Origin of the sequence: Rhodopseudomonas palustris (assembly GCF_003226555.1) — a bacterium.
In the GTDB taxonomy this organism is placed as follows: Bacteria; Pseudomonadota; Alphaproteobacteria; order Rhizobiales; family Xanthobacteraceae; genus Rhodopseudomonas; species Rhodopseudomonas palustris_I.
Window position 1 is genome coordinate 1,058,922 of sequence record NZ_QKQS01000023.1, and the last position, 112,394, is coordinate 1,171,315.

Here is a 112,394-nt window from a genome sequence, read left to right on the forward strand (position 1 = left end):
CAGAGCCTGCTGCGTCCGACCCTTGGCGAGCCGATCGAAGTGGCGACGGTGCTGGCGCCGGACACCTGGCCGATCTACGTCGACCGCGGCCAGCTCGAGTCGGCCCTCGTCAACCTGGCCGTCAACGCCCGCGATGCGATGCCCAAGGGCGGCAAGCTCACGATCGAGACCAGCAACGTCGTGGTGGATCAGGATCTCGGCAAGCGCTTCGGCGACCTGGCTCCGGGCGACTATGTGATGATCGCGATCACCGATTCCGGTTGCGGCATTCCGGAAGCGATCCGCAGCAAGGTGTTCGACCCGTTTTTCACCACCAAGGAAGTCGGCAAGGGCACCGGACTCGGCCTCAGCATGGTTTATGGCTTCATCAAACAATCCGGCGGACACATCACGCTGGACAGCGAGGAGGGGCACGGCACCACGTTTCGGCTGTATCTGCCACGCGCGCAGGTCGAGTCCGATGCGGATGCCGCACCGTCGATCGAACCGAATCCCGTCGGCGGCACCGAGACGATTCTGGTGGTCGAGGACGACGCCATGGTCCGCAGCTACGTCAACGCCCAGCTCAAGAGTCTCGGCTACACGACGCTGTCGGTCAGCAACGCTGCCGCGGCGCTGTCGATCGGCGAGAGCGACACCGCGTTCGACCTGCTGTTCACCGACGTCGTGATGCCCGGCGCGATGAACGGCGTCCAGCTCGCCGTCGAAATGGCCAAGCTCCGTCCGGGTCTGAAAGTGCTGTATACCAGTGGGTACTCCGAGAATGCGTTGATTCACAACGACCGGATCGATGCCGACGTGCTGCTCTTGTCGAAGCCCTACCGGCGCAGTGATCTGGCCCGCATGATCCGCCGCGCGCTCGCCGCGAGCCAGGAGACAGAAGCGACACGCGCGGCTGCCACGGTCGTCGAGGCGGCCAGAACGACCAGGGCGGTGGCGCGGACGCTGTGAGTTCGCCGCGGCCGCAATGCGGGACGCCGCCGCGGCTCAGTCCGTTTCGAGCGTGAATTGCAGCAGCAGGGTTCGCTGCAGCATCGAGAAATTGTCGTCCGACACCATCGTCAGTACGATCGCGCCGTCGGCGTCGACATGCACGTCGAGCCCTTCCATGTTGTCGATCTCGTTGCCGAGATCGGCCTCGAAGATCGCCGGCCCGTCGACCGTCGCGCCCGGCACGATCGCGTTCAGCGCGATCCGCCGGATCCGGATGTGCACGCCTTCGAACCAGGAGAACTTGCGCTCCAGGATCAACAGCTCGCCGCCGGGCAACAGGGTGGCGTCTGCGATGTCGTAGTTGGAGGTTCGGCGGACCGCGAACTGGCCGGGAGATCGGCCGCCGATCAGGAATCCGATGGTGTTGCGATCGGGATCGAGGCCGCGTTCTGAAAGGGCGATCAAGGTCCCGGCCAGCGGATGCGGCTTCGGCACCGCCACCAGCGATTCGATGCCCTTGTTGTTCGGCAATTTGCGTAGCGCCGGCGGCACCGCGATCGGATGGCCGCGCGCACGGACGCCATCGCGGCCGAAGTCGAATTTGACGATCTGGTTGACGCGTTCGAAGCCCACATAGGCGGTGCCGCCGTCGAAAGCGAGCGACTCGCTGTCGTACCATTTGCGCGACCGCAGTGGTCTGCCGTCGGGCCCGAGCAGCGGCGCCGCTTCGACGTCGGCGAGGCCGCTCATCGTCGCCCCATCATAGACGATGCGGCCGGTGAACCAGGTCGCCTTGTCGCTGATCGCAACGAACCGCTCGCCGCGCGGATCGAGCCGCAGCGCCGACAGTCCGCCGAAGCCGCGAAAGCCGGATGTCAGGATCATGCCGCTGCGAAACTGCAGCGCGCCGAAACGGCGATGGGCGCGGTCGCGCAGATCGAAGTGCTCGATCGCGCGAGCTCGCACCTCGATCGCGCGGGGCGCCGGCGGTGTCAGCTCATCGGCTTCGGACGGCTTGGCCTGCGCCAATGCCATTGTCGGTGCGGCCGACGCCAGTGCCGCGGTGCTGCCCAGCCACAAGCCGGCTGCGAGCAGGCAGCGGCGTGTCGTCACGTCGACGAGCGGTGCGGAGGGCGCCGGAACGTCGGCGTCCGGCGCCGCTTGGCCGCGCCGCATCCCAGCTTCGCCCCGCGGAGCGCTCATCGGCTCATCTCAGCCCGAAGCGCTCACGAATGCAGACGGCGGCGTCGCGGACCCGGCGTCGCGGCCGGGGTGGCGGTCTCGCTGAACAGCTCGGCGAGCTTCTCGGTGATGGCGCCGCCGAGCTCTTCGGCGTCGACGATGGTCACGGCGCGGCGATAATAGCGCGTCACGTCGTGGCCGATGCCGATCGCGATCAGTTCCACCGGCGAGCGGGTCTCGATCTCCTCGATGATATGGCGCAGATGCCGCTCCAGGTAGTTGCCGGGGTTGACCGACAGAGTCGAGTCGTCGACCGGCGCACCGTCCGAGATCATCATCAGGATCTTGCGCTGCTCGGGCCGGCCGAGCAGGCGCTTGTGCGCCCAATCCAGCGCCTCGCCGTCGATGTTCTCCTTGAGCAGACCCTCGCGCATCATCAGCCCGAGATTCTTGCGCGCGCGGCGCCACGGCGCATCGGCGGACTTGTAGATGATGTGGCGCAGGTCGTTGAGCCGCCCCGGATTGGCCGGCTTGCCGGCGGCGAGCCAGGCCTCGCGCGACTGTCCGCCCTTCCAGGCGCGGGTGGTGAAGCCGAGGATTTCGACCTTGACGCCGCATCGCTCGAGCGTGCGCGCCAGAATGTCGGCGCAGGTCGCCGCCACCGTGATCGGCCGGCCGCGCATCGAGCCGGAATTGTCGAGCAGCAGCGTCACCACGGTGTCGCGGAAGGTCGCTTCCTTCTCGTTCATGAACGACAGCGGATGGAACGGATCGATCACCACGCGCGACAGTCGCGCGGGATCGAGAATGCCTTCTTCGAGGTCGAAGTCCCAAGCGCGGTTCTGCTGCGCCATCAGCCGGCGTTGCAGCCGGTTGGCGAGCCGCGCGACGATGCCCTGCAGGTGCGCCAGCTGCTTGTCCAGATAGCTGCGCAGCCGCTCCAGCTCGTCGTGATCGCAGAGGTCTTCGGCCGCGACGATCTCGTCGAACTTCGGCGCGAAGGCGTGATATTCTGGCCCGCGCGGCTCGTTGGCGCCGCGATTGTGCGGCCGGGTGGCTTCGCCCGGCGTGTCGTCCTCGCCGAGTTCGGAATCGTCGAAGGCATCGGAAGTCGACGCCTGCGCGCTTTCCATCTGGCTGTCGCTGACCTCGTCGGTGGTCGCCTCGGCCTGCTCGGCGCTCATGTCCTGAGCGGATTCGCCTTCCGGCTGTCCCTCGGCGCCGCCCTGGTCGTTCTCGCCTTCCTGCTTGTCGTCCTGGTTGTCTTCCTCGTCGGTCTCGGTGTCGCGGTCGTCGCCGAGCTCCAGCACGTCGAGCATGTCGTGGATCATGTCGCCGAACTTCGCCTGATTGTCGGCGAAGCGTTCGAGCTGATCGAGCCGCGGCCCGAGCTTGTCTTCCAGCACCGGCCGCCACAGGTCGACCAGCTTCTTGGCCGCAGCCGGCGGCGCCAGGCCGGTCAGCCGCTCGCGCACCAGCATCGCCAGCGCATCCGACAGCGGCGCATCGGCACGGTCGGTGATCTCGTCGAATTTGCCGCGATGGAAATGATCGTCGAGCATCGCAGTGAGGTTCTTGGCGACGCCGGCCATCCGCCGCGCACCGAGCGCTTCGACGCGTGCCTGCTCGACCGCCTCGAACACGCCGCGCGCCTGCGGGTTGCCGGGCATCAGCTTGCGATGCACTTTCGGGTCGTGACAGGCGAGCTTCAGCGCGATCGAATCGGCATGGCCGCGCACGATCGCGGCGTCGCGCTTGCTCATCTTCCGGGCCGGCTCGGGCAGCCGCGCCTTGCCCGGCGCGAGGCCTGGGCGCTCGGCCGCGAAGCTGACTTCCAGCTCCGGCGCCTTGGCGATCGCCCGCAGGCACGAGGTCACCGCGCGCTTGAACGGCTCGGTCGGCGCTTCCTTCGATCCGGTGCGGAGTTTGGTGTTCTGCGTGGTCATGCTGATCAATGCCGGCGTGGTGATTGCAGTTCGTCGTGCTCGATCACGCGTTCTACGACGGCGTGCCAATCGTAGGGACAAGTCGCGGGAAAAGCCGTTTCGGTCAGTCCTGTTTCCTTCACGGCATCGTCCACAGCGTCCTCATAGGCCTCGGCGACACCTTCGGATATGCGCGGCTGCAGGCTTGGGTTGTCCCGCAACAGACGCCCGATCCACCTGCGATGCTCTCGGATGGACAGCACCCCGCTCCGCGATCGCCGCTCCGGTTGATGGTCCCACTTCAGCAGATGCAACAGGACGATTCGGATGGCGCTTTGCAGCTTGTCGTACTCTGTCCTGCCCACGTCGCCCAACTCGTCCGCGATGTTGACTGCGTCGATGTCCGACAGCCGCCCCGCTCTGAGGAGAGCAACTTGATCCTGGACCCAGCCGTACAGATCTTCCCGGTATCCCCGCGACGCCTTTGGCGTCGCCGGCTCAATCGGATCACCGTGCAGCTTCGACTTCGTCGTCGTCATCGCCTGCCTTCCGCCTCTCCTTGCGCGCAAGGAGAGGCTGTTGGGATCAGCTCATCGCGATGTTGACCGAGCTCTCCGGCAGCTCGGCGTTGAAGCAGCGCTGATAGAATTCCGCCACCAGCGGTCGCTCCAGCTCGTCGCATTTGTTGAGGAACGTGACGCGGAACGCGAAGCCGATATCGCCGAAGATCTCGGCGTTCTCCGACCAGGTGATCACCGTGCGGGGGCTCATCACCGTCGACAGATCGCCGTTGGCGAAGGCGTTGCGGGTCAGATCGGCGAGCCGCACCATCTTGTTGACGGTGTCGCGTCCTTCCGCGTTGCGATAGTGCTTGGCCTTGGCGAGGATGATTTCGACTTCCTCGTCGTGCGGCAGATAGTTCAGCGTGGTCACGATCGACCAGCGGTCCATCTGACCCTGGTTGATCTGCTGCGTGCCGTGATACAGGCCCGAAGTGTCGCCGAGACCGATGGTGTTGGCGGTGGCGAACAGCCGGAACGCCGGATGGGGCTTGATCACCTTGTTCTGGTCGAGCAGCGTCAGCCGGCCGGAGACTTCCAGCACGCGCTGGATCACGAACATCACGTCGGGGCGGCCGGCATCGTATTCGTCGAACACCAGCGCGACGTTGTGCTGCAGCGCCCAGGGCAGGATGCCGTCACGGAATTCGGTGACCTGCTTGCCTTCGCGAACCACGATGGCGTCCTTGCCGACCAGATCGATACGGCTGATGTGGCTGTCGAGGTTGACGCGCACGCACGGCCAGTTGAGCCGCGCCGCGACCTGCTCGATATGGGTCGATTTGCCGGTGCCATGGAAGCCGGTCACCATCACGCGCCGATTTTTGGCGAAGCCTGCCAGAATTGCGAGAGTGGTGGCGCGGTCGAAACGGTAATCCGGATCGACGTCCGGCACATGAGGGTCGACCTCGGAATAAGCGGGAACTTCAAGGTCACTGTCGATGCCGAAAACCTGCCGGACCGACACCTTCATGTCAGGTAACCCAGTGATCTCCGGAGCGGTGGTCGTAGCGGCGGTCATCAATCCTCCGTGGTCCCGGACGCGCCCGAAACCCGATCTTCGTTGGTGGATGCGGTTGAGTGCGGAATTGAACCTAGCAGAGAGCCGCGATCCGCAGAAGCCCGCCGCGCGATCAAAGTTCCGTCGATGTTTCATTGAGATAGGGGCGTGACGCGGTTTTGTGAAGGCTGTGTTGCGAATTCGATGGGCGATGCCGAATCGTCGTGCAACCTTTCGGCAGGGCCGGGGTCGTAAGCTGTCGCGCCTAAAGTTTCGCCCTGACGCGGAGTCCTCACGGCCTTGAGTTCACTGCTCGACTCGCTGGTTCATTTTGCCGCGTCGCATCCCGGTCTCGCCTATTTGGCGCTGTTCCTGGCGGCGTTGCTCGAAGCCGTTCCGGTGCTCGGATCGCTGGTGCCGGGCTCGACCGTGATCCTGGCGCTGAGCGCGCTGATCCCCGGTGGCGAGATCAGCCTGGTCGGGGCCCTCGCATCGGCGATCACCGGCGCGCTGATCGGCGACGGCGCGGCGTATTGGACCGGCCACCGCGCGCAGCGCCGGATCCTGAGCGCCTGGCCGTTGTCGATCTATCCGGACGTGGTGGCGCGGGCGGAGGCATTCTTCCTGCGCTACGGCACCTGGGCGGTGCTGTTCGGGCGGTTCGTGCCGCCGATCCGCGCGTTCGTGCCGATCACCGCCGGGGCGCTGCAAATGACGCCGGCGCGGTTCTTCGCGGTCGATGTGCCGGCGATTCTGCTGTGGGCGCCGGCCCATGTGCTGCCAGGGGTGCTGGCGGCCACCGCTCTGGAACGCAGCCACGCGTCATTGCATCATTGGCTGCCGGTGCTCGCCGGCGTGGTCGGAACGCTGGTGGTGGCACTCTGGGCATATCGCCGCTGGAAGAGCGTCGAGCCGTCCGGTTAGGCTAGAGCGATCGAGATCGTCGTCTCGTCGCGACGAGACGACAGCGTCAGCTCCGGACAACCGTTTTCAGATAATTGTACGCCTTGATGATCTCGATCAGGCGGTCTTCGGTCGACCGGTCGCCGCCATTGGCGTCGGGGTGATGCTGTTTCACCAGCGCCTTGTACTTGGCCTTGACCACTTCGAGCGTCGCGTCGCTGTCGAGGCCCATCACCTGCAGCGCCTTGCGCTCGGCGTTGAACACCTTGCGCGGCTCGGCGCGCACCTCGTCGGCCGGATCCGGCCCGCGACGCCGGCGACGGCTGCCGGTGAATTCGTTGAAGACGTTGAACGGATCGGCGGCGCCTTCGAGATCCTCGGGGCTGCGCGCACGGCTGCGCGCGCCGTTCTGTCCCATCTTCCACGTCGGCCGATGTCCGGTCAGCGCGTCCTTCTGATAGCGCGCGACGTCGTCGGGATCCATTCCTTGGAAGAAATTGTAGCCCTGATTGAACTCGCGGACGTGATTCAGACAGAAGTACCAATAGTCCTTCTCGTGGCCGCGGCCTTTCGGCGCGCGGTGCGCGGCGCGGTTGGTGCAGCCCGGCGCGTCGCACATTCGCACCTGCTCGCGCGCGGCTTCCCGCGCCGCCTCTGCGGCCCGCGGCTTGACGCGGATCTTGTCGAAGAATTTGGACGAGTCGATTGGCATGAGCGGACTTTGACTACGCAACGTGACGGGCTTCAAGTCTTGACATTCTGAGTAGGCCCCCGGTTGATGCGTCGCAGACGGATTTGACGGAATAACGACCGAGGGTGGGCATCAAGGCATGGGCACGCAGGACACTATCACACAGAAGTTGCGCGAAGCTTTCACCCCGGAAAGCCTCGACGTCATCGACGAATCCAATCTGCATGAAGGTCATGCCGGCCATTCCGGCCGCAGCGAGACTCATTTTCGCGTGAATATCGTGTCGGATGCCTTTGCCGGCAAGAGCCGGGTCGATCGCCATCGCATGGTCAACGACTTGCTCGCCGCGGAGCTGAAGGGCGGCGTCCACGCGCTGGCGATCAAGGCCAAGGCGCCGGGCGAAAGCTGAGCCCGGATTGGTTCAAACCGATCCGGCGCCCGACTTCCAGCTCTTCTTCCGGATCAGATCGGCCTCGCCGTCGCGCGGCACCGGTGAGATTCGCAGCGTGGTGATGCGGTTGCGCTCGCGGCGCAGAACACGGAAGCGGAACCCGTGGAAGGTGAAGTTCTGGCCGCGCTCGGGAATCGACCGAGCCTCGTGAATCACCAGGCCGGCGACCGTGGTGGCCTCCTCGTCCGGCAACTCCCAGCCCATCGCCCGGTTGAGGTCGCGGATCGGCACCGAGCCGTCGACCACCACCGAGCCGTCGGGCTGGGTGCGAACGCCGGCCACCACCACGTCGTGCTCGTCGGAAATGTCGCCGACGATCTCCTCGAGGATGTCCTCGAGCGTCACCATGCCTTCGACTTCGCCGTATTCGTCGACCACCAGAGCGAAGTGAGTCTTGCGGGCGCGGAAGGCCTTGAGCTGTTCCGACACCGGGCGCATTTCCGGCACGAACCACGGCTGCAGCGCGATCTTGCCGATGTCGAGCTTGGAGGCGTCGCCGTCGCTGGCCCGCAGGGCGCGTAGCAGATCCTTGGCGTGCAGCACGCCGACGATGTTTTCCGGCTTGTCGCGCCATAGCGGCACGCGGGTGTATTCGGTGGCGAGAACTTCCTTCACAAGCTGTTCGGTCGGCTGATCGGCATTGATGGTGACCATCGAAGTTCGATGCACCATCACGTCCGACACCACCAGTTCGCCGAACCGGAACACGTTCTGGATGTACTCGGCCTCGCCGCTTTCGATCTTGCCGTGCTCGGCGGATTCGCCGACCAGTCCCTCGATCTCCACGTCGGTGAGGATCTCGTGCTCGGAGTTCTCTTCGACGCCGAGCAGCTTCAAGATGCCGCGCGAGGCCTGATTCAGCAGCCAGTTCAGCGGGTACAGCAGAATGAACGAGACGTGCAGCGGATAGGCGATCCACTGCGACACCGGCTCCGGCTGGCGGATCGCCAGCGTCTTCGGCACCTGCTCGCCGATCACGATGTGCAGCGAGGAGAAGAACAGGAAGCCGCCGAGAAATGCGATCAGGTGCCTGGCCGACTCCGACAGGCCCATCGGCTCGAGCACCGGCGCGAGCAGCGCCGACACGGTCGGCTCGCCGACCCAGCCGAGACCGAGCGACGCCATGGTGATGCCGAGCTGGCAGCAGGCCAGATACGCCTCGACGTTGCCGAGGATGTGCTGCACCAGTTCGGCGCCGAACCGCCGCTTCTCGACCATCGCCTTGATGCGGAAGCCGCGGCTGCGCACCAGCGCGAATTCCGCCGCGACGTAGAAGGCGTTGGCGATCAGCAGCAGGACCGCGATCAGAACGTTGCTCAGAGTCGAGTTCATGATGCTCTTGGGTTCGCCTGCGTGACCGCGGGGCGCCGCAGCGGCTTCTAGGCTTGCGCCAGCTTTCGCTGCAGGAAGTCGCGCACCGGCGCCGGCTCGACCTTATTGGCGATCACCGCGCGGCCGATACCTTCCATCAGGATGAAGGTGAGTTCGCCGCGCTTGACCTTCTTGTCCTGCGCCATCAGCGCCATCAGCCGGTCGGCGTCGGCAACGCCTTCTTGGGTGAAGCCGGCGATGTCCTGCAGCCGCGTCGGCAGGCCGACATCGGCGAGATGCTTGGCCAGCCGCTGCGCATCGGCGGCCGGCATCATGCCGCGCTCGGCCGAGAACTCGGCTGCCAGCACCATGCCGATCGCCACTCCCTCGCCGTGGAACAGCCGGTCGGAGAATCCGGTCGCGGCTTCCAGCGCATGGCCGAAGGTGTGGCCGAGATTGAGCAGTGCGCGGTCGCCGGTCTCGCGTTCGTCGCGGGCGACGATCGCAGCCTTGGCCCGGCAGGAGGTGGCGACCGCGTGCTCGCGTGCGGCACCGCCGCTGAACAGCTCGGCATGGTTGGCTTCGAGCCAGGCGAAAAACGCTTCGTCGCCAAGCGCGCCGTATTTCGCCACTTCGGCATAGCCGGCGCGAAACTGCCGCTGCGACAGCGTGTCGAGCACCGCGGTGTCGGCCAGCACCAGCACCGGTTGATGGAACGTGCCGATCAGGTTCTTGCCCTGAGGCGAGTTGATTCCGGTCTTGCCGCCGACCGAGGAGTCGACCTGCGCCAGCAGCGAGGTCGGCACCTGCACGAAGTCGACGCCGCGGCGCAGCAGCGAGGCCGAGAAGCCGGCGAGATCGCCGATCACGCCGCCGCCGAGCGCGATCACCAGATCGTTGCGTTCGATCTTGGCGGCGATCAGCGCCTCGCACACCTGTTCGAGCCCCGCATAGCTCTTGGAGCTTTCGCCTTCGCCGACGATCACCGCCGCATGTGTGATCCCGGCCTGGTCCAGCACCTCTTCGGTGCGCTGCAGCCAGGTCTTCGCCACGGTGCGATCGGTCACGATCGCGGTGCGGGCGCCAGGGCGCAGCTTGGCGATTCGGGCGCCCAGCGAGGCGAGCACGTCGCGGCCGATCACGATGTCATAGGCGCGGTCGCCGAGCGCGACCTCGACGGTGATCGGGGCGGAGTGGTTCTGCGGGGCGTTCATGAAGTCTCGCTCAAGGTTGGGGCGGACGCGCCGCACAGATAGTGATGCAACGCTGCGACGCATTCGTCGACGATCTTCTCGTGCGGCACGTCGCGCGACGCGATGGTGATGTCGGCTTCGCGATACAGCGGATAGCGTTCGGCGATCAGCCGCGCGATGGTGCCGGCCGGATCGGGCGTCTTCAGCAGCGGCCGGTCGGCGCGGCGCTTGACCCGGCGCAAGATCACGTCGGCCTCCGCCTCCAGCCACAGCGAGATCGCCTTTTCGCGAATCCGGTCGCGGGTCTCATCGCGCATGAAGGCGCCGCCGCCGGTCGCCAATATCTTGGTGCCGCCATCGAGCAGACGGGCGATCACCCGGGCCTCGCCGTCGCGGAAATGAGGCTCGCCGTGGGTTTCGAAGATCTCCGGGATGGTCATCGCCGCGGCCGATTCGATCTCGGTGTCGGCGTCGAGAAACGGCAGCCCGAGCCGCAGCGCCAGCCGGCGTCCGACCGTTGATTTGCCGGCGCCCATCATGCCGATGAGCACGACCGGGCGATCGCCCAGCGCCGCGACGATCTCGGCTTCCTGGGGCGACCTGCCGGCAGCAGCCGTCGGTACGGTTTCAGACATTCGCGGCATCCGTGGGACTGAAAGGGCAAGCTATACTACCCTGGTCGCTTGGCTTGCCAGAGTCTCTTGCAAGGGAGGGGCGAACATGGTCGTAGTCGCCCGTCGCCGCCCAAACGCCCGCCTGTTCGCTGCCGCCGAGATTGTCGAATGCCTACTCTGTTTCGGTTTTTGACGGTGATCGGTGTGGTGGGCGGTATCATCTACGGGACGATCTTCGCGCTGGCCAACTTCGTCGGGCCGAACAGCCGCGAAATGACCGTGACGATCGGTCCGGACAAGTTTCTCAAGAAATAGCCGCTAGGCTGGTCGCATGCGACGACCACGAACCACATCCACGACCGCCGTGCTGCCGGAGCCGGAGGCTCAGGCCGCACCGCTGCGCCCGGCCTCCTACTCGGACGCTGGGCTGACCGAGCTGTTTCTCGACATGATCGCGGCCGAGCAGGGCGCCTCCGCCAACACGCTCGATGCCTATCGGCGCGATCTGGCCGATCTGTCGCAGTTTTTGTCCCGCCGCCGGCTCAGCATCGGCTCTGCCGACACCGCGGCGCTGCGCGGTTATCTGGCGGATCTCGACAAGCGCGGCTTTGCCACCTCCAGCGTCGCCCGGCGACTCTCGGCGCTGCGGCATCTATTCCGGTTTCTGCTCAGCGAGCGGATTCGCGCCGACGATCCGGCCGCGATCCTGGCCGGGCCGAAGCGCGGCCGCAGCCTGCCGAAAGTGCTGTCGATCGCCGACGTCGACCGGTTGCTCGGCTGTGCCCGGCAGGAGATCGATGCCGCAGAAGGTGGCGCGCGGCTGCGCGCGGCGCGGCTGAATTGCCTGCTCGAGGTGCTCTACGCCACCGGGCTGCGCGTCTCGGAGCTGGTGTCGCTGCCGCTGTCGGCAGCGCGACGCGACGCCCGGATGATCGTGGTCCGCGGCAAGGGCGACAAGGAGCGGCTGGTGCCGCTCAACGCCGGCGCCAAGCAGGCGATGGCCCGCTATCTCGAAGAGGTCGCGGCCGCCACCAAAGAAGCCAAAGGCGCGCCGACCCCGAAGTGGCTGTTTCCGTCCTTCGGCGAGAGCGGACATCTGACCCGGCAGCATTTTGCCCGCGATCTGAAGGATTTGGCGGCGCGTGCCGGCCTGTCGCCGCGGCTGGTGAGCCCGCACGTCCTGCGCCACGCCTTTGCCAGCCACTTGCTGCACAACGGCGCCGACCTGCGGATCGTACAGACGCTGCTCGGCCACAGCGACATCTCGACCACACAGATCTACACCCACGTGGTCGAGGAGCGGCTGAAGAGCTTGGTGCGTGACCTGCACCCGCTGTCCGAACAAGCCTGACCGAGCATCCCAACCCGAAACCCCTCTTCCATCGCCGCGAAGATATATCGCAGACTGATCTTGACGTGGTTCGTCTGTGATATATCTTGAGTGCATCACCAACCATGAGGGTAATGAATATGTTCGGGTTTCACAGAGAGATGCAGTTTTCCGGCCGACATGGCCGCCCCGGCCGCGACCATGGGCTTCACCAACGACCGTTTCACGCCGGTCCGCGCCGCGGCGGCGGTTGGGACGACGATGCCGGCGGTTTCGGTCATCCCGGGCATGGCCGGCGCGGCGGCGGCCGGCGGATGTTCGATGGCAGCGAACTGCGGCTGCTTCTGCTCAAGCTGATCGCGGATAAAGCGCGTCACGGTTACGATCTGATCCGGGCGATCGAAGAGCGGACCGGTGGCGCCTACGCGCCCAGCCCCGGCATCGTCTATCCGACGTTGACGATGCTCAGCGAGATGGGATTGATCGAAGAGCAGGTCACCGAAGGCGCCCGCAAGCAGTTCGCCGTCACTCCAGAGGGGACGGCCCATCTCGAGGCCCACGCCGCCGACATCGAGGCGATCATCGCCCGCCTCGATGAGCTTGGTGCGATGCGGGAGCGTATCGATGCCGCCCCGATGCGCCGCGCTATGCACAATCTGCGCAACGTTCTACAGAATCGTCTCGGCGAAGGGCTCGACAAGACCAAGTTGCACGAGGCTGTGGCTCTGATCGACGAGGTCGCCAGCCGGATCGAACGGCTGTAATCGCCGAAGTCGCGACCGCACGGGCGAGCGCCGCGCCGAGCGCCCGACGCCGGTCCGTTCGGTCGCGACGCGGTGTATTCTCATCCATCCACCCGGTCGGTGGATGCGGCGCTGCGGCACTTGTCCCAGCCGCTTGACTTGGCTCCCGGATGGCTTGAAAAGCCGGGCGGCCCTATCGGCCGCAGCTTTCCTCCCCCATGTCGCTCTAGCCATGTCCGGACCCATGCGCAGCTATCTCGACTTCGAAAAGCCGGTGGCGGAACTCGATTCCAAGATCGACGAATTGCGCACGCTCGCGGCTTCCGGCAGCGACATCCATGAGGAAATCGAGAAGATCGAGGAGAAGGCGCAGCAGGCGCTGCAGGATCTCTATGCGGCGCTGACGCCTTGGCAGAAGACCCAGGTCGCGCGTCATCCGCAGCGGCCGCATTGCGTCGACTACATCGAGGGGCTGATCACCGAATTCACGCCTTTGGCCGGCGACCGCAAGTTCGGCGACGACGAAGCGCTGGTCGGCGGTTTCGGTCGCTTCCGCGGCGAAGCCGTCTGCGTCATCGGCCAGGAAAAGGGTTCGACCACCGAAACCCGGCTGCGGCACAATTTCGGCATGGCGCGGCCGGAAGGCTATCGCAAAGCGGTGCGGCTGATGGAAATGGCCGACCGTTTCGACCTGCCGGTGCTGTCGCTGGTCGACACCGCCGGCGCCTATCCGGGCATCGGCGCCGAAGAGCGCGGCCAGGCCGAGGCGATTGCGCGCTCGACTGACGCCTGCCTGCAGCTCGGCGTTCCCAACGTCGCGCTGGTGATCGGCGAAGGCGGCTCCGGCGGTGCGATCGCGATCGCCACCGCCAACAAGGTTCTGATGCTGGAGCATGCGGTCTACAGCGTGATCTCGCCCGAAGCGGCGTCCTCGATCCTATGGCGCGACGGCACCAAGGCGCAGGAAGCGGCGAATTCGATGAAGATCACCGCCCAGGACCTGCTCAAATTCGGGGTGATCGACCAGATCCTGGCCGAGCCCAAGGGCGGCGCGCATCGCGATCCCGAAGCGATGATCGCCACCGCCGGCGATGCGGTTGCGGCCGCGTTCGCCGAACTGAGGGGGCAGGGCCGCGATGCGGTCCGCGCCCAGCGCCGGCAGAAGTTCCTCGATATCGGCCGCAAACTGGCCTGATCCCGGACCGCCCCGGCGGGTCCGGCGAATTGATCAAATCTTAACCAAACCCGCACCGCTGGTTCGAAATTCGGCGCCCGGCCGCAGTTTCGCCGCGCGCCGGCGATTCAATGTTCCTTGACCATGATCTCCGGACCGCCCAGCCGCCGGCCTGATCGGCTTGCGACCCCAAGGGCTTAAGGATAATCTTGTCAGACTGCACACGGTGCCAATGCGTTGGCACCGGCGACGGTGCAGAGTTTGGTAAATGCGAGCGGTCGAATCCGACGGATCTTGCAAGATCCGGTGACGGAGGCGCCGCGCAGAAGCTGGACGGCTGGGTAGCTCGAATGTGGGGTGCGGGTTTGCCGGTCGTCGGGGGAGCTTCGTTGTGACGAAAAGTCCGCTTGTCCGCGCGCTGATGCTGACGGCTGCGCTCGCGACTATGCCTTTGCTCGCTGGCTGCAACAGCGATCAGATGGCGCTGGCCACCAATGCCAAGGCCAATCAGCCGGTGCCGCCGAAGCTGGTCGCGACGATGCAGGAAAAGAACATGGACCTGCAGTCGCCGATCCTGGTGCGGCTGTTCAAGCAGGAAGCCGAGCTCGAGGTCTGGAAGCAGGACCGCACCGGCGTCTTCCAACTGCTGAAGTCCTACCCGATCTGCCGCTGGTCCGGTGATCTGGGCCCGAAGATCCGCGAAGGCGATCGGCAGGCCCCGGAAGGGTTCTATTCGATCTCGCCCGCTCAGATGAATCCGCAGTCGTCATATTACCTGTCGTTCAACACCGGCTATCCGAATGCGTTCGACAAGTCGCTCGGTCGCACCGGCTCGCAGCTGATGGTGCACGGCGACTGCTCGTCACGCGGCTGCTACGCAATGACCGACGAGCAGATCGCCGAGATCTACGCGCTCGGGCGCGAGTCGTTCTTTGGCGGCCAGCGTGCGTTCCAGCTGCAGGCCTATCCGTTCAAGATGACGCCGGTGAACTTCGCCAAGCATCGCAACAACCCGAACATGCCGTTCTGGAAGATGCTGAAGCAAGGCTACGATCATTTCGAAGTTACCCGGCAGGAGCCGAAGGTCGACTTCTGCGAACATAAATACGTGTTCGACGCCGCGCCGCTGCCCGGCGCGACCCGGCCGTTGCAGTTCAACGCGTCGGCCAAATGCCCGGCCTACGAGGTCCGGCCCGACATCGCCGAGGCGGTGCGCGAGAAAGACAAGCAGGACAACATCAAGGTCGCCGAGCTGATCGCCAAGGGGACGCCGCTGGCGCGCCTCAACACCGGCATCGACGGCGGCATGAACCATGTGTTCGCCTCGAAGATTCCCGACGCCTCGACCGGGTTGTCGGATTCCGGTGAGGACAAGACGCTGTCGGTCGCCTCGTTCGAGCGCGCGCCCGGCACCATTCCGCCGACCGTCAACCCGCCGCGTCCGTCGGACAATCTGCTGCGCGCCGCGCCGGCCCAGCCGAGCGTCGCCGCCGCGCCGACCGCGCCGCGCGCGCACGTCGCCTCGGCCTCGAAGGATGAGATCGGTGGGCTGCTGTCCGGCTCCAGCCACCGGACCGGCGAAGTCACCGCTTCGACCCGAGCAGCCGCCGCTTCCGGCCGGCACGAACCGGCGCCGCGGCCTCATGCGTCGGTGCCGAAAGTCACCGAAGCCAAGCGTGCGGAGTCGCGGCCGTCGCTGAAGCCCAGCGTCGATACGGCCGAGACCACCTCGTCGGCCTCCACCAGGTCGTCCGGCATGATCTCCGGCGGTGCGCCGGTGGTGTCGTCGAATTCATTTGACAGCCGGTTCTCGGCGTTCCGCTGAGGCGGCTGACCGCCTCTTTCGCAAAGCCACGTTCAGTCATTCCGGGGCGCTCGCGTCAGCGAGCGAACCCGGAATCCCGCCGTTCGGGGCGCCAGCAGGATTTCAACAATTTCGGGATTCCGGGTTCGCGCAGCGTTGCTGCGCGCCCCGGAATGACGGCTGCGGGTTCGGACTTCAGAAAGCAAAATGCCCGGCGCGAGGCCGGGCATTGCTTGTCCTGATCTGGCCTGCGCCGGTCAGGCGTAGCGGCCGTGGCAGTGCTTGTACTTCTTGCCGCTTCCGCACGGGCAATCCTCGTTGCGGCCGACCTTGCCCCAGGTTTCGGGCCTGTTCGGATCGCGCGCAGTCTTGTCGGCGGTCTGTGCCGGGGCCAGCGAGACGTTGGCGAACGCCATCTCGTCCTGTCCGGTGTCCGGGTCCATCTTGTGGACCTCCATCGGCGGCAATTCCTGCGGCTGGTCGGGCGGGATGATCTCGACCCGCATCAGCTGGGCCGTCACCGCCTCGCGCAAGTGCGAGCTCATCTCCTGGAAGAGATTGAAGGCTTCGGACTTGTATTCCTGCAGCGGATCGCGCTGGCCGTAGCCGCGCAGGCCGATCACCTGGCGCAGGTGATCGAGCATCACCAGATGCTCGCGCCACAGATGATCGAGGGTCTGCAGCAGGATGCTCTTCTCGGCGTAGCGCATCACGTCCGAGCCCCACTGACCGACCTTGGCGGCCATGTGCTCGTCGAACACCCGCTCCAGCCGCGTGATCAGCTCCTCGTCGGCGATGCCTTCTTCCTTGGCCCATTCGTCGACCGGAATGTCGAGACCGACCACACGCTCGACCTCGGCCTTCAGCCCGGTGACGTCCCACTGCTCCGCATAAGCGTGCTCGGGCACGTATTTGGCCACCAGGTCTTCGATGTAGGTGTGGCGCATGTCGGTGACCGTTTCGGCCACGCTGTCTTCCTTCATCAGCTCGACGCGCTGATCGAAGATTACCTTGCGCTGGTCGTTCTGAACGTCGTCGAATTTCAAGAGGTTCTTGCGGATGTCGAAATTGCGGGCTTCGACCTTCTGCTGGGCCTTTTCCAGCGCCTTGTTGATCCAAGGATGGATGATCGCCTCGCCTTCCTTCAGGCCGAGCCGGGTCAGCATGGTGTCGAGCTTGTCGGAGCCGAAGATCCGCATCAGATCGTCTTCCAGCGACAGGAAGAACTTGGAGCGGCCCGGGTCGCCCTGACGGCCGGAGCGGCCGCGCAGCTGGTTGTCGATGCGGCGGCTCTCGTGGCGCTCGGAGCCGATGATGTAGAGGCCGCCGGGACGCTTGGCCGTCTTGGCCGGCTTGTTGCCCTTGGCGGGTTCGATCTCGATCTCGTCTTCGGCTTTCAGCACGATCTCGCGGAAGCGCTCGATGTCGGCCTTGATCTCGGCGATCTTCGCCGCCTTCTCGGCTTCATCGGTGATGTGCCCGGCTTCCTGCTGAAGCCGCATCTCCAGCGAACCGCCCAGCTTGATGTCGGTACCACGGCCGGCCATGTTGGTGGCGATGGTGATCGCGCCGGGCACGCCGGCTTCGGCGACGATGTAGGCTTCCTGCTCGTGGAAGCGCGCATTCAGCACCGCGAACAGCTTCGCCGGCTTGCCGGCGCGAGCGGCCGCGTACAGCTTGTCCATCCCCTTCGGGTCGGTGAAGTCGATCTGCTTGTAGCCGTGCTTGAGCAGATAATCGGCCAGCACCTCGGACTTTTCGATCGACGCGGTGCCGACCAGCACCGGCTGCATCCGCTTGTTGGCACGCTCGACCTCGGCGAGGATTGCGGCGTACTTCTCCTGCTGGGTGCGATACACCTCGTCGTCTTCGTCGAGACGGGCGATCGGCAGGTTGGTCGGGATCTCGACCACTTCGAGCTTGTAGATGTCGAAGAACTCGTCGGCTTCGGTGGCCGCGGTGCCGGTCATGCCGGCGAGCTTGTCGTACATCCGGAAGTAGTTCTGGAAGGTGATCGACGCCAGCGTCTGGTTTTCCGGCTGGACGGTGACGTGTTCCTTGGCTTCGAGCGCCTGGTGCAGGCCTTCCGAATAGCGCCGGCCCTGCATCATACGGCCGGTGAACTCGTCGATGATCACCACCTCGTCGTTGCGGACGATGTAGTCCTTATCGCGCTGGAACAACGTGTGGGCGCGCAGCGCCTGGTTGACGTGGTGCACCACCGAGACGTTCTCGACGTCGTACAGCGACTCGCCGCGCAGCTGCCCGGCGTCCTTCAGCAGCGTCTCGATTTTCTCCATGCCGGCTTCGGTCAGCGTCACGGTGCGCTGCTTCTCGTCGACCTCGTAGTCGGATTTGTCGAGGCGCGGAATGAAGGTGTCGATGGTGTTGTAGAAGTCGGAGCGGTCGTCGAGCGGTCCGGAGATGATCAGCGGGGTGCGGGCTTCGTCGATCAGAATGGAGTCGACCTCGTCGACGATCGCGAAGAAGTGCCCGCGCTGGACCATGTCCTCCAGCCGGTACTTCATGTTGTCGCGCAGATAGTCGAAGCCGTATTCGTTGTTGGTGCCGTAGGTGATGTCGCAGGCATAGGCGGCCTGGCGCTGCGCATCGTCCAGCCCGTGCACGATCACGCCGGTGGTCATGCCGAGGAAGCCGTAGATCTGCCCCATCCATCCGGCGTCGCGGCTGGCGAGGTAGTCGTTGACAGTGACGACGTGCACGCCCTTGCCGGCGAGCGCGTTGAGGTAGACCGCGAGCGTTGCCACCAGCGTCTTGCCTTCGCCGGTCTTCATCTCGGCGATGTCGCCCTCGTGCAGCACCATGCCGCCGATCAGCTGCACGTCGAAGTGGCGCTGGCCGAGGGTGCGCTTGGCCGCCTCGCGCACGGTGGCGAAGGCCGGCACCAGAAGATCGTCGAGAGTCTTGCCCGCGGCGAGCTCCGCGCGGAATTCGGCGGTGCGGGCTTTCAGCGCCTCGTCGGAGAGCTTGGACAGTTCCGGTTCGAGCGCATTGATCTCGGCGACCCGAGACTGGTAACCCTTGACCCTGCGGTCGTTAGCGGAGCCGAAGAGTTTGCGGGCGAGCGCGCCGATCATGCCAGCTTCCTGTTGTTGCGCTGTGACGTAGCAGCCGTGATGCCGTTCGCTCGAGCCACTATCAACTCATCGTGACGCTCAGGCACCTATCAGGATACAGGTGCGCGCGCGAAATGATTGGTAATCCAGCAATCCGAGGGCCGGCTGCTCGGGCGCGGTCGCGCGACGACCGCCCGACCCGAGCCTGTGGCGGCACAGATATGGCTGGGCCTGAGGGTTGTCAACGCGCCGACCTTTCAAGGATTTCATCATTTTGACAGAGTTTTCGCGTTGCCAAGGCACCGCGATTGGGTGACTGTCTCGCCGCCGCGACACCCCGGCTTTCAACACAAGGATTTTCCATGACACCTGCGTTTCACGCAGTCACATCCGGCCTGCGCGCCGGCCTCCTGGGCGCGGCTGTGACAGGTTGTCTCGCATTTGCGCTCCTGGCTGCCCCCGCCGTGCGCGCCGAGGATGCGAACCCCGTACTCGCCAAGGTCAACGGCGCTGAGATCCGTCAGAGCGACGTCGATCTCGCCGAACAGGAGCTCGGCCCCAGCCTGGCCCAGCTCGATCCGGCGACCAAGAAAGAGAACGTGCTGGCCTTCCTGATCGACATGAAAATTGTCGCCAAGGCCGCCGAAGAGAAGAAGATCCAGGACACGCCGGAATTCAAGAAGCGGCTCGAGTTCGCCCGCAACCGGCTGCTGATGGACGATCTGCTCGCCGCCGAGGGCAAGTCCGGCACCACCGACGAGGCGATGAAGAAGGTCTATGACGAGGCCGCCAAGCAGATTTCCGGCGAACAGGAAGTCCACGCCCGGCACATCCTGGTCGAGACCGAGGACGAGGCCAAGGCCGTCGAGGCCGAGCTGAAGAAGGGCGCCGACTTCGCCGAGCTGGCGAAGAAGAAGTCCAAGGATCCGGGCGCCTCCGACGGCGGCGATCTCGGCTTCTTCACCAAGGACCAGATGGTGCCGGAATTCTCCGCCGCCGCCTTTGCGCTCGAGCCCGGCAAGATCTCCGAGCCGATCAAGACCCAGTTCGGCTGGCACATCATCAAGGTCGAGGAAAAGCGCAACCGCAAGCCGCCGAGCTTCGATCAGGTCAAGGCGCAGATCGAGCAGTACGTCACCCGCAAGGCGCAGTCGGACTACGTCGCGAAGCTGCGCCAGAGCGCCAAGATCGAGCGGATGGACCAGCCGGCCGCGAAGCCGGACGCCGCCAAGCCAGCGGATGCGGCGAAGCCTGCCGATGCGGCCAAGCCCGCCACCCCGGCGCCGGCCAAAAAGTAAGTCTTCTCAAAGAGTTGATTGTCGGAATGGCCGGGCTCGTCCCGGCCATTTTGCTTTTCCGGCGCACTTAGCCGTCAGTTCGTAGGATGGGTTTCGCTGCCGCTCAACCTATCCTGCGATCTACGATCCCGGCAGCTTGGCCTTGAGCGCATACAGCGCGTCCAGCGCTTCGCGCGGGGTCATCTCGTCGGGATGCAGCGCCTTGACAGCTTCGATCAGCTGCTCGGCCTCGGTCGGCGGGGCGGCTTCGGCGGGCGCGCGGGCCGTGATGGCGAACAGCGGCAGATCGTCGATCAGCGTCTTGGGCTGGCCGCGGTCGTTGGCTTCCAGCTTCGCCAGCACCGTTTTGGCCCGGCTCACCACCGAAGGCGGCAGGCCGGCCAGTTTGGCGACCTGAATACCGTAGGAGCGATCGGCCGAGCCCGGCAGCACCTCGTGCAGGAAAACGACCTCGCCGCGCCATTCCTTGACCCGCACCGTGGCGTTGAACAGCCGCGGCAGCTTGGCCGACAGCGCGGTCAGCTCGTGATAGTGCGTCGCGAACAGCGAGCGGCAGCGGTTTTGCTCGTGCAGATGTTCGATCGCCGCCCAGGCGATCGACAGGCCGTCGAACGTCGCGGTGCCGCGGCCGATCTCGTCGAGGATCACCAGCGCGCGTTCCGACGCCTGGTTGAGGATCGCCGCGGTCTCGACCATCTCGACCATGAAGGTCGAGCGGCCGCGGGCGAGATCATCGGCGGCGCCGACGCGCGAGAACAGCCGATCGACGATGCCGATCCGCGCCCGGTTCGCCGGCACGAAGCTGCCGACCTGGGCGAGCAGCGCAATCAGCGCGTTCTGGCGCAGGAAAGTCGATTTACCGGCCATGTTCGGGCCGGTCAGCAGCCAGATCTGGCCGTTGGTTTGCGCCGGGCCGGGCGACAGGTCGCAGGCGTTGGCGATGAACGGCTCGCCGGCCTTCTTCAGCGCCTGCTCGACCACCGGATGCCGGCCGCCCTCGATCGCGAACGACAGCGACTCGTCGACCTCCGGACGGACGTAATTGTCGTCGGAAGCGAGCTTGGCCAGCGCGGTGGCGACGTCGAGCAGCGCGAACGCATGGGCCGCCGCGCGCAGGTCCTCGCCGTCGGCATCGATCATCGCCGCGAGGCGGTCGAAGATCTCAAGTTCGAGCCCGAGTGCGCGGTCGCCCGCATTGGCGATCTTGGCCTCGATCTCGCCGAGCTCGGCGGTGGTGAAGCGCACCTGCCCGGCCAGGGTCTGGCGATGGATGAAGGTCGCGTTCAGCGGCGGTGCCATCAGCCTGTCGCCGTGCTGCGCCGAGACTTCGACGAAATATCCCAGCACGTTGTTGTGCCGGATCTTCAGCGCCTTGATGCCGGTGTCATCGGCGTAGCGCGCCTGCATCGACGCCACCACCAGCCGCGAGGCGTCGCGCAGCTTGCGGGTTTCGTCGAGCGCGGGCTCGTAACCTTCGCGGACGAAGCCGCCGTCGCGCTTGAGCAGCGGCAGATCGTCGGCAAGCGCGCGGCCGAGCTCGGCGCACAGCTCGCGCGACGGCCGCTGCAGCGCCGCCATCGCACTCGCGATCTCCTGCGGCGGCGTGGCCAGTTGGCCGAGCTGCACCAGCACCTCGTCGGCGGCGCGGATGCCGTCGCGCAAGTTCGCAAGATCCCGCGGGCCGCCGCGGCCGAGCGACAGCCGGGCCAGCGCGCGCGCCATGTCGGGCGCCGACCGCAGCGAGCTGCGGATCTGTTCGCGAAGTCCGGAATCCGCCGCGAAGGCTTCGACTGCGTCGAGCCGGCGGCCGATCGCGGCGGCATCGGTCAGCGGCGCGGCGAGCCGCTGCGCCAGCAGGCGCGAACCGGCGGCCGTGACGGTGCAGTCGATCGCGTCGAGCAGCGAGCCGCGGCGCTCGCCGGCGAGCGTCCGGGTGAGTTCGAGATTGGCCCTGGTCGCCGGATCGATCGCCATCGTGGTGCCGACCGCTTCGCGCGACGGCGGTGACAGCGGCGGCCGTTTGCCGAGCTGGGTGCGGTCGACATACGTCACGCAGGCCGCTGCGGCCGTGGCCTCCAGCCGCGACAGCGCGGCGAGGCCGTCCATGGTGGCGACGGCGAAGTAATCGCACAGCCGCCGCTCGGCGGTGGCTGAATCGAACACGTCGCGGGTCAGCGGCGTGACGGCGGCGAGTTCGCGCAAGGTGGGCGCGAGTTCGGTGTCGCCGTACAGCGCATCCGGGACGATCGCTTCGTTCGGATTGATCCGCGCCAGTGTCGCGGCGAGTTCGGCGGTCGAACACTCGGTGACGCAGAATTCGCCAGTCGAGATGTCGATCCAGGCCAGCCCGATCCGATCGGCACCGGCCGAGCCGCGGGCGCGGGCGATGGCCAGCAGATAGTTGTTGGCGCGGGCGTCGAGCAGGGTGTCTTCGGTCAAGGTGCCGGGCGTGATCAGCCGCACAACGTCGCGGCGCACCACGCTCTTGCGGGCGCGCGCCGCGGCCGGGTCCTCGGTCTGCTCGCACACCGCGACGCGGTGGCCGAGCGCAATCAGCCGGTGCAGATAATCGTCCGAGCGTTCCACCGGCACGCCGCACATCGGAATGTCGGCGCCGAGATGCTTGCCGCGCTTGGTCAGCGTGATGCCGAGCGCGCGGGAGGCGATCTCGGCATCCTCGAAGAACAGCTCGTAGAAATCGCCCATCCGGTAGAACAGGAGCAGGCCCGGATTGGCGGCCTTGATCTCGTGATACTGCTCCATCATCGGCGACATTTTCGCCGGCGCCTCGGCGGGCGGCGCGGCGGCGGGCGGCGGAGCGATGTCGGGACGGATGGTCATGGCCGATGCATAGCAAAATTCGTCCCCCGGTTCCTACCTCGCGCGGCGAGCCATGCACGGGTTTCAACCGCGTCCGCGACGATCTGCGGCACGTTGACCTGTTCGGCGGTGCTTTCTACAAACCGGCTTCAAGTCCGGCGCTCCAGCCCGGATCGGCAAAACAGGGAGAGTTTCGATGGCCGACGTGTTTGTCTGCGACGCGGTGCGCACTCCGATCGGCCGTTACGGCGGATCACTCGCCAAGGTGCGGACCGATGATCTCGCAGCGGTGCCGATCAAGGCACTGATGGCCAAGCATCCCGATATGGACTGGAGCGCCGTGGACGAGGTGTTCTTCGGCTGCGCCAATCAGGCCGGCGAGGACAACCGCAACGTCGCCCGGATGGCGGCGCTGCTGGCGGGCCTGCCGGATTCGGTGCCCGGTCAGACCCTGAACCGGCTGTGCGCCTCCGGCCTCGATGCGGTCGGCGCGGCAGGCCGCGCGATCCGCGGCGGCGAAATCGATCTGGCGATCGCCGGCGGCGTCGAGTCGATGACCCGCGCGCCGTTCGTGCAGGGCAAAGCGACCGAAGCGTTCGCGCGTGCGGCCGATATCTTCGACACCACGATCGGCTGGCGTTTCATCAATCCGCTGATGAAGCAGCAATACGGCGTCGATTCGATGCCGGAGACCGGAGAGAACGTCGCCGAGGAGTTCCAGATCTCGCGCGCCGATCAGGATGCGTTCGCGATCCGCTCCCAGCAGCGCGCCGGTGCGGCGATCGCCGCCGGCTACTTCGCCGAGGAGATCGCGCCGGTGACGTATTCGGGCGGTAAGGCCGGCCCGATCACCGTCGACAAGGACGAGCATCCGCGCCCCGAAACCACGCTCGAAGGCCTCGCCAAGCTGAAGCCGATCGTGCGCAATCCGGGCACGGTGACGGCCGGCAACGCCTCGGGCGTCAATGACGGCGCAGCCGCGTTGCTGATCGCCTCCGCAGCCGCGGTGAAGAAGTATGGTCTCACGCCGCGCGGAAAAATCCTCGGGCTCGCTTCGGCTGCGGTGCCGCCGCGGATCATGGGTATCGGCCCGGTGCCGGCGACCCGTAAGCTGATGGAGCGGCTCGGGCTGAAGATCAGCGACTTCGATCTGATCGAACTGAACGAAGCCTTCGCCAGCCAGGGTATCGCCTGCATGCGCCAGCTCGGCGTGGCCGACGACGCCGACTTCGTCAATCCGCACGGCGGCGCGATCGCGCTCGGCCATCCGCTCGGCATGAGCGGCGCTCGTCTGGCGCTGACCGCGGTGCATGGCATGGAGAAGCGCGGCGGCAAGCTCGCCCTCGCCACGATGTGCGTCGGCGTCGGCCAGGGCGTCGCAATGGCGATCGAGAAGGTGAACTAAGGGTCACCTGGTCATTCCGGGGCGCTCACGCCAGTGAGCGAACCCGGAATCTCGATCCGAGTACATCACCTCGGGATTCCGGATCGCCGCTGCGCGGCGTCCGGAATGACGGCCTGGTTCCTGCGCAATCCGACCTCTCCCCGCAAGCGGGGCGAGGTGAAGAAAAGCTACTCCATCACCGCGGCATGGTCCGCCGCCGCATCACTCTGTTTGCGCAGCGCCGCTTTGGTCGAGCCGATGATGATCGCCATCGGCACCGCGGCGGCGGTGAGGAACATCACCATCGCGTAATCGTGCGAGAACGCGATGATCTGCGCCTGGATGGTGACGATCGCGTCCATCATCGCCTTGCCGGTGGTGGTCGACAGGTCGATCATGCCGGTGACGTTGGGCATCTGCAGCGCGTCGTTGAACGGGTTGATGTGCTCGGACAGGATCGCGTGCGCCGTCGTGGTGCCTGACGTCAATTTCGCGATCACCACCGAAATCCCGACCGAGCTGGCGACGTTGCGCACCAGCGTCAGCATTGCGGTGCCGTCGGTGCGGAGGTGTCCGGGCAACGTCATGAACGCAACCGTCGACAGCGGCACGAACACCAGGCCGAAGCCGAACCCCTGGACGATGCTGGTGACGACCACGCTCGGCACGCTGGTCTGGTCGGTCCATGCGGTCATCACGTAGAGCGACGCGCAGGTCAGGGACAGGCCGGTCGCGATCAACGTTCGCGCCTCGATGTGGCGCATGATCCGGCCGACGATCATCATCGCCACGAAGGTGCCGCAGCCGCGCGAGGCGAGCAGCAGGCCGGCGGTCATGATCGGATAGCCTTCGACGTTCTGCAAAAACGGCGACGACAGCGCCATGGTCGAGAACAGCACCAGCCCCATCACCGTCATGAACACCACACCGCCGATGAAGTTGCGATCCTTGAAGATCGCGAACTGGATGAACGGCCGCGTGGTGGTGAAGGAGTGGGCGAAGAAGTAGTAGAATCCGACCACCGAGACGATCGACTCGATGACGATCTCGGACGAATTGAACCAGTCGAGCTGTTCGCCGCGGTCGAGCGCGAGCTGCATCGCGCCGATACCAACCGCGAGCGCTGCGAAGCCGAACCAGTCGAACTTGAGCTCCTGGTTCGTGTCGGTCTCTTCCATGAACATCGCCAGGCCGAGCACGGTGATGGCGCCGAACGGCAAATTGACGAAGAACACCCAGTGCCAGGAGTAGGTTTCGGTCAGCCAGGCGCCGAGCGACGGGCCCATGATCGGTCCCATCATCACGCCCATGCCCCAGATCGACATCGCCTTGGCGCGCTCGTGCAGCGCGTAGCTGTCGAGCATCACCGCCTGCGACAGCGGCACCAGCGCGGCGCCGAACACGCCCTGCAGCAGTCGGAACGCCACCATTTGGGTGATGTCCTGGGCGAGGCCGCACATCACCGAGGCGACGGTGAAGCCGGCCGCGCAGATGATGAAGATGCGCTTGCGCCCGAATCGGTTGGCGATCCAGCCGACCGGCGCCGTCATGATCGCGGCGGCCACGATATAGGACGTCAGCACCCAGTTGATCTGGTCCTGCGACGCCGACAGCGAGCCCTGCATATAGGGCAGCGCGACGTTGGCGATCGTGGTGTCGAGCGCCTGCATGATCGTCGCGGTCATGGCGCAGATCGTCACCATGTTCCGGCGAAAGCCGGGGACCGCGTGGGATTGTGCGGCGCCCGCCATGGCTCAGTTCCGCTCCGGCTGCGCCGCCTTGGCGGGGCCGAAGCCGAGCAGGCCTGCCAGCGAACGCCGGTGGTTGGTGTCGATCGACACGGTCACGCTCATGCCCGCCTTCAACCGGCGCACCATCGCGTCGGTGTTGTCGAACGCGATCCGCAACGGCACGCGCTGCACCACCTTGACGAAGTTGCCGGTGGCGTTCTGCGGCGGCAGCACCGCGAATTGCGCACCGGTGCCCGGCGACAGCGACGTCACCCGGCCCTTGAACGGGTGATCCGGGAAGGCGTCGACGTCGAGTGTCACGGTCTGCCCGACCGCCACATAGGTGAAGTCGCTCTCCTTCGGATTGGCGTCGACCCAGGGCTGCGAGGTGTCGATGACGCTGAACACCGGCGTGCCGGCGGCGACGAAACGGCCGAGCTGAATGTTGTCAACCTGGGTGGCGGTGCCGCGCATCGGCGCCCGCACCGTCGCCAGATGGAGGTTGCGTTCGGCATCCTCGAGCGCCGCCTTGGCTTGGGCATAGGCCGGGAATTTAGCCAGCGGCAGGTCGGGGTCGCCGAGTAACTGATTGAGTGCGGTGGACTGCTGCTGCTTGACGAGCTGCAACTGCGCCTGCGCGGTCACCAGCGCGGCGGTGGAGTTGTCGAGGTCGAGCTGTGAGCCGGCGCGGCTCTGCACCAGCGAGGTCTTGCGTTCGACGTCGCGCTGCTTCAGCGCGATGCCGGCATCCACCAGATCGACGGTCTTGCCGTACAGTTTGACGTTGGCGACAAGGTTGTCGTGGCTGGTCTTGGCGTCCGCCAGCTTGGCCTGGGCCTGTGCCACAGCGAGGCGGAACGGCACCGGATCGATCTGGAACAGCTCGTCGCCGGGCTCGACATGCTGGCCTTCCTTGACCGTGACCTCGACGATCTTGCCTGCGACGTCGGGCGTGATCAGCACCTTTTGGGCGCCCACATAGGCGTCGTCGGTGGTCACGTAGCGACCGCCTTCGAGATAGAAGGTGATCCCGCCGATCAGCGCCAGCAGCGGCAGCACGATCAGCAGCAGCGGCCGCCGGTAGCGGCGCAGCGTGCCGCCGATACCGCGGCGCGGCCCAGGGCCGACGGCGACGGACGGATCGGTCGAGGGTTCCTTCTGCTCGGTCGGAAATTTCAGAGCCGGTTCAGCCATAGCGCACTTCCCGTCGTTTCTCTTCGCGGTGGCAGGGGTGTTGGAGGGCGCCACGCAAATTCTCTTTGATGATCTGCATCTGCTGCAGCAGGCGCTGCGCGTCGTCCGGCGTGAGGCCGGCGAGCGCGGTCGCGGTCAGTTCGGCGCGGAGATCGGCCAGCTTGCCGAGCAGCGGCCGGGCCGCTTCACGCAAGTACAGCCGCTTGCAGCGTCGGTCGGTGTCGTCGTGGCGACGTTCGAGCCAGCCGTGATCGCACAGCTTGTCGATCAGCCGGGTCAGGGTGATCGGCTGCAGTTCCATCTGTTCGGCGAGTTCGGACTGCTTCAGCCCCTCGGCGCGCTCCACCTTGGCCAGCACGGCCCATTGGGCGCGCGTGATGCCGTGCCGTGACGCCTGCCTGTCCGCGTAAGCGCGGAGCAACCGCTGCACCTCGGCAAACGCGAAAATGAAGCTTTGGTCCCCCGGACCATTGGACATTGGACGCTCTCCCTAAGCAACAGATAAAATAAGCTAGCTTATTATTTCACAAGCTACAGGAATCGCATATGTCCGATCCCGTTGCGCATGCCTCGCAACTGCCAGCGGCCCGCGAGACTTCGCGGATTGCACGGTGTAGGATAAAGCTGAAGACGTGAGCCGGCCGGGTTGCCGGCACGTGAGTGGTGACTTTCGATGACCGCATTGAAGCCAACCTTCCCCGCGCCGGGGCACGATCATGAGCGTTGCTCGGCCGAGGGGTTGGAGCATGCGGAGCGAGTCTGTGCCGATCGATCGCAGAACCTGACGCCGATCCGCCGGCAAGTGCTGCGCGCGCTGCTGTCGAGCCACCGGCCGCTCGGCGCCTATGAGGTGATCGACGAACTCGCCCGGGTGATGCCGCGGCCGGCACCGATTACGGTTTATCGGGCGCTGGATTTTCTGATGCAGAACGGCCTGGTGCACCGGATCGAGAGCCGCAACGCCTTCCTCGCCTGCGGCCATGACCACGCCGACACCGCGACGGTCGCATTCCTGATCTGCGAATGCTGCGGTTCGGTCGGCGAGATTCCGGCTTCCGAAGTGACGCAGCGCCTCAACGAAGCAGCGCGCCAGACCGGCTTCACGCCGAAGATGTCGGTGGTCGAGATCACTGGCGTGTGCGGCCATTGCCAAGCCGCCTGACGCGGTTTACGCCTTGATCCATGGGAGGAGCGTGGCGCGCCAGCGCCCGCCACAACACGGCGAAAAGCCGGAGGCACCATGTCGATCAAGACGTCCCGCCGGACGACGGCGATCCCCTCGAACCTGATCACTCAGTCCGCGCGACCGCTGCGGTGAGCGGCACCATGGGGCGTCCGCTGAGCGCCGGCGCGATCGCGCTGATGCTGCTGTGCTGCCTGTCGTGGGGCTTCAACCAGATCGCCGTGAAGCTGGTGCTGCCGGACATTCCGCCGTTTCTGCAGGCGGCGATCCGGTCGGCCGGCGCCCTGATCGTGATCCTGATCATCGCCAAGTCGCGCCGGGTCAAGCTGTTCCAGCGCGATGGCACGTTGCGGGCCGGGCTGTTCGCCGGGGTGCTGTTCGGCCTGGAATTCGTGCTGATCTATCACGGCCTGACCCTGACCACGGCGTCGCGGGCGGTCGTGTTCCTGTATACAGCCCCGTTCTTCGTGGCGCTCGGCTCGTACCGGTTGCTCGGCGAGCGGCTGCGCCGGCTGCAATGGGCCGGGCTGGCGCTGAGCTTTGCCGGCGTGGCGCTGGCGATCGGCGTGCCGCAGGCTGATGTCGATCGAAGCGTCTTGCTCGGCGATTTGATGCTGGTCGGCGGCGGCGCGCTGTGGGCTGCCACCACCCTGATCGTCAAGGGAACCCGGCTGCAGCGAGCTCCGGCCGAGAAGGGGTTGGCCTACCAGGTCGCGGTGTCGGTGCCGATCTTGGCCGCCGCGGCGCTGCTCTCGGGCGAAACCATCACCAAAATGCCGTCGCCGCTGACGATCGGCCTGATGGCGTATCAGACGATCTGGGTGGTCGGGTTGACGTTTTTGCTCTGGTTCGGGCTGGTGAAGACCTATTCGGCCAGCAAATTGTCGGCTTTCACCTTCATTACCCCTTTATTCGGGGTGGCGGCCGGCTATCTGATCATGCACGACCCGCTGACCCCGGCATTCGGCGCCGCGGCGGTGCTGGTGATCGCCGGCCTCTACCTCGTCAACCGGCCGGCTCCGGTTCCTGCACCCAACGATCCATTGCTGAATGTCACAAAAACCTGATATTCGGACCGCCATGAACAAGCTCGAAAATCCGCTGCAGGACGACGTCGCCGGCCCCGCGCCGCGGCACCAAACCACCCAGGTCATGGTCGGCGATGTGGCCGTCGGCGGCGGCGCCCCGATCGTCGTCCAGTCGATGACCAACACCGACACCGCGGATGTCGAGGGCACCATCAAGCAGATCGCCGCGCTGGCCCGGGCCGGTTCGGAGATGGTCCGGATCACCGTCGACCGCGAGGAGGCCGCTGCCGCCGTCCCGCACATCCGCGACGGTATCCGCAAGCTCGGCCTGACCACGCCGCTGATCGGCGACTTCCACTACATCGGCCACAAGCTGCTCGCCGAATACCCGGCCTGCGCCGAGGCGCTCGACAAGTACCGGATCAACCCGGGCAATGTCGGCTTCAAGGCCAAGCGCGACACCCAGTTCGCCGACATCGTCGAGATCGCGATCAAGAACAACAAGGCGGTCCGCATCGGCGCCAATTGGGGTTCGCTCGACCAGGAACTGCTCACCAAGCTGATGGACGAGAACGCCGCCAGCGCCAATCCGCGCGACGTCCGCGCCGTCACCCGTGAGGCAATGGTGCAGTCGGCGCTCTTGTCGGCCGCGCGCGCCGAAGAGATCGGCCTGCCGAAGAACAAGATGATCCTGTCCGCCAAGGTCTCCGCGGTGCAGGACCTGATCGCCGTGTATCAGGATCTCGCCTCGCGCTCCGACTACGCGATCCATCTCGGCCTCACCGAGGCCGGCATGGGCTCGAAGGGCATCGTGGCGTCGTCGGCGGCGCTCGGCATCCTGCTGCAGCAGGGCATCGGCGACACCATCCGGATTTCGCTCACCCCCGAGCCGGGCGGCGATCGCACCCGCGAAGTTCAGGTCGCGCAGGAACTGCTGCAGACCATGGGCTTCCGCACCTTCGTGCCGCTGGTCGCGGCTTGCCCGGGCTGCGGCCGCACCACGTCGACCACGTTCCAGGAGCTGGCGCGCTCGATCCAGGATTTCATCCGCGACGAGATGCCGGAGTGGCGCAGCCGCTATCCGGGTGTCGAGAACCTCAACGTCGCGGTGATGGGCTGCATCGTCAACGGTCCCGGTGAGAGCAAGCACGCCAATATCGGCATCTCGCTGCCCGGCACCGGCGAAACCCCGGCCGCCCCGGTGTTCGTCGACGGCGAGAAATTCCGCACCCTGCGCGGTGAGAATATCGCGGCCGACTTCAAGGCGCTGGTGATCGACTACATCGAGCAGCGCTACGCCGCGACGCCGAAGCCCGGTGCCGCCCAGATGGTGCCGGCGGCGGAGTAAGTCCCGGCTGCGGCACGCGCGCTCATTCGGACCGCGTGGGATCGCGTCTTGCGGTGTGGCGGATGCTGAGGATGACGACTTCATCCTTGGCTTCGTCAACCTTGTGAAAGATCACGAACGGATAGCGGACCACAGACAGCGCACGGACGGTCGTCAGATCGGTCTTGTGGCCGGCCAGAGGAAACTCTTCCAGCAGGCGCGTTCGCTCCCAAATCAGGTCCGCAACCGCTTGGGCGGCGGATGCGTTGCGATCAGCAATGAACGATAAGATCTCGTCGAGTTCGTGGACCGCGTTGTCGGACCAGCGAACCTTCATGCCCGAAAGCGATTGAACAGCGCGGCCACAGTTTGATCACTGGCAAGCCGACTCTCTTGAAGGTCCGCTAGGCCGCGTTCGACGGCAATACGGTCATCTTCGCTCAGCCGGTAAACGAGACCGTGGCGTGCCTCGATCTCGATAATGGAATCCAGCAGATCCTGCTGGGCGGCCGAAGGCCACGCCGCGACCCGGTCGAGCAATAGTTCCAGCTCAGGTTTCGTCATGGGTGCAGATTAGCACGATTTCGACGATCCGGCAGGAGTTTTGCCGGGCAAGGTCCACTGGAGCGCGCCCTTACAACGGCCCAGGCGCCGCCTCGCGGTTAGCGAGGCTCGCTTCCTCCAGATCCAAGTCGCGCTCGATCCGGCGCCTCGCTTCGTCGGTGATCTTGCCGGCGCGGAGCTGGGCGTGGATGAATTTGCGCTCGACCTCGATCAGCTCGCGCACCAAGGCGATTCCGATTGCCGAGGCCTCGTGCTCCGGTGAGCCGATCGGATCGGGCAGCAGGCTGGTGCGGGTCTGGTGCCGGGCGTGCAGCAGCTTCAGCACCTCGTCGGTCAGTTCGCGATCATCCGTGATCGTCTTCAACGACGCCTGAGCTGCAGCCAGCGCCGCCCGGCGCGCTGCGATCTCGTCTTCGTGCTCGGCGATCTGTTCGCGGTGCCCGACGCGAGTGATGCCGAGCAGCTTCACGACCGCCGGCAGCGTCAGGCCGAGCCCCACCAGTGTGATCAGGATCACCCCGAACGTGACGAACAGGATCAGGTCGCGATACGGAAAGGCTTCGCCGCTCGGCAGCGCATAGGGCAGCGCCAGCGCCGCGGCGAGCGACACCGCGCCCCGCACGCCGGTGAAGCCGATCACGAATACCGTGCGCCACGACGGGTAGGGATCGCGCGCCCGCAAGCTGCGGCTGAGAAACCGCGGCAGATAGAACGCCGGGTAGACCCAGACGAAGCGCGCGGCGATCACGATCGCGGCGACCAGCAGCGTCGCGGACAGGATGTCGCCGAAGGCGAATTCCTTCGACCGCTCCAGCAGCGCCCGGAGCTGGAAGCCGGTGAGCAGGAACAGCATCCCCTCGATCAGGTAGATCACCAGATCCCAGAAGAAGATGCCCTGCAGCCGCGTCGCCGCCGAGATCAACAGCGGGCCGTTCCACGAGATGTAGAGCCCGCAGGCGACGGTGGCGATCACGCCGGAGCCGCCGTGATGCTCGGGAATCCAATAGGCGATGTAGGGCGTCAGCAGCGACAGCGTGATCTCGATCTGCGGATCTCGCACCCAATGCCGCAGTCGCAGGCTGAGCCACCCGACGGCCACGCCGAAGGCAAGTTCCCCCGCCATGATCGCCACGAAGGTTCCCGACGCCTTGGTCAGCGAGAATGCGCCGGTCAGGATCGCCGCCACCGCGAAGCGGTACAGAATCAGCGCGGTGGCATCATTGGCGAGCCCTTCGCCTTCCAGCACCACCACGATGCGGCGCGGCAGGCCGAGTTTGCGGGCAATCGCCAGCGGCGCCACCACGTCCGGCGGCGCGACGATCGCACCGAGCAGGAAGCCGGCCGACCACGGCAGGCCGATCAGATAATGCGAGGCTGCCGCCACCGCGAATGCGGTGAAGATCACACAGCCGATCGCAAGCAATCCGATGGCTTGCAGGTTGGCGCAGAATTCCCGCCAGCTCATCGCGACACTCGCCGAATAGATCAGCGGCGGTAGCACCAGAAGCAGGATCAGGTCCGGCGGCAGCTCGATCGCCGGCATGCCGGGAATAAAGGCCAGGGTGATCCCGGCCATCAGCAGCAAGATCGCCGGCGCAATATTGACCCGTCGGGCCAGCCATGCGGTTCCGGCCAAAACCGCAAGCAGCGTGAGAAAGATCTGGAACTTGGCTTCCACGTCGCCACGCTGAATTCATGTTGGCTTGCCGGCAAGTGCTTGCATCGCTCGGAAGGTCTGTTCGGTCAAGCGGTGTCCGAATAAGCGCGGGGTCGTTGCCTTGGTAGAAATACGTGCGACTTTCGTCTCAAACCCGGGCCGATCGACTAACTCGCGATTCACCGTCGCCGGAACGGTCTGATGGTAGTTATGTATTTGGAAATATTCCCCGCGTTTTGTTCAGGGTTATGGGGGTAGTCTCAGTCATCAGAACGGCTGATTTGCTGGAGCCACAGGCGAGCGGGAGCGCTCCGGGTGGTGCGGCTGATCATGACCCGTCGAACCGCGTTGCTCAGCTGACGCTGGCGGCGTTCATGGCGATCGACATCGGGCTGGCGTTGATCTCGCCGGACGGCGAGATCGTGATGACCAATCCGACGTTCGATCTCGCCTTTGGTGCGATCCCGCCCAAGCAGCTGCTGTCGCGGTTAGGCTTCGACGATTGCAGCACGTCCGGCAAGGTCTCGCGCCCGGTCATTTTCCCGGACGACCGGATCTATTGGGTCGACATCACCGAATTCCCCGAGGGGCGGCTGATCAGCGCCGCCGACATCAGCGAGCGGATGCGCCAGGGCATCGTCGGTGCCGAGCTGGCGCGCACCGACCGGCTGACCCAATTGGCGAACCGCCTGGTGTTTCACGAGCGGCTCGCCGATCTGCTGACGCAGTCGGCCGAAATCCGCCGCGACGCCGCGGTGCTGACGATCGACCTCGATCGCTTCAAGGCGATCAACGACACGCTCGGGCGCGCCATCGGTGATGCGCTGCTGTGCTTGGTGGCCAAGCGCATCAGTTCGGCGCTGACGCCGAGCGACGTGTTGGCCCGGCTCGACGCCGACGAGTTCGGCGTGATTCAGGCCGGGCGCGATCAGCCGGAAGCCGCCGTGACTCTGGCCAAGCGACTGGTCGATCTGCTCGGCCGGCCGTATCTGCTCGAAGGCCAGCTCATCAATGTCAGCGCCTTCGTCGGCATTGCGTTGCTCGACGACACCGAGATCGACGTCGATGGCGTGCTGAAGAACGCCGATCTGGCGCTGCATCGCGCCAAGCAGGAGCGCTACGCCGGCTATCGCGTGTTCGAATCCGCGATGGACGAAAGCATGCGGGCGCGCCGGGCGCTGGAGACCGATCTGCGCCGCGCGCTGGCGCTGCGCGAGTTCTCGCTGGTGTATCAGCCGCAGGTCAATCTGCAGAGTCGCCGGGTGGCCGGCTTCGAGGCGCTGCTGCGCTGGCGGTGCCCGACGCGGGGCCCGGTGTCGCCGCTCGATTTCATTCCGATTGCCGAAGAGACCGGGATCATCAGTCCGATCGGCGAATGGGTGCTGCGCACCGCCTGCCGCGACTCTGCAAGCTGGCCGGGCGACTACACGGTGGCGGTCAACATCTCGGCGATCCAGTTCACCAACCGGTCGCTGGTGGCGACTGTGGTGTCGGCGCTCGCCGACAGCGGACTTGATCCGAGGCGGCTGGAGCTGGAGATCACCGAAAGCGTGATGCTGGATGCCCGCGGCAACGCGCTCGCGGTGCTGCAGCAGCTGCGCGGGCTCGGCGTCCGGGTGTCGCTCGACGATTTCGGCACCGGCTATTCGTCGCTCGGCTACTTGCGCAGCTTCCCGTTCGACAAGATCAAGATCGATCAGTCGTTCGTGCGGGAGGCCTCCGACGATCGCGGCAACCGCGCGATCGTGCGCGCGATCGCTTCGCTCGGCGCCAGCCTCGGCATGGCGACGGTGGCGGAGGGGGTCGAAACCGAGGATCAATTGGCGCGGGTGGCGGCCGACGGCTGCACCGACGTCCAGGGCTATCTGATCAGCCGGCCGATCCCGCCGGGAGAGATCGAGCACTTTCTCGCCGAGAGCCGCAACGTGATCGACGCGGCGACGGAAGTCAGCCTTTGACCGGGGAGTATCGGCCGATGCCGAGCGAGCTGTATCGCTGCGTGTATTACAGCAGAAACCTGATTGCCGGCGGCCCGGCTCGGATCGCCGAGGAAATCGAATCGATCCTCGGGGCTGCACGCCGCAACAACCCGCGGCTTTCGATCACCGGCGCCTTGCTGTTCAACCGTGGCCTGTTCGCTCAGGTGCTCGAAGGGCCGTGCCCGTCGGTGGAGTCGCTGTTCGAGAAAATCCTGCGCGACGAACGCCACGGCGACATTCAGGTGCTGGCCTTCGGCTCCGCACCAGGGCGGCTGTTCAGCAACTGGTCGATGGCGTTCCTCGGGCGCTCGCGCGAGGACGAAAATCTGTTCGGTCATATCGGCCGGCAGACCGGGTTCAGCGCCGAGCGAATCGCGGGCGATCGTCTGCTCGAGATCGTACGCAATCTCGCCTACGAAGAAGAAGCCCGCGCCGCCTAGATGTGGAGCCTCAGATCGCGCTGGCGGCGATATTGACCATCAACGCCACCAAGGCTGTGTTGAACACGAATGACACCACCCCGTGCGCGGTCGCGGTGCGGCGGATGGTTCGGTCGGTGATGCCGACGTCCGACACCTGTGCGGTCATGCCGATCACGAACGAGAAGTACACGAAGTCCCAATAGTCGGGTTCGGTGTGCTCGTCGCAGCCTGGAAACGCCAGCCCGCCCTCGCGGTCGCCGCGATAATATTCGTGGGCGTAATGCAGCGCGAAGGTGGTGTGCACCGCCGCCCAAGACAGCGCAATGGTGAAGGTCGCCAGTGCCAGCTCGGTGGCGCCGCGATGCGAGTTGCCGAGTTCGGAGACGATCGCCGCGATGCTGGCGAACGCGCCGAACGCGGTCACCATCAGGATCAGGAAGCGGCCGTCGTCCTGCCACACCGCGTTGCGGCGGATATAGGCGACGCCGCAGCGCGCCATCATCGCATAGGCCAGAGTCAGATAAACGACGATCGAGACGTCCCAGCCGATCAGCGCCCGCGTCACCGGTCGAAGTGAGTCCGGCAGCAGCAGCACCGCAGCGATGCCGATCGCGATCGCGGCGAACAGCCGGGGCCGCGAGTAGACCACTCGGACGACGCGCGGCAGCTTGCGAAACCGAAGCAGCCGCGCGTCGTCCGGATGGTGGGGCATGCGCCGATCAGTTCTTCCGCTCAGCGACGAAGCGGGCGGCGGCGCGCAGCACATCGCCGCGTTCGCCAAACGGCGCCAGCGCCTGGTCGGCGCGCGCGATCAGGTCTCGCAGCCGCTGCTTGGCGCCGTCGAGGCCGAGCTGGGTGACAAAGGTGGTCTTGCCGAGCGCGGCGTCGGCGCCGGCCGGCTTGCCGAGCGCGGCGGCGTCGCCTTCGACGTCGAGCAGATCGTCGGCGATCTGGAACGCCTCGCCGAGTGCGCGGCCGTAATCGTCGAGCGCCCGATATTGGTCCGCGTCGGCCTGGCCCAGGATCGCTCCGGCGACGCAGCCGTAGCGGAGCAGGGCGCCGGTCTTCATCTGCTGCAGCCGCGCGACGTCGACCGGCTCGCGGTCGCCGAATCGTCCTTCGCCGGCAAGATCCAGCATCTGGCCACCCACCATGCCGCCGAGCCCGGCGCAGCGCGCCAGCACGCGCGTCAGCAGCAGCCGAACCGTCGGATCCTGGTGCACCTCGTCGCGGGTGACGATGTCGAAGGCGAAGGTCAGCAGCGCGTCGCCGGCGAGGATCGCGGTGGCGTCGTCATAGGCCTTGTGCAGCGTCGGCCGGCCGCGGCGCAGGTCGCTGTTGTCCATCGCCGGCAGGTCGTCGTGGATCAGCGAGTAGCAGTGGATGCATTCGAGCGCGGCGCCGACCAACAGCGCGGCGGCGCGATCGATGCCGAACACCGCGGCGCTTTCGACCGCGAGAAACGGCCGCAGCCGCTTGCCGCCGCCGAGCGTCGAGTAGCGGATCGCCTCCATCAGCCGGCGCGGCCGGGCGATCTCGTCGCTCATCAATTCGTCGGACAGCAGCCGGCCGAGCAGCGTTTCGGTGTCCTCCGCGGTGCTGTCGAGCCGCTTGGCGAAGTCGATCGTGGACGTGGCGGTGGCCATTCGGAAGTGCTCCAGATAAAATTCGGCCGGACCATTCATCATGGCACCGGCTTCGTCAATTCGGCGGTGGGCAAGGGCCAGGCCAACACCGGGAGCGATCGTGTCAGATCCCGTTGCGTTTGCGCCTCATCGGAAGCGCGTGGTTCGCATTGTCGTTATCGCCGTGCTTGCGCTGCTGGCCCTGCCTTACGTCCTGACGATTCTCTATGCGGGCGGCCAGCCGGCCTCGACCCTGATGGCGTGGCGCTGGCTCTCCGGTTCGTCGGTCAATCGGACCTGGATCGACATCGAGAAGATCTCGCCGGCTTTGCCGCGGAGCGTGGTGGCGGCCGAGGACGCCAAGTTTTGTAGCCATCACGGCATCGATTGGGATTCGGTTCGCGATGTGATCGACGACATGCAGGACGGCGAGGCCAGCCGGGGCGGCTCGACCATCACCCAGCAGGTCGCCAAGAACCTGTTCCTGTGGCCAGGGCGTAGCTTCATCCGCAAGGCACTGGAGGCGCCGCTGGCGCTGTGGATCGATCTGGTGCTGTCGAAGCAGCGGATTCTGGAGATCTATCTCAACATCGCCGAATGGGGCCCGGACGGCCAGTTCGGCGCGATGGCGGGAGCCGATTATGCGTTCGGCCGCTCGGCGGCCCAATTGTCGGCCAAGGAAGCTGCGCTGATGGCGGCGGTTCTGCCGAATCCCCGCATTCGCAGTGCCAAGACTCCCGGGCGCGGGGTGCGGCGTCTCGCCGCCACTTACGTGGCCCGCGCCAGATCGGCCGAGCTGCGGCAGTGCTGGCGGGAAAATCCCGAGTCGTACGGCGGCTTGCGGCGCATTTTGCGTGCCGACCGCCCTAGCATTCCGGTCCGGCTTCCGTTATAAGCCCGGCCTTACGCATTTCGCCTGCGCGCAAGCGGGCAGTCCCACTGTGGACGCCGAGATTTCGCCAGGGAACCTCCGTTAAGGATTACCGATATGGCCGTTCCGAGAAGAAAAACTTCGCCCTCGCGGCGTGGCATGCGCCGGTCCGCGGACGCGATCAAGCGCCCGACCTATGTCGAGGACAAGGATTCCGGCGAACTGCGTCGCCCGCACCATCTCGATCTCAAGACCGGGATGTACAAGGGCCGCCAGGTTCTGAAGAAGAAGGATTCCTGAGCTCTTTGCTCAGACCCGGTCGGCGCGGCATGACTGTCGCGCCGAACCTTTAGGGTGGACGCGATCGCTCAGTCGCATCTGTGCGGCAGCCTCAGCGAATGCGATCCGACCGATGCCTGAATTCGTGCCAAGTGTTGCGTTAATGCGTTGACGTCCGCGTCCGGACGAACGCCCGCTCGCGTCTGGTTGTCGTGAACCACAGGCTTCGCCGATGTCGATTATCGGTTTTCCGCTGCTGCTGATTCCAGTCGCGATCTGCAACATCATCGTGTTCTTGATGCCGGGGCTGAGTTTCGACGCCCCGCTTTGGAATCTCACGCTGCCGTCACAAGCCGTGTGGTCGATTCGGCTCGGCGATGTGCTGGTCGCCCTCGGCGTGCTGTTGCTGCTGCCTGAAGTCATGAAGGCGGCGCGGCCGGGAGCGAAATATCTCACCGACCATCTGCTGTCGTTGTTGGTGCTCGGCGGCGTCGCGGCTGAATTCGTGATGCTGCCGCAGTTCGCCCATCCGACGGTGTTTCTGCTGGCGATGCTGGCTCTGGTCGATTTCCTCAGCGGCATTGCGCTGCGCAGCCGGCATAAGCGGGACGCCCGCGCGGTGCGTTCGGCCGCCGCCAAATCATCTGCCAAGATCACTGAAGACGAGCCGGCTCAGCCGGCGTCTGTCGCCGCGCCGGCACCCGTGGTGTCGCCGATCGAGCTGGCGCCGCAGACCACCGAGCCGACCTCCGCGTCCGCAGCTTCTGCTGCGTCGATTGCCGAAGCGGTGCTGCTCGATCGTCCGGAGCCGGTGAAGGCTGCCGAGTCGGCGAAGGAAGACGAGAAGTCGCCCGCGCGGTAAGGCGCAGCGGTCAGGATGTTCGCTGGGTCCGGAAGCCGGTCGGCGGTGCCGTGAAGGCGTGGCCGGTGGTCGAGCGATACGCCGCATTGGCCTGCCCAGGCTCGGCCCGATTGCAGTCGCGGGTCTGCGGATAGCCGCCGTCGATCGCCATCAATTGCGCCACGAAGTTGGACGACGGCCGGACCAGGCGGTCGGTGTAGCGGGTCCGCATCGGGGGCGGCGTCATCGGGACCGGCAGGGGCTCGATCAATTCGGCCTCAGCGCAGTCCGGCTCCACCGAGGCGCTGTGGACGTCGCTCCCGTCGTCGATCCAGACCTTCGCCATGTCGCACCCGCGTTCACTTGTCTCGTTTCGGGACGGGTCGCCCTGTCCTGATAGCGTTGTCGCAAGTCGTATGCCGGAGCCCCGACCTCGTAGTATGCCGAGGTTCGCGCTTCCGTTCCTGCCCCGGAATCCGAATTGGTTTCCAATTTCTTTATATTATCGATCTAGCGTTGGGATATTCGGCCGCCCTATCCTGCACAGGAGAATCACCTGACAGCGTCCCGAAACGAGGCAGTCGTGTCGCCCGCAGCTCCTGCGCCCCGCTCATCGACCGCGCAGACCTCGGCCGCGTCGGATCTGTCGCTGCTGTCGCTGCTCGGCCAAGCCGCCTTCGTGTGGGATCTCGGGTCGGACGCGCTGAGCTGGACCGGCCAGGTCGCCGAGCTGTTTCAGGATATTCCGGCCGAATCGCTGGCCGCCGGCGCGAGCTTTGCGGCGATGCTGGAGCCGTCCCGCACCATCCGCTCCGACGCCTTGCTCAACGGCGCCGCAGCGGTCGGCCCTGGCTGTGTGCCGTACCGGATCGAATACGGCATCCGGGCCTCGACCTCGGCCCCGGTGAGCTGGATCGAGGAGACCGGCGTCTGGTTCGCCGGGCCTGACGGCCGGCCGGCGCGGGTCGAAGGCATCGTCCGTATCAACAACGAACGCCACGCCCGCGACGAACAGCTGCTCAAGCTGTCGCAGCACGATCCGCTGACCGGAGAACTCAACCGCACTCATTTGATCGCCGCGCTGGCCGAAGCGATCGAGGAAGCCTCGCGCTTCCGCACCAATTTGTCGTTCATGCTGGTCGGCCTCGATCATCTGGCGCGCGTCAACGACTCGTTCGGCTTCGACGTCGCCGACGAAGTGATTTCGACCATCGCCGGCCGGATCCGCAGCCGCCTGCGCGCTGGCGATCAGCTCGGACGATTCTCCGGCAACAAATTCGGACTGGTGCTGAAGAACTGCACGGTCGACGATGCCCAGATCGCGGCCGAACGTTTCCTCGCCGCGGTACGTGACGAAATCGTGCCGACCAAGTCCGGCCCGGTCTCGATCACCGCGTCGATCGGCGCGGTGAGTGCGCCGCGTCACGCTCGCTCGGCCGATGAAGCCGTCAATCGCGCCCAGGAGGCGCTGGCTGCCGCCAAACATCGGCGCAGCGGCTCGTTCTCGATGTGGCGACCGAATGTCGAGCGCGACACCCAGCGCCGGGTCAACATCCGCGTCACCGACGAGATCGTCACCGCGCTCAACGAACGCCGCATCGTGCTGGCCTACGAGCCGGTGGTCGACGCAGCCTCGCGTGTCCCGGCTTTCCACGAATGCCTGGTGCGGATGAAGACCGACGACGGCCAGGTGCTGCTGGCGCCCGACATCGTGCCGGTGGCCGAGCGGCTCGGGTTGATCCGGCTGGTCGATCACCGCGTGCTCGAACTGGTGGTGGCCGAACTCGCCGCGGCGCCGGACGTCACGCTCAGCCTCAACATCTCGCCCGACACCACCATCGATGCCGATTGGTGGGCCGGAATCGAATCGTTGATGCTGGCGCATCCCGGCATTGCCGAGCGGCTGATCGTCGAGATCACCGAGACGGTGGCGATCCCCGATCTCGACGAGGTGCGCGGCTTCGTCAACCGGCTGAAGACGCTCGGCGCCAAGATCGCGATCGACGATTTCGGCGCCGGCTACACCTCGTTCCGCAATTTGCGCGCCCTCGGCGTCGATATCGTGAAAGTCGACGGCGCCTTCGTACAGAACATCGTTCGGTCGGCCGACGACCGCGCCTTCGTGCAGACGCTGATCGACCTGGCTCGCCGGCTCGGGATTAAGACCGTGGCCGAATGGGTGCAGGACGAAGAATCCGCGCAGCTGTTGCGCGATTGGGGCTGTGACTACATCCAGGGACGGTTGATCGGCCTTGCGTCACAACAACGGCCATGGCCGGTCGCAACAACCGCCGCATCGGGCAAGGCCGTCAATTAGCGCATTCGCGAGCAATTGCGGCGTCGGTCCGCAAGAACAAATTGCGCGCCGACATCGCAGATCTCGATTCGCTGTCCACGTCCGATCCTGATCGATCAGAACCGGACGTGGACGAAAGCCGATCCGGACTACTCGTCCTTCTTGGGCTGTTCGAGCGACATCCGCTCCAGCCGCTCCTGCATTTCCTTCATCTGCCGCCGCAGATCTTCGATGCTGTCGGACCCGCCAGCCGCTTCGGCCGGGACTTCATCGGCTGATTCGGTGTTGGGCTTGCGTGGCACGAACATCGAGAAAGTCTGCTGGAAGAGCTCCATGTTGCGACGGACGGTCTCTTCCAGCGGCGCGAACGGCGTCATGCTGAAGGTCGATGCCATCTGCTTGCGGAATTTTTCCTGCTCCCGCGTCAGCGAATCGATCGACTGCTCCAGATACTTCGGCACCACCATCTGCATGCTGTCGCCGTAGAATCGGATGAGTTGCCGAAGGAAGGTGGTCGGCAGAAGATTCTGCCCGGCCTTGTTCTCTTGCTCGAAGATGATCTGCGCGAGCACGCTGCGGGTGATGTCGTCGCCGGTCTTGGCGTCGTAGACGAGGAAGTCCTCGCCGTCCTTCACCATCGAGGCGAGATCTTCGAGCGTCACGTAAGTACTGGTGCCGGTGTTGTAGAGTCGCCGGTTCGCGTATTTTTTGATCGTGGTCGGTTGGTCTGATTTCGCCATGTCACCCACACACACGGAGGATAAGGAACCCGCCGCCTCCCGACAGCAGGCTGAGACGCAATGCAATAAAGTAAGCACTTTCAATGCCCTTCGGCTACCGTTTTGTGCAGTGCCGGCAGCCGGGTGGTGTCAGGGTGAATTTAGCGGCATCGCAGCACCAAGATGCGTGTGCCGGATTGACACGCCGCCGCCGGCTTCACAGGATGTGCGCCGACACCGGCACGCCAACCCAGGCCCCGCCGTCCAAGAGCCTGTCAAAAACCCAAGCCCAGGAGATGTCCATGTCGGACGATGTTGTCATCGTCAGCGCTGCTCGCACCGCTGTCGGAAGTTTCAACGGCGCCTTCGCCACCACCCCGGCGCACGAGCTCGGTGCAGTCGCGATCAAAGCCGCGCTGGAGCGCGGCGGCATCGATCCGGCGCAGGTTTCTGAAGTGATCATGGGTCAGATCTTGACCGCCGGTCAGGGCCAGAACCCGGCACGGCAGGCGTCGATCGCGGCCGGTATTCCGGTCGAAAGCCCGGCGTGGGGCGTTAACCAGCTTTGCGGTTCGGGTCTTCGCTCGGTCGCGCTGGGCTACCAGGCGTTGATGAACGGTGACTCCGACATCGTCGTTGCCGGTGGTCAGGAATCGATGAGCATGGCGCCGCATGCGCAATATTTGCGCGGCGGCGTGAAAATGGGCGCGGTCGAGCTGGTCGACACCATGCTCAAGGATGGCCTGTGGGATGCCTTCAACGGTTACCACATGGGCAACACCGCAGAGAACGTCGCGCGGCAGTGGCAGATCACGCGCGCTCAGCAGGACGAATTCGCGGTCACTTCGCAGCAGAAGGCGGAAGCTGCGCAGAAGGCCGGCAAGTTCAAGGACGAGATCGTGCCGGTGACGATCAAGACCCGCAAGGGCGACATCGTGGTCGACACCGACGAGTATCCGCGCCACGGCGCCACGATCGAAGCGATGGCCAAGCTGAAGCCGGCGTTCGAAAAGGACGGCACCGTGACCGCAGGGTCTGCGTCCGGCATCAACGACGGCGCGGCGGCGGTGGTGCTGATGACCGCCAAGCAGGCGGAGAAGCTCGGCATGAAGCCGCTGGCGCGCATCGTGTCGTGGGGCCAGGCCGGCGTTGACCCGAAGATCATGGGCTCCGGCCCGATCCCGGCATCACGCGCGGCATTGAAGAAGGCCGGCTGGTCGGTCGGCGATCTCGATCTGATCGAAGCCAACGAAGCGTTCGCGGCGCAGGCGTGCGCCGTCAACAAGGACCTCGGTTGGGACACGTCGAAGGTCAACGTCAATGGCGGCGCGATCGCGATCGGTCATCCGATCGGCGCGTCGGGTGCGCGCGTGTTGGTGACGTTGCTGCACGAGATGCAGAAGCGCGACGCCAAGAAAGGCCTTGCCACGCTGTGCATCGGCGGCGGCATGGGCATCGCGATGTGCCTCGCGCGCGACTGATCGACGCGTGCCGCGAAAGTCGCGGTACACCGACTGATCAGTTGCAGTGCAAGAACGATTGTTCAAACGCCCGGCAGATTGCCGGGCGTTTTTGCTTGATGTTCACGAGCGAGCATCCTTTTATTCGAAAAGACACAATCGCGTTCTAGACAAAAAAGGAATTGCGGGAGGAGCTTTGCAATGACGCGGGTGGCGTTGGTGACTGGGGGAACGCGCGGTATCGGTGCAGCAATCAGTAAGGCGTTGAAAGCGGCAGGCTACAAAGTCGCAGCGTCTTATGCGGGCAACGATTCGGCAGCGGAAAAATTCAAGAGCGAGACGGGTATTCCGGTATTTAAATGGGACGTGAGTTCGTTCGATGCCTGTGCCGAGGGCGTCAAGAAAGTCGAGGCCGAGCTCGGACCGGTCGACATTCTCATCAACAACGCCGGTATCACGCGCGACGGCGCCTTTCACAAGATGACGCTCGAGCAATGGAACGCGGTGATCAATACCAATCTCGGCTCGTTGTTCAACATGACGCGGCAAGTGATCGAGGGCATGCGTACGCGCAAGTTCGGCCGTGTCATCAACATCTCGTCGATCAACGGCCAGAAGGGGCAGTTCGGTCAGGTGAACTATTCGGCCGCCAAGGCGGGCGACATCGGCTTCACCAAGGCGCTGGCGCTGGAGAATGCGCGTGGCGGCATTACGGTCAACGTCATCTGTCCCGGCTATATCAACACCGAGATGGTGCAGGCGGTGCCGAAGGATGTGCTCGACAAGGCGATCCTGCCGTTGATCCCTTGCAACCGGCTCGGCGAGGCCGAGGAGATCGCGCGTGCCGTGCTGTTCCTCGCCGGCGACGATGCCGGCTACATCACCGGCTCGACCCTGACCATCAACGGCGGCCAATACATGGTGTGAGGCACAGCGGCTATTCTGTTGTCCTCGCACGACGCGTATTGCGCGTCGCTGCGAGGCGCAGCGGGCGGGTGCAGCCATGACGCCGCGCATTGCGACGCTGATCGGGCTGTCGGCGATCCTGATGTGGTCGCTGCTCGCGGTGATGACGGTTGCGACCGGCACCATTCCGCCGTTCCAGCTCGCCGCCATGACATTTGCGATCGGTGCGATTGCGGCGGCGTTCGGGTGGGTCGTCAGGCCCAGTGCCATGCAGGCGTTACGACAGCCGCCGCTGGTCTGGGCGATCGGCGTCGGCGGACTGTTCGGCTATCACGCGCTGTATTTCCTGGCGCTGCGGCTGGCGCCGCCGGCCGAGGCCGGGCTGTTGAATTATCTGTGGCCGCTGCTGATCGTGCTGTTCTCGTCGCTGCTGCCGGGCGAGCGATTGAAATCGCATCATCTGGTCGGTGCGTTGCTCGGGCTGGCCGGTACGGTGCTGTTGTTCACCGGCAATGGTGCGGCGATCGAACGAGCCTATTTGCCTGGGCTTGCTGCAGCCTTCGTGGCGGCATTCGTGTGGGCGAGCTATTCGGTGCTGTCGCGGCGACTGAGCGCGGTGCCGACCGACGCGGTCGCCGGCTTCTGCTTCGTCACTGCGCTGCTGGCGGCGCTGGTGCATGCCCTGATCGAAACCACGATGTGGCCGGACACTCTGCTGCAATGGAGCGCGATCGTCGCACTCGGCATCGGCCCGATAGGCGCCGCCTTCTATGCCTGGGATATCGGGATGAAGCGCGGCGACATCCGCGTGCTCGGCGCCGCGTCCTACGCCACGCCGCTGTTGTCGACGGCGTTCCTGATCGTCGCAGGTTACGCCCGGCCGACCGCAGCGCTTGCTCTGGCGGCGGTGCTGATCGCCGGTGGCGGATTGCTGGCCGCCAAGGACATGCTGAAGCGAAGTTGACGCCGCGCCTCGTCCGTTGCCGGAAGCGTGGCTTATTGCTCGAGCACCATACGGCCGTCGGCGTAAGCGAAACGCTTCAGCTTCGACAAATACGACAGGCCGAGCAGGTTTTCCGACAGCGCGTCGTCGGGAAGCACCAGGGCATCGACGTCACGGACGATCAGGCCGCCGACGTCCAGCATGGCGATGCGGGCTCGCGCGGCTTTGACCTGGCCGTTCGCCGTCGAAACCTTGGTGGTGTAGTCGCCGCGCGACGGCCGCAGGCCGAACTGCGCCGCCGAGCTTTCGTTGAGAGCGACCACCGAGGCGCCGGTGTCCACCATGAACGATAGCCGCTGCCCGTCGATCCGCCCGTCGGTGCGGAAGTGGCCGCGCGGGTCGCGGGCGATGTTGACGCTGCGGCCATAGCTTTCGGAGGCGGCTGCCGCCATCGCGATGGTGCTGGGGGGTGCCGCGTGAGCCTGCGCCGGAGCCGGCGTGATCCGGTCGGCGATTTGGGCCATCGCGGTGCCGAGTACCACCAGAGCCGCGGCGAAGATCAGGATGCTACGCATAACGCCTACTCACACATTCAATCGCCGCGCCGATTGGACCACGCGCGGATGCCCCGCGCGACCACGGCGCCCAGTGCATCCGGTCGTTTTTAGCGAAAACGGTGAGCGAAAGATTAATGCGAGCGCCGGCTCAGGTGCCTTTCGGCTTGGCGCGGCGGGTCGGAGGTGCCGAGGCGGGGTCTTCGGGCCAGGGATGGCGCGGATAGCGGCCGCGCAGATCGGCGCGCACGCCGGCGTAAGAGCCGCGCCAGAAGCCGGGCAGGTGGCGCGTGACCTGCACCGGTCGGTGCGCCGGCGATAACAGCTCCAACACCAGCGGCACCGCACCACCGGCGACTGAGGGATGGGTGGTCAGCCCGAACAGCTCCTGCAGCCGTACCGCAATGGTCGGACCTTGTTCGGCCTCGTAATCTATCGGCAGCCTGGAGCCGGTGGGGGCCTCGAAATGCGTCGGCGCCTCGCGGTCGAGCCGGGCACGCAGTTCCCACGGCAGCAAATTCATCAGCGCGTCCGACAGGTCGGAGGCCGAAAAATCCTTCAGGCCGGTCTTGTCGAACAGCGCCGGCACCAGCCAGTTTTCGCGCGTCTCGGCGAGGGCGGCATCCGACAGATCAGGCCAGGGATCACCCTCGGCCTTGCGCAGGAACATCACCCGGCCGCGCCATTGATGAAGCTGCTTCGACCACGGCAGCCGGTCGAGGCCGACAAATACAAGACCGTCGGCAAGCACGCGGGCGGTCTGTTCGGACGGTGTCAGCGCCAGTGGTGCTTCGGACAGCGTGATGGCGTGCAGCGATCGGCGGCGCCGGGCCCGCAGCGTCATGGCGGCGCGATCGAAGCTCACGTCGTCGGCGTCGGTGATCTGATCGCCGAAATGCAACTCAATCTCGGAGAGCGTGATCGGCGCTGCCAGCAGGATGCGGCCCTGGGCGGCGCTGCCGGTCAGTTCGCCCACAGCCAGATAGGGTGCGCGCGCGAGCGCAGAGGTCTGTTCGATCGCCGCGCCGCGGCCGTTGGCGAGCGTGAAGCTGCCATTGCCGCGGTTCTTGGCGACCCGATCCGGAAACGCGAAGGCGAGCAGGACGCCGGTGCTGAGCTGCCCTTGTCCTTGAGGGGAGGGCGACGATGATGCGGCCTGCGCCGCCCAGCGCTGCGCCATCTGCCGCGCGCTGCTGGCGCGTTGCGAGCGGTCGCGGCGGAATTGATCGCGGCGATGGTCGAGGTCGGCGCTGTCGCCGCCCAGCCCGCGCTCGGTGAGGATCGCGGCGATTTCGGCGGCGTCTTCGGCGCAGCCGTCGTGGCCGGCATCGACGATCATCCGCGCCAGCCGCGGCGGCAGCGCCATCGCCCGCAGGCTGCGGCCCTCGTCGGTGATCCGGCCGTCGGCATCGAGTGCGCCCAGTTCGCCGAGCAGCTCGCGGGCTTCCTTCAGCGCCGGCTGCGGCGGCGGATCGAGGAAGGCCAGCGACGACGGATCGGCGACGCCCCATTGGGCGAGATCGAGCAGCAGCGACGACAGATCGGCCGACAGGATCTCCGGTTGCGTATAGGCCGGCAGCGATGCGGTCTGCGGCTCGTCCCACAGCCGATAGCAGACGCCGGGTTCGATACGGCCGGCGCGGCCGCGGCGCTGGTCGACCGCTGCGCGCGAGGCCCGCACCGTCTCCAGCCGGGTCAGGCCGAGGTCTGGCTCGTAGCGCGGCACCCGCGACAGCCCGCAATCGACCACGATCCGCACCCCCTCGATCGTCAGCGAGGTCTCGGCGATCGAGGTCGCCAGCACCACTTTCCGCTGGCCCTTCGGTGCCGGCTGAATCGCACGGTCTTGCACTGCGGCATCGAGCGCCCCGAACAGCGGCACGATCTCGACCGCCGGGTCCTGCACCCGCTCGCGCAGCATTGTCTCGGTGCGCCGGATCTCGGCGGCGCCAGGCAGAAACGCCAGCACCGAGCCGGCTTCCGCGCGCAGCGCCTGTGCGATCGCCTCGGCCATCTGCCGCTCCAGCGGCGCATCGCTGCGGCGGCCGAGGTAGCGGGTCTCGACCGGAAATGCCCGGCCGAGACTTTCGACCACCGGCGCATCGCCGAGCAGCTTGGCAACGCGTGCGCCGTCGATCGTCGCCGACATCACCAGGATCCGCAGATCTTCGCGAAGGCCCTGCTGTGCATCGCAGGCAAGAGCGAGGCCGAGGTCGGCGTCTAGTGAACGCTCGTGAAATTCGTCGAACAGCACAGCGCCGATGCCGGTGAGCTCGGGGTCGTCGAGAATCTGCCGGGTGAAGATGCCTTCGGTGACGACCTCGATCCGGGTGGCGCGAGAAACCTTGGAGCCGAACCGGACGCGGTAACCGACCGTCTCGCCAGCCCGTTCGCCCAGCGTCTTCGCCATCCGCTCGGCGCTGGCTCGGGCGGCGATCCGCCGTGGCTCGAGCACGACGATCTTCTGGTCCTTCAGCCAGGGCGCATCGAGCAGAGCGAGCGGCACGCGGGTGGTCTTACCGGCGCCGGGCGGCGCCACCAGCACTGCGGTGCTACGCGACTCCAGTGCGCCGGTGAGATCGTCCAGCGCGTCGTCGATCGGAAGCGGGGTGTCGAAGGTGCGGGTCAAAAGGCTGCTCGAACGGTGCAAGGCGCGGATGGTTAACAGAAACGACCTGCAGCGGCAAAACAGCCCACCCAGGCTTCCAATTCCGGAAATGCCGCACATTCCACGGTGAGGGCAACACTAACTCAACCGATCGCACCGAAGATGCATCCGAGCCGCATCGGACGGGAACAACCATGACTGCGAACGGCACACTGGCTCCGCGCATGCACGGCGGCCGGGTCGATTGGGTGGACTACGCCAAGGGCATCTGCATCATCATGGTGGTGATGATGCACTCGGTGCTCGGGGTCGAGGCTGCGGCCGGCCAGACCAGCTTCATGCATTATGTGGTCGAGTTCGCCCGCCCGTTCCGGATGCCGGACTTCTTCCTGATCTCCGGCCTGTTCCTCGCAGTGGTGATCGATCGCGGTTGGCGAACCTATCTCGACCGCAAGGTCGTCCACTTCGCCTACTTCTACGTGCTGTGGGTGACGATCCAGTTCGCCTTCAAGGCGCCGAGCTTCGCTGCCGAGATGGGCTGGGCCGGGGTCGCCAAGCTGTACGCGCTGTCGTTCATCGATCCGTTCGGTACGCTGTGGTTCATCTATCTGCTGCCGATCTTCTTCGTCGTCACCAAGCTGACGCGGCGGTTGCCGCCACTGCTGATCTGGGCCGTGGCGGCGCTGCTGGAATCGCTTCACCTCGCCACCGGCTGGATGGTGCCCGACGAATTCTGCGCACGGTTCTTCTATTTCTATACCGGCTATCTGTTTGCCCGGCAGGTGTTCGCGATGTCCGATGCGGCACGCGCGCGGCCAGTGCTGGCGCTGCTCGGCCTCGCAGTGTGGGCGGTGGTCAATGCCGTGCTGATCCATATCGGGGCCGCTGACTTGCCGTTGGTTTCGCTGCTGCTCGGGCTTGCGGGTGCCTGCGCCATCATCACCGTCGGCACCTTGCTGGCGGAGCGGCGCTGGCTCGACGGCTTGCGGTTCTGCGGCGAGCATTCGATCGTGATCTATCTCGCGTTCTTCCTGCCGATGGCGATCAGTCGGACGCTGTTGCTGAAATATGCCGCGTTCCTGGATCTCGGCGTGATCGCGATCATCGTCAACATCGCCGGCGTCGTCGGCGCGCTGATCATCTGGAAGCTGGCGATGAAAAGCGGCGCGACCTTCCTGTTCGAACGCCCTGACGCGTTCTGGATCGCCCCGCGCAAGAAGGCCGCCGGATTGCAGCCGGCTGAATAATCAAGTTCGCATCTCGTCATTGCGAGGAGCGCAGCGACGAAGCAATCCAGCTCGGTGCACGGAGCCCTGGATTGCTTCGCTCGCAATGACGTCGAGAGGGACGTTGCCGGTCCCTACCGCCAGGCGTCGGCCTGCACCACGGCGTCGTCGCGCCAAGCCTCGCGCGCGGCTTTGTTGGCCATCCAGTTCGGCAGGAAGGTCAGCGCTTCGTCGAGAATATGCGGGGTGTGCAGGCCCGGGGAATATTCGAGCGCGCGCTTGAAGTATTCCTTCAGCGCCGGCCGAAACGTCGGATGCGCGCAGTTCTCGATGATCACCTTGGCGCGCTGCTTCGGCGACAGGCCGCGCAGGTCGGCGAGGCCCTGCTCGGTGACGATCACCTGGACGTCGTGCTCGGTGTGGTCGACATGCGACGTCATCGGTACGATGCAGGAGATCTTGCCGCCCTTGGCGGCTGACGGCGTCATGAAGAACGACAGATAGCTGTTGCGGGCGAAGTCGCCCGAGCCGCCGATGCCATTCATGATGCTGGTACCCATCACATGGGTCGAATTGACGTTGCCGTAGATGTCGGCCTCGATCATGCCGTTCATCGCGATCACGCCGAGCCTACGGATCACCTCCGGATGGTTGGAGATCTCCTGCTGCCGCAGCACGATGCGCTCGCGATAAAAGTCGAGATTGCGCAGGAATTCGTCGTAGCCTTCCGGAGACAGCGACAGTGCGGTGGCCGAGGCGTGGCTCAGCTTGCCCTTGCGGAGCAGGTGCAGCATGCCGTCCTGCAGCACCTCGGTGTAGGCGGTGAGATTGTCGAACGGGCCATCTTCCAGCCCGCTCATCACCGCATTAGCGACGTTGCCGACGCCAGATTGCAGCGGCAGCAGGTTGTGCGGAAGGCGGCCTTTCTTCACCTCGTGGCCGAGGAAATCGAGGATGTGGCCGGCAATCGCCTGCGAGGTTTCGTCCGGAGGCGAGAACGCCGAGTTGCGGTCGGGCAGGTTGGTCTCGACGATCGCGACGACCTTGGCGGGGTCGCAGCGCAGATACTGCTCTCCGATGCGGTCGCCGGAGGCGACAATCGGGATCGGTTTGCGGTTCGGCGGCAATTGCGTGCCGTAATACACGTCGTGCATGCCTTCGAGGCGGATGTCCTGCCAGGCGTTGACTTCCAGAATCACCTTGTCGGCGAGATCGAGCCAGGTCTTGTTGTTGCCGATCGATGACGATGGAATCAGGCTGCCGTCCTCGCGGATGCCCGCGACTTCGACTACCGCGATGTCGAGCTTGCCGAGGAAGCCGAACCAGGCGTGCTGGGCGACGTGCGACAGATGGATGTCGATGTACTCCATCCGTCCGGCATTGATGCGCTTGCGGCAGGTTGGGTCGGATTGATACGGCAGCCGCATTTCGATGCCGTCGACCTTGGCGAGTGCGCCGTCGAGCTCGGGCGCCGTCGAGGCGCCGGTCCAGACGCTGACCTTGAACTTCTGTCCGCGGGCGTGATGCGCGTTGATTCGCTCGGCGAGCGCCAGCGGCAGCAGCTTGGGATAGCCCGCGCCGGTGAAGCCGCTCATGCCGACATGCGCGCCGGATGGAATCTGCGCGGCAGCATCGGCTGCGGTCATGACCTTGGATCTGAGTTGCGGAGCAAGGATGCGGTCGGCGTTGACCATCAACGGCTCTTTCTTGCTAGGAGCGGCGGGAAAACGAAATGATTCGTCTACCGGCTGGGCCAAAAAGAGCCATGCAACCAATGGCGAAGGAGCCATGCGATCGGCATTCCCGTCGCCGCCGTGCGGGCCGCCAGGGCGGTCTCAGGTTCTTCAGCCTGTCCGCAGGCCGTTGATTTTGTGCTCAAAATTTACCGCTCGGCGGAAGGCGCTTGAGCTGCCGGAGCGATCGCGTCCAAAGCGGGCGCGGCATGTCGTAGCTGCAGGGCTGTCCCGCGCCCGCCGGGCGAGCACAGGAGCTCTTGCCTTGGAGCGCTGATTCAGATCGCGACGGTCACCCGACTGGCGGTCCAGAAAGCGAAAACCTCCGGCAGGGCATTGCCGGAGGTTTCCTGGAGGTTCTCATGAAGGAAACTGAAATTGCTTCCTGCTCGTTCGACGGACACCGATCTCCGATGGCCTTGATCAGAAGTATATGGTCATTTTTCATGACCACAACAGCTAATTTACTCAATTATTGGAGTTCTTCTCGGCGGTCGTTCGAGCCGGTCAGCTGTCTCTCGTATTGCGGCGGTGACAAGCTTGGAATGTGCGGTGCCGAAGGTTTCTGACGCGATTCTATCCTGATGTCCGAAACGTTCTACGGAGCGTTCATTGATCGGGCTACCAACCGGCGGACGCCATGGATCGTTTCAACGAAAAACCCCGGCGGTTGCCCGCCGGGGTTCATCAGATAATCGCTTTGAGCAGCGAGGATCAGAAGTTGCGCTGAACGCGGAGGTTGCCGCTCCAGACGCCCTGGTCCTTGAACTCGTAGGCGGCGGCCGGCTTGGTGGCCGCAGCGGTGAGCGGCAGGACGCCCGACGAGGCCTGATCGAGATAGGTGTACATCACTTCGCCCGACAGGGTCAGACCCTTGACCGGGGTCCAGCGGGTGACGGTACCGATCTGAGAGATCGCGAAGTCCGGGTTGCAGGTGAAGCCGGCGACATTGGCGCCCAGACCGCTGCAGATCAGAGCAGTCGCGGTGCCGTTGTAGTCGAGCTTGGTGTACGACCCGAACAGCGAGGTCGACCAGTAGGGGTTCCAGTTGTGGTTGAATGCACCACGGACGCCCCAGGCGCCGGTCTTCTCGATGCCGGTGCCGGTCAGGTTGTTCGCGCCGGCGAACACGCCGTCAGCCGCAACGCCGAACGCGACGCTCTGATAGGTGCCGGGGATCGAGTTGTTGCCGTAGATCGCGAACGAGTTCGGGCTCACGCCGCCCAGCACGTAACGGGTCGCGCCGTTCGAGTAAGTGGCGGTCAAGTTGATGCTGTCGCCGGGGCCGGTCGGCAGGTTCTTGAGCGAGATCGCGCCCTGAACCGCATAGCCCCAGGTGTCGCTCGGATGACCGGAGGTCTCGTTCGCGGTGTTGTAGTAGCTGGCGCGAACCTGGTGCGCGGCAGCCGACACCTGGAATAGACCCCAGGCCTGATCGACGCGGATCTTGCCGACGATGTCGGGGACCGACGTGCCGGCGTAGGAGTTGGTGCCGTAGGCCAGGAAGGTCGAAGCGCCGGAGGTGTTATACAGTGCAGACTGCAGGTACGACGTCTGGTCTTCCAGCGAGATCGAGGCCGATACGCCGTTGCCGAACTCCGCGGTGTACGACACCTGGTTGATGCCGGTGACGTCGTCGTAGCCGCCGATCAGGAACGAGGTGTTGTTGCCCGGATAGCCGGTCCAGGGCGTGTCGAACTGCGACACGGCCTTACCGAAGGTGAAGCCGGCGAACTGGATGAAGGCGTAGTAGACACCGAGCGTACCGCCGGCGATGCCGTCGCCCGAGGTCCAGTTGAAGGTCGCATCGAAGAAGGTCCGAACCACGCCGTATTCGGTCGCGGTGCGGGTGTCGATGTTGATGTCCTGACGGGACCGGAAGATGTAGTCGTTGGCGAGACGGTTCTTCTGGCCGGCGTTGCCGTTCCAGGCCGGCATGTCGTAGGCCGCGCCACCCGCGAGCGTGACGTCGGCGCGCAGATAGCCGCCGAGCTTGATGCAGGTGTCGGTGCCCGGGATGTAATAGAAGCCGGCGCCGTAGATCGAGCAGACCTTCACGTATTCGACGGCCTTCGCCTTCAACGGAAGATCAGCGGCCTGGGCACTGCCGACGGCGATTACCGCCGCGGCTGTTCCCAGCGCCAGTTGCTTGATGATGTTCATTGCAACCCTCCAAGGTCAACTAAGTGGATGGAGCCGGTTCCTGCGGGAGAAGCCCGAGGTGGCCCTGTGACTCGAAGTTCGCCGGCGCATACGCGCGGCACACCTCTCAACGGGACGACTATGTTGCCCCACCCCGTCTGTTCCGGATCATGGTTGATTTCATCACGTTAGCAAATTCATTTATCTACTCAGTAATCTGATTGGAGAGTTGCGTTGCATTTGTGCAACAAAGCTCTGGCGCTGCACAATTCCTAACGCAGCCTGGCCGTCGCGTGTTGCTGCTGGATCAAGCTTGATCCGCCGGTTCGCCGCGCGAGGTGCGAGGCCAGTGATGCGCCCCGACCACACGTCCCGCACCGGTTTGGTGCGGGGCGCTTGCGCCACGCCAAATGCATCCTCAAGTTATGCAACGGCAGGCGGCCATGATGCAGCCATCCGGGCAGAATTGCGATGGCAAACCGTCTATAGAGTCCCGTCGATGACGGTCGCTGCTCGCGCACGTTACGTTCGTCGGGAAGAGATATGGTCAGTTGAAGAATTTGTGTACACTAGAAACCTAATCGAGCGCTGAGCTATGCACGAGCGGCAGGCCTCGTGCGGGATGACGTGCCGGACAATGCAGACGAAGACCAAAGCTGAGGCTCGTGCGTCGCGCGCCTCGACGATCGACCCCGACATCGCCCGGCGCTTCGCCACTGCGGTGGCGAGTGTGGCTGTGTTCCTCGATGAGATTCGTCAGTTCCGGGCCAAGTCGTTGGGGATCAGTGGGCCGCAATTCGCGTTGCTGATGGCCGTGATGGATCTCGAGCAAGGTGAAGGCGTGTCGATTCGCCATGTCGCCAAGGCGGTCCATGTCGATCCGTCATTCATCACCACGCAGTCCAAGCTGCTGGAGAAGAAGGGCCTGATTCGGCGTCAGGTCGACAGCCACGACGCGCGCGTGGTGAAGCTGTCTCTCTCCGACAAGGCCTACAAGCAGATCGCCGGACTTGCGAGCGAAGAACGTGCGCTCAACAGCTTCATCTTTGAAGAGATCGGCAGCGAGGCTCTCGAGCAGCTGACGTCACAGCTCGGCGAGCTGCAGAACCGGCTGGAAAAGGCCACCGTCAAGCTCGCCAGCGGCCTATAGGCGCCTCTCTACTCCATCGCTGCCGGCCGCCTCGATGTCGTCGAGCTTCAGACGCTGGCTGAGCCAGTCGAACACGAAGTCGGCCACCAAAACCAGATCATAGCCGTCTGCCGTCCATGGCGCATTGCTGGTCTCGCCGAACACCTTGAGCAGGATCTCACGGTTACCGGGATAATGTTGGTCCAGAAGATGCCGGGCGTGGCCTGGTTCGATGCCATCGCCGGCTCTGAGCGGCACCAGCAGCGGGCAAGTCACGGCGGGGGGGCGGGTGCAACCCGGCATCATGCCCAGCGCCGCGCCGGACGCGTCGGTCTGTCGGCTCGCCCATAGATCCCACAGCCCGCCATCACAGACGGCGGCAGCGACGCGGCCATCGAGAGCGATGCCGCGGGTGACGAGCGAAGACGGGCTGCCGTCTCCGATCACGGCGATTCGGGTCCTATCGATCCCGCGGCAGTCGATCAGATAATCGAGAATCGCGGTGATTGCGGTCGCCGGGCCTGATCTTGCTGCCGCCGCATCGTCGGGCAGGTCTACACACAGTAACGACATTCCGCGCTGCCGTGCGGAGCGCAGAACCAGCGATAGGATTTCTTCCTTGGTGCGCCGGGTTTCGGCGATACACACCACGACCGGAGCCGCGTCAGCGCCAAGTGATCCGACCGGCAGGAAGAAGCCTTCGAGCGATCGCCCCTCGAGCCACGGAATTGCGACAGTCTCTCCTTGGGGCCTCAAGTTCTCCAGATAATGCCGCAGACAGTTTCCCGCCAAAGCTCCCAGAGCCGGGTCTGCACTTTCGGGGTTGCTTCCGATCGCCGCGGCCATGAAGTAGTTCGCCGCATGCAGCCAGGCTTTCTGCGCCGCCGCTCCGTTGCCGGCGCGCACAAAGTCTTCTGCACGCCGCAGATGCGTTCTGGCGAGTTCTTCCCAGGCTTGCCGCCAGCCCGGCCCGTTGTTGGACCGGATCAGTTGCGCGGCTGTGAGGCATTCATAGAAGCTAACGCCATCATTCTTCGCGACGCACAGTAATCTGCGGAATTCGTCACTGTACTCGTCGTGACCGAGCAGTCCACGAAAGTCCAAATGATCCTGAATGCCGTTGTCGAATCGCAAGACGGCGAACCCCTCCCGATTTCCTCGATCGACTTCTTAAATTTACTTAGTTGACCGGATAAACGAATTGCGCGCGGCTGTCACTCGCGAAGCCGTCCGCGAAGGCGATCATCGATGCTGCACTGCAGGAATCGGTGTCTATTCCGCCAAGACGCGTGCCTGGGGCGAGGGCGTTGACCGCCCGGCTTGGTCCACAAAATTGGTGCCCCTGGCCGGGATCGAACCAGCACTCCTTGCGGAACTCGATTTTGAGTCGAGCGCGTCTACCAGTTCCGCCACAGGGGCCCCCGAGACCGGATCAGATCCTGGCCGCGAAGCGCGCGGACTATAGCGGCCCGGGAATCGGGGTCAACCCGACAACCCAAGGCGTTGCTGGAACACTGTGGTTTGATCCAAGGCTGTCTCGACAGCGGATCGGCGCCGCGTTACGACGCCGGCGCATTTTGGAGACCGCCGTGACCGCTGACCTTCTCGACACTCGCGGGGCTGCCGTTCGGCCTGCCGATTCGGCCCGAATTGCCGGGCGAGTCGCCCTCACCGTTGCGGTCGTCGCCGTGGCGGCTCTCGGGTTGGCATGGTTCTCCCAGCTCGTGCTGGAGCTCGCGCCGTGCAAGCTCTGCCTGGAGCAGCGCTACGCCTATTACCTCGATATTCCGCTTGGTCTGCTGGTTGCCTTTGCGGCCTGGCGCCGCGCGCCGGTGTGGCTGCTCGCCGTCGGGTTGGCGGTGCTTGGCCTGATGGCGCTCGGCAATGCTGGACTCGCAGCCTATCACGCTGGCGTTGAATGGCATTTCTGGGCCGGCCCGTCGGATTGTTCGGGGCCGATTCTGGACCTCAGCAAGGCCGGTGGCCTGCTCGCCGAGCTCGACAAGGTGAAGGTAGTGCGCTGCGACGAGGTGCAGTGGCGTTTTCTTGGCCTGTCTTTCGCGGGGTACAATGTACTGATGTCGCTTGCGCTGGCCGCCTTTTGCGGATGGGGGCTCGCGCGGCTGCGGCGGTGATGCTCAATCGTCGAGATCGTCCGGGCTCTTGCCGAACAGATGCACGATGCCGGGTGTGACGATCGACACATAGATGAAGCGCGACAGATGGTGCGCGCCGACGAACACCGGATCGATGTGCAGAGTCAGCGCCAGCGCCATCATGGCGTCCATGGCGCCGGGTGAAAACGCCACCACCAGATCGTTGAGTCTGACCGGGGTGGTCAGCATGATCGCCACCACGAACACCGCCGAGATTGCGATCGCCACCGCAAACGAGCCAAGCGCCGCCCCGATATAGCTGAGGATGGTGCGAGGCTTGATCGCGCCGAATCGTGACCCGATCAGCGTTCCGATCCCGACCAGTGCCGCCAGATACGCCCATTGCGGCAACGTCCCCTCGACCCAGCCGGCGCCGTGCAATACCGACGAGCCGAGCATCGCGCCGAACATCCAGCTCGCCGGGAAGTTCACCAGCCGCAGCAGCATGGCGACACCGACCGCCACCGCAATCAGGATCGCCAGCACCAGCGGCGTCGCCTCGGGGCCCCGCGACGGCAGCGCCCCGTGGCCCGCCATGCCGATCAGCGCCAGCAGCATCGGCACGGCGCTCGTGAGGATGATCACACGCATGACTTGCACGACGGCAATCCCCGGCACGTCGGCTTTGCGCTCGGTGGCCAGCATGATGATCTGCGACAGCGCGCCGGGACTGCCGGCGAGCAATGCCGAGGTACGATCCCATCCGTGAACGCGCTGCAGATAGATGCTGCTGCCGAGGGTGGCGCAGAACGTCGCTACCGCAAGCAGCCCGATCGTTACGGGGTAGGAGCCGAGGTTGTGCACCATGGTGGGCGACACCACGGAGCCGAGCGAGACGCCGAGCGCCATCAGCACGATGTGCGACAGCGGCGGCGGAAGGCCCATCTTGCGTCCGGCAAGTCCGGCAATGCCGACCGCGATCATCGCTCCAGTGATCAGTCCGCCGGGGAGTTGTGCCCAATAGAACAATGCGCCGCCGGCGGAGCCGATCGCGATTGTTTCGACCACTTGCAGAGTCTTCGACCGCAACGTCATGGCGGCCAGCGCTGGATTTCGAGGCACGGGGCCTTATTGCAAATCGTTCTCCTTTGAGCAATCGCGTCCGGCGCGCGCGGCCATGCCGGCGGCGCGGGCGCCTTCTCCCGCGCCACTGGTAATCGGTTCGCAATTGTCAGTTGCATGCTGCGAGATAGAATATCTACGGGTGGCATCTCAGGGAGAGGGACGATGAGAGTTTTCAAACACGAGACCGGCGCGGCGCTACTGACCGCCGCAGCGCTGCTGGCGTGGTCGGCTGCGACGCCGGCGCAGGCGCTGACCGCGCAGGAGTGCAGTGCGAAGTACCAAGCCGCCAAGACCGACGGCAGCTTGAACGGGCAGGGCTGGAACGACTTCCGCAAGGAGCATTGCGGTGCGGCGGCGACCGGCGACAGCAAGGCGGCAGAAGCCAAGCCGGCGGAGGCTAAGCCTGAGGCCAAATCCGAAGCCAAGCCCGAAGTTAAGTCGGACGCCAAGCCCGAGCGCAAGTCCAAGGCGAAGAGCGCCGCTGCGCCGACCGTGCCGCAGGGGCCTGCGGTGTATCCGACTGCAATCGACGCCAAATTTGCCCAGGAAAAGCCGACGCTGGCGCGGCTGCATACGTGCGCGCAGCAATGGAAGGCCAATAAGGCCGCCAACACCACCGGTGGCCTGCGTTGGATTCAGAAGGGCGGCGGCTATTGGAGCGAGTGCAACAAGCGCCTGAAGGGCTGATGACGGCCTCACCGGGCCACTAGCCTCACGGTCGTGCCAAGGCCCGGGACGGTGATGGCGACGGGATACGGCGCATGGCAGCCGTCCTGCTGCTGCGATTGACAGGTTTCGGCGGAGCCCGCATCGGTGCGCGCGATTTTCCGCGTAGGGGAGCCTGATGATTGCCAGTCTCGGCCTGATCCTGCTGTGTCAGCTCGCCGGCGAAGTGATCGCCCGCGGGCTCGGCCTGCCGCTGCCGAGCCCGGTGCTGGGCTTGATGCTGCTGTTCGGTCTGCTGCTCGCGCGCGACTACATCAAGCCGCTGGCGCGCGGACCGCTCGCCAGCGGCGGTGTTGAGGAGGCGTCTAGGGGGATGCTGGCGCATTTGTCGCTGCTGTTCGTTCCAGCGGGCGTGGGCGTGATCCAGCAGCTCGACATGATCACCGCCCACGGTATTGCGATCATGCTGGTGCTGGCCGGGTCGGTGCTGATCACGCTGGTGGTCACGGTGGTGACATTCGTGGTGGTGGCGCGGCTACTGGCGATGTGGGTGCCGCGATGAACGCCAACCCGTTCTCGCTATGGGTGTATCTGTCGCAGACGCCGCTGCTGTGGCTGACCGTGACGCTGCTGGTCTACGCCGCGACCGATGCGGTATCGCAGGCCACCGGGCGCAACCCGCTGGTCAATCCCGTTCTGCACGCCATGTGGATCATCGGCGTGTTCCTGTGGGCGACCGGCACCTCCTACACCACCTATTTCAGCGGCGCCCAGTTCGTGCACTTCCTGCTCGGCCCGGCCACCGTGGCGCTGGCGGTACCCCTGTATGAGAACCGCAAGTTGGTATTGGCAGCCATCCTGCCGATGGCCCTGGCTCTCGTGGTGGGCTGTGTCACCGCCATCGTCTCGGTGGTCTGGTTGGCGCAGCTTGCCGGGCTGCCGGAGACCGTGGTGCTGTCGCTGGCGCCGAAATCGGTGACGGCGGGCGTCGCGATGGGCATCAGCGAGTCGCTGCACGCCGATCCGTCGCTGACCGCGGTGGCGGTAATCCTGACCGGCATTCTCGGTGCCATCGTTGTGTCGCCGCTGATGAACCGGCTCGGGATTCGCGATTACCGGGCACGCGGCTTCGCCGTCGGCCTGGCCTCGCACGGCATCGGCACCGCGCGGGCGTTCCAGGTTGACGCCATTGCGGGCGTGTTCGCCGGCATCGCGATGAGTCTGAACGCGCTGATCACCGCGCTCCTGGTGCCGGTCCTGGTGACTCTGCTGGTACGCTGAGCTCGGCGCCGCGGCCGTCGCTGCAGTGTGATTTGCGGTGACCACAACCGCCGCGTTACGCTGCCAGACGTGATCAGTTCGCCGAGGATGTCGCTGATGTCGGAAGCCTCTGTGCTGAATGCCGCGCACCCGGCGGCCCCGCCGCTGCGATGGTCGGTGCCGCGCCCGGTTCTGGCGATTGCGGCCGCGCTGATCGCGGCTGCGGCGGCGGTACTCACCGCGCCAGATGCGGCCACCGCCGCGCTTGCTCAGCGTGATACCGAGCTGGTGTTGCTGCTGCGCTTTATGGCCGGCGTGAAGGCGGTACTGGCGTTCGCCGCGCTCGGCGCCGTGGTGTGGCGGCTCGGCTATCCGGCGGCGCCTTTGCTGAGTGCCGCTTACGTGCTGGCGCCTGCCCTGATGGTCGCGGCACCGCTGCTGATCTGGCAGATCGCCCCGACCGCGCTCGGCGCCGGGCTGTTTCATGGCGGCTTGGCGCTGCTGCTGCTCGCTTTGTTCGCTGATCGCGGACAAGCATCGGAATTGGTCCGGCGCACACTGTTGGTGCGGCACTCGGCCTGATCGCTACGCCGCCGGCCCCTTCAGCCAATCCAAGAGCGCCACGTTGGCCTCGCGCGGATAGCTGTGGCTGAGGTCGGCGATTTCGCGGTAGCTGACGTCGGCACCGGCCGAAACCAGCGCCTCGTGTGCCTGCCGCGCCACCTCCACCGGGAACATCCAGTCGTGGCGCCCATGCACGATCTGAATCGGCAGGCCGCGCAGCCGAGCGGCGTCGGCCGCGCCGGCGAGCAACGGATGAAAGCTCGCGGCGATCGGCGCCAGATGAGTGAACGGCGAGTCGGTGGTGAGGCCGGAGACATAGCAGAAGGTGCCGCCATCGCTGAGGCCGGTGAGCAGCAGGCGCGACGAATCGATCCGCCAATGCCCACGCACCTCGTCGAGGATGCGCACCAGATTTGGCGAATCGACGTCCTCCCCCATCAGCGCCCAGGTTCGCCCGGTCGCGGTCGGCGCCACCACGATGGCGCCACGGCTGCGGGCGTCGCGCAGCCAGCTCCATAGGAACAGCCGACCATGGCCGCTGCCGCCGTGCAACGCCACGACCAGCGGCCACTCCCGGTCCGGGTCGTAATATTCCGGCACGTAGAGCGAATAGCCGCCGCGGCTGCCGGGCTCGTTGAAGCGGTGAAACACGCCGCTGTCCGGGTGCTTTGGTCCCGTCAGCCGCGCCAGCAGCGTCTCGTCCTGCTGGCTGGCCGGATCGAGAAAGAAGCTCGACACGGGCGGCAGCGTTGCCGCCAGGGGATACAATACTTCCAGCGCCTGTGGCAGATTCTTCAGAGCGCGGAATACGTGGCCGAGATCGCCCTCGCCGGCGTCGACCGCCCGCAGGGCCGCAAACCCGGCGAGGGCCTGGTCACCCGCGCTCTGCAGCGGGCCGCGTAGATGCGCGAACGTTTCCGGCCAAACAGCGAGCCGGGGCAACTCGGCGCGCAGCGCGTCCTCTGGCTTGCCGACGAGCTGCATCAGGTCGCCGAATTCCGGCGGATGCAGATAGCGCGCGACGAAGCCGAGCGATTCGAGGCTCTGCAGCAGCGGCGGCAGCAGCGCCACGATATCATCCACCACAGCTTCGCTCATCGCTTCACCTCCCGATCGCACAGCAGCGGCGGCGACGAACGGCGACGACCTGGCTGCAAGGCGCCGAGAGTGTCAGGCGTCAGCGTCGATGCAACCGCAAATCTCTCAGGAGAAAGAAAAACGCCGCGCGACTGTAGTCGCGCGGCGCAGATCAATTCGGCAAATGGCCTTGTTCAGGCCGCCCGCACGGTTTCCAGGAACCGGGCGACTTCGTCTCTCAGCCGGCTGCTGTCTTCCGACAGCGATTTCGCAGCCGACAGAACCTGCCCCGAAGCGGTGCCGGTCTCGGTCGCGCCGCGCTGCACATCGGTGATGTTGGAGGACACCTGCTGGGTCCCCTGCGCGGCCTGCTGGACGTTGCGCGAGATCTCCTGCGTCGCTGCGCCTTGCTCTTCGACCGCAGACGCAATGGTGGAGGCGATCTCCGACATCCGTCCGATGGTCATGCCGATCTCCCTGATCGCCGACACCGACTGATCGGTCGCGGTCTGAATGCCGGCGATCTGCTGACCGATCTCGCCGGTGGCCTTGGCGGTCTGCTCGGCGAGCGCTTTGACCTCCGCGGCGACCACCGCGAAGCCGCGACCGGCGTCGCCGGCGCGGGCGGCCTCGATGGTGGCGTTGAGCGCCAGCAGGTTGGTCTGCCCGGCAATGGTGTTGATCAGCTCCACCACGTCTCCGATCCGGGCCGCAGCGGTCGACAGCATGCCGACGCTGTCGTTGGTCTTGCGGGCCTGGTCGACCGCATCATTGGCGATCCGCGCCGATTCCTGGACCTGACGGCTGATCTCGGAGATCGAGGACGACATTTCCTCGGTCGCCGACGCGACAGACTGCACATTGGCCGAGGCTTGTTCGGAAGCCGCCGCCACTGCGGTGGTGAGCTCTTCGGCGTGGCCGGCGGTTGCAGTCAGCGTTCCGGCGGATGCCTCGAGTTCGGTCGACGCCGACGACACCGTCTCGACGATCTGGCCGATTGCGGCTTCGAACTGGCGGGTGGCGGAGTCGACACGCTGGCCGCGCGCGATCTTCGCCTCGGCTTCACGTGCCGCGGCTTCGTCGGCGGCCTTCTTGGCGATCAGCGCTTCTTTGAAAACCTGCAGCGAATCCGCCATCGCGCCGATCTCGGTGCTGACACCCCGATAAGGTACATCGGCCGAGAGATCACCCTGACCCAGCGCCTGCATCGGCTTGATGATCGAGCCGATGCCGGATGTGATGTCGCGGATCACCATCACGCTGGCGATGACGCCGACTGTGATCGCCAGGCCGAGGATCGTCATCACGATGAAGAACGCCGAACTGTAGGTCGCAGCCGCCGCCGAGCTGGCGTCGCTAGCACCCTTGTTGTTCAACGTGATGTCCTTCTGCATCACAGCATCCATCTGATTCGCGAGCGGATTTAAAGTTCCCGACAGCAGGTTCACGCCCTCGATCGAAATCTGGCCATTGTGGCTCTTACGTGAAAAATCGAGCAGCTTCGGCGCCGCGGCTCTGTATTTGTCCCAGAGATCGACCCAATCCTGATAGATTTGTTTCTCTTCGGACGACGAAATCAGCAGCTCATAGGCTTTCTGCTCGGTCTTGATCTTTTCCTCGATGGTCGCGATCTGCTTCTCCAGCTTGGACATCGCCTCGTCGCTGGTTTCCAGCAGGTGATCGCGAAGTCTCATCCGGTAGTAAAGAACGCTCGACCGCATTTCGCCCAGAAGCGTCACCGTCGGCAACCAGTTGGTAGTGATCTCTACCGTGTTGGCGTTCATCGAACTTAGTTTGAGCAAGCTGACCGCGCCGAGCCCGGACAGAGCAATCAGCAGCATTGCGACGAGCGACGTGATTTTGGTTCGGATCGAGATTTTTGACAGCATGGCCTGATTTCCAATTGCCCCAAGGCTTGATGATCTCTGCACGCAAGCGGCTGCCCCCGGCCGCCCAACATCGGCGGCTGTGGCGTTCGACCGATGTCGTCGCGTGGGAAGAAGCTTTGGATGGCTGTGCTTGTTGTAACGTTAATTTGGAACCCCGTATCACTACGGGCGTGATTGCGAGGGACGCTTCCGCCGCCAAACCGTCCTCCAAGCTAGACCATGGATACGCCAAGCAGGCCGGGTCGGCGCTAACGGACGTGAGCCGGAGGCGCAGGTCGCGCGAACCGGTGCTTTTACTTGCCGCGCCAGTTGTGTAAGTCAGCCGGAGCCAAAAGCAGTCTCGACCGTTATGCGAAACGACGTCGTGAAGGGATGCGGTGAATGCGCGCCTCGGAGAACAGCTTCTTCATTCTGCTGCTGATCGGGGCGACCGTCCTGTTCTGCTGGATTCTGTGGCCGCTTTACGGTGCGGTCCTGTGGGGCATGGTGATCGCGATTCTGTTTGCGCCCTTGAACCGTGGTCTCAATCACGCCTTCGGCTTCCGACGCAATCTTGCCGCGCTGACGTCGGTCACGATCATCGTGCTGATGGTGCTGCTGCCGCTGTCGTTGCTCGGCGCGGCTTTGGCGCGGGAAGGGGCTGCGACCTACACCAAGATCGAATCCGGCAACCTCGACCTGCTCAATACGTTGCGGGAGTTGTTGGCTGCCCGGCCGGACTGGATCGGCGATCTGCTCAGCCGATTCGGCGTCGGCAATCTGTCCGATCTGCAGCAGCGGCTGTCGGCGGTGCTGCTGCGCGGCAGCCAGTATATTGCAGGGCAGGCGCTCGACATCGGCCAAAGCACCTTCGACTTCACCGTCAATCTGTTCGTGATGGTGTATCTGCTGTTCTTCCTGCTGCGCGACGGCGATCTGTTGGCGGGGCGAATCCGCCGCGCGATGCCGCTGGGGGTCGATCACCAGAGCCGGCTGCTCGACAAATTCACCGTGGTGATCCGTGCCACCGTGAAGGGCAACATGTTGATTGCCCTGATTCAAGGCGCCCTCGGCGGACTCGCCTTCTATGTGCTCGGCATCAGTGGCGCGCTGATGTGGGCGGTGGTGATGGCGTTTATGTCGCTGCTGCCCGCGGTTGGAGCCGGCATCGTCTGGTTGCCGATGGCGTTGTATCTGATCGCCACGGGCTCGCTTTGGCACGGCATTGGTCTGATCGTCTGGGGCTCGCTGGTGATCGGCATGGTCGACAATTTCCTCCGCCCGATCCTGGTCGGCAAGGATACGCGAATGCCGGACTACGTGGTGCTGATCTCCACCCTTGGCGGTCTCGAAGTGTTCGGCCTGAACGGCTTTGTGATCGGGCCGGTGATCGCCGCGATGTTCATTGCCACCTGGGACATCTATTCGTCCTCACGCCAGGACGCTGGCGACACGCCGCCGATCGGTGCCAGCGCCGGCCCGGTCGAGGCAGTGCCGGCGACGACCAGCGCGATCCGTAGCGATCGCGGCACGACGCCTGTCGCCTAAATCCCGAACCAGGGCTGCAGCAGCCGGGCGAACCGGCTCTTGAACCGCAACGGCGCGTCGGTGACGGCAAGGCAGATGCAGTCCTCGCCCGGGCCGGCCTGCGGCTGGTGTTCGGTGCGCTCGTCGGTCTCGGCGACGTCGCCGCGCCGCATCACGGTGTCACCGTCGTATAGCGATCCGTGCAGCACCAGCGTCAGTTCGCGCCCGGAATGACCGTGCTCCAGCACCCGCGTGCCGGCCTCGAACCGCAGCATCCGGGCGCGCGGGCCGCAGCCCGGGATGTCGATGGTGATCTGCTGCACGCGCGGCACCAGCCGGGTCCAGCGCAAACCGGCCAAATCCTTGCCGAGATAGCTGCGCAACGGTTCGGGGATCACGATATCGGAGCGTGGCCGCAGCGCTGTTGCGGGCGTGGCCGAGGGAGTTTCCGGCTCGGCCTGGGTCCGCGCCAGCACGCTCTGCCACAAGTCCGGAGTTACCTCTGCGGCGGGCAGTGCGTCGAGCATTTCGCCGCCGAGCGCATCGGCGGTCGCCGCGCGCGCACGGCAATGCGGGCACAGCGCCAAATGCGTGGCGACCAGCAGGCTCGAAGCTTCGTCCAGCGCGCCGGCGGCGTAGCTCAGCAGCAGATCGTCGCCGATGTGGTGCCGCACCGTCATCGCGGCTCTCCGGCGGGCGCATCGAGCGCCGCCCGCAGCTTGCCGAAGGCGAGCCGGATCCGCGACTTCACGGTGCCGACCGGCAGGCCAAGCTGCTCGGCGATCTCGCTGTGCGATTGGTTTTCGTAGAACGACAGCATCAAAACACTCTTCTCGTTGAACGACAGCGTCTCCATCACGTCGCGCACGCGCTGCTCGGCTTCGGTGCGCTCCAGCCGGCGGTCAGGCGGCTCCTCCTCGTCGGGCACGAATGCCGGATCGTTGGGATCGAAGCCCGGGCGTTTCGCCTGGCGCAGCCGGTCGATGCTGAGATTGCGTGCGATGGTGAAGATCCAGGTCGACGCCGAGGCTCTCGCCGGGTCGAACTGCGCGGCGCTGCGCCAGACCGACACCATCGTCTCCTGGGTGATCTCTTCGGCCAGTGCCGGATCGCCGCCGCGCCGCGCGAAGTACGATTTCAGGCGCGGTGCGAAGTGGCGAAACAGCGTCTCGAAGGCGGCGCGGTCCTGCGCGGCCGCGATGCGGACGATGCAGTCCGCCATCTCCGCCGATGGCGGGCGTGGACCGTCGCGCAATTGATCCATGACGACCGCTCCGTTGCCGGGCGCGCACCGATCCGCAAGACCGCCATGAGGTGCACGCTCTGAACCCTGCAGCCTAACGCGGGACGCGGCGATGCGGAGCGCGCCATGTGTCGCGCTCACATGCGCGCGAGTAGTAATCAGGTAGTCGCGCGCGAAGGCCGAATCTGGTGTGCGGAGAATCATGAGCAGCGAGAGCGTGGTCGGATCGATTGCATTTGCTCTGATACGAATCGGCTGATCGTTTGGATCACCGCCATCCCGACAAAAATCGCATGCGGCGCCCGAGCGCATCAGGCCGGCGCGGCTCACGCGGCTGTGATGGTGAGGCGGTGATCCGCCGGAGCCGCCGCTTCGTAAACAGCGTGCTAACAGCCAACGGGAGGTTTGATGATGTCGATGTTTCGGAAACTGAACGGCATGGAAGCTGCTGTGATCGGTGGCGCGCTCCTGATGACGCTCGCTCCGCTGGTGCCGTACGCGATGCTCGGCTGATCTTCGGCGAAGCAAGCTGACAGTTCGAGCGAACCCGGCCGTTTCTGGTGGGCCTGCCGGCAATGCCCGCAGGCCCACCGCGGGGGTCGTTCTCGGCAATCAGTGTCCGCGCCGAAACGTCGCAAACTGAAAGCGCTGCTCGGCGCCCCAAGGCGTTGCATGAATCTCGCGGCGACTGTCGATCATTTCGAATTCCGAGCCGAACTCACGTTGCAGGCCGTCGGTATCGTAGCGCATGACCGGCAGGCCGCTGCAACGCTCCGGACCATCGGACGCGAAGGTGCCGATGATCGCATAGCCACCCGGTGCCACCGCACGCGTGAGTCGCTCGCGATATGATAAGCGACCCGAATCAGCGGTGAGAAAATGAAATGCGGCGCGGTCGTGCCACAGCGCGTAAGATCGTTTCGGCTGCCACTCGGTGATGTCTGCCACGATCCAATCGACTGTCGCGGCGCGTTCGCCGAGACGTTTCCGGGTCGCCGTGAGCGCTGCCTCTGACAGGTCGAGCACCGTCAGGTCGCGGTGGCCGCGGTCGAACAGGTGATCCACCAGACGCGACGCGCCGCCGCCGACATCGATGATCGCCGCCTCTGGCGCCAGTCCCAGAACTGCGATCAGCTCCAGCGAGATCGTCGGCGTATCCTGAAACCAGGATACGTCCTGCTCGCTTTTGGTGGCATAAACGGTCTGCCAGTGATCGGTCATCTGCCCTCCTTGCCGGCGAGTGTCTGGACCAGGACGATGAACTGACGCGCCAACGGGTTGTTGTCACCGGTCGTCAGCGCGTAGACGTCGGCGGAGATCGGCGATCCGGCGATCGGCCGATACACCAGATCCTGATGCGCCAGCCTGCTGACGAATTCCGGGATGATGGCGATGCCGAGCCCTGCGGCGACCAGGCTCGTCAGCGACGTCGATTCGACCGCCTGGTGGGTGACGCGCGGCGCGTAGCCTGCCTCGAAGCAACACTGCCACAAATATTTCGCGAACTGCGAGTCCTCCAGCCGCAGAAACACGAAACTCTCGTCCCGGAGATCCGCCAGCGTCACTTTCCTGGCCGATAGCGGATGACCTTTCGGCAGCACCAGCCGGACCGATTCCCGCCACGCCAGTTCGCTGGTGATCTCGGCGTCCTGCGGCGGGCAGCGCAGGAAGCTCACGTCGGTCTGGCCGGATTTCAGCGCCGTCACTTGCCGGTCGGGCGACATCTCGTGGATGCGGAGATCGACGTTCGGATAGTTGAGCGCAAACTGCTGGATCGCTCGCCCGAGCGGGCCGGTCAGCACTGATCCGGTCAGCCCGACATTGAGAATGCCGGCGGTGCCGGCGCCGATCGAGCGGGCGCGCTGCACGGCGGTTTCGGCCCGCTCCAGAATGGCCAATGCCTGCTTCAGAAAGTCTTCGCCGGCCCGGGTCAAGGCGACGCGGCGGGTGGTCCGCTCGAACAACGGAGTGCCGATCTCGGCCTCCAGGTCCCTGATCTGCTGACTGAGCGGCGGCTGCGCCACCCCGAGGCTGTCGGCGGCGGCGGTGAAGTTCAGGTGCCGCGCCACGGCGGCGAAATAGCGGAGATGGCGGATTTCCATCCCTCAATCATATGCCAAACGTCTCAATCGAGACATATGAAATATTTGACGTCTAGAAACTCAGCAGTGATTGTTTCTCAGGCTCCAGATCCCGGGAACATTCCGATGAAGCGGTTTTTCGCGTCGCTGTTTGGGCAGGTGGTCACTGCCCTCGTGCTTGGTGTCGTTGTCGGTGCGGCGTGGCCTGAGGTCGGGGTCGCGCTGAAGCCGCTCGGCGACCTGTTCATCAAACTGATCAAGTTCGCAATCGCCCCGCTTGTGTTCGGCGTGGTGGTCAACGGCATCGTCGGCGCCGGCGATCTGAAGAAGGTCGGGCGGGTCGGGCTGAAATCGCTGATCTACTTCGAGGCGGTGACGACAGTGGCGCTCGCGCTCGGCATCGTGCTGGCCTATGTGTTCCAACCCGGCGCCGGAATGAACGTCAACACGGCGACGCTGGATAGTTCGGCGCTCGCCGGCTACAGCAGCCACGTCAAGGAAGTCACCGGCTTCACCGACTTCCTGATGCGGCTGGTGCCGACCACCTTCGTCGACGCCTTTGCCAAGGGCGACGTGCTGCAGGTGCTGATCATCGCGATCCTGTTCGGCGCCGGCTTGTCGCTGCTCGGCGAGCGCGGCAAGCCGCTGGCCGACAGCATCGAGCGCATCACCGAGGTGCTGTTCAAGATCATCGGCATCATCGTCAAGCTGGCGCCGCTCGGCGTGCTCGGCGCGGTGTCGTTCACGGTGGCCAAATACGGCATCGGCTCGCTCAAGCAGCTCGGCCTGCTGGTCGGCCTGTTCTACGCCGGCGTCGCGCTGTTCGTGTTCGTGATCCTCGGCGGCATCATGCGGCTGGCGGGTTTCAGTCTGATCAAGCTGCTGGCCTACTTGCGCGAAGAATTGACGGTGGTGGCCGGCACCGCGTCGTCGGATAGCGTGCTGCCGCAGGTGATGCGCAAGCTGGAGCGGCTCGGCATCAAGGACTCTACGGTCGGTCTGGTGATCCCGACCGGCTACTCGTTCAATCTCGACGCATTCTCGTTGTATCTGACGCTGGCGACGGTGTTCATCGCCCAGGCCACCAACACGCCATTGTCGTTCGGCCATCTGCTGGTGATCCTGGGCATCGCGCTGCTCACCTCGAAGGGGGCTCATGGCGTCCCCGGCTCGGCGATCGTGGTGCTGGCCGCAACGCTGTCGGCAGTGCCGGATATCCCGCTGATCGGTTTGGTATTGGTGCTGTCGGTCGACTGGTTCGTCGGCATCGCCCGCGCGCTCGGCAATCTGGTCGGCAATTGCGTGGCGACCGTGGTGATCGCCGCATGGGAAGGCGATATCGACCGGGCCCAGGCGAAACGCGTGCTGAACGGCGAGGTCACCACCGACACTGCGGCGATCCTGGATGCGCCGGTCGCGGAAGCCACCGCCTGACGGCGGGGGCTGCCGACAAAAGATAAAAGATCATGGGAGAGGCCCGATGAACGCCCCAACGTACAACCCGGCCTGTGGCGGCCTGCCGCCTCAGACCGCGCTCCATACCGGCCGCGCGGTGTTCACCGAGGCCTATGCGGTGATCCCGCACGGGGTGATGAGCGACATCGTCACCAGCCTGCTGCCGGGCTGGACCAAGACCCGCGCCTGGATTCTGGCGCGGCCGTTGTCGGGCTTCGCCGAGACCTTCGCGCAATACCTGATGGAGGTCGCGCCCGGCGGCGGCAGCGATCATCCGGAGCCGGATCCGCAAGGCGAAGGCGTCGTCTTCGTGGTCGGCGGCGCCCCGAGCCTCGAGCTTGGCGGCCAGACCCATGCGCTGCGCCCGGGCAGCTACGCTTATCTGCCACCCGGCTGCGGCTGGCGGTTGCACAACGCCGGCAGCGAGCCGGCGCGCTTCCACTGGATTCGCAAGGCCTACGAACCTGTGCCCGGTCTTGCTGCGCCGGACGCCTTCGTCACCCATGAGTCGGAGATCGAGCCCGCCGCCATGACCGGCACCGGCGGCAGCTGGGCGACGACGCGGTTCGTCTCGCCCGATGATCTGCGCTACGACATGCACGTCAACATCGTCACGCTGCAGGCCGGCGCCTCGATTCCGTTCGAGGAGACCCATGTGATGGAGCACGGGCTGTTCGTGCTCGAAGGCAAGGCGGTGTATCGGCTCAACCGCGACTGGGTCGAGGTCGAGGCCGGCGATTTCATGTGGCTGCGCGCGTTTTGCCCGCAGGCCTGCTACGCCGGCGGTCCGGGCCGCTTCCGCTATCTGCTGTACAAGGACGTCAACCGTCACCCGGCGCTCGGCCGCCGCGGGCTCGGGCGATGACCGGCCCGGGCGCCGCGCGAACGATCATTGCGCAGCCGCTGACGGCTGCGGCGTTCGCGCCGTTCGGCCAGGTGATCGATACGGCAGAGGTCGCCGCGCGTCCGATGAATGCCGGCATGGCCCGCCGTTTCCACGACCTCGCCGCGGTCGAGGTGATCGGCGAGGGCGCGCGGGTGGTGGTCGGTCTGGTCGAAGCGGAGCCTTACGCGCTGCCGCTGTGGCTCAACCTGGTCGAGCGCCATCCGCTCGGCGCCCAGGCGTTCGTGCCGCTGAATGCCGCGCCGTTTTTGGTGGTGGTCTGCCCGGACGAAGCTGGTCAGCCCGGCAAACCGCAGGCCTTCGTCACGGCGCCGCATCAGGGCATCTGCTACGCCCGCAACATTTGGCACGGCGTGCTGACGCCGTTCGGCGCCGCGCAGGACTTCGTGGTGATCGACCGCGGCGGGCCGGGCGACAATCTGGAAGAGCATGTGTTCGACGCGCCTTGGATCGTGCAGCTGCCGACCGGCCGTTGACGTCGCCCTGGGCGATCGGCCGCACGAACCGAAGGTTACGGCCGTTCAAACGTGATGCTGTAGCCGAACGCGTTGCCGGCGCAGCGCAGCTCTCGGAATCCCGCGGCCGTGACCTGCTGGCGCACGCGGCGGCGGGACACATAGTGCGGATCGAACACGCTCTCGGCGACCAGCAGACGGCCGCCGGGGCGCAGCATCGCAAACACCGACGGGAAGATGCCGGCGCCGTCCGGAATCTCGCCGAGCGCCATCACCATGACGGCGGCATCCAGCGAGCCCGCGGGAATCGCGGCTTCCCGCACGTCGGTCCGCAACGGCTGAATATTCCTCAGCGCTTCGGCCTCGGCCTTGGCGGCGACCTTCGCCAGCATGCCGTCCTGAACGTCCAGCGCGATCACCTGGCCCTGCGGCCCGACAGCGCGCGCCATCGGAATCGTCACCCGTCCGGGCCCGCAGCCGATGTCGATCGCATGCTCCCCGGACCGCAACTGCAATTGCGCCACGACCTGTTCGGAGCGAGTCGCGCGCGCCAGCGGATTTTCCATCTCCACCAGCCAGGCGATCTCGGACGGACACGGCAACACCGTCCGCCTGGAGGCCATGCGCCAGCCGACCCAGAGGGCCGGCGGCAGCAGCAGAAGCAGAAAACCCGACATCACCGTTCCGTTCGCATGCGCATTCGAACGCAGCAGTGCAGCCTGCGGGACGCGGTGTAAAGCGAGCAGGGGAGCTGTGATGACAGGGGCGAGACGAGGTGACTTCCGGCCGGTGCGCTACGGATCCAGCTCGGTGTCCCAGTACAAGTAATCGAGCCAGCTCTCGTGCAGATAGTTCGGCGGGAATAGCCGGCCGTTGCGGTGGAGCTGGTGGACCGTCGGAGCGAACGCGGTCTGGCGCGGGAACATCTTGGCCTGCTCGGGGGTCAGATTGCCCTTGCGCAAATTACATGGCGAACAGGCGGCGACGACGTTCTCCCAGGTGGTCTGGCCGCCCTTCGAACGCGGGATGATATGATCGAAGGTGAGGTCGTCGTGCGCGCCGCAATATTGGCAGGAGAACCGATCCCGCAGGAAGACGTTGAAACGGGTGAAGGCCGGATGCGTCGTCGGTTTGACGAAGGATTTCAGCGAGACGACGCTGGGAAGCTGGAAGTCCAGGTTGGGACTGTGGACCGCGCGGTCGTAATGCGCGACGATATTGACGCGATCGAGAAACACCGCCTTGACCGCGTCCTGCCACGACCAAAGCGATAGAGGATAGTAGCTGAGCGGCCGGAAATCCGCGTTGAGCACCAGCACCGGCCAACCACCATGCGAGACATGCGCGTTCAAGAAACGCTCCTGACCCCCGTCGATCGACGCTGCGAAGCAGCATGCGAAGGCATACTACAATCAGCGTGACGGCCTTGTGAAGGGCGATGCAGAAATCTCCGTCCCGCAGGGCGGGATTTCAGCCCAAACCGGGCCGCATGCGCAGCAGGCGTATTCCAGAAACCTATCGCCTGAGAGGCGTTTGTTCCATTTTTACCGGCCGCGTTGACGGGGCCGCGGCGGGCTAGCAGATTGAGCCCGACAGTTCCCGTAAATCCGCCAATCCAAGTGAGGAGGCGTCATGTCCAACGCAGCAACCGCATCGCTCAAAGCCGTCGCAGAAGCACCCGCCCATCGTCCCGGCCGCGGCCGTGTCTACGACTCGATCGCCGATGCTTATGGTGATACGCCGTTGGTACGTCTGAACCGGCTGCCGCAGCAGCACGGCGTCAACGCCACGATCTACGCCAAGCTCGAATACTTCAATCCGGCGAGCAGCGTGAAGGATCGTATCGGTGCGGCGATGATCGCGGCGCTGGAGCAGGAAGGGATCATCAAGCCTGATACCGTGCTGATCGAGCCGACCTCCGGCAACACCGGTATCGCGCTGGCGTTCGTGGCCGCCGCCAAGGGGTACCGGCTCAAGCTAGTGATGCCGGAGTCGATGTCGGTCGAGCGCCGCAAGATGCTGGCGTTCCTCGGCGCCGAGCTGGTGCTGACCGAAGCCGCCAAGGGCATGAAGGGCGCGGTCGCCAAGGCCGAAGAGCTGGTGGCGGCGACCCCGAACGCGGTGATGCCGCAGCAGTTCAAGAACCTCGCCAACCCGGCGGTGCATCGCCGCACCACCGCGGAGGAGATCTGGAACGACACCGACGGCGCGGTCGATATCTTCGTGGCCGGCGTCGGTACCGGCGGCACCGTCACCGGCGTCGGCCAGGTGCTGAAGCCGCGCAAGGCGTCGCTGCAGGTGGTGGCGGTCGAGCCGGAGGAAAGCCCGGTGCTGTCCGGCGGTCAGCCCGGCCCGCACAAGATCCAGGGCATCGGCGCCGGCTTCGTGCCGGATATTCTCGACCGCTCGGTGATCGACGAAGTGGTGAAGATCCCGAGCGCGACCGCGATCGAAACCTCGCGCGCTCTGGCGCGCCACGAAGGCATCCCGGGCGGCATCTCGTCGGGTGCGGCGATCGCCGCCGCGATCGAACTCGGCAAGCGCCCGGAAAACGCCGGCAAGACCATCGTGGCGATCGTGCCGTCGTTCTCGGAGCGCTATTTGTCGACGGTGCTGTTCGAAGGCGTCTGATCGAACGCGTGCTGATGCCGGATGGCGGGTATTCCCGCGATCCGGCGCAGCACGGAGTGAATTAAGTCACTATCAGATCGGTGCCGGTGAGCCGGCGATAGGCGTCGAGGTAGCGCTTCGAGGTCGCCTCGACGATCTCCGCGGGCAGCTTCGGCGGCGGCGCTTCGCCGTTCCAGCGGCCGGCGCGGCGTTCGGCGTCGAGATAGTCGCGTAGCGGCTGTTTGTCGAACGACGGCTGCGACCGGCCTGGCGCGTAAGTATCGGCCGCCCAGAACCGCGAACTATCCGGCGTCATCACCTCGTCGATCAGGATGATGCGGCCGTCCTTGTCGCGGCCGAATTCGAATTTGGTATCGGCGATGATGATGCCCTGCTCGCGGGCGACCTCTTCGCCCTGGGTATAGACCGCGCGCGTCATGCTCTCGAGCGTGTAGGCAGCCTCGTCACCGATGATCTCGCGCATCCGCGCGATCGTGATGTTCTCGTCGTGACCGGTCTCGGCCTTGGTGGCCGGCGAGAAGATCGGCGGCACCAGCCGCTCGCTCTCCTTTAGCCCTTCGGCCAGCTTCTCGCCCGCCAGCGTGCCGGAGGCGGCGTATTCCTTCCAGGCCGAGCCGGTGATGTAGCCGCGGATCACACATTCGATCGGAAACACGGTCGTCCGCCGGCACAGCATGGTGCGGCCGGCGAGCGCGGCGCGATGGCCCTGCAGGGTCGGCACCGCGTCGATGATCTCGTCGATGTCGGCGCTGATCATGTGATGCGGCACCACGCCGCCGAGCTGATCGAACCACCACGCGCTCACCTGCGTCAGCACCGCCCCCTTCATCGGGATGGTCTCGCTCATCACCACGTCGAAGGCGCTGATCCGGTCGGTGGTGACGAGCAGCAACCGGTCGTCGTCGACGGCATAGATGTCGCGCACCTTGCCGCGGCCGATCTGGGTCAGCGGCAGGTCGCTCGAGAGCATCGTGGTCATGGGCGGTGTTCCAGGCAGAGGTGGCCGCTGGCACAGCCGGCGGCACGGGACGGTTCAGGTCCGCAGTCTATCATTCCGGCAGCGGAATGAACTCGCTCTCGTTCGGGACGGAGGTGAAACGGCCGGTTTTCCAGTCCTGTTTGGCCTGTTCGATCCGCTCCTTGCTGGACGAGACGAAATTCCACCAGATATGGCGGGGGCCCTCCAGCGCATCGCCGCCGAGGAACATCATCCTTGTGTCAGTCTTTGCCCGGACAGTGATGCGGTCGCCGGGACGGAAAATCAGCAGGGTCGGACCGACGTGGCGCTCGCCGGCGATCTCGACCTCGCCGTCGACGACGTAGATCGCGCGCTCCTCGTGGTCCGGATCGAGCGGCACCGCTGTGCCGGCCTTGGCGTTGACCTCGACGTAGAACCACGGCGACACCATCGTCACCGGCGAGGCCTGGCCGAACGCCGACCCGGCGATCACCCGGGCGGTGAAGCCGGTGTCCTGCACCATCGGCAGCGTCGCCGCGGCGAAGTGCTGGAAGCTCGGCGCGATCTCTTCGGAAGCCTGCGGCAGCGCGATCCAGCTCTGCAGGCCGAGCATCGACTGGCCGTCCCGGCGCTCGACGTCGGGCGTGCGCTCGGAATGCGCGATGCCGCGGCCGGCGGTCATCAGGTTCATCGCGCCGGGCGCGATCTCCTGAATGTTGCCCTCGCTGTCGCGGTGCATGATCCGGCCGTCGAACAGATAGGTGACGGTGGCCAGCCCGATATGCGGGTGCGGCCGCACGTCCATGCCTTTGCCGGCGATGAACTGCATCGGTCCGAAATGATCGAAGAAGATGAACGGACCGACCATCTGCCGCTTGCCGTGCGGCAGCGCGCGGCGCACCGCGAAGCCATCGCCGAGATCGCGGGTCCGCGGCACGATGATCAGCTCCAGCGCGTCGCAGGTGGTCGGATCGCCGAGCACCGGATCGTTCGAAGGCATCCAGCTCATGAGACGAACTCCTCGCCGTTTGAGATCGTCATTGCGAGCGAAGCGAAGCAATCCAGAAGCCTCGTGTACCAAGCTGGATTGCTTCGTCGCTTCGCTCCTCGCAATGACGGGGGCAGGCCCGTGCAAGATTCGGCAGCCATGCCGTCGTTTGTCACGCCGTCGGCGCGGTCAGTGCTGGGCTGGCGGTCTTTCCATTGCTCTTGCGCGGCTCGCTCGTCACCGGCTTGGTCGGCACCAGCTTCCGCACCGCGGAGGAGGCGGCGATCTGGCCGCGCTCGAACAGCGCCTCGTGGTTGGATTCGATGTCGCCGAGTGCGTACAGGTAGTTGACCATCAGGCCGTGCGACTGCCGCATCCCGTTCGGCGACCGGTCGCCGAGGAAGTTCAGCCGGTCGAGCCGCGCGCCGTTGCCGAGGTGGAAGCGCGCCACCGGATCGAGCGGCCGGCCGTTCTTGGACTTGGCCTGCAGGAAGTACGCGGCCGCGAGCTGCAGCACGATCGGCTTCAGCCGATCGGCGGTGTCGGCATCGTCGAACCAGTTCGGCGTATCGAGTGCCTCGATCGCCTTGCGTGCGGAAGCATCGAGCAAGGTCGAATCCGGATTGTCGCGTTCGCGCTGCAACCACTTGGCAAAGCCCGGCACCGGCGACAGGGTCACGAAGGTCTGCACGTTCGGCAGCTCGCGCTTGATCTCCTCGACCACCTGCTTGATCAGGAAGTTACCGAAGGAAATGCCGGCGAGGCCCTGCTGGGTGTTGGAGATCGAGTAGAACACCGCGGTGGCGGCGTCGCTGGCGGCGATCGGTTCGCGGTCGAGATCGAGCAGCGGCGCGATCGCCGCCGGATTGTCCTTGGTCAGCGCCACCTCGACGAAGATCAGCGGCTCGTCGACCAGGCGCGGATGGAAGAAGCCGTAGCAACGCCGGTCCGGCGGCGCCAGCCGCGCGCGCAGATCGTCCCAGTCATGGATGGTGTGGACCTGCTCGTAGCGGATGATCTTTTCCAGGATGTTGGCCGGTGTCGTCCAGTCGATCCGCTGCAGCACGAGGAACCCCCGATTGAACCACGAGGTGAACAGATGCACGAAATCATCGTCGACCTGCCTCAGCTGCGGATTCGCGGCGAGGCGGGCGAGTACGGCCTCACGCATCTTCACCAGCGCGGCAGTGCCGCCCGGCGCGTGATTGAGGCGGCGGATCAGCTCCTGCCGGCGCGGCTCGGCGGCGCGCAGCAATTCACCGGTCGCTTCCGTCGAGGCGTCGGCGCGAAACGCTTCGATGGCGGCATTGAGTTCGGCGAGGTCGGGCCCGAACTGTTCGGCGAGCGCATCGAGAAACGCCAGCTTGTCGTCTTCGGCCGCAGCCTCGTAGCCTGCGAGCAGTGATGCGGCCAGCGCCACGCCGGATGCTTCACCCCGCCGCGACAGCAGCGTCTCGCCGAGCGCGATCAGTTCGTCGCCGGACATCGGCTGCGAACTCGTCAGTCCGAACAGGCTGCGACCGCGTTCGGTCAGGCTGTTGAACAATCCGCCGAGAAATTCCGAGGCTCGGTCTGCAGTGGTGGCAATCGGCATCAGCTTCATCCCAAGTTAGCGAGCTTGTCGCCTCAGGTCTGTCGTGCGGTACGTCGTAACCATAGACGTTCCTGGCAACGCCTTCCAGACGCATGAGCGGGATGATGGTTTCGCAACGTCTTCGTGACCGGCCGAAGGCCCCGGTCGCGGCAGATGCCGATGGCGGTCGCCGACTAGTTCGCCAGCACTTCGGCGGTAACGTCCTCGACGTTGAGTTGCAGGCAGATCATCCGCCCGTCCGCGTCGCGCACCGGTGTGTAGATCGACTGCCAATAGCGCTCGACGAACACGCCCTCGGCGTTGCGAATATCGTAGCGCTGCACGGCGAGCGCGTGCGGTTGACCGGTTTCGACCACGGTGCGCAGCAATTCGTAGACGTTGCTCACGCCGTCGGCGGTATCGATCGCTGGGTTGTCCGGAAACACCTCGAACAGCGGCTTGCCGACGATGGCGGCGCGCATCGTCAACGTCGCGCGTGTGAAGGCGTCGTTGACGTCGATGATCGTCAGGCCGGGGCCGGCATCGATCAGCATATAGGCATGGCTGGGCGCATCGAAGCTTGCGCGAAGCTGCGCCTGAACCGCCGCGGCGTCACTTGCCGGCCTTCGGTATCCCATCGGCGACAGATCGGCGCCGGAGATCTCCGAGTTCAGCAGCGCCAGCTCGCGCTTGGCGGCCGACAGTAGGCCGAGCAGCGTTCGGCGCAGCGTCTCGTCCTCGGCAGTCTCGAGCAGCTTTTGGAAGTGCGCGATGTTCTGTTCACAGACGAAGCGTTGCATCGGCCGCTCTCCGCCCTCCAGGAGTTGCGGCTTCCGTGCTATGCTAGATTGCAAGTATGTCAATACCGATGCAAGTATGTCAATACCGCAAAAAGTCCCTAGCGTCCCAACGCCGTTGCCTCACTGACCTTGGCGAACCGCTCCAGCGTCAGCACCGCGTCGGCGAAGCTCTGCGCCCGGCCGTCGAGCACCGGGCGGGCAAGCTGCAGGAACTTCTGCGCCATGGCTTGATCACTCGGGAACGAGTTCGGCTCGCCGGACGGGTCGGCATAAATCCGCTCGTGCAACCCGTCCTCCGTGGCGATTGAGACGCGGGCGCCGAAGGGGTGAGTTTTGCCTTCGAGCCGTTCGTCGCGCACCACGTCGAACTTGTCTGCGAGCGCATCGATCGCCGGATCGCCGAGCCGCGTATAGTCGTCCCAGCCGAAGCTGCCTTGCTCCAGCGCCAGTGCGCCGGTGAAGAACATCGAGAACTGGCCGCCGACAATCGAGCGCGGATGCCGCTTGGTCGGTGCATCGCCAGTCAGGGTAATGCCGTTCTGGTGCAGCCCGACTTCGACTCGCTTGATCTGCGCTGGCGTCAGATTGTGCTCACGGCGCATTGCGATCAGGGCGTCGATCGCCGCATGGGTGTAGCGGCAGCTCGGATACGGTTTCACGCCGATCTTCATGGTCTCGTAGACCTTGCCGAGATCGGCGACCGCTTTGTCGCGATGCGGGGTGTCGGTGTAGCCGACTAACAGGCCGTGAATGCCTTCGACCGATTCGGTCGAGCCGACGAAGCCGTTCTTGGCCAGCGTCGCGGCGATCACGCCGTTCATCGCGGCGGCGCCGACCTGGTAGCGCTTGTTCCAGGCGCCGTTGACCAGAAACTGCAGCGAGCCGGCGGCCTGACTGCCGGAGACGCCGAACGCCGACACGATCTGGTCCTGCGAGAGCCCGAACAGTTTGGCGGCGGCCGCCGCAGCACCGTAGGTGCCGGCGGTCGCGGTCGGGTGGAAGCCGCGCGCGTAGTGCGAGGTCGGATCGAGCGCGTTGCCGAGCCGGCAACACACTTCATAGCCGGCGACGATCGCAGTCAGCACGTCGCGGCCCGAGGCGCCGACCAGTTCGCCGACCGCGAAGGCGGCCGGCACCACCGGCGCCGAAGGATGCAGCGAAGAGTCCGCATGGGTATCGTCGAAATCGAGCGAATGGCCGAACGCGCCGTTGAGCAGTGCCGCCACCGCCGGAGTCCAACGCTTGTCGTCGCCGAACACCGTCGTTTCCCCGGCCGTATCGAGCGACAGCGCCTGCAGCATCTGCAGGATCGACGGCGTCGACTCGGCTTCGCGCCGGGCGCGGATCGCGCTGCCGAGGAAGTCGAGCGTCAGCAGCTTGGCGCGTGCCAGCACGTCCTGCGGAATATCGGTGAATTGCAGCGCGGCGACGTAGCCGGCGAGCGTGGCGGTTTCGTTGGCCATTCGGGCTCCCTCTTTTGCGCGGCACGTTAGGCGGGGCGCGCACATGGTTCAAGCCGCGCGGCTGCAGGCCCCACCCGCATTCGGCCGTATTTGCGCGCCTCGCGGCGCCGTGCTCTGTAGCGCCGGTGATTTCGCGCCAGACGGTGCAACCGCAAAGATTGCCGCCGCCGATGACAGTCAATTGGACACGTCTGCTTTCCCAATGGAAACCGCGCCGGCCACAATGGGGGCTGGCACTCCGGATCACGCTGGCGGCGTTGCTTGCGCTGGGTCTGGCGCAGAGTCTGCACCTGCATTTGCCGCTGTGGGCGGTGCTGACCGCGATCATCGTGACCCAGACCAGTGTCGGGCGGTCGCTGAAGACGGCGGGCGACTATTTCGTCGGCACCATCGGCGGCGCGATCTATGGCGGAGCCATCAGCATCTATGTGCCACATCACAGCGAGTTGGCATTGCTCGGCGCGCTGGCGCTGGCGGTCGCACCGCTGGCGCTGATCGCCGCGATCAAGCCCAGCCTCAACGTCGCCACGGTGACGGCGATCATTGTGCTGCTGGTGCCGACCATTACCAAGGTCGAGCCGCTGGCCTCGGCGATCGACCGGGTGCTCGAAGTCGCGGTCGGCGCCACGGTCGGGCTCGCGGTCTCGTTCGTGGTGCTGCCGTCGCGGGCGCAGGGGCAGGCGTTGGCCGCAGCGGCACGTTCGCTCGAACTGATGGCCGACGCGCTCGGCGCGCTGCTCGCCGGGCTGACGAAGGGACTTGATAACGACGCGCTGCACCGGCTGCAGGACGGCATCGGCGCATCGTTGGTCACGCTGGCCGAGATCGGTGCCGAGGCGCAGCGCGAGCGCAACGCCGGGCTGTCGCGCGGGCCGGACGCAGCGCCCCTGGTGCGCACGTTGTTGCGGCTTCGCCACGATCTGGTGATGGTCGGCCGCTCCGTCACCGCACCGCTTCCGCCGTCGCTGCAGGAGCGCCTCGGCGGTGCGATCGACGATCTGCGTCTTGCAGCGACCTCGCATCTGGCCGCATGCGCCGAGGCGTTGCGCGCGCGCCACGCGCCGCCGCCGCTCGCGCCGATGGAACAGGCGCTGGCCGCTTATGTGGCCGAGGTTACGGCGGTCCGGCGCGACGGTTTGATCCGGGCGCTGCCCGGCGATCAGGCCGAGCGGTTCTTCGCGCTCGGCTTTGCGATGGAGCAGCTCCACCAGAATTTCCGCGACCTCGAAATGCGGGTCACCGAATGGGGCCTGCCCGGCAAACCGGCCGCGCGGGTCGCGTAGCGGTCAGATTTTGTAAACCATCACGAACACGGCCGCGACCAGCGGCACGGTGGCGGCAATTCCCCAGATCAGCCAGGTTTTGGCGTCACGCCAGTATTGGGCGGGGATTTCGCCGCCTTGCGCGAAGCTGCGTGCAAGCCGGGCCTGCCGGATCTGAAGCGGGATCAAAATACCGAGCCACATCACCCCGGAGATTACGAACAGGATCTGCCCGGCCACCAGCCAGAACGAATCGAACAGCGGCAGGTCCTTGATCAGCGCGGCGCCGTAGCCGCCGATGATGATCAGGGCGATGCCGGTCAGGGTGAAGATGAAGTCCGACACGGTGACGCCGCGCTGCGCGTGCGCGACGATTTTCGGGTCGCGCGTCATGTCGGAGAACGCTTTCCAGAACGCGGTGATGGTGACGTTGCCGACCAGAACGACCACACCGACGACGTGGAGAAACTTGAACACATCATACATCGGGACTGTTCCGCGCCTGTGCCGTCGTGACCAGCACCCCGCCGCGCCACTGCTCGATTGATGCTTTGTGCTCACGGTTTTGAGACGATTGTCAAATCGACCTTCGTTGCGGCGCTGGTGCAGCAACGCGAGCTTGGTGAACGCGTTCGGGGCTTCTGGCTGAGCGATTCTTCTGTAGCCTCTCAGCCTATGGGCCGCCGGTTGAGGCTACGGGTATGTCTTGGGCGCAGGGCAGCAGGCGGCAGTTCCAGATCTACCATATTGCAACGCAGCAATTATATGCCGAGCCAGGGCAGGGGCCCAGACCAGGAGCGACCGTGTCACTCAAAGATCAAATCGATTTTCTCGGGCAGCTCCGAAAAATGCAATCCGCCAGTGGGTTAGGGTGGGGAGGCGAGGCGGCGACCGACTGCCGCCTGACCGAGACCTCGGCTTTCGGTGCCAATCCCGGCGACCTCCGGATGTTCTCGTTCGTCCCGGAAGGGATCACGCACAAGCTGCCGCTGGTGGTCGTTCTGCATGGCTGCACCCAGAATGCCGCCGGCTATGAGATCGGCGCCGGCTGGTGCACGCTGGCGCAGCGGTACGGTTTTGCTCTGCTGCTACCTGAGCAGACCCGCAGCAACAATCCAAACACCTGCTTCAACTGGTTTTCGCCGGGCGACATCCGCCGCGACAGCGGCGAGGTCGGCTCGATCCGGCAGATGGTCGAGCATATGGCGCACAGCCACAAGATCGATCGCGCGCGGGTCTTCGTCACCGGCCTGTCGGCTGGCGGCGCGATGGCGGCGGCGCTGCTCGCAACTTACCCGGACGTGTTCGCCGGCGGTGCGGTGATTGCCGGCCTGCCTTACGGCGTGGCGCTCAATGTGCGCCAGGCGCTCAAGGAAATGCGCCATGCCACCGCGCGCAAAGGCCGCGAGCTCGGCGATCTGGTGCGCAGCGCGACCCCGCATAAGGGCCCGTGGCCGAAGCTGGCGGTGTGGCACGGCGATGCCGATCGCACTGTCGATCCTGCGAATGCCGACGCGCTGGTGCGGCAATGGCTCGATCTGCACGGACTGCCCGACGCGCCGGTAGCCGAGACCAAGGTCGACGGCTATCCGCACCGAATCTGGCGCAATTCGAGCGGGGAGACGATGGTGGAATCCTACACCATCACCGGTATGGCGCATGGTACGCCGCTTGGTGTCGGCGCCGGCGAAGAACGCTACGGGGTCGCCGGTGCCTATCTGCTCGATGTTGGTATTTCGTCGTCCTATCACATCGCTCAGTTCTTCGGCCTGACCGGTCGGGTGCACCAGCGGCGATCGCGAGAGAAGGCCGTGGTCTCACCGCGTAGCGCCGATGCGGGTCACGAGGGACGCGGCGGGCCTGCGCGGGCCGGCAACCGCAAGCCGCCGCCGAACGCCGGGCAGAGCGATACTTCCGCCGAGCCCCCTCATGGCAAGCGCGGCCTTGATGTCGGCTCGGTGATCACGCGCGCCCTGACGGCTGCGGGACTGATGAAGTAATCGGTTGGTTCCGCACGACGATGCACGGATTATCGGCACGGATCCGTCCGCTGTTGTACGGAACTGATCGCCGGAGCCGGACTTGTCAGACGACCTTTCACAGAACGGGAGTCTGACCATGATCAATCGTTTCGCCGGAACCGCCATTGTTGTGCTTGCGCTTGCTGCGCCCGCCATTGCCAATGCCCAGGGCGTTCCGGGCGGCATTGAACGCGGCGCACGCGAGGGCGAGCGTGCGGCGGGGCCCGTCGGCGCGGTGGTCGGCGGTACGATCGGTGGTGTCGTCGGCGGCGTTGCTGGCATCCTGGGCGTCGACGACCGCCCGCAGTTCCGTCACTACGTGGTCGAGCAGCGCCACCCCTCGTTCCGCTATCGCGATGAAGTTCGCGTCGGCGTCGTGCTGCCTTCGGACGGCGTGACCTACTACGAGGTGCCGAATCGCTTCGGCCGCGCCAGCGAGTATCGCTATACGGTGGTGAACGATCGCACCGTGCTGGTCGATCCGCGCACCCACAAGGTGGTCGAGATTATCGAATAATCGGCCAGTCGCATCATCAGGGAATCGGGCCGTGTCGCGCTGACGCGGCCCGATTTTCTATGGTCTCAAATTTCCGGCCTTAGGTAGCAAATGCACCAATCGTGAAAATTCATCCGTTTCTGGAGCGGAGGAATGCCATGTTGAGCGAGCTGCGCACGCTGCGCGGGTCGCCGGATGGCACCGCCGTATTCGGTGGCTCGGGGCTTTCATCCTTTTTGCAGTAGTTGTGCTCGTCTCCGCCCATCAGAACCCAGCGGTTTCCCTTGAGATCGAACACAAAGCAAAAACCGAAAATATACCGGTCATCGAAGATATCCCGGTAGCGTACAAACCCTTGAAAAAACGCGACATTTACAACGTCGCCGATGCTTCTTCCGCTTTCCCCTCCGAAAAGGTCAACGTGCGTCACGGTGCTAAATTCTTGGGTGTCGGCATCCGGCGGGGCGATGACGCCATACGGCATCGGACGGCCCCGCCTGTCCGGGTTCATTGGGCCGGGTTGCGCGCCGATCTCGAGGCAAGTCACGAAGTCGTCCAGCTCAACAATGTGAGCTGGGGTCCGTCCGTAGTTTCTGATGCAATACTTGAGATCGTCGAAGACAATCCCGTGCACGGTCTTGGCGTTGATCCCCTGCTCAACGAAGTGGACGGCAAGGAATGGAGCCTCAAGTTGAGTGAGGGCGCGCTCCGCGACCTTTGTTCCAGCCACTGCGGCATCGGCCGTTATGCGCGTGTAGCGGATCGTGTAAAACAGCCCGACAAGAGTGAGGAGCCCAAGTCCTACTTGGATTATGTTAAGCGTGACGGTGTTCTTCGCAGCTTCCGCCATGCCAATCTGTTTGCACAAATCGGCTTCGTCGTGATTTGCGGGTGCTTTGCAATTTGGCTTGGCCCAATCGGGCTCGATCTTATTTTCCCGCTCGGCGGTCACGGTAACATGACCAATGATAGCCAGCGGCTGACGGTCGGCCTTTTCATGAGCGCTATTGGATGGGGGGCGTTGCTCCTCCTGTTGTGCGTTATTGACGCTATTGCGTGGTGAACCGATCGCGGAAAGAGCGATTAGGCATCCTCCAACCGCAATGATGAGCAACCGACCGCCGATAAACATTGGATCAAAAACGCTGCTGTAAAACCGCCGCGGCTGATCTTATTGGCGATGTTCCGTTCTGTCTCCGGTAATTGGGACGCGCTGCACGCCGGCTGGCAGGTTCATCGGATCAACCATTCGCAGGCTTACTGCACGGGCGATGCTTGCACCAATCAGCCGAGTCGTTTTTCTCCTGCCTGCGCCGCATGGTCGATGGCCAGCACCACACCGTCTCGCCGAAGTACCTTTCACCAGTACGCCGGCCATGCCGCTTGGCTGGAAGATCACCGCCGGCTCGACAACGGCTCGCTGGCGCATCGCGTGGTCGGGCTGGCGATGGCGCACCCGGTCAGCCGGCGGTGGAAGGGGTATTGGCAGCGGGCTTGTTGATATTTTGGCGATCTTGAGGATCTCGCCGGCCAATGTGGCCCGGCGATCCTTCAAGGCGTGGATAGCGTAGCGGTTGCCCTTCTCATTCATGGGCGCACACTGGCAAAAACAGGCCAAATCAGCCATGTTTAACTCTGGTGCATTTGCTACCTAAGGCCGCAAATTTCCATGGTCTCAAGGCCGAGAGCGCTGCAACGTCTCGGACGGCTTCTCGCCGAACATGTCGCGATAGTCGCGGGCGAAATGTCCGAGATTGGAGAACCCGCAGGCGAGGGCCGCGGCCGTGACGGTGGTCGGCACCGTCCCATCCGCCAGCAGATCATGGGCATGCTGCAGCCGAACCCGCTTGGCGAAGGCCATCGGCGAATAGCCGCGGCTGCGCTGGAAAGCCTTGAAGATCCCGCGCGAACTGATCCCGGTCAGCGCCGTCAGCTTCTCGATGGTCAGCGGCCGCATCCAGTTGGCTTCGATGTATTCCTCGACCTGCCGGACATGCTTGGGTGCCACGCCGTTGGCCTCGCGCTCGAGCTGGCGGCTGTAATTGTGCCGGAAGGCGGACAGGAACAGGAGGGTGATCGCCTCTTGCAGCTCGGCGAGCACGACCCCGGGCAGCGGACTGCAGTTGAGCTGATTGGCCATGAAGCACCACAGCCGGCGCAGATTCACCACCTGCGGCGCTTCATTGTTCGCGGCCGGCTCGAACTCCAGCGATGCCTTCGGCTTACAGCCGAGCAATGATGTCAGTTTGCGTTCAAGCGCCGTGGTGCTCACGCGCAGCAAGCTGAACTTGTAGCTCGGTCCGTATTCGGTCCGTGCGCTTCGCCCAGGCGAGATGATGCCGGATTGGCGAGCGTTGATCGCGGTTGTGGATCCGCCGCTACGGGTGACGAACTGCCCGGCCAGCGCGATCTGCAGCCGCGTGCACTCGCCTTCGGGAAAATCCACCGTGATCGCGCCGATGCCGGCGCCGAAGCCGAGTGCGATGTCGTCGAGCTGAACGAAATTGCTGCGCGCCTGAAAGTCCGCCGTGACCGGGGCGTCGACCAGCCGCGCGCCATACACCGTTTCCAGCGCCTGCCGCAGTTCCTCCGGATCGGTCGTGTCGAATGCGGGGTAACGGGAGAGCGGTTCGTTGAGAAGCTCGACTGTCATCTCGATAACGCCTCCGGTCCCAGAACGCACACGGCCGATCCTGGTAACAGAACGGGGGAACCGGATGTTACTCGTAGGATTCCCAGGTATTTGCCGAAAATTGGACTCAGCAGGGCGCAATTGGTTCAAGGCGATGATCAGGACACCGCCGCGCATGGTTAGTCGCTTCGTGTTCGCAGCTGCGAACGCGCGAGCACGGCCAGGTCGGATCGATACTGGAGGGGGAACAGGAGGGGTGGTTAGGCTTGATGGGCCTGGATCAGGCTTCGCCAGTCAGGAACGGATTCGTCAGGCGCTCTTGGCCGAAGCTGGAGCCGGGGCCGTGTCCGCAGATGAAGCCGATATCGTCGCCGAGCGGTAGCAACTTCTGGGTGATGGACTGGATCAGGGCGGCATGGCTGCCGCCGGGCAGGTCGGTGCGACCGACCGAACCGGCAAACAGCACGTCTCCGACAAGCGCGAACCGCATCGCCTCGCTGAAGAACACCACGCTGCCGGGCGAATGGCCCGGACAGTGCAGGATCTGGAAGCTGAGTTCGCCGATCCCAACGGTGTCGCCGTCCTCGAGCCAGCGATCCGGCGTGACGTCGCGCACGCCGGCGATGCCGAAGCTGCGGCCGGAATTGACGACATTGTCGAGCAGAAACTGATCGTCACGATGCGGGCCGATGATGTCGACCTTGAGGGCGTCGCGCAGATCGGCCGCGCCCCCGACATGGTCGATGTGACCGTGGGTCAGCCAGATCGCCTCGACGGCGACGTTGGTCTTCTCGATCGCGGCCAGGATTTCCGGCACGTCGCCACCCGGGTCGACCACCACCGCCTTGCGGGTGGAATCGCACCAGAGCAACGTGCAGTTCTGCTGGAACGGCGTAACGGGAATGATCGCGGCGCCGGCCTTGGCCTTGGTCTGAGTCTCGGTCATAGCCGGACAATGCCGCGTCCAGGAGGGTGAGTCAAAGATCCCTCACCCTCCGTGCCGCGCCTGCAGCGCGCAGAGCCGGGGTGTTGCGTTACTTCTTCAACTGCGCCTTCAGGGTCGCCTCGACCTCGCGATCGAACGACGACGCCGGCTTCGGCTGTTTGTCGCGTTGCGCCAGCAGATAGGCGTCGCGTTGCTTCACCAGCGCCGCGAGCTTGTCGTTCAGCGCTTTGCGGGCCGTCATCTGGGCGTCGAGCTTGGCGGCGCGCTGCTCGGCTGGCAGGGCTCTCAGGTCGGGCGGCAGATCCGCATCTTTGACTTGGTCGAGTTTCTGTCGGCCTGCCAGGACGTCGCTGACCAGATCGCCGCCGCCGGTGACGGCTTCGGACGAACTGCGGGCGCGCTTGTTGATGTAGCTGGCCATGTCGGAGGCCGCGGCTGGCGCTGCCGCGGCGACTTTGGCGAGTTGGCTGGTCTTTTCCTCGGTCCGGCGCTGCAGTGGCGCTGGGCCGTAAGGAATGACGGTGTCGTTGATCTGCTTCTGCAGGATGATGATGTCGTCGTCGTAAGGCGTCTCGATCACCACGATCTGCCCGCCGTCCTGCGGAATCGGAATGTAGCGTCCGCGTCCGCCGTCGGCGATCTCGTGCCACACCCGCGCGGTGTCGCGGGCGCCGCCAGCCTGCACCGCATTGACGGTGATGTCCTTCTGACGGGCGACCGCCAGAGTTTCGGGATATTTGGTGTCCTGCGTGTAATCCATGTGCGGCGGCGCATCGCCGACCAGGAACACGATCCGGCGGCTGTCGCTGCCCTGACGCCATTGCAGCTTGTTGATTGCCGTATCCAGCGCCTCGTTGACGCTCTCCGGCCAGTCGCCGCCGCCGCGCGCCTGCAGTTGCAGCAGCTGGCCGTAGAGATCCTGAATATCGGTGGTGAGATCGATGCGGCGGACCACGTAGTCGTCGCCGATGTCCCGATAGGCCACGAGGCCCATCCGGATCTCGGCGTCGGGGTTGTCGTCGAGGATCGCGGTGGCGATCGACCAGATCTTGCGCTTGGCGGCCTCGATCAACCCGCTCATCGAGCCGGTGGTGTCGAGCACGAAGGCGACTTCCACCGCCGGGCGCGCTTGCGCGGCTGTCGTAAATGAGAGGGGGAGCGCCAGCGCTGCGACAGCCAGCGCGCTCTTGAAGGTGATGCGTTTCATCGTGGTGGTCTCCGGCGCCCCCGCCAAGCCCGTTCTCAGGTTGCTGCTGCGGCCGAATCCGGAACCGCGGGACCGGTTGGGCACCCGCTCCGAGTTCGGCTAGACTTGGACGCGATGGAATCGAAGGCCGTTCAAATGATTCTGCCGCGAGATTTGCGGCAATCGGAGACTGCGCTGAACGTCGCGCGCGGGACGCAGCGGCTGCTGCGCTCGCTCGGCTTCGCCTGTGTCAGCGAGTTGCCGCTGCCGTCCGGGCGCCGCGCCGATCTGGTCGCGCTCAACGAGCGCGGCGACATCTGGATCGTCGAGATCAAGTCGTCGGTCGAGGATCTGCGGGCGGATCACAAATGGCCCGAGTACCGCGCGCATTGCGACCGGCTGTTTTTCGCCTTCACCCAGGATCTGCCGTGCGAGATCTTTCCGGCCGACACCGGGCTGATCGTCGCCGACGGCTACGGCGCCCATCTGCATTGCGAGGCGCCGGAGCACAAGCTGCCGGCCGCGACCCGCAAGGCGATGATGCTGCGCTTCGCGCTCGCCGCCGCTCAGCGTCTCGGCCGCCTCAGCGACCCGCAGGGATTTGCGGAGGGGTAGTTACCCTCCGTCATTCCGGGCGCGCGAACGTCGTTCGCGCCCCGGAATGACTGCGCTGATTAAGCGGAAGGGAGCGTGCTTACCGCGGCGCGCGCTTGGCGAGGATGCGCTGCAGGGTGCGGCGATGCATGTTGAGGCGCCGCGCGGTCTCCGAGACATTGCGATTGCACATCTCGTAGATGCGCTGGATGTGTTCCCAACGGACGCGGTCCGCCGACATCGGATTCGGCGGCGGTTCGGATTTCTCGGTGTCGGTCGAGAGCAGGGCCGCGACGACGTCGTCGGCATCGGCCGGCTTCGACAGATAGTCCACCGCCCCCATCTTCACCGCCGTGACCGCGGTGGCGATGTTGCCGTAGCCGGTGAGCACGATGGCGCGGCAATCGGGCCGCTCGCGCTTCAGCGCCGACACCACGTCGAGGCCATTGCCGTCGCCGAGCCGGAGGTCGACCACGGCGAAAGCCGGCGCCGACTTGCCGATCTGGGCGAGGCCGCTGGAGACGCTGTCACACGCCGTCACGGCGAAGCCGCGTGTTTCCATCGCCCGCGCCAGCCGGTCGAGAAACGGCTTGTCGTCCTCCACGATCAGCAGCGAGCGATCGGTGTGGTCGTTCAGTTCGGGAATGGCGTTCACGGGTGTGGGCTCCTGGTCGAGTGCAACAAAATATGGGGGTGCGATAGCGTGCTGCCAAGGGCAGGAGCCTGCGACCGGAGCGCGCGGGTGAGATCAAGCCATTGTTTCTTCTGTCTTTTCGGTGGTCTCGAAGCGATCCCGGGGCCAGCTCAGTTGAACGATGGCGCCGTGGTCGGGGAAGGTCTTGTTGCGGAATTCAACCTTGGCGCCGGTTCTCTCCAGCAGGGTGCGGGCGATGAACACGCCGAGGCCGAGACCCGAACGCTCGCGATTGGGATCGTCGGAGCTGCGGCGGCGCGACAGATAAGGCTCGCCGATGCGGCGCAGCACGTCGGGCTTGATGCCGGGCCCGTCGTCGGAAATCACGATCTGCACGATGTCGGCATTCCACCCGGCATTAACCTCGACGGCCGTGCGGGCGAAGTCGACCGCGTTCTCCAGAATGTTGCCGATGCCGTAAAGGATCGCCGGATTGCGCATCACCACAGGCTCGGGTTCGCCCGATTGCGCCAGCCGGATCTTGATCGCGATGCCGAAGTCGCGGTGCGGGGCCACCGCCTCTTCGATCAGCGTCGACAGCGGCATGCGGTCGAACGGCGCCCCGGCGGATGACAGCTGCGCGATCTTGCCGAGGATTTCGCGGCAGCGCTTTGCCTGCTCGCGTAGCGTCCGCAGGTCGGAGGCCATCTCCGGCGGAGCGCTCTTCTCCAATTCACGCGAAATCAGGAAGATGGTCGACAACGGCGTGCCGAGCTCGTGGGCGGCGGCGGCGGCGAGGCCGTCGAGCTGGGTCAGATGCTGTTCGCGCTCCAGCACCAATTCGGCGGCCGACAGGGCGTCGGCGAGCTTGCGCGCCTCCTCGGTGACCTGGAAGGTGTAGAGGCTGGTCACCCCGATCGCGAGCAGGATCGAGAGCCAGACGCCGACCAGATAGATCTGCGGTAACGCCACCGGTTCGTCGCCGGCCCAAGGCAGCGGCAGATGACTGTAGGCGAGGAAGGCTGCGCAGGCGGCGGCGAAAATGCCGAGCGAAATCGTCATCCGGGTCGGCAGCGCGGTGGCGCTGATCAGGACCGGCCCGAGAAACAGGAACGCGAACGGATTCTGCAGGCCGCCGGTGAAGTACAACAGCCCCGCGAGCTCCGAGATGTTGAGAGCAAGCAACAGCGCCGCGTAGATCGGTTCCATCCGCTGCATCGGGTTGAAGGCGATCTGCAGCGCAAGATTGACCAGCCCGGACAGCGCGATGATCACGATGCACGGCATCACCGCGAAGTCGAATTCCAGCCCTTCCGAGACCACGAAGATCGCCGCGAGCTGGCCGAGCGCCGCCAGCCATCGCAGCCGCAGGATGGTGTCGAGGCGGACGTGACGGCGGGGATGGCGGAAGTCGGCTGAGATCAGGTCATCGGACATGCGCCGGACAGTAGCGTCGGCCGATGGGGATCACAATTGAGGCCGCCGCGGCCGATTGCCCAGCCGGCGGCTTGCGCTCGGGCGTTGCAATCGTCAAACAGGCGGCGTCATGGCAATCGACAGTCCCAGCCAGCCGGGAGCGCCGGCGTTGCAAACGGTCTCGGCCGCCGCGATCGACGTCACGCATCTGTCCAAGGTCTACAAGACCACCCGCGCGGTCGATGACATCTCCTTCGCTGTTCCACGCGGCGGCGTCACCGGGCTGCTCGGCGGCAATGGCGCCGGCAAAACCACCACGATCGCGATGATCATGGGGCTGGTGCTGCCGACCGCGGGCCGGATCAGGGTACTCGGCTGTGAGATGCCGGCGCAGCGTGCCGACGTGCTCGGCCGGATCAATTTCGAAAGCCCCTATGTCGACATGCCGTCGCGGCTGACGGTCCGGCAGAACCTCACGGTGTTCGGCAAGCTTTATGCGGTGCCGGATCTGGCAGGCCGGATCGCCGAGCTGGCGGCGGATCTCGACCTGACGGAGTTTCTCGACCGTGCGTCCGGCAAGCTGTCGGCCGGGCAGAAGACCCGCGTGGCGCTGGCGAAAGCGTTGATCAACCGGCCCGAACTGCTGCTGCTCGACGAGCCGACCGCTTCGCTCGATCCCGATACCGCCGACTGGATCAGGTCGCATCTGGAGAACTATCGCAAGCACCGCGGCGCCAGCATCCTGCTCGCTTCGCACAACATGCTCGAGGTCGAGCGGATGTGCGACCGGGTCGTCATCATGAAGCGCGGCCGGATCGAGGACGACGATACGCCGTCGGCGATCATGGCGCGCTACAACCGCGCGACGCTGGAAGACGTATTTCTCGACGTCGCCCGCGGCCGGGTACGGAATGCTGAATCATGAGGAGTTTGATCGCCAGCCTCGAGCTTGGTCACGGCATCGCCTGGCACCGGATCAGCGCGATGGTGATGCGCTATTGGTACTTGCTGCTCTCGTCCTGGCCGCGGCTGTTCGAGCTGGTGTACTGGCCGGTGCTGCAGGTGATTACTTGGGGCTTCCTGCAGAGCTACGTGGCGCAGAACGCCGGCTTCTTCGCCCGTGCCGGCGGCACGCTGATCGGCGCGGTAATCCTGTGGGACATTCTGTTTCGCGGCCAGCTCGGATTTTCGATCTCGTTTCTGGAGGAGATGTGGGCCCGCAATCTCGGCAACCTGATGATGAGTCCGCTGAAGCCGATCGAGTTTCTGATCGCGCTGATGATCATGAGCCTGGTTCGGCTCACGATTGGCGTCGTGCCGATGGTGCTGCTGGCGATGGTCTTGTTCGACTTCAATCTGTTCGGGTTCGGCCTGCCGCTCGGCGCGTTCTTCTGTAACCTGATTTTCACCTCGTGGGCGCTCGGCATCTTCGTCTCCGGCCTGGTGCTGCGCCACGGTCTCGGTGCCGAGAGCATCGTGTGGAGCCTGATGTTCGGCGTGATGCCGCTCGCCTGCGTCTACTATCCGGTTTCCGTGCTGCCGCATTGGCTGCAAGTCGTGGCCTGGCTGCTGCCGCCGACCTACGTGTTCGAAGGCATGCGCGCGCTGCTGATCGAGCACCAGTTCCGAGGCGATCTGATGCTGTGGGCGCTCGCGATCAACGTGGTGCTGTTCGCAGCGGCGTTCGTCAGCTTCCTGGCGATGCTTAACAGCGCAAGGCGCCACGGCTCGCTGATTCAGAGCGGCGAATAGGGTGTTTCCGGACGTGCCTGTGGGTCGCCCGTGCTTACTTTTTACGCGGCAAAGCGCATATTTCGATCTTGTGATTGACGCGCCACTACCCAGCCGCCACTATATTGCACTGCACAGGGTACGAGGGACACAGCACGATGCCAGTCGTCATTGGTGAATTTGGTCGCCCGCCGGAGATGCCTGCGGAAGTCAGTCCGGCGCTGACCACGCCGATGTACTGGTTCTACGAGATGGCGCACGCCTCGCTCAATCCGGCGCGGGCGATGTCGGACGCGACCAAGCTCGCGTTGAAAAATCCGCTGAACCCGTGGAGTCACACCGAATTCGGCAAGTCGATTGCCGCCGCCTGCGAAGTGTTCGAGCGCACCACAAGGCGCTACGGCAAGCCGGAATGGGGCCTCGACACCACCGAAGTGAACGGCATGCGGGTCCCGGTCGAGATCCACAATGTCTGGGAAAAGCCGTTCTGCCGGCTGCTGTATTTCGAACGCAAGCTGGAGCGTCCGCTGCGCCATCCGCAGCCCCGGCTGCTGATCGTGGCGCCGATGTCCGGGCATTATGCGACCCTGCTGCGCGGGACCGTCGAAGCGTTCCTGCCGACCCATGAGGTCTATATCACCGATTGGTCCGACGCCCGGATGGTGCCCGTCGCTGCCGGCCGGTTCGATCTCGACGACTATGTCGATTACGTCATCGAGATGCTGCAGACGCTGGGCGGCAACGTCCATGTCATGGCGGTGTGTCAGCCGTCGGTGCCGGTGCTGACCGCAGTGTCGGTGATGGAGGCCAACGGCGATCCGTTCGTGCCGTTGTCGATGACGCTGATGGGCGGCCCGATCGACACCCGCCGCAGCCCGACCGCGGTCAACAATCTCGCCGCCGAGAAGGGGATCGACTGGTTCCGCAACCACGTCATCACCAAGGTGCCGTTCCCGCATCCTGGTTTCATGCGCGACGTCTATCCCGGGTTTCTGCAGCTGAACGGCTTCATCAGCATGAACCTCGATCGCCACGTCGACGCCCACAAGAACCTATTCAACCATCTGGTTCAGGGCGACGGCGATCTCGCCGACAAGCATCGCGAGTTCTACGACGAGTATCTGGCGGTGATGGACCTGACCGCGGAGTTCTACCTGCAGACCGTCGACCTGGTGTTCGTCAAGCATGCGCTGCCGAAGGGCGAGATGACTCACCGCGGCAAGCTGGTCGAGCCGTCGAAGATCACCCGCGTCGCGCTGATGACGGTGGAGGGCGAGAACGACGACATCTCCGGTCTCGGCCAGACCGAGGCGACGCATGATCTGTGCACGTCGATCCCGGACAATCGTCGCGTTCACTACGTGCAGAAGGGCGTCGGCCATTACGGCGTGTTCAACGGCTCGCGTTTCCGCTCGGAGATCGTGCCGCGGATCTGTGATTTCCACGCGTCGTCGGCGACTGACGTGCCGGCGCGTGCGGCGGAGTGATTAGTCCACGTCGTCGATCAGTGTCTGCTGTGGATGATGCGTGGGGTGGCGATGAGTTTGTGCTGAGGAATCAAGCGCAAGTCGATTTGTTGCCGGTTCGCGCAGGTTGGGGGAATCTGGATTCACGGGTTCGGCAAGTAGTGAGGGGTGAGTCACCTCTCAGCCTATCAATTTGAATCGAAATTCGCCGAAATTTCGAGTTCCGAGCCCCATTACTTAGGGGTGCAACATCCCCTTTGCCCTGTATATTGGGCAAATGATTTGTTTTTGCGCCGAGAGCTTCCAATGGAGGCGGTTATGGCAGATTCCAGGAGACCTTCTGTTTCCTGGACCTGCAGACATGGCACGCGCACTTCTCTATCGGCGGCCCACCGAGCCGTCGACGATCCCTGTTCGGCACGGCTCGCAGTTCTTCGCCGTCCGCATCCGCCGCCACCGCCGCGCGCGGCGCTACACCTTGCGGATTCATCCGAGCGACCGCGAAGCGATCCTGACGATGCCGCCGCGCGGCACGATCGCCGACGCCAAGGAATTCGCCCAGCGCCATGGCGCGTGGATCGCGGCGCGTCTCGGCCGGCTGCCGAAGGCTGCGCCGTTCCAGCCGGGCACGCTGGTGCCGCTGCGTGGCCACGACCATAAGATCGTGCATCGCACCGGCCGCGGCACGGTGTGGACCGAGGTGCGGGACTCCGGCGAGAAGATCCTGTGCGTCGCCGGCGAGGCCGAACACATCGAGCGCCGGGTACTGGACTTCCTCAAGCGCGAGGCGCGCAAGGATCTGCAGAAGGCCTGCGACCGCTATGCGCCCGAGCTCGGCGTCAAGGTGACCCGGCTGTCGATCCGCGACCAGTCGAGCCGCTGGGGCTCGTGCACCTCGGCGGGTTCGCTGTCGTTCTCGTGGCGGCTGATCCTGGCGCCGTCTTACGTGCTCGACTATCTGGCCGCGCATGAAGTCGCGCATCTGGTCGAGATGAACCACTCGGCGCGGTTCTGGCGCGTGGTCGGCAAAGTCTGTCCGCAGATGGAGCGCGCCAAGACCTGGCTCGACACTTGCGGCAACGACCTGCACCGCTACGGCATCTCTGACTGACCGGTCGGCGCGGCTGTTGGCGTAGTCGTCATCGCCCGCGCAGGCGGGCGACCCAGTATCGAAGAGCGCTCATCGCGGCGCACGAGCGACCTCAACCCTCTGGGATACTGGATCCTCCGCTTTCGCGAAGGATGACCGTGCACGAAGCATCACCGCCCGAACAGCCGGTCCATCAGCCAGCCGTCCAATCCTGCGGCCGCCTCGGGGCGGACGTTGGCACGGCTCGGCGGGGGCATTCGCCCAGAACCAGGGGATGGGGCGGTGTTGATCACCTGAGTCTCGCCGCGCGGGCCGGTCTGCGCGATGCTGCCGCCCGCGGTGGCGCCGAACCCTGCTGCGGCAGGGCTCGCGATCGGCCCGCCGCTCCAGCCGCCGGGCAGCGGCTGCGGCGTGTCGCCCTTCAGCGCCTCACGCATGAACCGCGTCCACACTTCGACCGGCAGGCCGCCGCCGGTGGCCTTCTTGGTCGGGGAATTGTCGTCGTTGCCGAGCCACACCCCGGTCACCAGGGTCGACGTGTAGCCGATGAACCAGGCATCGCGGAAATCCTGGCTGGTGCCGGTCTTGCCCGCCGCCACCCAGCCCGGCAGATCCGCCTTGTGGGCGGTGCCGGAGCGCAGCGTCTCCTCCATCATGGTGTTCATCATCGCCACCGCGCGCGCATCGACCGCCCGGCTCGCCGGCTCGTTGCTACGGACATACAGCACCTTGTTGCCCTGCGCGGTGCGGATCCGCTTCACCACATGCGGCGACACCAACAGCCCGCCATTGGCGAAGGTGGCGTAGGCGCCGACCAACTCGGTCACCGACACCTCCGAGGTGCCGAGCGCGATCGACGGGTTGGCGTCCAGCTTGGAGGCGATGCCCAGCCGGTGCGCGGTGCGCACCACGTTCTTCGGTCCGACTTCGAGCCCGAGCCGCACCGCCACGGTGTTCAGCGACATCGCCAGCGCCTGGGTCAGCGTCACCGCGCCGAAATATTCGTGGCTGTAGTTCTCCGGCCGCCAACCTTTGAGATCGAGCGGGGCGTCCTGGCGAATGGTGTCCGGCGTCAGCCCCGCTTCCACTGCGGTCAGATACACGAACGGCTTGAACGCCGAGCCCGGCTGCCGCTTGGCGGTCACCGCCCGGTTGAACTGGCTGTCGGCGTAATTGCGTCCGCCGATCATCGCCCGCACCGCACCCTCCGGCGTCATCGCCACCAGCGCGCCCTGCGTCACCTTGTATTTCACGCTCTTGGCGGCGAGCTCGTCGATGATCGCGGCTTCCGCCTCCGATTGCAGCTTCGGATCGATCGAGGTTTCGACGATGATCGACTGGTCGATCTGCCCGACCAGATCGTCGAGCACTTCGGTGATCCAGTCGGCGACGTAGTTGATGGTGCCGGCGCCGGTCGGCTTGACGGTGTAGACCGGATTGGCGATCGCCGCCTTGGCCTGTTTGTCGGTCACGAAGCCGGCGTCGGCCATCGCTGCGAGCACGATCTGGGCGCGCTTCTCGGCGCCTTCCGGATTGCGGTTCGGCGCCAGGCGCGACGGCGATTTGACCAGTCCCGCCAGCATTGCCGCCTCGACCAACGTGACGTCCTTGGCCGATTTGCCGAAATATTTCTGCGCCGCCGCCTCGACCCCGTAGGCGCCGGAGCCGAAATACACCCGGTTGAGATACAGTTCGAGGATCTCGGCCTTGGAGTGCTTGCGCTCCAGCCACAGCGCCAGCTCGACCTCCTGCAGCTTGCGGGTCAGCGTGCGGTCCTGGGTCAGAAACAGGTTCTTGGCGAGTTGCTGGGTCAGTGTCGAACCGCCCTGCGACACGCCACGGTGCAGCACGTTGGCGACCGCGGCGCGGGCGATGCCGAGCGGGTCGACGCCAAAATGCGAATAGAACCGCCGGTCTTCGATCGCGATGAACGCCTTCGGCAAATACGGCGGCAGGTCCTTCAGCGACACATTAGTGCCGGCCTGCTCGCCGCGCACCGCCAGCGTCGAGCCATCGTCGGCCACGATCGTGATGGTCGGCGGCCGTTTCGGGATTTCCAGCGACTGGATCGGCGGCAGATGCGCCCCGACCCAGACCATGACGCCGACCACCGCCAGAACCGCCCAGATGCCGGCGACCGCGCTCCAATACACCAGCCGTCCGATCGCCTGGCGCACGGAGGCGATCACGCCCTTGCGCGGCTTGCGCTTGCCGCGCGCTCCGCCACCAGTCTTGCCCGCAGGCTTCTTCTTCGGTTTGTCGTCGGCCACGTTCACCCGATCCTGCGGCGTCAGGCGCATGTCGCCGAGCGATTCACCGGGGCCGAATGTCGGCTCTCGCCTTTCGGCGGTCTTTTTCCTGCCCCACGCCATCGCATCGTCCACGCCGACCGTTGCGGCCGACGCTAGCGAAGCCGGTTTAAGGCTCGGTAAAGCGAACGTTAAAACCCGGTTCCGGATTGTCTGAAACCGCCACAGACTTGAGCCATCTCAAGACCTTGGGTTACAGCTCTGCGATCGATGCGGCGCCTGCCGAGAGCGCCAGAGGAGCCAGCGATGACCAGGGTGTTGAGGACCGCGGACGAGATCGAGGCCTTGCTGCTCCAGGACGTCCGCGGCCAGCGCCATTGCGACAAGGTCGAAGCGATCCGGATTCGCCCGTGCCAGCCGTGCGACGACACCAACGGTGCCAATTGGAAGGTCGCCTCGGTCGATCCCGGCCAAGCCAGCCGAGAATTCGCCGGTGCTGCAGTGATGACCGCGATGGACCGGCTGCAACGCGAAGTCAGCGCAATCCCGTGGGAGTAACGGTGAAGCGGGAATGACGGCGCAGCCCGCTCGGGCGCTCGCGATCCGCCTCAGTGATAATTGCGGCGCTGCGGCACCACGCCGATCTCGCCCATCAGCCAGCTCTTCATCTTGGCGCGGCTGGCGAAGCGCTTGGCTTCATCGAGCAGTTCATCACGCTCCACGCCGGCCGGCGTCAGCGCTGCTTCGATGTATTTCGCGACCGCGAGCTCCTCGAGCTGTTCGACGGTGAAATACCGGTTGCTGTTGTGGTCTGGCTTCATTTCGGTTCGCCGCTGCTGCGGCGCCTCCAATCAACGCTTCCACCCCTTCGCACAATTGAAACATTCGATGCCGATTCGGATCGCGTGTCTGTGCAATATTGGACGGTTTCCCGCATTGGTTGCGACTGCGCCAGTGCGGACGATCCCGAGGTCGGTGTTGACGGAGTGTGATGAAGCGCTGCGCGCCTTACAATCTCATCACGTATTCAAACAGCCACGGCGCTGCGTTGTTGGGGCTTCGTTGAGCACGAAGTCCGCCGCGACCAAATCGAGGAGGCGCGCGCGGTGTGCACGGCTCCGGTGCGTGATGTCGCACCGAAGCCGTATGGGGCGGGTGAGCCGGCTCGCCATTTCGCGGGCGGGCCGCTCCGCGGTTACATCGCCGCGTCGTCTTCGATGATCGGGCCGAACAGCTTCCAGCGTTCGCCGTCGAACTTCATCATTTGCAGCTGCTTATTGACGCGGAAATCGGTCGGCGAGGTGTTGATCGACATCCCCGGCAGCGACAGATCGAGCACCACGTTCTTCAGGTTGGCGGCCTGGCGCATGATGTTCTGGCGCGTCAAGTCGTCGCCGCACTGATTCAGGATCTGGATCAGAAGCTGCGCCGTGGAGTAGCCGTAGGTATTGACGGTGTTGAGCTTGTCGCCTTCCGGATAGTACTTCTCCATGAAAGCGAAGTACTTCTTCATTCCCGGATCGTCCTTCCACTGCGGATCGTCGGGATCCTTGCCGTAATTGACGCTGATGATGCCTTTGGAGATGTCGAGGCCGGCCGGCTTCAACGTCGCCGACACCGGGCTGGCGTTGATGTCGAGGATGTGCACCGGATTCCAGTTGAGGTCGGCGACCTTCTTGATCGCCTGGGCCCCGAACCGTGGCGTCGAGGCGTCGTACAACAGGTCGGCGCCCGCCGATTTCAGCTTGACGATTTGCGAGTCGACGGTCGGATCGGTGAGTTCGTAGGAGGCTTCCGCCACGATCATCTTGTCGGCCTTGGCGCCGAGCCCGGCCTTCAGGCCCGTGACGTAGTCGCGGCCGAGATCGTCGTTCTGATACAGAATGCCGATTTTGGCGTTAGGATGGTTCTTCAGAATGTAGCGGGCGTAGATCCGTCCCTCGGACTGGTAATTGGGGTTGTAGCCCATCGTCCAGGGGAAGTTCTTCGGGTCGGTGAAGCGGGTCGCGCCGGTGGCGGCGAGAAGCTGCGGCACTTTCTTGACGTTGAGATATTTCTGGACGGCGGCGTTCGACGGCGTGCCGATGATCTGGAAGGTGAGCAGCACCTCGTCGCCTTCGACCAGTTTGCGCACCTGCTCGACCGCCTTCGGCGGCGAATAGGCGTCGTCGTATTGGATCAGATTGATCTTGCGGCCGTTGACGCCGCCCTGATCATTGATCATGCGGATATAGGCGGCCTGGGTTTTGCCGATGCCCGCATAGGCAGAGGCCGGACCGGAGAACGGCACGGTCTGGCCGATCTTAATCTCGGTGTCAGTGGCGCCGGTGTCGTATTTCTTCTGCGCGACCGCTGGCGCGGCGCTGAGCACAATCGCAGTAACAGCCGCCGTGGCGGCCCGAGACAGGCTTCTCATCGGTGGTCTACTCCCTAGGCGTGTGAGCGACGGTCTTGTGTCGGCCGTCGTTGATGGGAGTGTGGATCAGCACTTGAGGTCTGGCAATGCCGCTCTGACGCGGCGTGCAATTTGCCGCGCTGTGCGATGCAGCATCCTACTTGCCGACTACGCGACCCAGGCTGCGATCAGCGCTACCACGGCGGGAGCTGCCTGGACGTAGAGAATGCGCCGGCTCACCGTCCAAGCTCCGTACAATCCGGCGACGATGACGCAGCCGAGGAAGAAGGTCGCAAGCTGCAGTGCCACTGCGGCGCTCGGGTGCAGCAGCGACCAGATTAGCCCGGCCGCCAGGAAGCCGTTATACAGACCCTGATTGGCGGCCAGCACCGCGGACGCTGCGGCTTGGTCAGGACTATTCCGAAACACCTTGAGCCCGAGCGGCTTGGTCCAGAGAAACATCTCGAGCACGAGAAAGAAGACGTGCAGGGCCGCGACCAGCGCGACGAGAAGTGCGGCAACGGCGTTCATGCACAGGCTCCGAGGCAGACATGGGCGGCTCGATCGTGATACTAGCACGGCCAAACAAATTCAAAGCAACAGGAGGGACGCATGACCGGCCACATCGATCCGACCAAAGAGGTGTTCGCGCAATTCCGCGCCAATGACCGCGAGGGGCCGATCCACACGCTCAATCTGGTGCGGCTCCGGCCGCGCGCCGCCTATCCGGACGGCCGTGACGCCACCGGCGCCGAAGCCTACGCGGCGTATGGCCGCGACTCCGGTCCAGTGTTCGAGCGGCTCGGCGGCAAGATCGTGTGGCTGGGCCAATTCGAACTGATGTTGATCGGCCCTCAGGACGAGCATTGGGACCACGTCTTTATTGCCGAGTACCCCAGCGTGTCGGCATTCGTGGAGATGATTCGCGATCCGGTGTATCGCGAGGCCGTCAAGCATCGCCAGGCGGCGGTGGAGGACTCCCGACTGATCCGTCTGAAGCCAATGAAGCCCGGCAAGGGCTTCGGCGAAATTCCAGCCTGATCGCGGTAAGCGCCACCGCCGCGGTAGCGCGCCTCCGGACCTTCCTATAGGTTCCCGATCCGTCCGCGTTCCGTTCCGGAGATTCGATCGATGCGCCTGTCGGTGCGCCTGACCCTGGCGATGACCGCACTGGTGGCGTGCACGGTCGCTGCGATCGGGCTGCTCGCCTATTACAATATCGGGCGCGCGGTGGTGCCGTCCGGGCTGACGCGGCTCGCCTATCAGGCCAAGGCGCGGCTCGGCGCCTACGAATCGGCGCTGCGCGTCTTCCGCAACGAAGTGCTGGCGGCGCGGTTGCTGCCGGCGCACAGCGGCATCGTTCGCGCACGGCGCAACGGCGGCATCGACCCCGAGGTCGGACTCACCGAAACGCAGTGGCGACAGCACGTCGCCGCCGCTTATGCCGGCAACATGCAGTTCAAGCCCGGTATCCTCAGCTATCGCCTGGCGACCGTCGCGGACGGCGGGCGTTCGCTGGTGCAAGTCGATCGGCGCGGGCCGGGCGGCGCGGTCCGCATCGTTCCCGATTCCGAGCTGTCGCTGCGCGACGACGACGAGGCGTTCCGCCGCGCCGCCGACCTGACCGGCGATGCGGTGTACTTCTCGCCGCTACGCGTGGTGTCGACGGACGGTAGCGGCGGGGCGGGGCTTTCACCACGCCTCACCGTGTCGGCCCCGGTTCGCGACACCGCCGGCGCGGTGTTCGCGGTGTTGATGATCGATTTGGACCTGCGCCCGGTATTCGAACGCATCCGCGACGTGCTCGACAGCGCCACCAGCGTGTACTTTGTGGCCGGAGACGATGGCTATCTGCTGAACTACCTAGGCGGGCAGATCGTGCCGGCGGAGCCGGAACGGCGCTGGCGCGACGATTTCGCCGAGCTCGCTGCAGCGCTCGGCGACAAGCCGGGGGCTGCGACGGTGTTTCGCGGACCGGACGGCGACCGGATCGCCGCCGCGATGGTGGTGGCGACGCTGTCCAATGGCGAGCGCACCGGCGTGATCGAAACCGAGCCGCTGGAGCGCATCATGGCGCCGGCAACGGCGCTGCGGACGCCGGGCCTGATCGTCGGTCTGGTCGCGCTGCTCGGCGCGGTGCTGCTGTCGGCGCTGCTGTCGCGCTCGCTGGCCAAGCCGATCGCGCAGCTGACCCGCGCGGTGACTGCGTTTTCACGCACCGGGCGACTGGTGATGCCGCTCGGGTTGCAGGGTGAAAGCCGCATTCTGGCCGATGCATTCGATCAGACCGTCGCCAAGATCGACGCCGCCAATGTGGCGCTGCGCAGCAAGACGGAATTGCTCGACAAGACCATTGCCAGCATGGCGGATGCGGTCGCGGTGCTCGACGCAGCGGGCAAACGGGTGTTCGCCAACCCGACTTGTCTGGCCCTGTTCGGCCCGGCCGAAGATGTCGGCTCCGAGCGATGGCGGAAGAAGTACCGGCGTTTCCTCGCCGACGGCGTGACGCCGATGCCGGATCAGGAAAGTCCGGCGGCGCGGGCTCGCCGCGGTGAGAATTTCGACAACCTTGAGCTCGGCATCCGCCACGGCGATGGGCCGGTGGTGCAGCTCGCCGCCAGCGCGCGGCGAATCGAGAATCCCGATGGTTCGTTCGGCGGCGCGGTGGTGGTGTATCGTAATCTCACCGCGTTCAAGGAATCCGAACGCCAGCTTCGCCAGGCGCAGAAGATGCAGGCGATCGGCCAACTCACCGGCGGCGTCGCGCACGATCTCAACAACATCCTGACGGTGATCACCGGCGGCATCGAGATTCTGGCCGACGGCGTCTCCAATCAGCCGGAGCTGAAGGACGTCGCTGCGATGATCGATCAGGCGGTGACGCGCGCGTCCGATCTCACCCACGGGCTGCTGTCGTTCTCGCGCAAGCAGCCGCTGCAGCCGCGCAGCATCGACGTCAATGCGCTGATGCTCGACACCGTCAAGCTGCTGCGGCCGACGCTCGGCTCCGGCATCGAGATCGAGGTCGAGCCGGCATCCGATTTGCGGCCGGCGCTGGCCGATCCGTCGCAGCTCGCCAGCGCGCTGATCAACCTTGCGGTCAACGCTCGGGACGCGATGAACGGCAGCGGCAAATTGCTGCTGGAAACCGGCAATGTCGATCTCGACGAGGCCTATGCCGAACAGCACGATGAAGTCGCGGCCGGGCGCTACGTGATGCTGGTGGTGAGCGACAATGGCTGCGGCATTCCGGTGTCGATTCGCGACCGGGTGTTCGAACCGTTCTTCACCACCAAGGCGGTCGGCGAAGGAACCGGTCTCGGCCTCAGCATGGTGTACGGTTTCATCAAGCAGTCCGGCGGCCATATCGAGCTGTACAGCGAGGAGGGGTACGGCACCACGATCCGGCTGTATCTACCCTGCGCCGTGATCGCCGATGCCGTCGCCGACACCGCCGCGCCGCCGCTGGCGCAAGGCGGACGTGAATCGGTGCTGGTGGTGGAAGACGATGCGCTGGTGCGCAGCTACGTGCTGACGCATCTGAAGGCGCTCGGCTATACGGCGCATCCGGCGGCTTCCGCCGCGGAGGCGATGTCGATGGTCTATGACGAGGTCGAGTTCGATCTGCTGTTCACCGACATGATGCTATCCGGCGGCATGGACGGCCCGCAGCTCGCCGACGAATTGCGCAAGTACAAGCCGGATCTGAAGGTGCTGTTCACCTCCGGCTACACCGAGACCGCGATGCTCCGCCACGGCCGGATCGATCCCGAGGTGCAACTGCTGCCGAAGCCGTATCGCCGGGCCGATCTGGCACGGATGCTCCGTCTGGTGCTCGACGCCGAGGCTGACGCCCCGGCGAAATAAACCGGCGTTTTCAACAGGGAACTCGGTGAATCCATTTCGCAGGGTGAAGCGGCTGTCGGGTTATGCACACGTCGTGCACCGGGCGGTCACACGCCCTGCATCTCGGCCGCAAGATCGCGTAGGTTGCCTTCGATTCGCCGCGCCGCCGTGGCCGAGTCCCCCGCCTTACCCAATCTGCCAAAGAGACTCCCAGTGCCGAACATCGCGTCCGTCATCGCATCCGAACTCGCCGTCCGTGAACAGCAGGTCCAGGCCGCCATCGACCTGCTCGACGGCGGATCGACCGTGCCGTTCATCGCCCGCTACCGCAAAGAGGCGACCGGAATGCTCGACGACGCGCAGCTCCGCACGCTGGAGGAGCGGCTGCGTTACCTTCGCGAGATGGAGGCGCGGCGCACGGCGATCATCGACAGCATCAAGCAGCAGGGCAAGCTGACGCCGGAGCTGGAAGCGGCGCTGCTGAAGGCCGACAGCAAGGCGCGGCTCGAGGACATCTATCTGCCGTTCAAGGAGAAGCGCCGCACCAAGGCGCAGATCGCGCGCGAAGCCGGGCTGGAGCCGCTCGCCGATCTGTTGATCCAGAATCCCGACAAGGATCCGCAGCTCGAGGCCGCAGCCTATGTGAAAACCGATGGTGAGCACCCGGTTGCCGACGTCAAGGCCGCGCTCGAAGGTGCCCGCGCCATCCTGGTCGAACGCTTCTCCGAACACGCCGACCTCACCGGAAGCTTGCGCGAAGCGATGTGGAGCCGCGGCGCCCTGAAGGCGAGCGTGCGCGACGGCAAGAAGACCGACGGTGCCAAATTCGCTGATTACTTCGACTTCTCCGAGCCCTACCAGAAGCTGCCGTCGCACCGCATCCTGGCGCTGCTGCGCGGCGAAAAGGAAGAGGTGCTCAGCCTCGATTTCGGCGACGGCGAAGATCCCGAGTCGCGGGAGCCGACGCAGTACGAGAACCGCATCGCCGCCACCTTCGGCATTGCCCGCAAGGGACGCCCCGCCGACGGCTTCCTGTCCGACGCGGTGCGCTGGGCCTGGCGGACACGGATCAAGACCGCGCTGGCGCTGGATATGCGGATGCGGCTGTGGCAGCAGGCCGAGGTCGAGGCGGTGCGGGTGTTCGCGGCGAATCTGCGCGACCTGTTGCTCGCCGCACCAGCCGGCGGCCGCGCCACGCTCGGGCTCGATCCGGGCTTCCGGACCGGCGTGAAGGTCGCGGTGATCGACCGCACCGGCAAGATGGTCGACCACGCCACGATCTATCCGCACGAGCCGGCGCGCAAATGGAACGAGAGCATGCTGACGCTGGCGCAGCTCTGCGTGAAGCATCGCATCGAGCTGGTGGCGATCGGCAACGGCACCGCCTCGCGCGAAACCGAGAAGCTGGTCGCCGATCTGATGAAGGCCAAGCCGGATCTGAAGCTGACCAAGGCGATCGTGTCGGAAGCCGGCGCGTCGGTGTATTCGGCCTCGGAATTCGCCTCCAAGGAATTCCCCGATCTCGACGTCTCGATCCGTGGCGCGGTGTCGATCGCGCGGCGGCTGCAAGACCCGCTCGGTGAGCTCGTCAAGGTGCCGCCGCAGTCGATCGGCGTCGGCCAGTATCAGCACGATCTCAATCAGCACGCGCTGGCCCGGGCGTTGGACGCCACGGTGGAAGACTGCGTGAACGCGGTCGGCGTCGATCTCAACACCGCCTCGGCGCCGCTATTGGCACGGGTGTCGGGCATCGGCGAGACGCTGGCGACCAACATCGTGGCGCATCGCGACGCCAACGGCCCGTTCCCGAGCCGCGACAAGCTGAAGGAAGTGCCGCGGCTGGGCCCGAAGGCGTTCGAGCAGTGTGCCGGGTTCTTGCGGATCCGCGACGGCGAAAATCCGCTCGACGCCTCCGGCGTGCATCCGGAATCCTATCCGATCGTCAAGAAGATCCTGGCTGCCACCAAGAGCGACATCAAGGCGCTGATCGGCCAGACCAAGGTGCTGCAGGGCCTCAAGCCGCAGGCGTTCGCGGACGACAAGTTCGGTATTCCCACCGTCAGCGACATCCTGAAGGAGCTGGAAAAGCCCGGCCGTGACCCGCGTCCCGAATTCAAGACCGCGACTTTCCAGGAGGGCGTCGAGAAGATCACCGACCTGAAGCCCGGCATGATCCTGGAGGCGACGATTACCAACGTCGCGGCGTTCGGCGCCTTCGCCGACATCGGCGTGCATCAGGACGGTCTGATCCACATCTCGGCGATGTCCGAGCGGCGCATCAACGATCCGCGCGAGGTGGTGAAGCCGGGCCAGGTGGTGAAGGTCAAGGTGCTCGAGGTCGACGTGCCCCGCAACCGCATCGGCCTGACGCTGCGGATGTCCGACCCGATCCCCGCTCCCGGCGAGCGCCGCACCGGCGGGGGTGGCGGCGGCGCCAGTGCCAAGCTGGTCGACCGCTACAAGCCGCGCCAGGAAGCCCCGAGCGGCGGCGGTGCGTTCGCGGCGGCGCTCGCCAAGGCGGCCGAGAAGGGGCGCAGCAAGGGGCGGTAACGTACCTTACTGTTCGATCGAGGCGAACGACCCATCGCCCGGGCAACGAACTGATCGTCCCGAGAAGCCCGGCAAAGCCGGGCGTCTCGGCCGATCAGCACACGCATGGCTGCACATGGGGCCGGCGGATCGATCGGCGATTTGCAACTGGCCGGCTTTCTCCGCAACGTGGGTCCTCGCAGGCGAGAGCCGGTCCGATGGCCCGGCAGGTTGAGGAGGCCAGATGCCCCGTTTCGTCATCAATCCCCCGGTGTTCTTCGGATCGGTCGCGATCACGACGCTGTTTCTCGCCGTCGGCGTCCTGTTTCCGAGCCAGGCCGAGACGATCTTTGCGGCGGTGCAAAGCTGGATCCTCGAATGGTTCGGCTGGCTGTATCTGCTCGCGGTCGGGATCTTCATCGTCTCGGTGGTGCTGTTCGCGGCGAGCCGGTTCGGTGACCTCAAGCTCGGCCCCGACGATTCGACGCCGGACTTCCGCTATCTGTCGTGGGTGGCGATGCTGTTCGCCGCCGGCATGGGCATCGGGCTGATGTACTTCGCGGTCGGCGAGCCGATGAAGCACTTCGCCGCGCCGCCCGAGGCCGCGCCGCTGAGCATCGCGGCGCAGCGCCAGGCGATGAGCATCACCTTCTTCCATTGGGGACTACACGCCTGGGCGATCTATGCGGTGGTCGGGTTGTCGCTGGCGTATTTCGGCTATCGCTACAATCTGCCGCTCACCGTTCGCTCCGGCCTGTATCCGCTGCTCGGCAGCCGGATCGACGGACCGATCGGCCACGCCGTCGACATCTTCGCGATCTGCGGCACGCTGTTCGGAATCGCGACCTCGCTCGGCTTCGGTGTGCTGCAGATCAACGCCGGGCTGACCTATCTGCTCGGCGTGCCGAACGACGCCGCGGTGCAGATCGGGCTGATCGCGGCGATCACCGCGGTCGCCACCGTCTCGGTGGTCACCGGGCTCGACAACGGCGTGCGCCGGCTCAGCGAGCTTAACCTCGCGCTCGCGGTGCTGCTGATGAGCTTCGTGCTGGCGGTCGGGCCGACCGCGCAGTTGCTGCGCGATTTCGTGCAGAACATCGGGTTCTATCTCGACACCTTCGTGCTGCGCACGTTCAACATCTACGCCTACGAACCGCGTCCCTGGATCGACGCCTGGACGCTGTTCTACTGGGCGTGGTGGATCTCGTGGTCGCCGTTCGTCGGCATGTTCATCGCCCGGATCTCGCGCGGCCGCACCGTGCGCGAGTTCGTGATCGCGGTGCTGTTCGTTCCGGCCGGCTTCACATTCTTCTGGATGACGGTGTTCGGCAACACCGCGCTGTGGGTCGACACCACGGTCGCGCAAGGCGCGCTGCATCAGGCGGTGGCGAGCGACCTGTCGACTGCGCTGTTCCAGTTCTTCCAGTATCTGCCGCTGCCGATGCTGACGTCGACGATCGCGGTGATGTTGGTGGCGGTGTTCTTTGTCACCTCCGCCGATTCCGGATCGTTGGTGGTGGACACGCTGGCGGCGGGCGGTGCCACCGACACCACCACGGCCCAGCGCGTGTTCTGGTGCGCGCTGGAGGGACTGATCGCCGCTGTGCTGCTCTTGACCGGCGGACTCGCCGCGCTGCAATCGGCTACCATCGCCACCGCGCTACCGTTCTCGCTGATCATGCTGGTGCTGGTATGGGCGCTGTTCAAAGGCATGGCGTCCGACGTGGCGCAGCGGCGGGTGCATAAGGGCGCCGCGCCGCCGCAGGCCTATCCGGCCGCCGGCCTGTCCTGGCAACGCCGCCTCGGCCTGATCCTGAACGCGCCGACCGAGACCGAAGTCGGCGAGCACATCAAAGTGGTGGTCGCCCCGGCGCTCGACGACGTCCGCCGCGAGCTCGAGCATCAGGGCCGCCGCTCGATCGTGACCCGCTCCGAAACGGACCGGTCGGTGTCGCTGAATGTGCCGGCCGAGGGCGTGCGCGATTTCGTCTACGGCGTGCGCCCGGCCGCGCATCGCCTGCCGGCGTTCTCGCCGGCCGAGGCGACCCATTCGGGTTTCCGCTACGAGGCCCGCACCTTCTTCAGCGACGGCAGCCGCGGCTACGACGTGATGGGGATGACGCGCGATCAGGTGATCGCCGACGTGCTGGCGCAGTTCGATCGCTATCTGCAACTGGTGACCTCCCCCGCCGCCTCGCTCGCCGTCGGCGCCCCCGAGCACACGCCCGAGTCTGGATGACGGCGCGAGACCCGGAGCCAGCTCTGTCAGAGCAATGCGGCGGCGATTCCTGCTGCCGCGGTGAAGGCGACGACCAGCAGCGGCGGGGCACGCCAGATCATCAGCAGCGCGAAGCCGCTCAGCGCGATCGCGACGTCGGCCGTGCCGTGGATCGTGCTGGTCCACACCGGATCGTACAGCGCGGCGCCGAGCAGGCCGACCACGGCGGCGTTGACGCCGCGCATCATCGCCTGCGCGGCTGGGTAGTGCCGCAGCCCATGCCAGAACGGCAGCACGCCGAGCAGGATCAGGAAGCCGGGCAGGAAGATGCCGACCAGCCCGATCACTGCGCCTGCCAGCCCCGGGGAGGGCGCAGCCATCGCTCCCAAATAGGCGGCGAAGCTGAACAGCGGCCCGGGCACGGCCTGGGCGGCACCGTAGCCGGCGAGGAATGCGTCGTCGCTGATCCATCCCGGACCGACAAAGGCGTCACGCAGCAGGGGCAGCACCACATGGCCGCCGCCGAACACCAGCGCGCCCGAGCGATAGAACGCATCGAACGCCGCAATGACCGAGGAGCCGGTGATTGCGCCGAGCAGCGGCAGGCCGATCAACAGTCCGACGAATCCGAGCAGTGCCGCGACCCCGACCGGCCGTGATACCCGCGCACCGACCTGGCCGAATCGCGGTGCCGCGCCGCTGCGGCACCATAGCAGGCCGGCGATCCCGCCGAGCGCGATCGCACCAAGCTGCGCAGCCGGTACCCCGCTGAGCAGCACGATCAGCGCCGCCGCCACCGCGATCGTGGCGCGCTCGCGATCCGGACAGAGCTGCCGCGACATTCCCCACGCCGCCTGCGCGACGATCGCGACCGCCGTCAGCTTCAGCCCATGCAGCAGCCCGGCGCCGAGCAGCCCGTCCAGCGCCGCGGCCCCATAGGCGAACAGCACCAATGCGGCCGCCGACGGCAGCGTGAACCCGGCCCAGGCGGCGAGCGCGCCGAGCGTGCCTGCGCGCATCAGGCCGATTGCAAAGCCGACCTGGCTGCTGGCCGGGCCGGGCAGAAACTGGCACAGGCCGACCAGCTCCGCATAGGACTGCTCGTCGATCCAGCGCCGCCGCACCACGAACTCGTCGCGAAAATAACCGAGATGCGCGATCGGGCCGCCGAAACAGCTCAGCCCGAGCTTGAAAAACACCCGCAAGACTTCGCCCGGCGTGCCGCTGTGCGGTTGCTCGATGGTCGAGAGGTCGGATTGCGCGGTCATCGGACCCGGTCGTCGGCGGCGTGCGGAAGAACCAGCCCCGTCATCCTCTCACTGATCTCCCACAGCCGCCTGTTGGCTTCCGCGTCGCGCGCCTGCGCCGGCGCGGCAATCGTCTTGCGATTGGCGAAGTACTCGCCGCTGACGCCCTCCAGTTCCGGCGCGTTGGCGAGATACAGCACGCGCTGGGCGGCGGTTTCCGGTTTCGGAATCGCCCAGCCGCCGAGCTTGGCGAGTAGTTTCCAGAACAACCCCTGGGCGCCGTCGGTGCCGCCGAGATTGGACTTGAACACGCCGGGAAATACGCAGTTCACGGTGACGCCGCTGCCTTGCAGCCGGCGCGCCAGTTCGAAGGTGAAGTGCAGGTTGCCGAGCTTGGACTGGGCGTAGCCCTTCATCATGCCGTAGGGACGCTTGTCCCAGTTGAGGTCGTCGAAATCGATCGCCGCGTCGATGCGGGTGCCGACATTGACGATCCGCGCCGGCGCGCTGGCCTTGATCAGATCGAGCAGCAGGTTGGTGAGCAGGAACGGGCCGAGGTGATTGATCGCGAAGGCGCGTTCGATCCCCTGCGGGCTCAGCCGCCGCTCGGCGAACGCGGTGCCGGCGTTGTTGATCAGCAGGTCCAGCCGGTCGAAGCGGTCGCGCACCGCCTGCGCCAGCGCGCGGACCGAGACCTGATCGGCGAGGTCGGCGACGAACAGATGCAGGTCGTCGTTACCAGTGGCGGCGCGAACGTCCGCGAGCGCCGCCTCGCCGCGGCCGCGGTCGCGTGCCACCAGCCCGACGCGGAGGCCATCAGCCGCGAGCGCGGTAGCGATCGCTTTGCCGAGGCCAGAATTGGCGCCGGTCACCAGCGCGGTGCGTTTGTGTTCGGCGATCGAGCTCATCGGATGCCCTCCTGGCATTGTCCGCTGAGCTTAGTCTAGCGCCCCGCGGGCTTGCTGTGATGACGGCCGTACAGGAAGTAGATCGCAAGGCCAATTGCTAGCCACACCCCGAGCCGTAGCCAGGTATCCAGCGGTAGGCCGAGCATCAGGATGAACGACACGATCGCGCCGGCGGGCGCCACCAACCAGATCGCCGGCGCCCGGAATGGCCGGTGCTGCTCCGGATGCTTGATCCGCAGCGCCAGCACGCCGATGCACACCACCGCGAATGCGAACAGCGTGCCGATGCTGACCAGTTCGCCGACCAGCCCGATCGGCAGCACCCCCGCGAGGCCGGCGACGATAACGCCGGTGCCGATGGTGGCGACATGCGGGGTGCGGAAGCGCCGGTGGGTGGCGGCGGCGGCCTTCGGCATCAGCCCGTCATGCGCCATCGCGCGTAGCACGCGGGTCTGGCCGAGCATCAGCACCAGGATCACCGAGGTCAGTCCGGTGACGACGCCGATCTTGACGATCGAAGACAGCCAGCCGATCCCGGCGGCGTCGATGCCCACCGCGATCGGATCGGGCACGTTGAGCCGGTCGTAGGGCACGATTCCGGTCAGCACGAACGCCACCGCGACATACAGCACGGTGCAGATCGCCAGCGAACCGAGGATGCCGATCGGCATGTCGCGCTGCGGGTTCTTGGCCTCCTGCGCGGCGGTCGAGATCGCGTCGAAGCCGATGAAGGCGAAGAACACCACCGCGGCGCCGCGCAGCACACCCGACCAGCCGAAGATGCCGGTCTCCTGCGCCGGCGGAATGAAGGCGCCGTCCGGATTGGCGGCTGTCACCCAATTGGCCGGCGTCACCATCGGGGCGGCGAAAATCAGAAACAGCGCGATCACCGTCAGCTTGATGGCGACGATGACGTTGTTGAACCGCGCCGATTCCTGGATACCGATCACCAGCAGGGTCGAGATCGCCACGATGATTGCCATCGCCGGCAGATTGAGAAACGCCCCGGTGGTCGACCAGCTCCGCGCCGCGGCGTCGTAGGCGAGCGGGGCGGAGGTGAGCTGGCTCGGCAGATGGATGCCGAAATTGCCGAGCAGGCTGACGAAGTAGCCGGACCAGCCGATCGCCACCGTGGTGGCGCCAACCGCATATTCCAGGATCAGGTCCCAGCCGATGATCCAGGCCACCAGCTCGCCGATGGTTGCATACGCATAGGTGTAGGCGCTGCCCGATACCGGCACGGTCGAGGCCATCTCGGCGTAGCACAGCCCAGCGAAGGCACAGGCGACGGCGCCGAGCACGAACGACAGCGACACCGCCGGCCCCGCGTTCGCCGCGGCGGCGTGGCCGGTGAGCACGAAGATGCCGGCGCCGATGATGCCGCCGACCCCGAGCGCCACGAGGTTGATCGCCGACAGCGACCGCTTCAGGTGGTGGACCTCGCCGTCGCCATTGTCCCCAGCCCCAGCCTCGATCTGCAGGCTGCTCAGCGATTTACGCGTCCAGATCTCGGCCACTCTCGATCCCCAGTTTCGCCGCGGCGGAACCCGCTCGATCTCAAGCGCGGCGACCGCCGCTGGGTTCCGTCGCGCCGGCATTCGTCTGGGGCGGCATCATCGCCGCCACACAGCCGAGCGCCGCCCGCACCAGCTCGTCGCGGTACACTGTAAAATCGGCGGGCGGCATGCCACGGATCAAAGCGTGGGCGAACATGCCGTACAGCAGGGTGAAAACCGGCCGTGCGGCGTCCCTGGCGGAGCGGCCGGGCGGCCAGTCGGCGGCGCCTTCGAGCAGCGCCTCCCATTCCTTCAGGAACAGGTCGTAGGCCTCGAGATAGTGGCTGCGCTCGCTCTTGTGCCGCTCCAGCATGAAATGCTGCATCCATTCGCGCGGCGCCTGCGCGTAGATCTCGGCCTGGGCGGTGATCGCCGCGGTGACGCCGGTCGCGATGTCGTAGCTGCCGAGCGCGGTGCGGCGGCGGCGCA

102 protein-coding genes, 1 tRNA gene and 1 pseudogene (2 of these 104 cut by a window edge) are annotated in these 112,394 nt (G+C 65.4%); 48 read left to right on the forward strand and 56 right to left on the reverse strand.

Going from position 1 to position 112,394, the window contains the following annotated elements; translation table 11 throughout:
* A protein-coding gene (locus DNX69_RS17425; protein WP_110787679.1) for a PAS domain S-box protein crosses the window boundary here: on the forward strand, nucleotides 1-951 show its final stretch. 2,274 nt of this gene lie to the left of the window's left edge; 951 of the gene's 3,225 nt are visible here — the last part of the coding sequence; its start codon lies off the left edge, out of view; its stop codon occupies nucleotides 949-951.
* Nucleotides 952-987: 36 nt separating this feature from the next.
* Here DNX69_RS17425 and DNX69_RS17430 read toward each other — a convergent pair whose 3' ends face one another.
* Genes DNX69_RS17430 through cobS form a run of 4 tightly spaced genes read right to left on the reverse strand, consistent with a single transcriptional unit; the run spans nucleotide 988 to nucleotide 5,621 of the window.
* Entirely contained in the window at nucleotides 988-2,136 is a 1,149-nt protein-coding gene (locus tag DNX69_RS17430; RefSeq protein ID WP_110787193.1) for an esterase-like activity of phytase family protein, read from the reverse strand.
* A gap of 23 nt (nucleotides 2,137-2,159) precedes the next feature.
* Nucleotides 2,160-4,061: a cobaltochelatase subunit CobT gene (cobT, locus tag DNX69_RS17435; protein ID WP_110787680.1), complete on the reverse strand. Its 1,902-nt coding sequence runs from the start codon at nucleotides 4,059-4,061 to the stop codon at nucleotides 2,160-2,162.
* 5 nt (nucleotides 4,062-4,066) lie between these two features.
* Nucleotides 4,067-4,579, reverse strand: coding sequence for a DUF29 domain-containing protein (locus tag DNX69_RS17440; protein ID WP_110787681.1), 513 nt, complete (start codon nucleotides 4,577-4,579; stop codon nucleotides 4,067-4,069).
* Nucleotides 4,580-4,625: 46 nt separating this feature from the next.
* Nucleotides 4,626-5,621, reverse strand: coding sequence for a cobaltochelatase subunit CobS (gene cobS / locus DNX69_RS17445; protein WP_110787194.1), 996 nt, complete (start codon nucleotides 5,619-5,621; stop codon nucleotides 4,626-4,628).
* Between the two features lie 279 nt (nucleotides 5,622-5,900).
* Here cobS and DNX69_RS17450 point away from each other — a divergent pair, with 279 nt between their 5' ends.
* Entirely contained in the window at nucleotides 5,901-6,524 is a 624-nt protein-coding gene (locus DNX69_RS17450; protein ID WP_110787195.1) for a DedA family protein, read from the forward strand.
* Between the two features lie 46 nt (nucleotides 6,525-6,570).
* On the opposite strand, the gene DNX69_RS17455 is transcribed toward DNX69_RS17450, so the two are convergent.
* Complete coding sequence (locus DNX69_RS17455) at nucleotides 6,571-7,215, reverse strand: J domain-containing protein (RefSeq protein WP_110787196.1); 645 nt, start codon at nucleotides 7,213-7,215, stop codon at nucleotides 6,571-6,573.
* Between the two features lie 118 nt (nucleotides 7,216-7,333).
* Between DNX69_RS17455 and DNX69_RS17460 the strand changes: the two genes are divergently transcribed.
* The gene (locus tag DNX69_RS17460) at nucleotides 7,334-7,603 is read left to right on the forward strand and encodes a BolA family protein (protein WP_110787197.1); all 270 of its coding nucleotides are present in this window, start codon (nucleotides 7,334-7,336) and stop codon (nucleotides 7,601-7,603) included.
* A 12-nt stretch (nucleotides 7,604-7,615) separates the two neighbouring features.
* On the opposite strand, the gene DNX69_RS17465 is transcribed toward DNX69_RS17460, so the two are convergent.
* Genes DNX69_RS17465 through DNX69_RS17475 form a run of 3 tightly spaced genes read right to left on the reverse strand, consistent with a single transcriptional unit; the run spans nucleotide 7,616 to nucleotide 10,784 of the window.
* On the reverse strand, nucleotides 7,616-8,977 hold the full coding sequence (locus DNX69_RS17465) for a hemolysin family protein (RefSeq protein WP_110787198.1): 1,362 nt from the start codon (nucleotides 8,975-8,977) through the stop codon (nucleotides 7,616-7,618).
* A 47-nt stretch (nucleotides 8,978-9,024) separates the two neighbouring features.
* On the reverse strand, nucleotides 9,025-10,170 hold the full coding sequence (gene aroB / locus DNX69_RS17470; protein ID WP_110787199.1) for a 3-dehydroquinate synthase: 1,146 nt from the start codon (nucleotides 10,168-10,170) through the stop codon (nucleotides 9,025-9,027).
* Nucleotides 10,167-10,784: a shikimate kinase gene (locus tag DNX69_RS17475; protein WP_110787200.1), complete on the reverse strand. Its 618-nt coding sequence runs from the start codon at nucleotides 10,782-10,784 to the stop codon at nucleotides 10,167-10,169. Before DNX69_RS17475 ends, aroB begins: the two co-directional genes overlap by 4 nt.
* A 147-nt stretch (nucleotides 10,785-10,931) precedes the next feature.
* On the opposite strand from DNX69_RS17475, the gene DNX69_RS17480 reads away from it, so the two are divergent.
* The 5 genes from DNX69_RS17480 (at nucleotide 10,932) to DNX69_RS17500 (ending at nucleotide 15,835) form a co-directional block, all read left to right on the forward strand.
* Nucleotides 10,932-11,078: a hypothetical protein gene (locus DNX69_RS17480; protein WP_011156073.1), complete on the forward strand. Its 147-nt coding sequence runs from the start codon at nucleotides 10,932-10,934 to the stop codon at nucleotides 11,076-11,078.
* A gap of 16 nt (nucleotides 11,079-11,094) precedes the next feature.
* Nucleotides 11,095-12,114, forward strand: coding sequence for a site-specific tyrosine recombinase XerD (gene xerD, locus DNX69_RS17485; protein ID WP_110787201.1), 1,020 nt, complete (start codon nucleotides 11,095-11,097; stop codon nucleotides 12,112-12,114).
* A gap of 119 nt (nucleotides 12,115-12,233) precedes the next feature.
* A complete protein-coding gene (locus DNX69_RS17490) occupies nucleotides 12,234-12,857 on the forward strand; it encodes a PadR family transcriptional regulator (RefSeq protein ID WP_110787682.1) in 624 nt (207 codons plus the stop codon).
* A 211-nt stretch (nucleotides 12,858-13,068) separates the two neighbouring features.
* Nucleotides 13,069-14,031, forward strand: a complete 963-nt coding sequence (locus tag DNX69_RS17495; RefSeq protein ID WP_110787202.1) for an acetyl-CoA carboxylase carboxyltransferase subunit alpha — start codon at nucleotides 13,069-13,071, stop codon at nucleotides 14,029-14,031.
* A gap of 370 nt (nucleotides 14,032-14,401) precedes the next feature.
* Nucleotides 14,402-15,835: a L,D-transpeptidase family protein gene (locus tag DNX69_RS17500; RefSeq protein WP_110787203.1), complete on the forward strand. Its 1,434-nt coding sequence runs from the start codon at nucleotides 14,402-14,404 to the stop codon at nucleotides 15,833-15,835.
* Nucleotides 15,836-16,071: 236 nt separating this feature from the next.
* Here DNX69_RS17500 and secA read toward each other — a convergent pair whose 3' ends face one another.
* On the reverse strand, nucleotides 16,072-18,912 hold the full coding sequence (secA, locus tag DNX69_RS17505) for a preprotein translocase subunit SecA (RefSeq protein ID WP_110787204.1): 2,841 nt from the start codon (nucleotides 18,910-18,912) through the stop codon (nucleotides 16,072-16,074).
* Between the two features lie 341 nt (nucleotides 18,913-19,253).
* On the opposite strand from secA, the gene DNX69_RS17510 reads away from it, so the two are divergent.
* A complete protein-coding gene (locus DNX69_RS17510; protein WP_110787205.1) occupies nucleotides 19,254-20,189 on the forward strand; it encodes a peptidylprolyl isomerase in 936 nt (311 codons plus the stop codon).
* Between the two features lie 120 nt (nucleotides 20,190-20,309).
* On the opposite strand, the gene mutS is transcribed toward DNX69_RS17510, so the two are convergent.
* A complete protein-coding gene (gene mutS / locus DNX69_RS17515) occupies nucleotides 20,310-23,030 on the reverse strand; it encodes a DNA mismatch repair protein MutS (protein WP_110787206.1) in 2,721 nt (906 codons plus the stop codon).
* Between the two features lie 175 nt (nucleotides 23,031-23,205).
* Here mutS and pcaF point away from each other — a divergent pair, with 175 nt between their 5' ends.
* A complete protein-coding gene (gene pcaF, locus DNX69_RS17520; RefSeq protein ID WP_110787207.1) occupies nucleotides 23,206-24,414 on the forward strand; it encodes a 3-oxoadipyl-CoA thiolase in 1,209 nt (402 codons plus the stop codon).
* Between the two features lie 167 nt (nucleotides 24,415-24,581).
* On the opposite strand, the gene DNX69_RS17525 is transcribed toward pcaF, so the two are convergent.
* The 3 genes from DNX69_RS17525 to DNX69_RS17535 are packed head-to-tail and all read right to left on the reverse strand — an operon-like array spanning nucleotide 24,582 to nucleotide 27,795.
* Entirely contained in the window at nucleotides 24,582-26,144 is a 1,563-nt protein-coding gene (locus DNX69_RS17525) for a DHA2 family efflux MFS transporter permease subunit (protein ID WP_110787208.1), read from the reverse strand.
* A 3-nt stretch (nucleotides 26,145-26,147) separates the two neighbouring features.
* Nucleotides 26,148-27,317: an HlyD family secretion protein gene (locus DNX69_RS17530; protein WP_110787209.1), complete on the reverse strand. Its 1,170-nt coding sequence runs from the start codon at nucleotides 27,315-27,317 to the stop codon at nucleotides 26,148-26,150.
* Nucleotides 27,310-27,795, reverse strand: a complete 486-nt coding sequence (locus DNX69_RS17535) for a MarR family winged helix-turn-helix transcriptional regulator (RefSeq protein WP_110787210.1) — start codon at nucleotides 27,793-27,795, stop codon at nucleotides 27,310-27,312. The genes DNX69_RS17530 and DNX69_RS17535 overlap by 8 nt, the downstream gene beginning before the upstream one ends.
* A 195-nt stretch (nucleotides 27,796-27,990) precedes the next feature.
* Between DNX69_RS17535 and DNX69_RS17540 the strand changes: the two genes are divergently transcribed.
* The 3 genes from DNX69_RS17540 (at nucleotide 27,991) to ispG (ending at nucleotide 30,876) form a co-directional block, all read left to right on the forward strand.
* Nucleotides 27,991-28,479, forward strand: coding sequence for a Fur family transcriptional regulator (locus tag DNX69_RS17540; protein ID WP_110787211.1), 489 nt, complete (start codon nucleotides 27,991-27,993; stop codon nucleotides 28,477-28,479).
* Nucleotides 28,480-28,643: 164 nt separating this feature from the next.
* The gene (locus DNX69_RS17545; RefSeq protein WP_110787212.1) at nucleotides 28,644-29,567 is read left to right on the forward strand and encodes a DMT family transporter; all 924 of its coding nucleotides are present in this window, start codon (nucleotides 28,644-28,646) and stop codon (nucleotides 29,565-29,567) included.
* Nucleotides 29,568-29,580: 13 nt separating this feature from the next.
* The gene (ispG, locus tag DNX69_RS17550) at nucleotides 29,581-30,876 is read left to right on the forward strand and encodes a flavodoxin-dependent (E)-4-hydroxy-3-methylbut-2-enyl-diphosphate synthase (protein WP_110787213.1); all 1,296 of its coding nucleotides are present in this window, start codon (nucleotides 29,581-29,583) and stop codon (nucleotides 30,874-30,876) included.
* A 22-nt stretch (nucleotides 30,877-30,898) separates the two neighbouring features.
* On the opposite strand, the gene DNX69_RS17555 is transcribed toward ispG, so the two are convergent.
* From DNX69_RS17555 to DNX69_RS17565, 3 genes are all read right to left on the reverse strand, one after another.
* Entirely contained in the window at nucleotides 30,899-31,192 is a 294-nt protein-coding gene (locus DNX69_RS17555) for a type II toxin-antitoxin system RelE/ParE family toxin (protein WP_110787214.1), read from the reverse strand.
* Entirely contained in the window at nucleotides 31,189-31,419 is a 231-nt protein-coding gene (locus tag DNX69_RS17560) for a hypothetical protein (protein WP_110787215.1), read from the reverse strand. Before DNX69_RS17560 ends, DNX69_RS17555 begins: the two co-directional genes overlap by 4 nt.
* A 70-nt stretch (nucleotides 31,420-31,489) precedes the next feature.
* Nucleotides 31,490-33,097, reverse strand: a complete 1,608-nt coding sequence (locus tag DNX69_RS17565; RefSeq protein ID WP_110787216.1) for a Na+/H+ antiporter — start codon at nucleotides 33,095-33,097, stop codon at nucleotides 31,490-31,492.
* 353 nt (nucleotides 33,098-33,450) lie between these two features.
* Between DNX69_RS17565 and DNX69_RS17570 the strand changes: the two genes are divergently transcribed.
* Nucleotides 33,451-35,034 (forward strand): putative bifunctional diguanylate cyclase/phosphodiesterase, encoded by a 1,584-nt coding sequence (locus DNX69_RS17570; protein WP_234826997.1) that lies wholly within the window; start codon nucleotides 33,451-33,453, stop codon nucleotides 35,032-35,034.
* A gap of 17 nt (nucleotides 35,035-35,051) precedes the next feature.
* On the forward strand, nucleotides 35,052-35,495 hold the full coding sequence (locus tag DNX69_RS17575) for a BLUF domain-containing protein (RefSeq protein WP_110787683.1): 444 nt from the start codon (nucleotides 35,052-35,054) through the stop codon (nucleotides 35,493-35,495).
* 10 nt (nucleotides 35,496-35,505) lie between these two features.
* Here DNX69_RS17575 and DNX69_RS17580 read toward each other — a convergent pair whose 3' ends face one another.
* Complete coding sequence (locus DNX69_RS17580) at nucleotides 35,506-36,189, reverse strand: DUF1345 domain-containing protein (protein WP_110787218.1); 684 nt, start codon at nucleotides 36,187-36,189, stop codon at nucleotides 35,506-35,508.
* 7 nt (nucleotides 36,190-36,196) lie between these two features.
* A complete protein-coding gene (locus tag DNX69_RS17585) occupies nucleotides 36,197-37,123 on the reverse strand; it encodes a polyprenyl synthetase family protein (protein WP_110787684.1) in 927 nt (308 codons plus the stop codon).
* Nucleotides 37,124-37,223: 100 nt separating this feature from the next.
* On the opposite strand from DNX69_RS17585, the gene mtgA reads away from it, so the two are divergent.
* The 3 genes from mtgA to DNX69_RS17600 all read left to right on the forward strand — a co-directional run bounded on the left by mtgA (nucleotide 37,224) and on the right by DNX69_RS17600 (nucleotide 39,114).
* On the forward strand, nucleotides 37,224-37,997 hold the full coding sequence (gene mtgA / locus DNX69_RS17590) for a monofunctional biosynthetic peptidoglycan transglycosylase (RefSeq protein ID WP_110787219.1): 774 nt from the start codon (nucleotides 37,224-37,226) through the stop codon (nucleotides 37,995-37,997).
* Between the two features lie 93 nt (nucleotides 37,998-38,090).
* Nucleotides 38,091-38,273, forward strand: coding sequence for a 50S ribosomal protein L32 (rpmF, locus tag DNX69_RS17595; protein ID WP_011156094.1), 183 nt, complete (start codon nucleotides 38,091-38,093; stop codon nucleotides 38,271-38,273).
* Between the two features lie 211 nt (nucleotides 38,274-38,484).
* The gene (locus tag DNX69_RS17600; RefSeq protein ID WP_110787220.1) at nucleotides 38,485-39,114 is read left to right on the forward strand and encodes a hypothetical protein; all 630 of its coding nucleotides are present in this window, start codon (nucleotides 38,485-38,487) and stop codon (nucleotides 39,112-39,114) included.
* A gap of 10 nt (nucleotides 39,115-39,124) precedes the next feature.
* Here DNX69_RS17600 and DNX69_RS17605 read toward each other — a convergent pair whose 3' ends face one another.
* Complete coding sequence (locus DNX69_RS17605; protein WP_110787221.1) at nucleotides 39,125-39,439, reverse strand: hypothetical protein; 315 nt, start codon at nucleotides 39,437-39,439, stop codon at nucleotides 39,125-39,127.
* Nucleotides 39,440-39,676: 237 nt separating this feature from the next.
* On the opposite strand from DNX69_RS17605, the gene DNX69_RS17610 reads away from it, so the two are divergent.
* Entirely contained in the window at nucleotides 39,677-41,410 is a 1,734-nt protein-coding gene (locus DNX69_RS17610) for a bifunctional diguanylate cyclase/phosphodiesterase (protein ID WP_110787222.1), read from the forward strand.
* A 128-nt stretch (nucleotides 41,411-41,538) separates the two neighbouring features.
* On the opposite strand, the gene phaR is transcribed toward DNX69_RS17610, so the two are convergent.
* Nucleotides 41,539-42,129, reverse strand: coding sequence for a polyhydroxyalkanoate synthesis repressor PhaR (gene phaR, locus DNX69_RS17615; RefSeq protein ID WP_110787223.1), 591 nt, complete (start codon nucleotides 42,127-42,129; stop codon nucleotides 41,539-41,541).
* Between the two features lie 281 nt (nucleotides 42,130-42,410).
* Here phaR and DNX69_RS17620 point away from each other — a divergent pair, with 281 nt between their 5' ends.
* The 3 genes from DNX69_RS17620 (at nucleotide 42,411) to DNX69_RS17630 (ending at nucleotide 45,438) form a co-directional block, all read left to right on the forward strand.
* The gene (locus DNX69_RS17620; RefSeq protein WP_110787685.1) at nucleotides 42,411-43,589 is read left to right on the forward strand and encodes an acetyl-CoA C-acetyltransferase; all 1,179 of its coding nucleotides are present in this window, start codon (nucleotides 42,411-42,413) and stop codon (nucleotides 43,587-43,589) included.
* Nucleotides 43,590-43,769: 180 nt separating this feature from the next.
* On the forward strand, nucleotides 43,770-44,495 hold the full coding sequence (phbB, locus tag DNX69_RS17625; protein ID WP_110787224.1) for an acetoacetyl-CoA reductase: 726 nt from the start codon (nucleotides 43,770-43,772) through the stop codon (nucleotides 44,493-44,495).
* A gap of 76 nt (nucleotides 44,496-44,571) precedes the next feature.
* The gene (locus DNX69_RS17630) at nucleotides 44,572-45,438 is read left to right on the forward strand and encodes a DMT family transporter (protein WP_110787225.1); all 867 of its coding nucleotides are present in this window, start codon (nucleotides 44,572-44,574) and stop codon (nucleotides 45,436-45,438) included.
* A 32-nt stretch (nucleotides 45,439-45,470) separates the two neighbouring features.
* Here the strand turns inward: DNX69_RS17630 and DNX69_RS17635 are convergent, their stop codons facing one another.
* Together DNX69_RS17635 and hrpB are read right to left on the reverse strand one after the other, a co-directional pair.
* Nucleotides 45,471-45,992 (reverse strand): TIGR02281 family clan AA aspartic protease, encoded by a 522-nt coding sequence (locus DNX69_RS17635; RefSeq protein ID WP_110787226.1) that lies wholly within the window; start codon nucleotides 45,990-45,992, stop codon nucleotides 45,471-45,473.
* 130 nt (nucleotides 45,993-46,122) lie between these two features.
* On the reverse strand, nucleotides 46,123-48,600 hold the full coding sequence (gene hrpB / locus DNX69_RS17640; protein WP_110787227.1) for an ATP-dependent helicase HrpB: 2,478 nt from the start codon (nucleotides 48,598-48,600) through the stop codon (nucleotides 46,123-46,125).
* Nucleotides 48,601-48,773: 173 nt separating this feature from the next.
* Between hrpB and DNX69_RS17645 the strand changes: the two genes are divergently transcribed.
* Nucleotides 48,774-49,826, forward strand: a complete 1,053-nt coding sequence (locus DNX69_RS17645) for an acyltransferase family protein (protein WP_110787228.1) — start codon at nucleotides 48,774-48,776, stop codon at nucleotides 49,824-49,826.
* A gap of 113 nt (nucleotides 49,827-49,939) precedes the next feature.
* Here DNX69_RS17645 and DNX69_RS17650 read toward each other — a convergent pair whose 3' ends face one another.
* Nucleotides 49,940-51,499 (reverse strand): acetyl-CoA hydrolase/transferase family protein, encoded by a 1,560-nt coding sequence (locus DNX69_RS17650; protein WP_110787229.1) that lies wholly within the window; start codon nucleotides 51,497-51,499, stop codon nucleotides 49,940-49,942.
* A 753-nt stretch (nucleotides 51,500-52,252) separates the two neighbouring features.
* Nucleotides 52,253-53,701, reverse strand: coding sequence for a porin (locus DNX69_RS17655; protein ID WP_110787230.1), 1,449 nt, complete (start codon nucleotides 53,699-53,701; stop codon nucleotides 52,253-52,255).
* A 616-nt stretch (nucleotides 53,702-54,317) separates the two neighbouring features.
* On the opposite strand from DNX69_RS17655, the gene DNX69_RS17660 reads away from it, so the two are divergent.
* Nucleotides 54,318-54,830 (forward strand): MarR family winged helix-turn-helix transcriptional regulator, encoded by a 513-nt coding sequence (locus tag DNX69_RS17660; RefSeq protein WP_110787686.1) that lies wholly within the window; start codon nucleotides 54,318-54,320, stop codon nucleotides 54,828-54,830.
* Here DNX69_RS17660 and DNX69_RS17665 read toward each other — a convergent pair.
* Both DNX69_RS17665 and DNX69_RS17670 read right to left on the reverse strand, forming a co-directional pair.
* Nucleotides 54,825-55,943 (reverse strand): alpha/beta hydrolase, encoded by a 1,119-nt coding sequence (locus DNX69_RS17665; protein ID WP_110787231.1) that lies wholly within the window; start codon nucleotides 55,941-55,943, stop codon nucleotides 54,825-54,827. The genes DNX69_RS17660 and DNX69_RS17665 overlap by 6 nt on opposite strands.
* A gap of 200 nt (nucleotides 55,944-56,143) precedes the next feature.
* Nucleotides 56,144-56,228, reverse strand: a tRNA-Leu gene (locus tag DNX69_RS17670).
* Nucleotides 56,229-56,398: 170 nt separating this feature from the next.
* On the opposite strand from DNX69_RS17670, the gene DNX69_RS17675 reads away from it, so the two are divergent.
* Nucleotides 56,399-56,944 carry a disulfide bond formation protein B gene (locus DNX69_RS17675; RefSeq protein ID WP_110787687.1) on the forward strand — a complete coding sequence of 182 codons (546 nt, stop codon included), beginning with the start codon at nucleotides 56,399-56,401 and terminating at the stop codon, nucleotides 56,942-56,944.
* 3 nt (nucleotides 56,945-56,947) lie between these two features.
* Here DNX69_RS17675 and DNX69_RS17680 read toward each other — a convergent pair whose 3' ends face one another.
* Nucleotides 56,948-58,000, reverse strand: coding sequence for an AbrB family transcriptional regulator (locus DNX69_RS17680; protein ID WP_110787232.1), 1,053 nt, complete (start codon nucleotides 57,998-58,000; stop codon nucleotides 56,948-56,950).
* A gap of 192 nt (nucleotides 58,001-58,192) precedes the next feature.
* Between DNX69_RS17680 and DNX69_RS17685 the strand changes: the two genes are divergently transcribed.
* The 4 genes from DNX69_RS17685 to DNX69_RS17700 all read left to right on the forward strand — a co-directional run bounded on the left by DNX69_RS17685 (nucleotide 58,193) and on the right by DNX69_RS17700 (nucleotide 60,538).
* Nucleotides 58,193-58,717: a hypothetical protein gene (locus DNX69_RS17685; RefSeq protein WP_110787233.1), complete on the forward strand. Its 525-nt coding sequence runs from the start codon at nucleotides 58,193-58,195 to the stop codon at nucleotides 58,715-58,717.
* A gap of 157 nt (nucleotides 58,718-58,874) precedes the next feature.
* A complete protein-coding gene (locus DNX69_RS17690) occupies nucleotides 58,875-59,258 on the forward strand; it encodes a CidA/LrgA family protein (RefSeq protein ID WP_110787234.1) in 384 nt (127 codons plus the stop codon).
* On the forward strand, nucleotides 59,255-59,977 hold the full coding sequence (locus tag DNX69_RS17695) for an LrgB family protein (RefSeq protein WP_011156113.1): 723 nt from the start codon (nucleotides 59,255-59,257) through the stop codon (nucleotides 59,975-59,977). Before DNX69_RS17690 ends, DNX69_RS17695 begins: the two co-directional genes overlap by 4 nt.
* 96 nt (nucleotides 59,978-60,073) lie before the next feature.
* Nucleotides 60,074-60,538, forward strand: a complete 465-nt coding sequence (locus DNX69_RS17700) for a hypothetical protein (protein ID WP_110787688.1) — start codon at nucleotides 60,074-60,076, stop codon at nucleotides 60,536-60,538.
* Nucleotides 60,539-60,541: 3 nt separating this feature from the next.
* On the opposite strand, the gene DNX69_RS17705 is transcribed toward DNX69_RS17700, so the two are convergent.
* Together DNX69_RS17705 and DNX69_RS17710 are read right to left on the reverse strand one after the other, a co-directional pair.
* Entirely contained in the window at nucleotides 60,542-61,618 is a 1,077-nt protein-coding gene (locus DNX69_RS17705; RefSeq protein ID WP_110787235.1) for a phospholipase, read from the reverse strand.
* A gap of 173 nt (nucleotides 61,619-61,791) precedes the next feature.
* Entirely contained in the window at nucleotides 61,792-63,486 is a 1,695-nt protein-coding gene (locus DNX69_RS17710) for a methyl-accepting chemotaxis protein (RefSeq protein WP_110787236.1), read from the reverse strand.
* Nucleotides 63,487-63,867: 381 nt separating this feature from the next.
* Here DNX69_RS17710 and DNX69_RS17715 point away from each other — a divergent pair, with 381 nt between their 5' ends.
* Entirely contained in the window at nucleotides 63,868-65,013 is a 1,146-nt protein-coding gene (locus DNX69_RS17715; protein WP_110787237.1) for an AI-2E family transporter, read from the forward strand.
* Here the strand turns inward: DNX69_RS17715 and DNX69_RS17720 are convergent.
* The 4 genes from DNX69_RS17720 to DNX69_RS17735 form a co-directional block, all read right to left on the reverse strand.
* On the reverse strand, nucleotides 65,010-65,672 hold the full coding sequence (locus DNX69_RS17720; protein WP_110787238.1) for a ChrR family anti-sigma-E factor: 663 nt from the start codon (nucleotides 65,670-65,672) through the stop codon (nucleotides 65,010-65,012). The genes DNX69_RS17715 and DNX69_RS17720 overlap by 4 nt on opposite strands.
* The gene (locus DNX69_RS17725) at nucleotides 65,669-66,256 is read right to left on the reverse strand and encodes a sigma-70 family RNA polymerase sigma factor (RefSeq protein WP_110787239.1); all 588 of its coding nucleotides are present in this window, start codon (nucleotides 66,254-66,256) and stop codon (nucleotides 65,669-65,671) included. The genes DNX69_RS17720 and DNX69_RS17725 overlap by 4 nt, the downstream gene beginning before the upstream one ends.
* A gap of 591 nt (nucleotides 66,257-66,847) precedes the next feature.
* Nucleotides 66,848-67,456, reverse strand: a complete 609-nt coding sequence (locus DNX69_RS17730; protein ID WP_110787240.1) for a class I SAM-dependent methyltransferase — start codon at nucleotides 67,454-67,456, stop codon at nucleotides 66,848-66,850.
* Nucleotides 67,453-68,337, reverse strand: coding sequence for a LysR family transcriptional regulator (locus tag DNX69_RS17735; protein WP_110787241.1), 885 nt, complete (start codon nucleotides 68,335-68,337; stop codon nucleotides 67,453-67,455). Before DNX69_RS17735 ends, DNX69_RS17730 begins: the two co-directional genes overlap by 4 nt.
* Before the next feature lie 105 nt (nucleotides 68,338-68,442).
* Between DNX69_RS17735 and DNX69_RS17740 the strand changes: the two genes are divergently transcribed.
* From DNX69_RS17740 to DNX69_RS17750, 3 genes are read left to right on the forward strand one after another with little or no spacing between them, the layout of a single operon-like run.
* Nucleotides 68,443-69,750, forward strand: coding sequence for a dicarboxylate/amino acid:cation symporter (locus DNX69_RS17740; protein ID WP_110787242.1), 1,308 nt, complete (start codon nucleotides 68,443-68,445; stop codon nucleotides 69,748-69,750).
* 46 nt (nucleotides 69,751-69,796) lie between these two features.
* Nucleotides 69,797-70,636, forward strand: coding sequence for a bifunctional allantoicase/(S)-ureidoglycine aminohydrolase (locus DNX69_RS17745; RefSeq protein WP_110787243.1), 840 nt, complete (start codon nucleotides 69,797-69,799; stop codon nucleotides 70,634-70,636).
* Nucleotides 70,633-71,151, forward strand: a complete 519-nt coding sequence (locus tag DNX69_RS17750) for an ureidoglycolate lyase (protein WP_110787244.1) — start codon at nucleotides 70,633-70,635, stop codon at nucleotides 71,149-71,151. Before DNX69_RS17745 ends, DNX69_RS17750 begins: the two co-directional genes overlap by 4 nt.
* A 35-nt stretch (nucleotides 71,152-71,186) precedes the next feature.
* On the opposite strand, the gene DNX69_RS17755 is transcribed toward DNX69_RS17750, so the two are convergent.
* Nucleotides 71,187-71,807 (reverse strand): class I SAM-dependent methyltransferase, encoded by a 621-nt coding sequence (locus tag DNX69_RS17755; RefSeq protein WP_110787245.1) that lies wholly within the window; start codon nucleotides 71,805-71,807, stop codon nucleotides 71,187-71,189.
* A 117-nt stretch (nucleotides 71,808-71,924) separates the two neighbouring features.
* Nucleotides 71,925-72,482, reverse strand: a complete 558-nt coding sequence (locus tag DNX69_RS17760) for an HNH endonuclease (protein ID WP_110787246.1) — start codon at nucleotides 72,480-72,482, stop codon at nucleotides 71,925-71,927.
* Between the two features lie 280 nt (nucleotides 72,483-72,762).
* On the opposite strand from DNX69_RS17760, the gene cysK reads away from it, so the two are divergent.
* A complete protein-coding gene (cysK, locus tag DNX69_RS17765) occupies nucleotides 72,763-73,761 on the forward strand; it encodes a cysteine synthase A (protein WP_110787247.1) in 999 nt (332 codons plus the stop codon).
* A 61-nt stretch (nucleotides 73,762-73,822) separates the two neighbouring features.
* Here cysK and DNX69_RS17770 read toward each other — a convergent pair whose 3' ends face one another.
* The 5 genes from DNX69_RS17770 to DNX69_RS17790 form a co-directional block, all read right to left on the reverse strand.
* Nucleotides 73,823-74,740 carry a phosphoribosylaminoimidazolesuccinocarboxamide synthase gene (locus DNX69_RS17770; RefSeq protein ID WP_110787248.1) on the reverse strand — a complete coding sequence of 306 codons (918 nt, stop codon included), beginning with the start codon at nucleotides 74,738-74,740 and terminating at the stop codon, nucleotides 73,823-73,825.
* 70 nt (nucleotides 74,741-74,810) lie between these two features.
* Nucleotides 74,811-75,728, reverse strand: a complete 918-nt coding sequence (locus DNX69_RS17775; protein ID WP_110787249.1) for a pirin family protein — start codon at nucleotides 75,726-75,728, stop codon at nucleotides 74,811-74,813.
* Nucleotides 75,729-75,879: 151 nt separating this feature from the next.
* Nucleotides 75,880-77,301: a malonyl-CoA decarboxylase gene (locus DNX69_RS17780; protein ID WP_110787689.1), complete on the reverse strand. Its 1,422-nt coding sequence runs from the start codon at nucleotides 77,299-77,301 to the stop codon at nucleotides 75,880-75,882.
* 173 nt (nucleotides 77,302-77,474) lie between these two features.
* Nucleotides 77,475-78,080, reverse strand: a complete 606-nt coding sequence (locus tag DNX69_RS17785) for a PAS domain-containing protein (protein WP_110787250.1) — start codon at nucleotides 78,078-78,080, stop codon at nucleotides 77,475-77,477.
* A 98-nt stretch (nucleotides 78,081-78,178) separates the two neighbouring features.
* Nucleotides 78,179-79,543, reverse strand: a complete 1,365-nt coding sequence (locus DNX69_RS17790; protein ID WP_110787251.1) for an MmgE/PrpD family protein — start codon at nucleotides 79,541-79,543, stop codon at nucleotides 78,179-78,181.
* Nucleotides 79,544-79,713: 170 nt separating this feature from the next.
* On the opposite strand from DNX69_RS17790, the gene DNX69_RS17795 reads away from it, so the two are divergent.
* A complete protein-coding gene (locus tag DNX69_RS17795; RefSeq protein ID WP_110787252.1) occupies nucleotides 79,714-80,826 on the forward strand; it encodes an FUSC family protein in 1,113 nt (370 codons plus the stop codon).
* Between the two features lie 3 nt (nucleotides 80,827-80,829).
* Here the strand turns inward: DNX69_RS17795 and DNX69_RS17800 are convergent, their stop codons facing one another.
* Nucleotides 80,830-81,291 (reverse strand): DUF2269 family protein, encoded by a 462-nt coding sequence (locus tag DNX69_RS17800; RefSeq protein ID WP_110787253.1) that lies wholly within the window; start codon nucleotides 81,289-81,291, stop codon nucleotides 80,830-80,832.
* Nucleotides 81,292-81,608: 317 nt separating this feature from the next.
* On the opposite strand from DNX69_RS17800, the gene DNX69_RS17805 reads away from it, so the two are divergent.
* Nucleotides 81,609-82,805, forward strand: coding sequence for an extracellular catalytic domain type 1 short-chain-length polyhydroxyalkanoate depolymerase (locus tag DNX69_RS17805; RefSeq protein ID WP_110787254.1), 1,197 nt, complete (start codon nucleotides 81,609-81,611; stop codon nucleotides 82,803-82,805).
* Between the two features lie 118 nt (nucleotides 82,806-82,923).
* Entirely contained in the window at nucleotides 82,924-83,343 is a 420-nt protein-coding gene (locus DNX69_RS17810; protein WP_110787255.1) for a DUF1236 domain-containing protein, read from the forward strand.
* 109 nt (nucleotides 83,344-83,452) lie between these two features.
* On the opposite strand, the gene DNX69_RS17815 is transcribed toward DNX69_RS17810, so the two are convergent.
* Both DNX69_RS17815 and DNX69_RS26675 read right to left on the reverse strand, forming a co-directional pair.
* On the reverse strand, nucleotides 83,453-84,436 hold the full coding sequence (locus DNX69_RS17815; protein WP_133256024.1) for a hypothetical protein: 984 nt from the start codon (nucleotides 84,434-84,436) through the stop codon (nucleotides 83,453-83,455).
* Entirely contained in the window at nucleotides 84,406-84,504 is a 99-nt protein-coding gene (locus DNX69_RS26675; RefSeq protein WP_349626986.1) for a DUF6471 domain-containing protein, read from the reverse strand. The genes DNX69_RS17815 and DNX69_RS26675 overlap by 31 nt, the downstream gene beginning before the upstream one ends.
* Before the next feature lie 19 nt (nucleotides 84,505-84,523).
* On the opposite strand from DNX69_RS26675, the pseudogene DNX69_RS17825 reads away from it, so the two are divergent.
* A pseudogene (locus DNX69_RS17825) lies at nucleotides 84,524-84,823 on the forward strand (transposase); the annotation flags it as partial.
* Nucleotides 84,824-84,997: 174 nt separating this feature from the next.
* On the opposite strand, the gene DNX69_RS17830 reads toward DNX69_RS17825, so the two are convergent.
* From DNX69_RS17830 to DNX69_RS17840, 3 genes are all read right to left on the reverse strand, one after another.
* Entirely contained in the window at nucleotides 84,998-85,975 is a 978-nt protein-coding gene (locus tag DNX69_RS17830; protein ID WP_110787258.1) for an AraC family transcriptional regulator, read from the reverse strand.
* A 259-nt stretch (nucleotides 85,976-86,234) separates the two neighbouring features.
* Complete coding sequence (locus DNX69_RS17835; RefSeq protein WP_110787259.1) at nucleotides 86,235-86,900, reverse strand: MBL fold metallo-hydrolase; 666 nt, start codon at nucleotides 86,898-86,900, stop codon at nucleotides 86,235-86,237.
* An 88-nt stretch (nucleotides 86,901-86,988) separates the two neighbouring features.
* Nucleotides 86,989-88,107 carry a vWA domain-containing protein gene (locus DNX69_RS17840; RefSeq protein WP_110787690.1) on the reverse strand — a complete coding sequence of 373 codons (1,119 nt, stop codon included), beginning with the start codon at nucleotides 88,105-88,107 and terminating at the stop codon, nucleotides 86,989-86,991.
* A gap of 114 nt (nucleotides 88,108-88,221) precedes the next feature.
* Between DNX69_RS17840 and DNX69_RS17845 the strand changes: the two genes are divergently transcribed.
* Nucleotides 88,222-88,701 carry an MmcB family DNA repair protein gene (locus tag DNX69_RS17845; RefSeq protein WP_110787260.1) on the forward strand — a complete coding sequence of 160 codons (480 nt, stop codon included), beginning with the start codon at nucleotides 88,222-88,224 and terminating at the stop codon, nucleotides 88,699-88,701.
* A 79-nt stretch (nucleotides 88,702-88,780) separates the two neighbouring features.
* Here DNX69_RS17845 and DNX69_RS17850 read toward each other — a convergent pair whose 3' ends face one another.
* Together DNX69_RS17850 and DNX69_RS17855 are read right to left on the reverse strand one after the other, a co-directional pair.
* Nucleotides 88,781-89,335, reverse strand: a complete 555-nt coding sequence (locus DNX69_RS17850) for an ActR/PrrA/RegA family redox response regulator transcription factor (protein WP_110787261.1) — start codon at nucleotides 89,333-89,335, stop codon at nucleotides 88,781-88,783.
* A gap of 93 nt (nucleotides 89,336-89,428) precedes the next feature.
* A complete protein-coding gene (locus DNX69_RS17855) occupies nucleotides 89,429-90,751 on the reverse strand; it encodes an ActS/PrrB/RegB family redox-sensitive histidine kinase (RefSeq protein WP_110787262.1) in 1,323 nt (440 codons plus the stop codon).
* 109 nt (nucleotides 90,752-90,860) lie between these two features.
* On the opposite strand from DNX69_RS17855, the gene DNX69_RS17860 reads away from it, so the two are divergent.
* The 4 genes from DNX69_RS17860 to DNX69_RS17875 all read left to right on the forward strand — a co-directional run bounded on the left by DNX69_RS17860 (nucleotide 90,861) and on the right by DNX69_RS17875 (nucleotide 95,038).
* Nucleotides 90,861-91,655 carry an ABC transporter ATP-binding protein gene (locus tag DNX69_RS17860; protein ID WP_110787263.1) on the forward strand — a complete coding sequence of 265 codons (795 nt, stop codon included), beginning with the start codon at nucleotides 90,861-90,863 and terminating at the stop codon, nucleotides 91,653-91,655.
* Complete coding sequence (locus DNX69_RS17865) at nucleotides 91,652-92,482, forward strand: ABC transporter permease (RefSeq protein WP_110787264.1); 831 nt, start codon at nucleotides 91,652-91,654, stop codon at nucleotides 92,480-92,482. The genes DNX69_RS17860 and DNX69_RS17865 overlap by 4 nt, the downstream gene beginning before the upstream one ends.
* Nucleotides 92,483-92,619: 137 nt before the next feature.
* Entirely contained in the window at nucleotides 92,620-93,948 is a 1,329-nt protein-coding gene (locus DNX69_RS17870) for a polyhydroxyalkanoate depolymerase (RefSeq protein WP_110787265.1), read from the forward strand.
* Between the two features lie 256 nt (nucleotides 93,949-94,204).
* Complete coding sequence (locus tag DNX69_RS17875) at nucleotides 94,205-95,038, forward strand: M48 family metallopeptidase (protein ID WP_110787266.1); 834 nt, start codon at nucleotides 94,205-94,207, stop codon at nucleotides 95,036-95,038.
* A 149-nt stretch (nucleotides 95,039-95,187) separates the two neighbouring features.
* On the opposite strand, the gene DNX69_RS17880 is transcribed toward DNX69_RS17875, so the two are convergent.
* Entirely contained in the window at nucleotides 95,188-97,389 is a 2,202-nt protein-coding gene (locus tag DNX69_RS17880) for a transglycosylase domain-containing protein (RefSeq protein WP_110787691.1), read from the reverse strand.
* Between the two features lie 183 nt (nucleotides 97,390-97,572).
* On the opposite strand from DNX69_RS17880, the gene DNX69_RS17885 reads away from it, so the two are divergent.
* Nucleotides 97,573-97,824 carry a hypothetical protein gene (locus DNX69_RS17885; protein ID WP_110787267.1) on the forward strand — a complete coding sequence of 84 codons (252 nt, stop codon included), beginning with the start codon at nucleotides 97,573-97,575 and terminating at the stop codon, nucleotides 97,822-97,824.
* Nucleotides 97,825-97,874: 50 nt separating this feature from the next.
* Here the strand turns inward: DNX69_RS17885 and DNX69_RS17890 are convergent, their stop codons facing one another.
* The 3 genes from DNX69_RS17890 to DNX69_RS17900 all read right to left on the reverse strand — a co-directional run bounded on the left by DNX69_RS17890 (nucleotide 97,875) and on the right by DNX69_RS17900 (nucleotide 100,192).
* Nucleotides 97,875-98,087 carry a hypothetical protein gene (locus DNX69_RS17890; RefSeq protein ID WP_110787692.1) on the reverse strand — a complete coding sequence of 71 codons (213 nt, stop codon included), beginning with the start codon at nucleotides 98,085-98,087 and terminating at the stop codon, nucleotides 97,875-97,877.
* Between the two features lie 374 nt (nucleotides 98,088-98,461).
* Complete coding sequence (locus tag DNX69_RS17895; RefSeq protein WP_110787268.1) at nucleotides 98,462-99,682, reverse strand: ABC transporter substrate-binding protein; 1,221 nt, start codon at nucleotides 99,680-99,682, stop codon at nucleotides 98,462-98,464.
* 147 nt (nucleotides 99,683-99,829) lie between these two features.
* A complete protein-coding gene (locus tag DNX69_RS17900; protein WP_110787269.1) occupies nucleotides 99,830-100,192 on the reverse strand; it encodes a DUF1304 domain-containing protein in 363 nt (120 codons plus the stop codon).
* An 81-nt stretch (nucleotides 100,193-100,273) separates the two neighbouring features.
* Here DNX69_RS17900 and DNX69_RS17905 point away from each other — a divergent pair, with 81 nt between their 5' ends.
* The 4 genes from DNX69_RS17905 (at nucleotide 100,274) to DNX69_RS17920 (ending at nucleotide 108,275) form a co-directional block, all read left to right on the forward strand.
* The gene (locus DNX69_RS17905; RefSeq protein WP_110787270.1) at nucleotides 100,274-100,702 is read left to right on the forward strand and encodes a DUF1330 domain-containing protein; all 429 of its coding nucleotides are present in this window, start codon (nucleotides 100,274-100,276) and stop codon (nucleotides 100,700-100,702) included.
* A gap of 90 nt (nucleotides 100,703-100,792) precedes the next feature.
* Nucleotides 100,793-103,528, forward strand: coding sequence for an ATP-binding protein (locus DNX69_RS17910; protein ID WP_110787271.1), 2,736 nt, complete (start codon nucleotides 100,793-100,795; stop codon nucleotides 103,526-103,528).
* Between the two features lie 192 nt (nucleotides 103,529-103,720).
* Nucleotides 103,721-106,057 carry a Tex family protein gene (locus tag DNX69_RS17915; protein ID WP_110787272.1) on the forward strand — a complete coding sequence of 779 codons (2,337 nt, stop codon included), beginning with the start codon at nucleotides 103,721-103,723 and terminating at the stop codon, nucleotides 106,055-106,057.
* A 223-nt stretch (nucleotides 106,058-106,280) separates the two neighbouring features.
* Nucleotides 106,281-108,275, forward strand: coding sequence for a BCCT family transporter (locus DNX69_RS17920; protein WP_110787273.1), 1,995 nt, complete (start codon nucleotides 106,281-106,283; stop codon nucleotides 108,273-108,275).
* A 26-nt stretch (nucleotides 108,276-108,301) separates the two neighbouring features.
* On the opposite strand, the gene chrA is transcribed toward DNX69_RS17920, so the two are convergent.
* The 4 genes in view from chrA to DNX69_RS17940 are tightly spaced (at most 40 nt apart) and all read right to left on the reverse strand, a layout consistent with a single transcriptional unit that may run on beyond the window.
* Complete coding sequence (gene chrA, locus DNX69_RS17925) at nucleotides 108,302-109,522, reverse strand: chromate efflux transporter (RefSeq protein ID WP_110787274.1); 1,221 nt, start codon at nucleotides 109,520-109,522, stop codon at nucleotides 108,302-108,304.
* Nucleotides 109,519-110,409 (reverse strand): SDR family oxidoreductase, encoded by an 891-nt coding sequence (locus DNX69_RS17930; RefSeq protein ID WP_110787275.1) that lies wholly within the window; start codon nucleotides 110,407-110,409, stop codon nucleotides 109,519-109,521. The genes chrA and DNX69_RS17930 overlap by 4 nt, the downstream gene beginning before the upstream one ends.
* 35 nt (nucleotides 110,410-110,444) lie before the next feature.
* The gene (locus DNX69_RS17935) at nucleotides 110,445-111,926 is read right to left on the reverse strand and encodes an amino acid permease (protein WP_110787276.1); all 1,482 of its coding nucleotides are present in this window, start codon (nucleotides 111,924-111,926) and stop codon (nucleotides 110,445-110,447) included.
* Nucleotides 111,927-111,966: 40 nt separating this feature from the next.
* Nucleotides 111,967-112,394: the 3' portion of a TetR/AcrR family transcriptional regulator gene (locus DNX69_RS17940; RefSeq protein ID WP_110787277.1), read on the reverse strand. The gene runs 253 nt beyond the window's last position; 428 of the gene's 681 nt are visible here — the last part of the coding sequence; the start codon falls outside the window, past its right edge; it ends in the stop codon at nucleotides 111,967-111,969.

Bases quoted from the DNA above. Each gene is read 5' to 3' on its own strand.
- cobT (WP_110787680.1), bottom strand. From the start codon at position 4,061: ATGACCACGCAGAACACCAAACTCCGCACCGGATCGAAGGAAGCGCCG.
- DNX69_RS17920 (WP_110787273.1), top strand. From the start codon at position 106,281: ATGCCCCGTTTCGTCATCAATCCCCCGGTGTTCTTCGGATCGGTCGCG.
- DNX69_RS17645 (WP_110787228.1), top strand. From the start codon at position 48,774: ATGACTGCGAACGGCACACTGGCTCCGCGCATGCACGGCGGCCGGGTC.
- cobS (WP_110787194.1), bottom strand. From the start codon at position 5,621: ATGACCGCCGCTACGACCACCGCTCCGGAGATCACTGGGTTACCTGAC.
- DNX69_RS17690 (WP_110787234.1), top strand. From the start codon at position 58,875: ATGATTGCCAGTCTCGGCCTGATCCTGCTGTGTCAGCTCGCCGGCGAA.
- DNX69_RS17480 (WP_011156073.1), top strand. From the start codon at position 10,932: ATGCCTACTCTGTTTCGGTTTTTGACGGTGATCGGTGTGGTGGGCGGT.
- DNX69_RS17785 (WP_110787250.1), bottom strand. From the start codon at position 78,080: ATGCAACGCTTCGTCTGTGAACAGAACATCGCGCACTTCCAAAAGCTG.
- DNX69_RS17750 (WP_110787244.1), top strand. From the start codon at position 70,633: ATGACCGGCCCGGGCGCCGCGCGAACGATCATTGCGCAGCCGCTGACG.
- rpmF (WP_011156094.1), top strand. From the start codon at position 38,091: ATGGCCGTTCCGAGAAGAAAAACTTCGCCCTCGCGGCGTGGCATGCGC.
- DNX69_RS17660 (WP_110787686.1), top strand. From the start codon at position 54,318: ATGCAGACGAAGACCAAAGCTGAGGCTCGTGCGTCGCGCGCCTCGACG.
- DNX69_RS17890 (WP_110787692.1), bottom strand. From the start codon at position 98,087: ATGAAGCCAGACCACAACAGCAACCGGTATTTCACCGTCGAACAGCTC.
- DNX69_RS17680 (WP_110787232.1), bottom strand. From the start codon at position 58,000: ATGACGTTGCGGTCGAAGACTCTGCAAGTGGTCGAAACAATCGCGATC.
- DNX69_RS17780 (WP_110787689.1), bottom strand. From the start codon at position 77,301: ATGCCGATTGCCACCACTGCAGACCGAGCCTCGGAATTTCTCGGCGGA.
- DNX69_RS17560 (WP_110787215.1), bottom strand. From the start codon at position 31,419: ATGACGAAACCTGAGCTGGAACTATTGCTCGACCGGGTCGCGGCGTGG.
- phbB (WP_110787224.1), top strand. From the start codon at position 43,770: ATGACGCGGGTGGCGTTGGTGACTGGGGGAACGCGCGGTATCGGTGCA.
- secA (WP_110787204.1), bottom strand. From the start codon at position 18,912: ATGATCGGCGCGCTCGCCCGCAAACTCTTCGGCTCCGCTAACGACCGC.
- DNX69_RS17895 (WP_110787268.1), bottom strand. From the start codon at position 99,682: ATGAGAAGCCTGTCTCGGGCCGCCACGGCGGCTGTTACTGCGATTGTG.
- DNX69_RS17865 (WP_110787264.1), top strand. From the start codon at position 91,652: ATGAGGAGTTTGATCGCCAGCCTCGAGCTTGGTCACGGCATCGCCTGG.
- DNX69_RS17710 (WP_110787236.1), bottom strand. From the start codon at position 63,486: ATGCTGTCAAAAATCTCGATCCGAACCAAAATCACGTCGCTCGTCGCA.
- ispG (WP_110787213.1), top strand. From the start codon at position 29,581: ATGAACAAGCTCGAAAATCCGCTGCAGGACGACGTCGCCGGCCCCGCG.
- DNX69_RS17705 (WP_110787235.1), bottom strand. From the start codon at position 61,618: ATGAGCGAAGCTGTGGTGGATGATATCGTGGCGCTGCTGCCGCCGCTG.
- DNX69_RS17455 (WP_110787196.1), bottom strand. From the start codon at position 7,215: ATGCCAATCGACTCGTCCAAATTCTTCGACAAGATCCGCGTCAAGCCG.
- DNX69_RS17580 (WP_110787218.1), bottom strand. From the start codon at position 36,189: ATGCCCCACCATCCGGACGACGCGCGGCTGCTTCGGTTTCGCAAGCTG.
- DNX69_RS17840 (WP_110787690.1), bottom strand. From the start codon at position 88,107: ATGAAACGCATCACCTTCAAGAGCGCGCTGGCTGTCGCAGCGCTGGCG.
- DNX69_RS17605 (WP_110787221.1), bottom strand. From the start codon at position 39,439: ATGGCGAAGGTCTGGATCGACGACGGGAGCGACGTCCACAGCGCCTCG.
- DNX69_RS17620 (WP_110787685.1), top strand. From the start codon at position 42,411: ATGTCGGACGATGTTGTCATCGTCAGCGCTGCTCGCACCGCTGTCGGA.
- DNX69_RS17800 (WP_110787253.1), bottom strand. From the start codon at position 81,291: ATGTATGATGTGTTCAAGTTTCTCCACGTCGTCGGTGTGGTCGTTCTG.
- DNX69_RS17930 (WP_110787275.1), bottom strand. From the start codon at position 110,409: ATGAGCTCGATCGCCGAACACAAACGCACCGCGCTGGTGACCGGCGCC.
- DNX69_RS17460 (WP_110787197.1), top strand. From the start codon at position 7,334: ATGGGCACGCAGGACACTATCACACAGAAGTTGCGCGAAGCTTTCACC.
- DNX69_RS17885 (WP_110787267.1), top strand. From the start codon at position 97,573: ATGACCAGGGTGTTGAGGACCGCGGACGAGATCGAGGCCTTGCTGCTC.
- DNX69_RS17440 (WP_110787681.1), bottom strand. From the start codon at position 4,579: ATGACGACGACGAAGTCGAAGCTGCACGGTGATCCGATTGAGCCGGCG.
- DNX69_RS17585 (WP_110787684.1), bottom strand. From the start codon at position 37,123: ATGGCCACCGCCACGTCCACGATCGACTTCGCCAAGCGGCTCGACAGC.
- aroB (WP_110787199.1), bottom strand. From the start codon at position 10,170: ATGAACGCCCCGCAGAACCACTCCGCCCCGATCACCGTCGAGGTCGCG.
- DNX69_RS17875 (WP_110787266.1), top strand. From the start codon at position 94,205: ATGATTTGTTTTTGCGCCGAGAGCTTCCAATGGAGGCGGTTATGGCAG.
- DNX69_RS17570 (WP_234826997.1), top strand. From the start codon at position 33,451: ATGGCGATCGACATCGGGCTGGCGTTGATCTCGCCGGACGGCGAGATC.
- DNX69_RS17530 (WP_110787209.1), bottom strand. From the start codon at position 27,317: ATGGCTGAACCGGCTCTGAAATTTCCGACCGAGCAGAAGGAACCCTCG.
- DNX69_RS17870 (WP_110787265.1), top strand. From the start codon at position 92,620: ATGCCAGTCGTCATTGGTGAATTTGGTCGCCCGCCGGAGATGCCTGCG.
- DNX69_RS17545 (WP_110787212.1), top strand. From the start codon at position 28,644: ATGGGGCGTCCGCTGAGCGCCGGCGCGATCGCGCTGATGCTGCTGTGC.
- DNX69_RS17575 (WP_110787683.1), top strand. From the start codon at position 35,052: ATGCCGAGCGAGCTGTATCGCTGCGTGTATTACAGCAGAAACCTGATT.
- cysK (WP_110787247.1), top strand. From the start codon at position 72,763: ATGTCCAACGCAGCAACCGCATCGCTCAAAGCCGTCGCAGAAGCACCC.
- DNX69_RS17630 (WP_110787225.1), top strand. From the start codon at position 44,572: ATGACGCCGCGCATTGCGACGCTGATCGGGCTGTCGGCGATCCTGATG.
- DNX69_RS17835 (WP_110787259.1), bottom strand. From the start codon at position 86,900: ATGACCGAGACTCAGACCAAGGCCAAGGCCGGCGCCGCGATCATTCCC.
- DNX69_RS17475 (WP_110787200.1), bottom strand. From the start codon at position 10,784: ATGTCTGAAACCGTACCGACGGCTGCTGCCGGCAGGTCGCCCCAGGAA.
- DNX69_RS17790 (WP_110787251.1), bottom strand. From the start codon at position 79,543: ATGGCCAACGAAACCGCCACGCTCGCCGGCTACGTCGCCGCGCTGCAA.
- DNX69_RS17600 (WP_110787220.1), top strand. From the start codon at position 38,485: ATGTCGATTATCGGTTTTCCGCTGCTGCTGATTCCAGTCGCGATCTGC.
- DNX69_RS17740 (WP_110787242.1), top strand. From the start codon at position 68,443: ATGAAGCGGTTTTTCGCGTCGCTGTTTGGGCAGGTGGTCACTGCCCTC.
- phaR (WP_110787223.1), bottom strand. From the start codon at position 42,129: ATGGCGAAATCAGACCAACCGACCACGATCAAAAAATACGCGAACCGG.
- DNX69_RS17860 (WP_110787263.1), top strand. From the start codon at position 90,861: ATGGCAATCGACAGTCCCAGCCAGCCGGGAGCGCCGGCGTTGCAAACG.
- DNX69_RS17745 (WP_110787243.1), top strand. From the start codon at position 69,797: ATGAACGCCCCAACGTACAACCCGGCCTGTGGCGGCCTGCCGCCTCAG.
- DNX69_RS17685 (WP_110787233.1), top strand. From the start codon at position 58,193: ATGAGAGTTTTCAAACACGAGACCGGCGCGGCGCTACTGACCGCCGCA.
- DNX69_RS17775 (WP_110787249.1), bottom strand. From the start codon at position 75,728: ATGAGCTGGATGCCTTCGAACGATCCGGTGCTCGGCGATCCGACCACC.
- DNX69_RS17845 (WP_110787260.1), top strand. From the start codon at position 88,222: ATGGAATCGAAGGCCGTTCAAATGATTCTGCCGCGAGATTTGCGGCAA.
- DNX69_RS17430 (WP_110787193.1), bottom strand. From the start codon at position 2,136: ATGAGCGCTCCGCGGGGCGAAGCTGGGATGCGGCGCGGCCAAGCGGCG.
- DNX69_RS17510 (WP_110787205.1), top strand. From the start codon at position 19,254: ATGACACCTGCGTTTCACGCAGTCACATCCGGCCTGCGCGCCGGCCTC.
- DNX69_RS17490 (WP_110787682.1), top strand. From the start codon at position 12,234: ATGTTCGGGTTTCACAGAGAGATGCAGTTTTCCGGCCGACATGGCCGC.
- mutS (WP_110787206.1), bottom strand. From the start codon at position 23,030: ATGACCATCCGTCCCGACATCGCTCCGCCGCCCGCCGCCGCGCCGCCC.
- DNX69_RS17910 (WP_110787271.1), top strand. From the start codon at position 100,793: ATGCGCCTGTCGGTGCGCCTGACCCTGGCGATGACCGCACTGGTGGCG.
- DNX69_RS17695 (WP_011156113.1), top strand. From the start codon at position 59,255: ATGAACGCCAACCCGTTCTCGCTATGGGTGTATCTGTCGCAGACGCCG.
- pcaF (WP_110787207.1), top strand. From the start codon at position 23,206: ATGGCCGACGTGTTTGTCTGCGACGCGGTGCGCACTCCGATCGGCCGT.
- DNX69_RS17555 (WP_110787214.1), bottom strand. From the start codon at position 31,192: ATGAAGGTTCGCTGGTCCGACAACGCGGTCCACGAACTCGACGAGATC.
- DNX69_RS17730 (WP_110787240.1), bottom strand. From the start codon at position 67,456: ATGACCGATCACTGGCAGACCGTTTATGCCACCAAAAGCGAGCAGGAC.
- DNX69_RS17855 (WP_110787262.1), bottom strand. From the start codon at position 90,751: ATGTCCGATGACCTGATCTCAGCCGACTTCCGCCATCCCCGCCGTCAC.
- DNX69_RS17465 (WP_110787198.1), bottom strand. From the start codon at position 8,977: ATGAACTCGACTCTGAGCAACGTTCTGATCGCGGTCCTGCTGCTGATC.
- DNX69_RS17635 (WP_110787226.1), bottom strand. From the start codon at position 45,992: ATGCGTAGCATCCTGATCTTCGCCGCGGCTCTGGTGGTACTCGGCACC.
- xerD (WP_110787201.1), top strand. From the start codon at position 11,095: ATGCGACGACCACGAACCACATCCACGACCGCCGTGCTGCCGGAGCCG.
- DNX69_RS17525 (WP_110787208.1), bottom strand. From the start codon at position 26,144: ATGGCGGGCGCCGCACAATCCCACGCGGTCCCCGGCTTTCGCCGGAAC.
- DNX69_RS17830 (WP_110787258.1), bottom strand. From the start codon at position 85,975: ATGACAGTCGAGCTTCTCAACGAACCGCTCTCCCGTTACCCCGCATTC.
- chrA (WP_110787274.1), bottom strand. From the start codon at position 109,522: ATGACCGCGCAATCCGACCTCTCGACCATCGAGCAACCGCACAGCGGC.
- DNX69_RS17720 (WP_110787238.1), bottom strand. From the start codon at position 65,672: ATGACGGTGCGGCACCACATCGGCGACGATCTGCTGCTGAGCTACGCC.
- DNX69_RS17655 (WP_110787230.1), bottom strand. From the start codon at position 53,701: ATGAACATCATCAAGCAACTGGCGCTGGGAACAGCCGCGGCGGTAATC.
- DNX69_RS17900 (WP_110787269.1), bottom strand. From the start codon at position 100,192: ATGAACGCCGTTGCCGCACTTCTCGTCGCGCTGGTCGCGGCCCTGCAC.
- DNX69_RS17880 (WP_110787691.1), bottom strand. From the start codon at position 97,389: ATGGCGTGGGGCAGGAAAAAGACCGCCGAAAGGCGAGAGCCGACATTC.
- DNX69_RS17725 (WP_110787239.1), bottom strand. From the start codon at position 66,256: ATGGATCAATTGCGCGACGGTCCACGCCCGCCATCGGCGGAGATGGCG.
- DNX69_RS17495 (WP_110787202.1), top strand. From the start codon at position 13,069: ATGTCCGGACCCATGCGCAGCTATCTCGACTTCGAAAAGCCGGTGGCG.
- DNX69_RS17795 (WP_110787252.1), top strand. From the start codon at position 79,714: ATGACAGTCAATTGGACACGTCTGCTTTCCCAATGGAAACCGCGCCGG.
- DNX69_RS17540 (WP_110787211.1), top strand. From the start codon at position 27,991: ATGACCGCATTGAAGCCAACCTTCCCCGCGCCGGGGCACGATCATGAG.
- DNX69_RS17810 (WP_110787255.1), top strand. From the start codon at position 82,924: ATGATCAATCGTTTCGCCGGAACCGCCATTGTTGTGCTTGCGCTTGCT.
- DNX69_RS17650 (WP_110787229.1), bottom strand. From the start codon at position 51,499: ATGGTCAACGCCGACCGCATCCTTGCTCCGCAACTCAGATCCAAGGTC.
- DNX69_RS17755 (WP_110787245.1), bottom strand. From the start codon at position 71,807: ATGTCGGGTTTTCTGCTTCTGCTGCTGCCGCCGGCCCTCTGGGTCGGC.
- DNX69_RS17715 (WP_110787237.1), top strand. From the start codon at position 63,868: ATGCGCGCCTCGGAGAACAGCTTCTTCATTCTGCTGCTGATCGGGGCG.
- DNX69_RS17535 (WP_110787210.1), bottom strand. From the start codon at position 27,795: ATGTCCAATGGTCCGGGGGACCAAAGCTTCATTTTCGCGTTTGCCGAG.
- DNX69_RS17700 (WP_110787688.1), top strand. From the start codon at position 60,074: ATGTCGGAAGCCTCTGTGCTGAATGCCGCGCACCCGGCGGCCCCGCCG.
- DNX69_RS17770 (WP_110787248.1), bottom strand. From the start codon at position 74,740: ATGACCACGATGCTCTCGAGCGACCTGCCGCTGACCCAGATCGGCCGC.
- DNX69_RS17905 (WP_110787270.1), top strand. From the start codon at position 100,274: ATGACCGGCCACATCGATCCGACCAAAGAGGTGTTCGCGCAATTCCGC.
- DNX69_RS17735 (WP_110787241.1), bottom strand. From the start codon at position 68,337: ATGGAAATCCGCCATCTCCGCTATTTCGCCGCCGTGGCGCGGCACCTG.